109 protein-coding genes, 4 tRNA genes, 1 other RNA gene and 1 other annotated feature (2 of these 115 only partly in view) are annotated in these 115,343 nt (G+C 53.7%); of the genes, 16 read left to right on the top strand and 98 right to left on the bottom strand.

Annotation, left to right across the window (positions count from 1 at the left end; translation table 11 throughout):
* From L1F29_RS10750 to L1F29_RS10725, 6 genes are all read right to left on the bottom strand, one after another.
* Window positions 1-462, bottom strand: the 5' portion of a protein-coding gene (locus L1F29_RS10750; protein ID WP_258388305.1) for an FtsX-like permease family protein. The gene continues 2,319 nt to the left of window position 1, outside the view; 462 of the gene's 2,781 nt are visible here — the first part of the coding sequence; its start codon is at window positions 460-462; its stop codon lies beyond the left edge, outside the window.
* Entirely contained in the window at window positions 459-1,142 is a 684-nt protein-coding gene (locus tag L1F29_RS10745) for an ABC transporter ATP-binding protein (protein ID WP_258388304.1), read from the bottom strand. The genes L1F29_RS10750 and L1F29_RS10745 overlap by 4 nt, the downstream gene beginning before the upstream one ends.
* Before the next feature lie 116 nt (window positions 1,143-1,258).
* Window positions 1,259-2,605: a sensor histidine kinase gene (locus tag L1F29_RS10740; protein WP_258388303.1), complete on the bottom strand. Its 1,347-nt coding sequence runs from the start codon at window positions 2,603-2,605 to the stop codon at window positions 1,259-1,261.
* Window positions 2,606-2,611: 6 nt separating this feature from the next.
* Complete coding sequence (locus L1F29_RS10735; protein ID WP_258388302.1) at window positions 2,612-3,316, bottom strand: winged helix-turn-helix domain-containing protein; 705 nt, start codon at window positions 3,314-3,316, stop codon at window positions 2,612-2,614.
* 102 nt (window positions 3,317-3,418) lie between these two features.
* On the bottom strand, window positions 3,419-4,609 hold the full coding sequence (locus tag L1F29_RS10730) for an MFS transporter (RefSeq protein WP_258389663.1): 1,191 nt from the start codon (window positions 4,607-4,609) through the stop codon (window positions 3,419-3,421).
* 19 nt (window positions 4,610-4,628) lie between these two features.
* Window positions 4,629-5,891, bottom strand: a complete 1,263-nt coding sequence (locus L1F29_RS10725; RefSeq protein WP_258388301.1) for an MFS transporter — start codon at window positions 5,889-5,891, stop codon at window positions 4,629-4,631.
* A 141-nt stretch (window positions 5,892-6,032) separates the two neighbouring features.
* Between L1F29_RS10725 and L1F29_RS10720 the strand changes: the two genes are divergently transcribed.
* Both L1F29_RS10720 and L1F29_RS10715 read left to right on the top strand, forming a co-directional pair.
* Window positions 6,033-7,502, top strand: a complete 1,470-nt coding sequence (locus tag L1F29_RS10720) for an aminotransferase class I/II-fold pyridoxal phosphate-dependent enzyme (RefSeq protein ID WP_258388300.1) — start codon at window positions 6,033-6,035, stop codon at window positions 7,500-7,502.
* A 138-nt stretch (window positions 7,503-7,640) separates the two neighbouring features.
* A complete protein-coding gene (locus L1F29_RS10715) occupies window positions 7,641-8,060 on the top strand; it encodes a DUF1885 family protein (protein WP_258388299.1) in 420 nt (139 codons plus the stop codon).
* Window positions 8,061-8,131: 71 nt separating this feature from the next.
* On the opposite strand, the gene L1F29_RS10710 is transcribed toward L1F29_RS10715, so the two are convergent.
* Entirely contained in the window at window positions 8,132-8,443 is a 312-nt protein-coding gene (locus L1F29_RS10710) for a DUF1292 domain-containing protein (protein ID WP_258388298.1), read from the bottom strand.
* Between the two features lie 116 nt (window positions 8,444-8,559).
* Window positions 8,560-9,126 (bottom strand): stalk domain-containing protein, encoded by a 567-nt coding sequence (locus L1F29_RS10705; RefSeq protein ID WP_258388297.1) that lies wholly within the window; start codon window positions 9,124-9,126, stop codon window positions 8,560-8,562.
* A 517-nt stretch (window positions 9,127-9,643) separates the two neighbouring features.
* On the opposite strand from L1F29_RS10705, the gene L1F29_RS34645 reads away from it, so the two are divergent.
* A complete protein-coding gene (locus L1F29_RS34645; protein WP_507765387.1) occupies window positions 9,644-9,763 on the top strand; it encodes a hypothetical protein in 120 nt (39 codons plus the stop codon).
* 83 nt (window positions 9,764-9,846) lie between these two features.
* On the opposite strand, the gene L1F29_RS10695 is transcribed toward L1F29_RS34645, so the two are convergent.
* The gene (locus L1F29_RS10695) at window positions 9,847-10,101 is read right to left on the bottom strand and encodes a DUF3892 domain-containing protein (RefSeq protein ID WP_258388295.1); all 255 of its coding nucleotides are present in this window, start codon (window positions 10,099-10,101) and stop codon (window positions 9,847-9,849) included.
* Between the two features lie 147 nt (window positions 10,102-10,248).
* On the opposite strand from L1F29_RS10695, the gene L1F29_RS34640 reads away from it, so the two are divergent.
* Window positions 10,249-10,323 (top strand): hypothetical protein, encoded by a 75-nt coding sequence (locus tag L1F29_RS34640; protein ID WP_507765386.1) that lies wholly within the window; start codon window positions 10,249-10,251, stop codon window positions 10,321-10,323.
* 43 nt (window positions 10,324-10,366) lie between these two features.
* Here the strand turns inward: L1F29_RS34640 and L1F29_RS10690 are convergent, their stop codons facing one another.
* Both L1F29_RS10690 and L1F29_RS10685 read right to left on the bottom strand, forming a co-directional pair.
* Window positions 10,367-10,603, bottom strand: a complete 237-nt coding sequence (locus L1F29_RS10690) for a hypothetical protein (protein WP_258388294.1) — start codon at window positions 10,601-10,603, stop codon at window positions 10,367-10,369.
* Window positions 10,604-10,695: 92 nt separating this feature from the next.
* On the bottom strand, window positions 10,696-10,860 hold the full coding sequence (locus tag L1F29_RS10685) for a hypothetical protein (RefSeq protein WP_258388293.1): 165 nt from the start codon (window positions 10,858-10,860) through the stop codon (window positions 10,696-10,698).
* 171 nt (window positions 10,861-11,031) lie between these two features.
* On the opposite strand from L1F29_RS10685, the gene L1F29_RS10680 reads away from it, so the two are divergent.
* From L1F29_RS10680 to L1F29_RS10670, 3 genes are all read left to right on the top strand, one after another.
* A tRNA-Val gene (locus L1F29_RS10680) sits at window positions 11,032-11,107 on the top strand.
* A 425-nt stretch (window positions 11,108-11,532) separates the two neighbouring features.
* A complete protein-coding gene (gene yjcZ, locus L1F29_RS10675; protein ID WP_258388292.1) occupies window positions 11,533-11,631 on the top strand; it encodes a sporulation protein YjcZ in 99 nt (32 codons plus the stop codon).
* A gap of 464 nt (window positions 11,632-12,095) precedes the next feature.
* On the top strand, window positions 12,096-13,100 hold the full coding sequence (locus L1F29_RS10670; protein WP_258388291.1) for an S-layer homology domain-containing protein: 1,005 nt from the start codon (window positions 12,096-12,098) through the stop codon (window positions 13,098-13,100).
* 132 nt (window positions 13,101-13,232) lie between these two features.
* Here the strand turns inward: L1F29_RS10670 and L1F29_RS10665 are convergent, their stop codons facing one another.
* On the bottom strand, window positions 13,233-13,943 hold the full coding sequence (locus L1F29_RS10665) for a uracil-DNA glycosylase (protein ID WP_258388290.1): 711 nt from the start codon (window positions 13,941-13,943) through the stop codon (window positions 13,233-13,235).
* A gap of 241 nt (window positions 13,944-14,184) precedes the next feature.
* Between L1F29_RS10665 and L1F29_RS10660 the strand changes: the two genes are divergently transcribed.
* The gene (locus tag L1F29_RS10660; protein WP_258388289.1) at window positions 14,185-15,054 is read left to right on the top strand and encodes a YitT family protein; all 870 of its coding nucleotides are present in this window, start codon (window positions 14,185-14,187) and stop codon (window positions 15,052-15,054) included.
* A 487-nt stretch (window positions 15,055-15,541) separates the two neighbouring features.
* Here the strand turns inward: L1F29_RS10660 and L1F29_RS10655 are convergent.
* The 23 genes from L1F29_RS10655 to lspA form a co-directional block, all read right to left on the bottom strand.
* A tRNA-Leu gene (locus L1F29_RS10655) sits at window positions 15,542-15,627 on the bottom strand.
* A gap of 22 nt (window positions 15,628-15,649) precedes the next feature.
* Window positions 15,650-15,726 (bottom strand) — tRNA-Ile (locus tag L1F29_RS10650).
* Window positions 15,727-15,752: 26 nt separating this feature from the next.
* Window positions 15,753-15,829 (bottom strand) — tRNA-Met (locus tag L1F29_RS10645).
* 377 nt (window positions 15,830-16,206) lie between these two features.
* Window positions 16,207-17,742 (bottom strand): ABC transporter substrate-binding protein, encoded by a 1,536-nt coding sequence (locus L1F29_RS10640; protein ID WP_258388288.1) that lies wholly within the window; start codon window positions 17,740-17,742, stop codon window positions 16,207-16,209.
* A gap of 7 nt (window positions 17,743-17,749) precedes the next feature.
* Window positions 17,750-18,625 carry an ABC transporter ATP-binding protein gene (locus tag L1F29_RS10635; protein ID WP_258388287.1) on the bottom strand — a complete coding sequence of 292 codons (876 nt, stop codon included), beginning with the start codon at window positions 18,623-18,625 and terminating at the stop codon, window positions 17,750-17,752.
* Window positions 18,626-18,631: 6 nt separating this feature from the next.
* Complete coding sequence (locus tag L1F29_RS10630) at window positions 18,632-21,547, bottom strand: ABC transporter permease (protein WP_258388286.1); 2,916 nt, start codon at window positions 21,545-21,547, stop codon at window positions 18,632-18,634.
* Between the two features lie 3 nt (window positions 21,548-21,550).
* Window positions 21,551-22,630, bottom strand: coding sequence for an efflux RND transporter periplasmic adaptor subunit (locus L1F29_RS10625; RefSeq protein WP_258388285.1), 1,080 nt, complete (start codon window positions 22,628-22,630; stop codon window positions 21,551-21,553).
* Window positions 22,596-23,405, bottom strand: a complete 810-nt coding sequence (locus L1F29_RS10620; protein ID WP_258388284.1) for an ABC transporter ATP-binding protein — start codon at window positions 23,403-23,405, stop codon at window positions 22,596-22,598. The genes L1F29_RS10625 and L1F29_RS10620 overlap by 35 nt, the downstream gene beginning before the upstream one ends.
* Window positions 23,406-23,712: 307 nt before the next feature.
* Window positions 23,713-25,455, bottom strand: coding sequence for a methyl-accepting chemotaxis protein (locus tag L1F29_RS10615; RefSeq protein ID WP_258388283.1), 1,743 nt, complete (start codon window positions 25,453-25,455; stop codon window positions 23,713-23,715).
* A gap of 94 nt (window positions 25,456-25,549) precedes the next feature.
* A complete protein-coding gene (locus tag L1F29_RS10610) occupies window positions 25,550-26,374 on the bottom strand; it encodes an ABC transporter permease (RefSeq protein WP_258388282.1) in 825 nt (274 codons plus the stop codon).
* Complete coding sequence (locus L1F29_RS10605) at window positions 26,358-27,176, bottom strand: ABC transporter permease (protein WP_258388281.1); 819 nt, start codon at window positions 27,174-27,176, stop codon at window positions 26,358-26,360. The genes L1F29_RS10610 and L1F29_RS10605 overlap by 17 nt, the downstream gene beginning before the upstream one ends.
* A complete protein-coding gene (locus L1F29_RS10600) occupies window positions 27,173-28,237 on the bottom strand; it encodes an ABC transporter ATP-binding protein (protein WP_258388280.1) in 1,065 nt (354 codons plus the stop codon). Before L1F29_RS10600 ends, L1F29_RS10605 begins: the two co-directional genes overlap by 4 nt.
* 349 nt (window positions 28,238-28,586) lie before the next feature.
* Window positions 28,587-28,853 (bottom strand): hypothetical protein, encoded by a 267-nt coding sequence (locus tag L1F29_RS10595; protein WP_258388279.1) that lies wholly within the window; start codon window positions 28,851-28,853, stop codon window positions 28,587-28,589.
* Between the two features lie 135 nt (window positions 28,854-28,988).
* Window positions 28,989-29,636: an orotate phosphoribosyltransferase gene (gene pyrE, locus L1F29_RS10590; RefSeq protein WP_309252392.1), complete on the bottom strand. Its 648-nt coding sequence runs from the start codon at window positions 29,634-29,636 to the stop codon at window positions 28,989-28,991.
* A 1-nt stretch (window position 29,637) separates the two neighbouring features.
* The gene (gene pyrF / locus L1F29_RS10585; protein ID WP_258388278.1) at window positions 29,638-30,366 is read right to left on the bottom strand and encodes an orotidine-5'-phosphate decarboxylase; all 729 of its coding nucleotides are present in this window, start codon (window positions 30,364-30,366) and stop codon (window positions 29,638-29,640) included.
* Between the two features lie 106 nt (window positions 30,367-30,472).
* Window positions 30,473-33,685, bottom strand: a complete 3,213-nt coding sequence (gene carB, locus L1F29_RS10580) for a carbamoyl-phosphate synthase large subunit (protein WP_258388277.1) — start codon at window positions 33,683-33,685, stop codon at window positions 30,473-30,475.
* Window positions 33,672-34,817: a carbamoyl phosphate synthase small subunit gene (locus L1F29_RS10575; RefSeq protein WP_258388276.1), complete on the bottom strand. Its 1,146-nt coding sequence runs from the start codon at window positions 34,815-34,817 to the stop codon at window positions 33,672-33,674. The genes carB and L1F29_RS10575 overlap by 14 nt, the downstream gene beginning before the upstream one ends.
* A 268-nt stretch (window positions 34,818-35,085) precedes the next feature.
* Window positions 35,086-36,372, bottom strand: coding sequence for a dihydroorotase (gene pyrC / locus L1F29_RS10570; RefSeq protein WP_258388275.1), 1,287 nt, complete (start codon window positions 36,370-36,372; stop codon window positions 35,086-35,088).
* Between the two features lie 59 nt (window positions 36,373-36,431).
* Window positions 36,432-37,334 carry an aspartate carbamoyltransferase catalytic subunit gene (locus L1F29_RS10565; protein WP_258388274.1) on the bottom strand — a complete coding sequence of 301 codons (903 nt, stop codon included), beginning with the start codon at window positions 37,332-37,334 and terminating at the stop codon, window positions 36,432-36,434.
* Between the two features lie 14 nt (window positions 37,335-37,348).
* Window positions 37,349-37,879: a bifunctional pyr operon transcriptional regulator/uracil phosphoribosyltransferase PyrR gene (gene pyrR, locus L1F29_RS10560; RefSeq protein ID WP_258388273.1), complete on the bottom strand. Its 531-nt coding sequence runs from the start codon at window positions 37,877-37,879 to the stop codon at window positions 37,349-37,351.
* Window positions 37,880-38,168: 289 nt separating this feature from the next.
* Window positions 38,169-39,404: an LL-diaminopimelate aminotransferase gene (locus L1F29_RS10555; protein ID WP_258388272.1), complete on the bottom strand. Its 1,236-nt coding sequence runs from the start codon at window positions 39,402-39,404 to the stop codon at window positions 38,169-38,171.
* A 192-nt stretch (window positions 39,405-39,596) separates the two neighbouring features.
* Window positions 39,597-40,574 carry an RluA family pseudouridine synthase gene (locus L1F29_RS10550; protein WP_258388271.1) on the bottom strand — a complete coding sequence of 326 codons (978 nt, stop codon included), beginning with the start codon at window positions 40,572-40,574 and terminating at the stop codon, window positions 39,597-39,599.
* The gene (gene lspA / locus L1F29_RS10545; RefSeq protein WP_258389661.1) at window positions 40,519-41,064 is read right to left on the bottom strand and encodes a signal peptidase II; all 546 of its coding nucleotides are present in this window, start codon (window positions 41,062-41,064) and stop codon (window positions 40,519-40,521) included. Before lspA ends, L1F29_RS10550 begins: the two co-directional genes overlap by 56 nt.
* Before the next feature lie 196 nt (window positions 41,065-41,260).
* Between lspA and L1F29_RS10540 the strand changes: the two genes are divergently transcribed.
* Window positions 41,261-41,998 carry a TraR/DksA C4-type zinc finger protein gene (locus L1F29_RS10540; protein ID WP_258388270.1) on the top strand — a complete coding sequence of 246 codons (738 nt, stop codon included), beginning with the start codon at window positions 41,261-41,263 and terminating at the stop codon, window positions 41,996-41,998.
* On the opposite strand, the gene L1F29_RS10535 is transcribed toward L1F29_RS10540, so the two are convergent.
* The 28 genes from L1F29_RS10535 to mraZ form a co-directional block, all read right to left on the bottom strand.
* Window positions 41,995-42,273: a DUF5665 domain-containing protein gene (locus L1F29_RS10535; protein ID WP_373876535.1), complete on the bottom strand. Its 279-nt coding sequence runs from the start codon at window positions 42,271-42,273 to the stop codon at window positions 41,995-41,997. The genes L1F29_RS10540 and L1F29_RS10535 overlap by 4 nt on opposite strands.
* Before the next feature lie 226 nt (window positions 42,274-42,499).
* A complete protein-coding gene (ileS, locus tag L1F29_RS10530) occupies window positions 42,500-45,595 on the bottom strand; it encodes an isoleucine--tRNA ligase (RefSeq protein WP_258388269.1) in 3,096 nt (1,031 codons plus the stop codon).
* Between the two features lie 52 nt (window positions 45,596-45,647).
* Window positions 45,648-45,943: a binding site (T-box leader), on the bottom strand.
* 74 nt (window positions 45,944-46,017) lie between these two features.
* Entirely contained in the window at window positions 46,018-46,515 is a 498-nt protein-coding gene (locus tag L1F29_RS10525; protein WP_258388268.1) for a DivIVA domain-containing protein, read from the bottom strand.
* 83 nt (window positions 46,516-46,598) lie between these two features.
* Window positions 46,599-47,384 (bottom strand): YlmH family RNA-binding protein, encoded by a 786-nt coding sequence (locus tag L1F29_RS10520; protein WP_258388267.1) that lies wholly within the window; start codon window positions 47,382-47,384, stop codon window positions 46,599-46,601.
* Window positions 47,381-47,596 carry a YggT family protein gene (locus tag L1F29_RS10515; protein ID WP_258389659.1) on the bottom strand — a complete coding sequence of 72 codons (216 nt, stop codon included), beginning with the start codon at window positions 47,594-47,596 and terminating at the stop codon, window positions 47,381-47,383. Before L1F29_RS10515 ends, L1F29_RS10520 begins: the two co-directional genes overlap by 4 nt.
* Before the next feature lie 57 nt (window positions 47,597-47,653).
* A complete protein-coding gene (locus L1F29_RS10510; RefSeq protein ID WP_258388266.1) occupies window positions 47,654-48,115 on the bottom strand; it encodes a cell division protein SepF in 462 nt (153 codons plus the stop codon).
* 49 nt (window positions 48,116-48,164) lie between these two features.
* Window positions 48,165-48,878 carry a YggS family pyridoxal phosphate-dependent enzyme gene (locus tag L1F29_RS10505; protein ID WP_258388265.1) on the bottom strand — a complete coding sequence of 238 codons (714 nt, stop codon included), beginning with the start codon at window positions 48,876-48,878 and terminating at the stop codon, window positions 48,165-48,167.
* Complete coding sequence (gene pgeF, locus L1F29_RS10500; protein ID WP_258388264.1) at window positions 48,875-49,750, bottom strand: peptidoglycan editing factor PgeF; 876 nt, start codon at window positions 49,748-49,750, stop codon at window positions 48,875-48,877. The genes L1F29_RS10505 and pgeF overlap by 4 nt, the downstream gene beginning before the upstream one ends.
* A gap of 127 nt (window positions 49,751-49,877) precedes the next feature.
* Window positions 49,878-50,153 (bottom strand): YlmC/YmxH family sporulation protein, encoded by a 276-nt coding sequence (locus tag L1F29_RS10495; RefSeq protein WP_258388263.1) that lies wholly within the window; start codon window positions 50,151-50,153, stop codon window positions 49,878-49,880.
* 156 nt (window positions 50,154-50,309) lie between these two features.
* A complete protein-coding gene (gene sigG, locus L1F29_RS10490) occupies window positions 50,310-51,092 on the bottom strand; it encodes an RNA polymerase sporulation sigma factor SigG (protein WP_204816492.1) in 783 nt (260 codons plus the stop codon).
* A gap of 201 nt (window positions 51,093-51,293) precedes the next feature.
* Window positions 51,294-52,016, bottom strand: a complete 723-nt coding sequence (sigE, locus tag L1F29_RS10485) for an RNA polymerase sporulation sigma factor SigE (RefSeq protein WP_162356506.1) — start codon at window positions 52,014-52,016, stop codon at window positions 51,294-51,296.
* 36 nt (window positions 52,017-52,052) lie between these two features.
* Window positions 52,053-52,997 carry a sigma-E processing peptidase SpoIIGA gene (gene spoIIGA, locus L1F29_RS10480; protein ID WP_258388262.1) on the bottom strand — a complete coding sequence of 315 codons (945 nt, stop codon included), beginning with the start codon at window positions 52,995-52,997 and terminating at the stop codon, window positions 52,053-52,055.
* A gap of 514 nt (window positions 52,998-53,511) precedes the next feature.
* Window positions 53,512-54,639: a cell division protein FtsZ gene (ftsZ, locus tag L1F29_RS10475; protein ID WP_258388261.1), complete on the bottom strand. Its 1,128-nt coding sequence runs from the start codon at window positions 54,637-54,639 to the stop codon at window positions 53,512-53,514.
* Between the two features lie 17 nt (window positions 54,640-54,656).
* On the bottom strand, window positions 54,657-55,898 hold the full coding sequence (gene ftsA / locus L1F29_RS10470; protein WP_258388260.1) for a cell division protein FtsA: 1,242 nt from the start codon (window positions 55,896-55,898) through the stop codon (window positions 54,657-54,659).
* A 250-nt stretch (window positions 55,899-56,148) separates the two neighbouring features.
* Window positions 56,149-56,895 (bottom strand): cell division protein FtsQ/DivIB, encoded by a 747-nt coding sequence (locus tag L1F29_RS10465; protein ID WP_258388259.1) that lies wholly within the window; start codon window positions 56,893-56,895, stop codon window positions 56,149-56,151.
* Window positions 56,896-57,031: 136 nt separating this feature from the next.
* Entirely contained in the window at window positions 57,032-58,315 is a 1,284-nt protein-coding gene (murA, locus tag L1F29_RS10460; protein ID WP_258388258.1) for a UDP-N-acetylglucosamine 1-carboxyvinyltransferase, read from the bottom strand.
* Between the two features lie 15 nt (window positions 58,316-58,330).
* Complete coding sequence (gene murB / locus L1F29_RS10455) at window positions 58,331-59,236, bottom strand: UDP-N-acetylmuramate dehydrogenase (protein ID WP_258388257.1); 906 nt, start codon at window positions 59,234-59,236, stop codon at window positions 58,331-58,333.
* Between the two features lie 171 nt (window positions 59,237-59,407).
* Complete coding sequence (gene murG, locus L1F29_RS10450; RefSeq protein ID WP_258388256.1) at window positions 59,408-60,517, bottom strand: undecaprenyldiphospho-muramoylpentapeptide beta-N-acetylglucosaminyltransferase; 1,110 nt, start codon at window positions 60,515-60,517, stop codon at window positions 59,408-59,410.
* A 7-nt stretch (window positions 60,518-60,524) separates the two neighbouring features.
* A complete protein-coding gene (gene spoVE / locus L1F29_RS10445) occupies window positions 60,525-61,622 on the bottom strand; it encodes a stage V sporulation protein E (RefSeq protein WP_258388255.1) in 1,098 nt (365 codons plus the stop codon).
* A 44-nt stretch (window positions 61,623-61,666) separates the two neighbouring features.
* Window positions 61,667-63,103 carry a UDP-N-acetylmuramoyl-L-alanine--D-glutamate ligase gene (gene murD / locus L1F29_RS10440; RefSeq protein WP_258388254.1) on the bottom strand — a complete coding sequence of 479 codons (1,437 nt, stop codon included), beginning with the start codon at window positions 63,101-63,103 and terminating at the stop codon, window positions 61,667-61,669.
* Between the two features lie 118 nt (window positions 63,104-63,221).
* Window positions 63,222-64,178, bottom strand: a complete 957-nt coding sequence (gene mraY / locus L1F29_RS10435; RefSeq protein WP_258388253.1) for a phospho-N-acetylmuramoyl-pentapeptide-transferase — start codon at window positions 64,176-64,178, stop codon at window positions 63,222-63,224.
* Window positions 64,179-64,190: 12 nt separating this feature from the next.
* The gene (locus L1F29_RS10430; protein ID WP_258388252.1) at window positions 64,191-65,606 is read right to left on the bottom strand and encodes a UDP-N-acetylmuramoyl-tripeptide--D-alanyl-D-alanine ligase; all 1,416 of its coding nucleotides are present in this window, start codon (window positions 65,604-65,606) and stop codon (window positions 64,191-64,193) included.
* On the bottom strand, window positions 65,603-67,090 hold the full coding sequence (locus L1F29_RS10425; RefSeq protein WP_258388251.1) for a UDP-N-acetylmuramoyl-L-alanyl-D-glutamate--2,6-diaminopimelate ligase: 1,488 nt from the start codon (window positions 67,088-67,090) through the stop codon (window positions 65,603-65,605). The genes L1F29_RS10430 and L1F29_RS10425 overlap by 4 nt, the downstream gene beginning before the upstream one ends.
* Before the next feature lie 90 nt (window positions 67,091-67,180).
* A complete protein-coding gene (locus L1F29_RS10420) occupies window positions 67,181-69,124 on the bottom strand; it encodes a stage V sporulation protein D (protein ID WP_258388250.1) in 1,944 nt (647 codons plus the stop codon).
* A gap of 438 nt (window positions 69,125-69,562) precedes the next feature.
* Window positions 69,563-71,827, bottom strand: a complete 2,265-nt coding sequence (locus tag L1F29_RS10415) for a penicillin-binding transpeptidase domain-containing protein (protein ID WP_258388249.1) — start codon at window positions 71,825-71,827, stop codon at window positions 69,563-69,565.
* 10 nt (window positions 71,828-71,837) lie between these two features.
* Window positions 71,838-72,233 (bottom strand): cell division protein FtsL, encoded by a 396-nt coding sequence (ftsL, locus tag L1F29_RS10410; RefSeq protein WP_258388248.1) that lies wholly within the window; start codon window positions 72,231-72,233, stop codon window positions 71,838-71,840.
* Window positions 72,234-72,285: 52 nt separating this feature from the next.
* Window positions 72,286-73,218 carry a 16S rRNA (cytosine(1402)-N(4))-methyltransferase RsmH gene (gene rsmH, locus L1F29_RS10405; RefSeq protein ID WP_258388247.1) on the bottom strand — a complete coding sequence of 311 codons (933 nt, stop codon included), beginning with the start codon at window positions 73,216-73,218 and terminating at the stop codon, window positions 72,286-72,288.
* A gap of 62 nt (window positions 73,219-73,280) precedes the next feature.
* A complete protein-coding gene (mraZ, locus tag L1F29_RS10400; protein ID WP_258388246.1) occupies window positions 73,281-73,718 on the bottom strand; it encodes a division/cell wall cluster transcriptional repressor MraZ in 438 nt (145 codons plus the stop codon).
* Between the two features lie 259 nt (window positions 73,719-73,977).
* Between mraZ and L1F29_RS10395 the strand changes: the two genes are divergently transcribed.
* Window positions 73,978-74,250, top strand: coding sequence for a hypothetical protein (locus L1F29_RS10395; protein ID WP_258388245.1), 273 nt, complete (start codon window positions 73,978-73,980; stop codon window positions 74,248-74,250).
* 63 nt (window positions 74,251-74,313) lie between these two features.
* On the opposite strand, the gene L1F29_RS10390 is transcribed toward L1F29_RS10395, so the two are convergent.
* The 6 genes from L1F29_RS10390 to L1F29_RS10365 form a co-directional block, all read right to left on the bottom strand.
* Window positions 74,314-75,414, bottom strand: coding sequence for a DUF4349 domain-containing protein (locus tag L1F29_RS10390; RefSeq protein WP_258388244.1), 1,101 nt, complete (start codon window positions 75,412-75,414; stop codon window positions 74,314-74,316).
* Between the two features lie 149 nt (window positions 75,415-75,563).
* Entirely contained in the window at window positions 75,564-76,826 is a 1,263-nt protein-coding gene (locus tag L1F29_RS10385) for an adenosylhomocysteinase (RefSeq protein WP_258388243.1), read from the bottom strand.
* 130 nt (window positions 76,827-76,956) lie between these two features.
* Window positions 76,957-78,609, bottom strand: coding sequence for a bacillithiol biosynthesis cysteine-adding enzyme BshC (bshC, locus tag L1F29_RS10380; RefSeq protein WP_258388242.1), 1,653 nt, complete (start codon window positions 78,607-78,609; stop codon window positions 76,957-76,959).
* A 140-nt stretch (window positions 78,610-78,749) separates the two neighbouring features.
* Window positions 78,750-79,145, bottom strand: coding sequence for a DUF3397 domain-containing protein (locus L1F29_RS10375; RefSeq protein ID WP_258388241.1), 396 nt, complete (start codon window positions 79,143-79,145; stop codon window positions 78,750-78,752).
* A 19-nt stretch (window positions 79,146-79,164) separates the two neighbouring features.
* Window positions 79,165-80,109, bottom strand: coding sequence for a ketopantoate reductase family protein (locus L1F29_RS10370; RefSeq protein ID WP_258388240.1), 945 nt, complete (start codon window positions 80,107-80,109; stop codon window positions 79,165-79,167).
* Between the two features lie 227 nt (window positions 80,110-80,336).
* The gene (locus tag L1F29_RS10365; protein ID WP_258388239.1) at window positions 80,337-80,984 is read right to left on the bottom strand and encodes an RsfA family transcriptional regulator; all 648 of its coding nucleotides are present in this window, start codon (window positions 80,982-80,984) and stop codon (window positions 80,337-80,339) included.
* Between the two features lie 272 nt (window positions 80,985-81,256).
* Between L1F29_RS10365 and L1F29_RS10360 the strand changes: the two genes are divergently transcribed.
* The gene (locus L1F29_RS10360) at window positions 81,257-81,493 is read left to right on the top strand and encodes a DUF2626 domain-containing protein (protein ID WP_258388238.1); all 237 of its coding nucleotides are present in this window, start codon (window positions 81,257-81,259) and stop codon (window positions 81,491-81,493) included.
* A 79-nt stretch (window positions 81,494-81,572) separates the two neighbouring features.
* Here L1F29_RS10360 and L1F29_RS10355 read toward each other — a convergent pair whose 3' ends face one another.
* Complete coding sequence (locus L1F29_RS10355) at window positions 81,573-82,745, bottom strand: class I SAM-dependent methyltransferase (RefSeq protein ID WP_258388237.1); 1,173 nt, start codon at window positions 82,743-82,745, stop codon at window positions 81,573-81,575.
* 110 nt (window positions 82,746-82,855) lie between these two features.
* On the opposite strand from L1F29_RS10355, the gene L1F29_RS10350 reads away from it, so the two are divergent.
* A complete protein-coding gene (locus L1F29_RS10350; protein ID WP_258388236.1) occupies window positions 82,856-83,941 on the top strand; it encodes a coiled-coil domain-containing protein in 1,086 nt (361 codons plus the stop codon).
* Here the strand turns inward: L1F29_RS10350 and L1F29_RS10345 are convergent.
* Window positions 83,912-85,252 carry an ABC transporter substrate-binding protein gene (locus tag L1F29_RS10345; protein WP_258388235.1) on the bottom strand — a complete coding sequence of 447 codons (1,341 nt, stop codon included), beginning with the start codon at window positions 85,250-85,252 and terminating at the stop codon, window positions 83,912-83,914. The genes L1F29_RS10350 and L1F29_RS10345 overlap by 30 nt on opposite strands.
* A 143-nt stretch (window positions 85,253-85,395) precedes the next feature.
* Here L1F29_RS10345 and L1F29_RS10340 point away from each other — a divergent pair, with 143 nt between their 5' ends.
* On the top strand, window positions 85,396-85,893 hold the full coding sequence (locus L1F29_RS10340; RefSeq protein WP_258388234.1) for a hypothetical protein: 498 nt from the start codon (window positions 85,396-85,398) through the stop codon (window positions 85,891-85,893).
* A 38-nt stretch (window positions 85,894-85,931) separates the two neighbouring features.
* On the opposite strand, the gene L1F29_RS10335 is transcribed toward L1F29_RS10340, so the two are convergent.
* Window positions 85,932-87,263 carry a PhoH family protein gene (locus L1F29_RS10335; protein ID WP_258388233.1) on the bottom strand — a complete coding sequence of 444 codons (1,332 nt, stop codon included), beginning with the start codon at window positions 87,261-87,263 and terminating at the stop codon, window positions 85,932-85,934.
* 116 nt (window positions 87,264-87,379) lie between these two features.
* Between L1F29_RS10335 and L1F29_RS10330 the strand changes: the two genes are divergently transcribed.
* Window positions 87,380-87,919: a YhcN/YlaJ family sporulation lipoprotein gene (locus L1F29_RS10330; protein WP_258388232.1), complete on the top strand. Its 540-nt coding sequence runs from the start codon at window positions 87,380-87,382 to the stop codon at window positions 87,917-87,919.
* Window positions 87,920-87,964: 45 nt separating this feature from the next.
* Here the strand turns inward: L1F29_RS10330 and L1F29_RS10325 are convergent, their stop codons facing one another.
* The 7 genes from L1F29_RS10325 to L1F29_RS10295 all read right to left on the bottom strand — a co-directional run bounded on the left by L1F29_RS10325 (window position 87,965) and on the right by L1F29_RS10295 (window position 93,541).
* Window positions 87,965-88,417: a pyridoxamine 5'-phosphate oxidase family protein gene (locus L1F29_RS10325; protein WP_258388231.1), complete on the bottom strand. Its 453-nt coding sequence runs from the start codon at window positions 88,415-88,417 to the stop codon at window positions 87,965-87,967.
* A gap of 79 nt (window positions 88,418-88,496) precedes the next feature.
* Window positions 88,497-89,543, bottom strand: coding sequence for an LCP family protein (locus L1F29_RS10320; protein ID WP_258388230.1), 1,047 nt, complete (start codon window positions 89,541-89,543; stop codon window positions 88,497-88,499).
* 15 nt (window positions 89,544-89,558) lie between these two features.
* Window positions 89,559-89,831 carry a hypothetical protein gene (locus tag L1F29_RS10315; RefSeq protein ID WP_258388229.1) on the bottom strand — a complete coding sequence of 91 codons (273 nt, stop codon included), beginning with the start codon at window positions 89,829-89,831 and terminating at the stop codon, window positions 89,559-89,561.
* Window positions 89,832-89,941: 110 nt separating this feature from the next.
* Entirely contained in the window at window positions 89,942-90,274 is a 333-nt protein-coding gene (locus L1F29_RS10310; protein ID WP_258388228.1) for a YlaH-like family protein, read from the bottom strand.
* A gap of 110 nt (window positions 90,275-90,384) precedes the next feature.
* The gene (gene typA / locus L1F29_RS10305) at window positions 90,385-92,226 is read right to left on the bottom strand and encodes a translational GTPase TypA (RefSeq protein ID WP_258388227.1); all 1,842 of its coding nucleotides are present in this window, start codon (window positions 92,224-92,226) and stop codon (window positions 90,385-90,387) included.
* A gap of 62 nt (window positions 92,227-92,288) precedes the next feature.
* Window positions 92,289-92,774: a hypothetical protein gene (locus tag L1F29_RS10300; protein ID WP_258388226.1), complete on the bottom strand. Its 486-nt coding sequence runs from the start codon at window positions 92,772-92,774 to the stop codon at window positions 92,289-92,291.
* Window positions 92,775-92,884: 110 nt separating this feature from the next.
* Window positions 92,885-93,541 (bottom strand): TerC family protein, encoded by a 657-nt coding sequence (locus tag L1F29_RS10295; protein ID WP_258388225.1) that lies wholly within the window; start codon window positions 93,539-93,541, stop codon window positions 92,885-92,887.
* Between the two features lie 156 nt (window positions 93,542-93,697).
* Here L1F29_RS10295 and L1F29_RS10290 point away from each other — a divergent pair, with 156 nt between their 5' ends.
* Complete coding sequence (locus tag L1F29_RS10290) at window positions 93,698-94,399, top strand: TerC family protein (protein WP_258388224.1); 702 nt, start codon at window positions 93,698-93,700, stop codon at window positions 94,397-94,399.
* A 59-nt stretch (window positions 94,400-94,458) separates the two neighbouring features.
* On the opposite strand, the gene thiI is transcribed toward L1F29_RS10290, so the two are convergent.
* The 6 genes from thiI to L1F29_RS10260 all read right to left on the bottom strand — a co-directional run bounded on the left by thiI (window position 94,459) and on the right by L1F29_RS10260 (window position 99,066).
* Window positions 94,459-95,682: a tRNA uracil 4-sulfurtransferase ThiI gene (gene thiI, locus L1F29_RS10285; protein ID WP_258388223.1), complete on the bottom strand. Its 1,224-nt coding sequence runs from the start codon at window positions 95,680-95,682 to the stop codon at window positions 94,459-94,461.
* The gene (locus tag L1F29_RS10280) at window positions 95,679-96,860 is read right to left on the bottom strand and encodes a cysteine desulfurase family protein (RefSeq protein WP_258388222.1); all 1,182 of its coding nucleotides are present in this window, start codon (window positions 96,858-96,860) and stop codon (window positions 95,679-95,681) included. Before L1F29_RS10280 ends, thiI begins: the two co-directional genes overlap by 4 nt.
* Window positions 96,861-97,023: 163 nt before the next feature.
* Window positions 97,024-97,719 (bottom strand): lytic transglycosylase domain-containing protein, encoded by a 696-nt coding sequence (locus tag L1F29_RS10275; RefSeq protein WP_258388221.1) that lies wholly within the window; start codon window positions 97,717-97,719, stop codon window positions 97,024-97,026.
* Between the two features lie 188 nt (window positions 97,720-97,907).
* The gene (locus tag L1F29_RS10270) at window positions 97,908-98,294 is read right to left on the bottom strand and encodes a DUF4190 domain-containing protein (protein ID WP_258388220.1); all 387 of its coding nucleotides are present in this window, start codon (window positions 98,292-98,294) and stop codon (window positions 97,908-97,910) included.
* A 2-nt stretch (window positions 98,295-98,296) separates the two neighbouring features.
* Complete coding sequence (locus tag L1F29_RS10265) at window positions 98,297-98,512, bottom strand: DUF1540 domain-containing protein (protein WP_258388219.1); 216 nt, start codon at window positions 98,510-98,512, stop codon at window positions 98,297-98,299.
* Between the two features lie 53 nt (window positions 98,513-98,565).
* Entirely contained in the window at window positions 98,566-99,066 is a 501-nt protein-coding gene (locus L1F29_RS10260; protein WP_258388218.1) for a YpuI family protein, read from the bottom strand.
* Between the two features lie 192 nt (window positions 99,067-99,258).
* On the opposite strand from L1F29_RS10260, the gene L1F29_RS10255 reads away from it, so the two are divergent.
* Window positions 99,259-101,163 carry a S8 family peptidase gene (locus tag L1F29_RS10255; RefSeq protein WP_258388217.1) on the top strand — a complete coding sequence of 635 codons (1,905 nt, stop codon included), beginning with the start codon at window positions 99,259-99,261 and terminating at the stop codon, window positions 101,161-101,163.
* Between the two features lie 125 nt (window positions 101,164-101,288).
* On the opposite strand, the gene rnpB is transcribed toward L1F29_RS10255, so the two are convergent.
* From rnpB to L1F29_RS10190, 13 genes are all read right to left on the bottom strand, one after another.
* An RNA gene (gene rnpB, locus L1F29_RS10250) (RNase P RNA component class A) lies at window positions 101,289-101,696 on the bottom strand.
* A gap of 148 nt (window positions 101,697-101,844) precedes the next feature.
* Complete coding sequence (locus L1F29_RS10245; RefSeq protein WP_258388216.1) at window positions 101,845-102,966, bottom strand: Nif3-like dinuclear metal center hexameric protein; 1,122 nt, start codon at window positions 102,964-102,966, stop codon at window positions 101,845-101,847.
* Window positions 102,933-103,718: a tRNA (adenine(22)-N(1))-methyltransferase gene (locus tag L1F29_RS10240; protein WP_258388215.1), complete on the bottom strand. Its 786-nt coding sequence runs from the start codon at window positions 103,716-103,718 to the stop codon at window positions 102,933-102,935. Before L1F29_RS10240 ends, L1F29_RS10245 begins: the two co-directional genes overlap by 34 nt.
* Before the next feature lies 1 nt (window position 103,719).
* The gene (locus L1F29_RS10235) at window positions 103,720-104,547 is read right to left on the bottom strand and encodes a hypothetical protein (RefSeq protein WP_258388214.1); all 828 of its coding nucleotides are present in this window, start codon (window positions 104,545-104,547) and stop codon (window positions 103,720-103,722) included.
* A 75-nt stretch (window positions 104,548-104,622) separates the two neighbouring features.
* Window positions 104,623-105,747: an RNA polymerase sigma factor RpoD gene (rpoD, locus tag L1F29_RS10230; protein ID WP_258388213.1), complete on the bottom strand. Its 1,125-nt coding sequence runs from the start codon at window positions 105,745-105,747 to the stop codon at window positions 104,623-104,625.
* Between the two features lie 18 nt (window positions 105,748-105,765).
* Complete coding sequence (dnaG, locus tag L1F29_RS10225; RefSeq protein ID WP_258388212.1) at window positions 105,766-107,610, bottom strand: DNA primase; 1,845 nt, start codon at window positions 107,608-107,610, stop codon at window positions 105,766-105,768.
* A gap of 40 nt (window positions 107,611-107,650) precedes the next feature.
* A complete protein-coding gene (locus tag L1F29_RS10220; RefSeq protein ID WP_258389658.1) occupies window positions 107,651-108,121 on the bottom strand; it encodes a YaiI/YqxD family protein in 471 nt (156 codons plus the stop codon).
* A gap of 156 nt (window positions 108,122-108,277) precedes the next feature.
* The gene (locus tag L1F29_RS10215) at window positions 108,278-109,099 is read right to left on the bottom strand and encodes a pyruvate, water dikinase regulatory protein (protein ID WP_258388211.1); all 822 of its coding nucleotides are present in this window, start codon (window positions 109,097-109,099) and stop codon (window positions 108,278-108,280) included.
* A 75-nt stretch (window positions 109,100-109,174) separates the two neighbouring features.
* Window positions 109,175-111,256: a glycine--tRNA ligase subunit beta gene (gene glyS, locus L1F29_RS10210; RefSeq protein WP_258388210.1), complete on the bottom strand. Its 2,082-nt coding sequence runs from the start codon at window positions 111,254-111,256 to the stop codon at window positions 109,175-109,177.
* Entirely contained in the window at window positions 111,249-112,136 is an 888-nt protein-coding gene (gene glyQ, locus L1F29_RS10205; protein ID WP_258388209.1) for a glycine--tRNA ligase subunit alpha, read from the bottom strand. Before glyQ ends, glyS begins: the two co-directional genes overlap by 8 nt.
* Window positions 112,137-112,537: 401 nt before the next feature.
* Window positions 112,538-113,536 (bottom strand): Gfo/Idh/MocA family protein, encoded by a 999-nt coding sequence (locus L1F29_RS10200; protein ID WP_258388208.1) that lies wholly within the window; start codon window positions 113,534-113,536, stop codon window positions 112,538-112,540.
* 12 nt (window positions 113,537-113,548) lie between these two features.
* Window positions 113,549-114,379, bottom strand: a complete 831-nt coding sequence (locus L1F29_RS10195) for a sugar phosphate isomerase/epimerase family protein (protein WP_258388207.1) — start codon at window positions 114,377-114,379, stop codon at window positions 113,549-113,551.
* Between the two features lie 15 nt (window positions 114,380-114,394).
* Window positions 114,395-115,343 carry the 3' portion of a Gfo/Idh/MocA family protein gene (locus L1F29_RS10190; protein WP_258388206.1) on the bottom strand. 134 nt of this gene lie beyond the right edge of the window, so the window shows 949 of its 1,083 coding nt (coding positions 135-1,083); its start codon lies off the right edge, out of view; its stop codon occupies window positions 114,395-114,397.

Raw genomic sequence — 115,343 nt, 5'->3', positions numbered from 1 at the left:
CTCATCCACAACCGCTTCGTCGGGCCGAAGGCTGCTGCTCCAGACATCGGGCTGCGTGGAATCGAATGACTCGGCCCGGTCGGCGGACAATCCGATGGCCAGCATGCCGGTCTTGCTCCGCTGCTGCTCCTTGCTTCCGGCAATCAGCGTCGTATCGCCTTCCACGACCGGCAGGAACCGCACATCAGCCCCGCCCTTCTTATAAGCCGCCATTATCGAGTCGGCCGCTTCGGCCGTGAATGCCCGCTGATCTCCGTCCATCGGTCTCAGCTCCCAGTCGATCGCTCCGAAGCGTGCGGCGATCCATGCGTCGCCGCTATGCTTCACAGACTGGTAATTGACGAACGAGACCGTAATGAGCAGGGCGCCGATCGCTCCGGCGGCAGTCGTGAGCAATGTCTGCTTCCATTGTCTGCGCATGTTTTCCCATGCCATTTTCCATACCAGACGATTGCCGATCATGACCTGTCGCCTCCGTCATGAACGATTCGCCCGTTCTGCATGCGGATCGTACGATGGGTACGTGCGGCAATTTGCGGATCATGCGTGACCATAACGATCGTCGTCCTATAATGGTTGTTCAGCATATCGAGCAGCCCGACGACCTGCTCGGCGGTATCCGTATCGAGCGCCCCCGTCGGCTCGTCCGCCCACAGAATGAGCGGTTCTCCGACGATCGCCCTGGCTATCGCCACCCTCTGATTCTGACCGCCCGACAGCTCGGATGGATAGCGGTTGGCCCGGTCAGCCAAGCCGACGCGCATAAGCGCGTCCATGGCGCGCTCCCTGGCCGCCTTTCTCTTCACGCCTTGCGCAATGAGCGGCAGCGCCGCATTCTCCCAAGCGCTCAGAACCGGTACCAGATGGTACGATTGAAAGACGAAGCCCATTTTCTCCAGCCGGAACCGCGACAGCTCCCGTTCCTTCAACAGGTGAATGGGCGTATCCCCAATCCAGACTTCGCCTGCGTCCATCTGCTCGATGCCTGCCATCAGATGCAATAATGTCGTCTTGCCGCAGCCGGACGGGCCTGTAATCGATACCGTCTCGCCCTGCTGAATGTCGAAGCTAACCTGCTTGAGTGCACGGGTAGCCGCTTCTCCCGTTCCGAACGTCTTCGTTAATCCTTGGATACGTATCATTCCAGCGTCTCACCTCAGTATATAAATGGGTCGCCTATAACGTATCAAACCCGTGTGCAGCCATCATGGAGCAAATATGCAGAACTGATGCAGATTTCTTAGGTCCCGCCGATCCCTTACTCCGCTATTACCGGCAGGATAAGCCCGAAGCGCGCACCTTCGCCCCACTGGCTGCTTACCGTAATCTGTCCGCCATGAGCCTCGGCATACTGCTTCGCAATCGCCAAGCCGAGTCCGAGCCCCGTGCTCTTCCGTCCTTGCTGCGACGAGGACTCGATCGGTTTGCCTCTATAGAACCGATCGAATAAATGCGGCAGTTCCTCTTCCTCGATTCCCCATCCGTCATCCGTTACTTCGAAGACGACCCGGCCGGCATCCAGTTCAAGTTTGACCCGAATCTCTTGGCGGGCATGCCGCAGCGCATTGCCCGTCAAATTGACGACGGCCTGCCTGATCCGCACCTGATCCGCGAACAGCTTGATCTCGCCATCCGATCGGAATCGAATGCTAACGCTTCTCTCCTCCGCCTCCGCCGACAGCATTTCCACGACCGATTCCACAAGCTCCGTGAGCGAGAACCAGTGCTTCTCGAGCGGCAGATGCCCGGTTTCCGCAAGCGCCAGCTCCTGCAGGTCGCGGACCAGCTTGGACATTCGAATCGTTTCATCATATAACGCCGAGGTCTTGGCAAGGGGCAGCGGCTCGCCTGCATAGATCGCATTGTCCAATTGCGTGCGCATAACCGCCAGCGGCGTCCGCAGCTCGTGGGCGATGTCGGCGACCATCGTCCGTCTGACCGTCTCGAGTCTGCGCAAGCGGAGGCGGGCGCGTTCCAAGGCAAGCTCCACTGCAGGCATAGCCGTTTCCGGATCCGAAGCGGGCGCTTGCGGCTTAGATCCGCCCATATCGGCACGCTCCTCCGCCAGCTGCTGCGCCAATACCGAGATATGCTGCATTTTGCGGCGGAACTCCCGTTGGAATCCCGCATGCCATAACAAGAATAACCCGTACACGACGGCTGCCAGCAGAATCGCTGACAGCCAGACCGGCAAGCCAGGGCTATAATCGAACCGGGCTTCCGTTACGCTGTAACCGACAATCCGCCCGTTCACGATTAACGGCTTCGACATCCCGGCATCGCCCGCGTCCGTCCCGAATTCGTCATGCGATACATATGCAGCCAGCAGATTCCCCTGCTCGTCCTTGAATGCCGCACGGAAAGGAACACGCTCCGGATACCGGGCCCCATCCGCTTCCATGACGTGGGCGAACCCCTCCCAGCTCCCGTGATTTTCGTAATAGACAGAGGCATACCGGCTCCAATAGAGCGACAGGCGCTCCTCCGTGTCGCGTCCGCCGCTGACCTGTATGGACCAGCCGATCAAGACGACGATAAACGCTGCCATCATAGCCGCGAACCCGCCCAGAAGTTTAGCCGCTGCAGGCTTGCTCAGATTAAGCATATGACGTTACACCTCTTCGTTGAATGCATAGCCCACTCCATACACGGTAAGAACATAGCGGGGTTCGGCCGGTATCGGCTCAAGCTTGCGCCTTAAGTTGCGAATATGGGAATCCATCGTGCGCTCGAAGCCGACATAAGCATCGCCCAGCGCCTCGTCCATCAGCTGCATGCGTGTATAGACCCTCCCCGGATGTGAAGCAAGCTTCTGGAGCAGCATGAATTCCGTGCGGGTCAAGTCCACTTTCAAGCTATCTCGGGATACCGTATACTTGTTCGAATCGATTACCAGGTCCCCCCGGTAAATGACTCCCTCTGCAGCTTCGCTTGACTCCAGCCCAGGCACCGGCCGGCGCGAACGCCTCATAACGGCTTTAATCCGGGCAGCCAGTTCGCGTAAACCGAATGGTTTGGATACGTAATCGTCGGCTCCAAGCTCGAGCGCGAGCACTTTGTCAAACTCATCGCCTTTTGCCGTTACCATAATGATCGGCAGGTTCCATTGCCGCTCGTTCCGTTTGCACAAATCAATGCCGCTCCCGCCGCCGGGCAGCATCCAGTCGACAATCAATAAATCCGGCAAGGCGCGTTCAATGCAGTCCACCGCCTCCTCGTAGGTCGACACGCCGTACACGCGGTAGCCCACCTGCTCGAAGAAGGCGATACACTCCGCCAGCAGCTTTTCTTCATCCTCTACCCATACGATATTCATCGCCAATGCCTCCTCAAAAAAACAAGCCGATCCCTTCCGTCCGTTAGGGACGGCCGAAATCGGCTTTCGAGCCTATCAATCTCTTTCATGCTTGTACCCTTCTTACACTGAGCTCGAATTCGTCTGTTCGTGGGCGCCGCGGTCCAGCATCCGAAACCGCAGCAGCAGCAGCAGCGCGGCCAGGGACAGGAAGCCTCCGATTAAATACGGCAGCTCGATATCGACGGTGAACAAGAATGCTCCCATCAACGGGCCCAGAATCCGTCCCAGACTGTCCATGGATGAGCTTAGACCCGATGCAACCCCTTGTCCGACGGTCGTCTTCTGGGTAATTAGCGAAGTTACACACGGACGGATCAGCGCATTGCCGATGCCGAAGATAGCAAGATACAGCGTTGCCGTCCATAATGAATGCGACGTAACCAGCAGCAGGAAGCCGACCGCGGAAATGACGAGCCCCGCTGCAATATACTTGGGCTCTTCTCCCTTGCGGATTCTGCGGCGGACGACGCCGCCCTGAATGAGCGCGCCAACCAGACCGCAGACCAGAAACATAATGCCGACCTGGAGCGGCGTAACGTCGAACCGCTTCATCCCGAAGAGCTGAAGCGTCGCTTCCAGTCCTGCAAGCGACAACGATACGAACAGGGCAAGTATGTATAAATATTTCAACGAGCCTGTAAAGGCTGTCCATCGGGACGGTTTCCGTCCATGGGAAGCGGCACGCTGTTCCGGCGTTAACGATTCCGTCAGCTTGGCGAAAGCCAGCGCGAACGTAATTAGCGCAAGAGCTGCGGCTGCATAGAACGGCGTATTATGCGATACGAGACTAAGCAGGCCGCCAAAGCCGGGGCCGATCGTAAAGCCGAGACCGATAGACATGCCCACCAGCCCCATCCCTTTCGTGCGCTGATCCGGCGGCGTAATATCCGCCACATACGCGACGATTACCGAGGTTACCGCTCCCGAGAACAAGCCGCCAAGAATACGGGAGACGTACATAAGCGTTAAATTCCCGTCCGCAATTCCGAATACGAGGAAGCTCGCGGCGAAGCCTAGCACGCCGATCAATATTACCGGCCGGCGTCCGATCCGGTCGGACAGCCCGCCCCATATCGGAGACAGCACGAAGGATATGGCCGAATAAATCGACAGCATCATCCCGGTATGAAACTCGACCGATCCCGGACTCGCTTCTTTAATAAGCTCGGGTAAAACAGGAATAATAATCCCGAAACCGATAAATGTCGTAATAAGCATCATCATAACGATGCCAAGCCGTTTATCTCTCATCATTAGTTCCCTCCACCTATCATCGTACCACAACTGCCGGACGTCTAGTTATGAACAAATGAAGAACAAACAGCAGCAGCAGGACGGAACCGCTCACGAGAAACGGGGCGTGCGGCCCGAACATATCGTACAGCTTGCCGGACATGATGCTTCCGAACACCATGCCCAGCCCTTCAATCGTCAGGAAGAATCCCCAGACCGCACCGCGTTCCGATTTCGGAATGGCTTCGGCGATAAGCGCGTTCCAAGCCGGTATGATGAGCGCATAGCCTAAGCCGATGATTCCGACAATAACGAGGACATACGGCAGCGACCGGGTGTAGCCAAGCACCGGCAGCGCCACGGCGGATAAGAGGAAGCCGACATGCAGGAACCACTTCGTTCCGAAACGGTCGACCCACTTTCCGACGGGGATGAGCCCCAGAACCGTAATCGCCCCGCCGGCAACCAAATACATGCTGTATTGCTGCGGTGTCAGATGAAGCACCGTCCGGGCATACAAGGTCAGTACAGGCGTTAACAGGCCTAAAGCGAAATTTTGTGTAAACATGGCCGGATACAGCAGCCGGCTGGCATGCATGGAACGACGGACTTTCGCGAAATAACCGGAAATTCGAACGCTAAGCGAAGGTTTCGAACGTTTTCTTTTCGCCGCCGCTCCGGTTTCCTGACGCCCTTCGATTTCCATCGAGCGTTGTCTTCCTGGCAGAAAGAACGCTACCATCACGACAACGATCATCATGCCGATCAGGATGCGGAAGGCCGATGCATACGTATTATCTACAATAAAGAAATTAATGATGATCGGTCCGGAACCGACCCCGATCAGCCAAGCCATATAGACGACGCTCATAATGGTGCCGCTCGCTTCATTCCCGGCGACAGCCGTCGCCCCCGTAATGACGCAAGGCCAGAGCGGCGATGTTCCGACTCCTAATAGTACACATGCGAGAATGACCCATCCGAAGGCCGAAGTCAGCGATATGATCGCGACGGAAGCAAACGTAAATAAGACGCCGAACAGCATCACGTACCGGTATCCAATCCGGTCGATGATCCAACCGAGCGGGCTGCGGAAGGCATTATCGCCGATATATTGCAGAGCTAACGCCCATCCAACCGCATAAGCGGACAGGCCTAGTACCGTTCCCATGTATACGGGAAGGATGGATATGAGAAGAGCTCCTTTTACAAATTCAACGAAGAACATGATGGTCAGCAATTGGACGACAAAAGGCGATGTCAGCACTTTTTTGCCGGCCCAGCCGTTAGCGAGTTTCATAGGTGCGCTCCTTTCCCTTTAACAACAAGACTTCCACTCTTCTCTAGTTTCTACAAAAATGCCGCTTGCAATCCCCCCTGTTTTTGCTATACTCATCCTTGTTTGTTAACGAATCTTGACGAAAGGTGGGGAAGAATAACGATGGATCATTCTCGTACCCCATTGTTCAGCGCTCTACGCGAGCATGCATCTCACAATCCGGTTCAATTTCATATTCCCGGACATAAGAAAGGTCTGGGCAGCGATCCTGAATTCAGATCGTTTATCGGCGATAATGCGTTGTCGATCGACTTGATCAATATTGCCCCATTGGATGATCTACACCAGCCTACAGGCGTTATCGAGGAGTCACAAAAATTGGCAGCCGACGCTTTCGGAGCCGATTATACCTTTTTTTCGGTACAAGGAACAAGCGGAGCCATTATGACCATGATTCTATCGGTTTGCGCTCCCGGCGACAAAATCATCGTCCCCCGGAACGTGCACAAATCGATTATGTCGGCGATTATTTTCGCAGGCGCGCGGCCCGTATTCATCTCGCCTGCACGCGACTCGAATCTTGGCATCGATCACGGCATTACAACCCGCTCGGTCAAGCGGGCGCTGGACCGGCATCCCGACGCGAAGGCCGTTCTCGTCATTAACCCGACTTATTTCGGCATCTGTGCGAATCTCAAAGAAATCGTCGATCTGGTTCACAGCTATGACATTCCCGTGCTTGTCGATGAAGCGCATGGCGTTCTCATCCATTTTCACGAGAAGCTTCCGATGTCGGCCATGCAGGCAGGGGCGGATATGGCTGCAACCAGCGTACACAAGCTAGGCGGTTCCATGACGCAGAGCTCCGTGCTCAACGTCCGCAAGGGACGCGTTAACCCGCATCGCATCCAGACCATCATCAGCATGCTCACAACCACTTCGACTTCGTACATTTTGCTCGCTTCCCTGGATACCTCCCGGCGGAATCTGGCACTGAACGGTCACGATATCGCAGAGCAGACGATCGCTCTTGCACAGCTTGCCCGCAATGAGATAAACACGATACCGGGCTTGTCCTGCGTAGGGGAAGAAATACTGGGCGACGAAGCGACTTATGATATCGATCCGACCAAATTGACCATTCACGTGCGCCATCTGGGCATTACCGGATATGAAACCGAGAATTGGCTGCGCGACAACTACAATATCGAAGTCGAATTGAGCGACATGTACAATATTCTTTGTCTGGTTACGCCGGGGGACACTCGCGATTCGATCGATAAGCTGCTGGCCGGACTGCGCGACCTTGCCCAGACGCACCACAAGGTGAACGAAGCGAAGGAGCTGGTTGTCAAGATCCCGGAAATTCCCCAGCTCTCGCTCACACCTCGCGACGCATTCTATGCCGAGACGGAAATTGTCCCGTTCAAAGAATCCGCAGGCCGCATTATCGCCGAGTTTATATATGTTTACCCGCCTGGCATCCCGATTCTACTTCCAGGCGAGGTCATTTCTCAGCAAAATATCGATTACATCATCGATCATGTTGAAATCGGACTGCCGGTCAAAGGGCCTGAGGACCGCAGCATCCAATTCGTCAAAGTGATCGTAGAGGAAACGGCAATTTCATAATCTGCCACACGCGAGAAGGCCGGGGAGCGATCCCCGGCCTTCTTCTACTTGCGCCCCCGCTGACCGTTGTCAACGGTGACAGGCAGTTATTGTCAATCTTAGCCAGGGATGCTATGATGTTGAAGGGGGTGGACTACATTGGGTCAAAGCGCTTACATCACTTTTACGGACGGCTCTCTCGTCGAACGACTTGATCTCGACCAGGTGAAAACACAACTGAATCGTTACTGTGAACAAACATCGCTGACAGGCAGGCAGCTTGGATGGGATTACACAGAGGCCGCCTTTCCGTATACGGTCGAGACGAAACCCGGAGAGGAAGACCGCTGGTTCTATTTGAAGGGAACAAGCCCACTGTACAACTACATCCTGTTCGGAGTCGGAACAAAGCAAGACGGCGACCGCGAACGGGCCTATGTTCAGGTCGTTCTGCCTGATTCGGCCACCCATGGCGACAAGGCGAAAGGCAACGAGCTGTGCAAATATATGGCCAAGCAGCTGCAGGCCGAGTTGAAGATGTTCAACGGCCGGACGATCTATTACAACCCGCGCAAATAACAACGACAAACAAGCTCCGGTACCTGGGACAGGTTCCGGAGCTTGTATTTGCTTCCAAGACGCTTGCTATTCTAAGCTTCGTTCTCGCTTTGGGCGATTTCTTCATAAATACGCGTAACGCGATCCCATTCCGCATCGTCCTCGATGCCGACAAGGAATGCTTCCTCGTTCTCTTCCTCAATCCGGAAAATAACGCCGTCAGCTTCCGGATCGTTACGATCCAGCAGGACTGCATAGGCTTTCTCTTCCGATTCGAAGGTGTAAACCATGACCATCTCACGCTCTACGCCTTCTTCGTCCGTCACTAGAAATACATGCTCTTCATGCTCATGATCATGGTCATGCCCACAACCGCAATTGTCTCCGTGTTGGTGTTCACTCATGGGATACCCTCATTTCAGTTCATCTATGGACTTTCCTTCGTATCGTAACATGAGATCCATGGCCGGTCAAACAAAACACCCCCGCCAATCAGCACGGCGAGGGAATTTAAACCGACCTATTGCGCGGTTATTATTTTTTCGGATACCAGGTTCCACTCGTCGGTTGCGTTCACTTTCATGAAGAAACGAACCGCATACTTGCCAGACGAGTCAAAATTATATTTAATGTCGTCCGTTCGATACCAGAAGTTGTCCTTGTTATTCAACGATACGTTCTGCGATTGTATGACTTTCTCGCTGCCGGAAGGATCAAAGATCGAAACCTTGACCGCCGCAACGTCGGTCTTCAGATTGTCAATCTGCGCAAACACCTTGAAGGTGTAGCGGTTCCCCTTGTTCACATTGCCGAAAATCGTGTTGTCTTGGAACAAAAACATATGAACGTTCGGTTTGTAAACCGTGACCTTCTTCGAAGTTTCGTCCCAAACGACCAGTGACTGCAGCGAGTTGGCCAATTGCCGTACCGCCAAATAGGTTTTCCCGTCGGATAACAGCCCTGCGTCACTAAGATCTTCTCCATTAACGATAACTCGTACTTTCTGTGCCGCCGAATCGGCGAACATCATCGTACCGCCCCATAATGACATGACCAGCAGCAAGATGAGAAGCCTTCTGAATTTCATGCTCGCAAACCCTCCACCCGATTGTCTGGATGTAAGGTTATACTCCCTCAGTTGTTCAAAGTTGCGTAAGCGGCCAAACTTTTTTGTGCAGAAATTTGTCGTATCGTGTTGATCGCATCATTTGCCCGGGATATGACGCGAAGTATCTTCACATCCCGAGCCTGTGGCCATCCGAAGGCGTCCAAGACCGTTTACACGAATGTGCGCGTCAAAATGCAGGGTACCCCTTTGCCTACCGCACCAGGTTTCCGCATTCCCTCCAAATAGCGGATTCCTCTCGCACAGGGCGTTTTGCATACTGCACAGGTATTGGATAGAACGAGTTTCATTACAGCTTGTTTACGGTCCGACGGGGATTTCTTCTTCTTGACTGCCTTGGCCTTGCTCATGGCTGCCCTCACTCCTGCCTCATCGCATCATTCGGTACAGATTATCCTATGATGAAGCAGGCGTTCGTGTATCCGCATTTGCCCATAGTAAATCCGACATATTTTGATGGCCGGTCTCTTTATATTCGCTGCCGGAGCTAGTTCAAGAACGAATTTGGCTTATCCAATATGACGATACGATGCCCAAGTATGGGGGTCGAACCGGATGCATACGATTCGTGGAGCAGCATAAAGTGTATTCGTTCTAAATTCAATAAGCAGCACAAGAAGGCACAGCCGTAACGGCTGTGCCTTCTTGTGCTGCTTCTATAACGGCTCCCTTGAGCCCGGATTAGAACGTTGGCAGCTGATCCAAATTGTTCGAAGGATCGCCATCCGCATCGCCGCGGATGTATGTGCCCCCATCTCTTCCTTTGAAGGCATTCACGCCCGCTATACGGCCCGCTTCCACTTCTTGCAGCGCCTCGGCATACTGCAGGACGCGTCCCGTGGAAGTTTGAAAGGCCGTCAAGTCTCCGTCGCCATTCTTCTGGACGGCCACGATCGATTCCCGGTTATCTGCTCCGCTTTGCTCCAATGTGTTCATAGCTTAAGCCTCCTTGTCCTTTACAAGGGTTAGAATGCCCGCTATGCCCTTCTATTATTCGAACTGTTCAGGTATGATAGACAAGTACAGGGAGTCGAAAGGAGCTGAAGCGAAGACGTGACGTCGGTTTACGTAATTTCAATTATAATGGTCATCGTACTGACTGCTTTATTTCTGTGGGTCACTAAGAAAGCTTACTCGCGCAAGTGGGAAGACGAATAATGGGATACGTCCGGGTTTCGGCTTGAAACGCCGGACGGCTTATTCAGGTATCGGTTAGTGGAGCCGCATATGGATCCGTTGCCGTATCCGGCAATTTAGGCTTTAGCGGCACTGATTCTGAAGGTTCATATACGCTGCCCATTACCGATTCGCTTTCTCCCTCCGAATATACCTCCATCATGACCGTATTCGTTTGAACGGCCTCCATTGATCTTCCCGGCAAGCCCGCGCATCCCGAACAAAGAAGCAAACTGCCAATAAGAACTGCTAATTTTTTCACGATTCAACCATCCCCAGCCTTCATGTTCTGACGATGGGTATAGTATGTGCTTAGGATCATCAGGATAAACACATGGAAGCGTCATCTTCCTATCATTTGGGTCTTGCTTCCTTGGGCAGCTTGCGTCTCCATACGAACCGCTCATCGTACGTGAATGAATCCTTCACGACCATGTTATACGCTAACATCGAGAAGATCCCGACGATACCGAATAAACCAACGAGCCATACAGCCAAATCAGCTGCTTCGTTCACCATGACCCCTCCCCCTCATCCGACTGCGTCTATCAACAAGATATGATTCGCGCGAATCAAATAGTCTCGAACAGCCTCTCCGGAGAAGGATTCATTTTTCGCTATAATTTTTTTTGATAAAAGTGTTGACTTTCCAATTCATACTTGATATATTATTACTTGTCACTGCGACATGATCTGTTAGCTCAGCTGGGAGAGCACCATCTTGACAGGGTGGGGGTCAGTGGTTCGAGCCCACTACAGATCACCATACTTCTAAAGCTGAAACCCTTGATAATCAAGGGTTTTTTTGTTGTTTATTTATAAACGTTCGTCCTAGATGCCGCGGGCGGTGCCCAAAAAGAAAAGAAGCAAGGACGTATACGCTCCTGCTTCTTAGCCCGACGTTTATTGGCGCACGCCGGAAGCGCCCAGGTTCCGTATCTTACCCACTCCGGTCGTGGTTATGGAGGTTACCGAGGTTCCCTTAAGGTCTCTATGCTGACCCCAGAAACGGCTTACTCTATCAATATGAAGAAGAAGCTGCCATTGTATGTATGCTTGTCTAATAGATTTGATTAAAATCCCCTATTTTCAAATGAAACTCAATTAATTTCGAATACGTACACCCAATCGCTCAACAACCGCCGAGCATAACTTATCATGTACCCTGCAGGCAAGGAGGTGCATTGAAAAATGTCCGGATGTGTTGGTGGTGCTTTTACAAACACGGGAACGATCCTGGTCCTTTTTATCTTGTTGGTGATCGTCGCTTGCAGCTGCATGCGTTTCTAGAGGACTAAGCGCCTTCAAGATGTTCCTCCTACGCTGGACTGTACATCTCCATCACGACGAGAAGGCCCGGCTGCACGCGGGTCTTTTTTCATACAATGAAACTGAATTATATACGATACGGGTAAACGCCCACTCCTGGAATTGGGCAGCCGCATAAGACGGGTTCGAACCTAATTCAAGGAGTGGTGAATGTTGAACCCATACAATACCGGTCAGGTCAGCCCTGCTCAAGTAAATCCAGGTCAAGTACAGACGGCAAGCTTGTGTGCGGATTGCCGAGATTGTTTGGACAATGCCGTTATAGTACCATTGCAAGGACTGCCTCCCGGCAGTCCCTTTATTTTGCGTCATAAACGACAGTCCGCGGATGAAGCTTCTCCCTGTCATCCATCCTGCAACAAAATGGACCGCCGGTCCGTCTGAAGGATACATACGCATGACAATCTATTCCAGAGGTGATCGGAATGAGGAAGAGATGGTTTCTCTCCGCAGTAATTATGCTTCTTGTTCTTGCAGTCGGACAGAATGCTTGGGCGTTCCCGGATACGAAGAACGATCCGAATGAAGCGAAAATTAACGAGCTGCAGAAGCAGGGCGTCATAGCCGGCGAGAAGGACGGATCGTTCAAGCCGCAAGACAAGCTGACCTACGCTGCAGGCGTAACGATGCTCGTTAAAGGACTCGGTCTGAATATCGACCATATTAAATTTGTTAAGAAGCCGGAAGCGAGCGATTCTTTCACCAAGGTCAAAGACGGCGCCTGGTATTCCGACGCCTTCATCGTCGCAAGCCTGAACAATCTGGATATCGACAGAGACGTCGATCCTGCTGCGTTCATGACCAGGGAGCAATTTGCCCATCATCTGTTTCAAGGCATGATGGAGAAAGGCGATTATGCGTTTATCGAAATTTTCATGGAGCTTAAGGATGAAGCTGACGTAACGCCGGCTTATATGGACAGCATTCAGAAGCTGCTCATTGCGAAGATTGCCGAACTTGATAAGAACGGCAAGTTTTATCCGAAGACAGCCATCAAGCGCGGAGAAGCAGCCTCATGGCTCCATGACGCTATCGTCTTCGTGAAGGAGAATGCGCTGAAGCCGGACCAGGGAACCAAGCCGGAGCCTTTTCCCTATACGGATTTGAAGCTTGCGACAAAAGCCGTTAACGAGCAAATTCAAGAGGTAACGGTAACGGCCATGGCACCTCACCCTGGCTACGGGCTGCGCATCGCCTCCATCACATTCGTTGGCGATCAGGCATACATCCAGGTTGAAGCCGTTCATCCGGATAAAGACCGCATGTACCCGCAAGTCATCACGGAGGTGAAAGCAACGACTTATGTCGCTTCCGCCTTCAAACCGGTACTCCAAGATGCTGGTACCTCTTCCTCATCGAACGGTTCCGGCACCAACGGCAGCTCAGCAGCTTCGCCCGCTGTAATCGAAACTTCCGCTCAAGCTCGATAAACCAATCAGCAAAGAACCCTTAGAAGCTGTAGAGCCACTTCTAAGGGTTCTTTGCTTTTCAATCCACCAAATGGCCTTCCTATCCTTCTTCTCCTGTCACAGACCGCCTCAACGCCGCGAGGGAGCAATAAATTATTGTGAGCTATCCGCAGCTGCTTCAAGAGAAGCCAGCGCCGGTATGCACCAATCGATCTCCGGACTGCCGATCCGACGCAGGAAGGCGTTCGTCCGCGAGAACGGGCGGCTGCCGAAGAAGCCGCGATGCGCGGCGAAGGGACTCGGGTGCGGGGATGTGATGATGCAGTGACGGTCCAAATCGATCGAAGAAGCTTTCTCCTGCGCATGCTTGCCCCATAAAATGAATACAATGGGCCGCTCGCGCTCGTTTAACGCGGCAATAACGGCATCCGTGAACCTTTCCCAGCCGTTCCCTTGATGCGATGCCGCTAAGCCAGCCTCTACCGTCAGCACATTATTCAACAGCAGAACCCCCTGCTTGGCCCATGGCAGCAGATACCCATGGTCGGGAACCGGACATCCCAGGTCTTCCTTCAGCTCTTTAAAAATATTTTGCAGCGACGGCGGCGACTTCACGCCCGGCTGGACCGAGAAGCTGAACCCGTGAGCCTGACCCGATCCGTGATAAGGATCCTGACCCAGAATGACGACACGCGTATCCTCATAGGACGTATAATGAAGCGCGTTAAAAATATCATGCATGCTCGGATAAATGGTTTTATGCCGGTATTGTTCAGCTAAGAAAGCACGCAATTGTTTATAATAAGGCTGCTCCATCTCCTCATTTAAGATAGTCGCCCAATCGTTCTTAAAAATAGCACGCATATGAACCCTCCTGCTGTACTGACGGGCATTGCCCCAGCACAAAAAACGCCTTTCCTTCATCGAAGGAAAAGAGCTGTAGGCCTGCCCGTCTTATGTATAAAAATATCATATCGCAACGGGGTTTCGATGTCACGTGATTAATCATCCTTCAAAAAAGCAGTCACTTTCGACCGTCGTAAACTTGTCACATCTGCCTGGAAAGGGTAAAGTGTATAGTATTAAACCGATAGGAGTTCTGTACATGGCAAAGAAAAAGCACAAAAAGCTCACACCCTGGGATTATCTTGTACGATTCTTTTTCATTACGCTCGGGGCTGTAATGATGGCCGTCGCTCTGGAAGTCTTCCTTGTACCAAACGAAGTTATCGATGGAGGCATAACGGGGATATCCATCGTAGTCTCGACCCTGACCGGAATGCCGCTAGGTTTATTCATCTTCATCCTCAACTTACCCTTCCTGCTCATTGGGTATAAGCAGATCGGCAAGACATTCGCAATCTCCACTCTGTACGGTATCGGCGTCATGTCATCCATGACTGCATTCCTCCACCATGTTGAACCTTTTACGAATGAAAAAATATTAGCCGTCTTATTCGGCGGTCTTATACTCGGTTTGGGAATAGGCTTGGTATTACGTTATGGCGGTTCGTTAGACGGATCCGAAATCGTAGCGATACTCATCTCCAAGAAAATAAGAGTTCCCGTAGGACAAATCATCCTGATCTTCAATGTGTTCATCTTCGCAGCGGCAGGCTTCGTATTCGGATGGGATTCGGCCATGTATTCCATCTTTACGTTCTATATTGCCTCCAAAGTGATGGACATCGTCGTTGAGGGCTTGAATGAATCGAAATCGGTCACCATTATATCCAGCGAATATGCGGAGATCTCCGAGACCATTTTGGAGCGGTTGGGACGGAATACCACGTTTCTCTATGCGAAAGGCGGATACAGCAAAGAGGACACGCAGGTTATCTATTGTGTCGTAACCCGTCTGGAGCTTGCCAAGCTGAAAGCGATCGTACAGGAAATTGATTCGAATGCGTTCATTGCAATCGAGCATGTGTCCGACGTGCTCGGCGGAAACTTCGAGAAATCTTCCATTCATTAACCATGCATAGCGTATAAAGAGGACGCTCTTCATGCGTCCTCCTTCCTTTATATGCGGACAAAAATAAACGTTCTTCAACTTCCTCATCATATGATTCCTATACACTGGACCTGTCCCGATTATACTAAAGCTAATGCAGCGTCTAAGCCCCTGAAAGCCCTCCTCGCGCTGTTCAGCAAATCCCCCTAGATATTGTCGATAATGATTCCAAACCGCATTTTCTCCTCCTGGAGGGCCTTAGAATTAATCTCCAATTCATTTCAAAGCCGCTACTGTCGGCAGCTCGACAGCTTCATGACCGGGATTATGTTTGTATCATGCATACAAAAAAACACCTTTCCACTAATTCGCTTCTCAACGAATATTGCGTGGCTATAAGGTGTTGTTTCAGTTCCATTTGCGTCACATAACGCGTAGGATCGTTTGATTTGCAAATGCGTTTTATAACGTTGATACAACGGGCTAAAACGCCAGTAATTTCGAGGTATGCCGAGGACGGGGGTCGAACCCGTACGGTGGTCACCCACCGCAGGATTTTAAGTCCTGTGCGTCTGCCTGTTCCGCCACCCCGGCATGATGATGACGTTTGTGATAATGGTGGGCCCTGAGGGACTCGAACCCCCGACCAATCGGTTATGAGCCGACCGCTCTAACCAACTGAGCTAAGGGCCCTAAAGAATGCAATCGATAGGCTGGTTTGGTTGCGGGGGCAGGATTTGAACCTGCGGCCTTCGGGTTATGAGCCCGACGAGCTACCGGGCTGCTCCACCCCGCGAAAGTACCATCTCATCAACACGTCATTGAATGGCGACAAAAGTAAATATACTACAGGTTGGAATCGAAAGTCAACCAAAATTTTAAATGTTATGGTAAAAATCTCACACCGTATCGTCCTTTGCGAGATTGAAAGACTTCGATCTCCCGGGGGCATTCATAACCGTACACCCACCAATCATTTTCCATTCGCTGTATGAGGCAGCCTGCTTGAAATTTCGTTTCATACAGCCTCACCCAATATACCCAACGCATGACGAATCCCTCCATCGCCGTTTTGCTTAGATTACCCCAATATAGACAAATGCAAGCATCCTCTTGGCAGAAAAAAAGCTCTGCGGCTTCATGCATATTCATGCACGGCCGCAGAGCTAATTATTATCCGGCGTATACTTCGGTGGCTACGCCGCCTTCAGCCGGATTCAATCCGCCATTCGGGTTTTCTTTAATTTTCTTAAGGATCGCATTGCCCTTCGTTTCCCATTCCTTAAGCGCATCCTCGGTGCTCTTCTTGCCGTCGATGACCTCTTGGAATATTTGTTGGCCGACATAACGCGCTTCTTCAATGCCCGGCTTCTCACGGTACAGCTTCTCTTGATCCGTGCTGGACGGCGGGATTGGCTTCAGCTTGTAGAACGCCTCCATGTTGTAGTCCTGGCCATCCTTAGGCTGAAGCAGCGATTTGCGCGATACCATCTCATACAAGCTGCGGGATTTCAGCTTCGCCCACTCCTTGCCGTTGTTAAACGCGATGAAATCCCATGCATCCTCGCTGTTCGCCGCTTTCGCATTGATGCCCATCAGCCCGCTCAAATATACATTGCCGCCGATGCCTGGATTATCGGCGTGCTGCGGCATCGTAACAACGTCCCAATCTACGGAAGGAACCTTGTTGTTCTTCGCGTTCTGCTGCTTCGCACGCGTCAGCTCCGTCACATAGTCGTAGCCGCCGACCGTCATGGCCACTCTGCCGTTAATAAACAAATCGCCTTGGTACGGATTATACATACGCTTACCGTTAGTACCCTCATCCATTCCGCTATTGATATCTTGGTTGGTCGGAACGATTTTATCTTTATAAATAGAAGCCATTGTCGTAAACACTTTCGCCCATTGCGGCGAATTGACCGTCATTTTCTCGCCCTTGTCGTCGTAAACCTTCAGCTGAAGCGCCGGCAGATAGCTGTTCTGCATATCCCAGAATGGATCCCCGCCCCAGCGACCGAACGAAAAGCCGAATATGCGCTTATTGCCTTCGCCCTTGGAGACCAGCTTCGCTTTGGCCAATACGTCATCCCACATCATGCCGTCTGTAGGCGGTTCAATGCCAGCATCGGCAAAAATCTTCTTATTATAATACAGAGCGGATGCGTTGAAAGTTGGCGACAGCGCATAAATGGAATTGTCGCCCGCTTCCTTGATGCCGTCGATCACCGAAGGAACCAAGTCTTCAATGTCGAACTCATGCTCTTGAATCAGCGGGTCGAGCTGCTTCAGCATGTTGTCCTGTACGAGACGCTTGAGATAGCTCGAGTTGGAATCCAGAACAACGACGTCAACCGGATTATTGCCGTTTAGCATCTCAGTCAGCTTCTCGTAAGGATCGGGCTGCTTGACCGGCTTGCCGTCCTCAGGCTGCTCCTGGAAACGCATGTCGTCATAGTTCACAGCGCCGACGATTTGAATGTCCAGCTCGGGATGAAGCAGCTCATAGCCGTCGGTATACAGCTGACGGAGATACTGCTCGTTATCCGGGCTGGAATAGATGAACCCGATGCGAAGCACGCGTTTCTCCGTGCCGCTGCCGCCGTCCCCCTTGCTGCAGGCAGCCAGCACAGATCCCATTAAGGTTAGCGACAAGCATAACATCGCGCCTTTTCGCAAGATGGAACCGAAAGATGATTTTTTCTTCATACGGTTGTTACCCCTCCAATGATTTTGGTTGCGTAATGATAATTCGCTCACCGTCGAATTCCATTGACGCTTTATCTGTAATTTGTAAAGCACTCAGATAAACTTTCGGTATTTGCAGACGGCCGACGCGGTCGACGACCACATATTCTTCATGCGCGCTGTTGATGCCGCTCTGCAGCCCGCCGCCCTCCGCATCCAGGTTCGGATTGCGCTTAATGAATTCCGTACTGGTCAGACCGTCCCGGATGGCCACGACGCGGTCCACTTTGCCCGCCAGCGACAAATCATGCGTGACGATGACGATCGTAATGCCGATCTCTCTGTTCAGCCTCCGGAAGATGTCCATGATCATATCCGATGTCCGCGTATCGACGGATCCCGTCGGTTCGTCGGCAAGAAGCAACTTCGGCCGGTTGGAGAGCGAGATTGCAATGGCGACCCGCTGTTGTTCGCCGCCGGACAGCTGATGCAGCTTGTTATGCATCCGCTCCTTCAATCCAACCCATTCGAGCAGCTGCTTGGCATAAGCCCGGTCCAGCTTGGAGGACAGCATCATCGGCATCTCGACATTCTCCAGAGCCGTCAAATAAGGGAGAAGGTTGCGCGCATTGTTCTGCCATATAAAGCCGACTGTATCGCGCTTGTATTCCACGAGCTGCTCATCCGTAATTTTGAGCAGATCCCACGGGCCGACACGAACGGTACCGGCGGAGGGGCGATCGAGCCCCCCTAGAATGTTAAGCAGCGTTGATTTGCCGCTGCCGCTGTTCCCGATGATCGCCATCATCTCGCCGTCCTGCACGGACAGGTTCAGTCCTTGCAGAGCGACGACTTCGAGATCGTCCGATTTGTAAATCTTCACTAAACCTTCGCATTCTATCATAGCCGCTTACCGCTCCTCTCCCATCTTCACTGCTTGATGGACACGAAGCCTGCGGATATGGATCAACAGCAGCGACGCTCCCATCAGCATCATGCATCCTACGACGATATACAGCTGCATCGTATCCTTGGAGTCGAAGACGACTCTGAACGGAGGAACGGAGTTCGCCACATTATCGGTCGTTTGCAGGAATGGCAGGAACAGCAGACTTGTAATCTTGCCAATGACAATACCCAGAACGATAGAGAGACCGGCAGTGAAAATCTGTTCCAGCAGCAGCATGCCTGTCAGCTGCTTACGGGATAGCCCCATCGCCCGCAGAACGCCGAACTGTACGGTCCTGCCCGACAGGTTGAAGAACCAGTAGAGCACGTACCCGACAAGCGAAACAATGATCGAGACGAAGAAGCCTAGACTTAGAATACCGAACACGCCGCCGCGGGTCGGATGCTTCGACTGCGTCAGCAGCTCCTGGCGAACGTCCTCGACGGATGCAAGCTCGATGCCCTGCTTCTGCAGCTCGGTAATGATCGGTCCTGTCTTCGCGTCCGGCTTCATCTTCAGCCATACGTCATACTGCAAGAGCGGAACCTGATCGTAGATGTAATCCAGATTCGCGATGATAAACGGCGATTTGTCCGGATATTGGCTCGGCCAATACGGCACGATGCCGACAACCACAAAGTCGATCATCCCTTCGGTCAACCCGACGGAAACCACATCGCCCAGTTTGAGCTGATAGCGTTCGGCAATCTTTGACGGGATAATCGCCGCCTGCTCGTATAGCCCCAAATTGTTCAAGTAATTAAAAGGATGTACCGGGAACAGATCGGAGCGGAACCAGGCTACCTTCGAGAAGTCGACATTATCGATCCCTACCAGCGTCCCTTGGCCAGCCGACCGTCCGGATACGACGACATTGCCCTTGGCTTGAAGCACTCTCGCCGCAGCTTCTACGCCTTCTAATTGACGGAATATCTCGAACGGCGGCTCCGATAAGATGACCCGGGTCGGCGTCCTGCCTCCGCCTTGGCCGCCACCGCCGCCTTGGCCTCCGCCATTTCCGCCCTGACCGCCTTGACCGCCGCCTTGGCCTCCGCCTTGGCCTCCGCCTTGACCGCCGCCGTTTCCGCCTTGATTGCCCGTTTCGACCGTCTCGGGTTGGCCTTCCCATACGGTCTTGACCACAACGTCGGTTCCGTATTTATACAGCGTCCGCTCCGTTGAGTTCAAGTCGATCGTCCGGGCAGCCGAAGCATTGTACACGCCGAGCCCGAGCGTCAGAATAAGCAAAATCATGAGCGGGTAATACCCTTTGGATGAGCGCGACAGCTGCGTCAAGGTCAAATATACCGGTACCGGCAGCAATCTCTTGCCAAGCCAGTTGCACAGCTTCAATATCCACGGAAACACCCGCAGGAAGAATAGCCCTAATGAAAAGATCGCGATAGCCGGAACGAAGAACAGGAACGGCTGAACGTTCAGCTGGTCGGTCGTCATTCCGCTCTTGAAAGAAATCATCTGGCGTTCATTGAACAAATACCAGCCGTATCCGGCTACGCCGAGCAGCAGCACATCGAAGAACCATCGCTGCCAGACCGGCTTCCGGTCTGATCGGGCAAGCTGCTGCTTATAATTGACGATCGATGCGCGCGCATAGAGGATCGCGGGTATAACCGTCGCCAATACGGCGAGTAATACGGCACCTACGCCCGCAATGATCGCTTCGGTCGAGAAGCCGACCGGGATCGATTTGCGGTTGACGAAGGTGAGGAACCCGTTGGCGGATCCGATGCTCTTGGCCATAAACCAGCCGATTAACGGGCCGATCACAAGCGCCACCGCTCCGAGCAGCAAGCCTTCAAGCAGATAGATCCATATAACTTGCCTTGTGCCTGCGCCACGGCTCCGGAGCACCGCAATATCGCTTCGCTGCTTGTCGAGCGACTGGCGCGCATTCATCGCAATGAAGTAGAACACCATCGCAAGCATAGGAGCAGCCAGTGTGAAGAGCAGCATTTGCAGCTGCAAACTTTGCTTCCGGAATTCATTGAGCAGCTTCTGGAACGAAATCTCGACCTTCGTGTCCTTGAGCTTCTGATACAGCTCGACGTTCAGCCGGTCCAGCGTCCGCCCGAGCGGCGCAAGCTGGCTGGTTTTGATCTCCTTCAAATCAAAGGCATAATACCAATTGGCCGTATGCACAGGGATCTTGCGATCCGTTACAATTTCTTTCTGGAATGCTTTCTCGCTGATGACAAGCGTATTCATGATGCCTTCCATACCTTTGTACCAATAAGGGTCGGTATCGCTGGTCGGCTTATAGGCACCTACGATTTTTACCCGCAGCGTCATGTTCAGGCCGCCATAGATCGGATACAGAAGAACATCCCCGACATGAAGATCGCTTCGGTACATGGCTTCTTCCATCATGACGGCTTCGAACGTTTCGTCCGATCCGACTTCATCCTTGAACCAGCGGCCCTGCGCGATCTCGGATTTCTTGTCTAATCCCGATAACGTAATCAGCGACATCTGCCGAACCCGGCTCGGATCCACCTTCGTCGGATCCTCCGGCGCGATCTCCGTGCTGCGGATCATCATGCTCTGCACGAAGGTCGAGAACGGAAACCCGATCTCGCTTGGCACATCTTCCTTGATATAGCGTGCGACCTCGGTCAATGCTACCGGATCCGTCTTGCCGCCCGTAGCCTGATACCCCATCAGCAGGGAGCCGGCGGGCAATCCGGTGCTTTCTTCCTTCAATGTTTCCGCGACAACCCGCTTCAGCGCGCCGTCAGCATACATTGGGATGCTCGTCGCAAACGCCACTGCAATGATGAGTCCGGCCAGCGAACTAAGCGTCAGCCAGCGGGTGTTCCACATTTTGCGGAACAAAAAACGAAATAACGGCATCCCCATCGATTATCGACCTACGACTTTCTGTCCCGGCGTCAAGCCCTTCAGGATTTCAATCTCCGTCGACGTTTGTTCTCCGACCTCCACATCCACCTCGCGCTTGCCTTCGCTGTCGATAACCTGCACATAAGTCCGGGATCCGATTGTGCGAAGCGTAGATGGCGGAATAACGATTACATTCTCCTTGCGCTTCGTAATAATGTTGATCGAGAGCGGTGTACCGCGAATAAGACCTGCAGGCTTCTTATCCAGCTCGACGATCAGGAAGTCTTCCGGCCGCTCCGGCTTCTGGGCGCCGTTGCCGCCACCCGGCATGCCGCCGTTTCCGTTATTCTCGTCTTCCTGCACGATCGGCAGCTGCTTCACCTTGCCCTTCACTTCGCCCACATTCGTGATGTCGACGACGACCGGCATGCCGACCGCTACCCCCTTCAGTTCGTCAAGCGTCATCTTAGCCGCAGCCGTCATGCTGCCGCTGTCCGCTATAACGCAAATCGGATCGTACGCTTTGATCAAGTCGCCCTTGAGCACGTTCAGCGAGACGACCGTACCCGTGAACGGAGCCTTCAGCGTCGCCTTGGCAATCTCGGCTTCCTTGTCGACCAGATCCTGACGCTTCTGCTCAAAATCAATGACGGCCATCTCGAACTCGACCGGATCCATCTCGTCGCGCTTGCGGAGCTTTTCTTTCATTTGAACTTCCAATGTCTTGAACTGCAGCTTATCCGTTCGGAGCTGTTTCTCCAGATCCTCCACATCCAGCTGTCCAATGACCTGACCGGCCGTTACCTTCTGGCCGACCTTGACGTTCAACGTCTTGAGACGTTTGCCGTCCAGCGTGTAATATAACGTCTCCTCCTGCATTGAGATGACCTTGCCGATCGATTGAACCTTCGTTTCCAGCGTCGTGGTCGTAACTTCATATTCCGGCTTCTTCGATATGGCAGGCGGCGTAATCGCCGGCAGCACTTCCTCCTCCTCCTCCTTCGGCAGCAGCGAGCAGCCGCTGGTAAATACCAGCGATGCGCCCAGCACAACTGCGGCCATCCGTTTATATGAACCTTCCGTCAACCATTTCGTAAACATGATCGGCAACCTCCAAAATCGTAGGATCGTGCGTTGTCATACAAATTGTAACTTGTTCGGTTTGAATGATATTTTGGAATACCGACATAATCTGTGCGGCCATCTGTGAATCCAGCTCGGCAGTCGGTTCGTCCGCGAGCAGCAGACGCGGCTTATGCGCAATGGACTTGGCGATCGCAACGCGCTGCTGTTCGCCGCCGGACAGCTCGAAAGGCCGGTGGCTCATCCGCTTCGAGAGACCGACTAGATCCAGGCAATGCGTAACGCGTTCCTTCCATTGACTGCCCGGCACGCCGGCCATCCGGAGCGAAAGCTCCACGTTCTCATAGGCGGATAACAGCGGCATCAAGGCGAACGCCTGGAAGATAAAGCCCATTTGCTTGCGCCTCACAAGCGTCCGCTCATTGTCGCTCATCGTATGGAACGGCAAATCCTGAAAAAAAATATGCCCCTTCGTCGGCTGATCCAGACCGCCGATCATATTGAGCAGCGTCGTCTTGCCGGAGCCTGAGCGCCCGCGCAGCATGACGAGCTGTCGCTGCCTCAGCTCCATATTGATTCCCTTCAATACATGCAGCGGCTGCCCGCCGACCTGGAATGTTCGTTCAACAGCCTCGACGGTCAGCAGCGGTCCGCTTGCCGGGATCGATAGATCGACAGAAGGCTGATTCGACACTACTGCTGCCGGTTCGACAGCAGCGGCAGTCTCCATATCGGCGTCCGACTGATCATCAACGACGGCCGTTTGTGTTGCATTACGTTTCCACCATGCCATGACCGGTTATCTTGACCCCCTGCTCCATTAAAATTTTTTCATATTTCCATATATCGTATAGACGGTACACGGCATGAAAAAGTTACACATTATTTGGATTGAAATTATAAATATTTCATAAAGACGGCAAATGTAGAAAAAACATATTTCGTCATTCTCCGCGCTGAATTTGTTTCTTCCCTGAACAAGATTCAGAGAAGTGTTGGTTCAAAGCATTTTAATTATCATCCTGCAAAAAAACTCCTGATTCGAGCATACGGCAAAGCCGTAATTTCAGCAGTCAGGAGCTTATCGGCATATATTCGGTCTAGCTTACTTTAAAAGTGGCTACTGATTTGTCAAGCTCAAGGACAATCGAACGCAAATGCTCCGAAGCGCTGGCGATGTCCTCCATCAGGGCAAGCTGCTGCTCCGTCGCCGCAGCAACGCTTTGGGTGCTGGCCATGTTCTCCTGCGCCATATGAGCCGACTGCTCCATCGCCGCGCTAATCTCTTCCGAGCCGGCCGACATTTGCTGGGCAATGGCTGAATTATCGTGAATTTGAGCCGCAATTTGCTGAATCGAGCCTCGGATCAGCGTAAAGCTTGCGCTGGCATCGGTCATTAATTGGCTTCCTTGATTCACTTCATTCAGCGTCGTCTCCATCACCTGAGCGGCATGCTGCATCTCGTCCTGCGTCGCACTGGCCAGCTCATTGATCGCATCGGCAGACTTCAGCGATTGTGACGCCAGATTGCGGATTTCAGTCGCCACGACCGTAAAACCGCGTCCGTGCTCCCCGGCCCGGGCAGCTTCAATGGAAGCATTAAACGATAAGATGTTCGTCTGATTCGAGAAAGTTGTAATGTTCTCCGCAATCATGCCGATCTCCTTCGACCGTGCATGAAGCGTCGCTATGACACCCGATAATTGACCGATGACCGCCTTGATGTTGTTCATCTGACTGGCTAATTCGTCCAGCTGGCTCTGGCCCTGCCCGGCGCTGGCCGAGGTCGAGCTCGAATATTCGAAAATGGAAGCGGTATTAGCTGCCATCCGGCTTATGCCGGCAGCCATTTCTTCCACCGAACGCGACGTTTCTTCAGCAGCGCGGGCCTGGACTTCCATGCCGTTATTCACGATCTGAATATCGTCCGCAACGTAGGCCGCCGCTTCCGCCGATTGCTGCGATGCTTCTTGCATCTGAACAGAGGCGGCGCCGACCTTGTTCGAATTGTGGGAGATCGAGGATACGAGCTGTCTCAGGCCGGCGATCATCGTTTCGATGGATTGGGCAATCCGTCCAAGCTCGTCGCGGCTGTGCCGTACGGCAGGACGCTCCTTCAGGTCGCCTTCCGCTGCCGCAGCCGCTAATGCAACGACATAACGGACCATTCTCGAGATGCCGCGAACAGTGATGGCGGAAATCAGACAAGCCGCGACGGCAAAGGCGACGATGCCGATGACGCTCATCCGTTTCATCTTATCCGCTTCTTGTATGATTTCGGCAGTTCGGGAAGCGGCGTACTCCTCCATGATCTCACCGATAACATTCAAATCCTCGCGGGCCTTATCGAATTGCGCGGTCAATGCAGACTGATTCTTGCCAATCCGGCCGTTATCCATCTCCAGCCGGGCCTGATCGGCCCATTTCGGGAATTCGCCGCGGAATCCTTCAACGATCGTCCGAATCGAATCGCCGCCGTCCTGCTTCGTTAATTCGGCTAATCCCTCCTTCTCAATATGACCGTAAGCTTCCTCGACACGGCTGATCGCCTGCTCGGCATTCGTCTCCATCTCTGCTTTCATGAGCTTGACGGCTTCATCATCCAGCTGTCCGGATTCAACGAATTGAAAGGCCGAGAGCGATTGATACAGATCCCGGTCCCCGTTCAGAACGAGCGTACTTACTTTATTTGTCGTTTCGAATAGCGTCTTCGATAATCGTTCCACATCGGTTTCATACCGGCTTATCCAGAAGAACGAGCTAAATACATAGAGAGCAACTGGAAATGAAATGAGAAGCAGCAGTTTTGTGCGCAAAGACAATGTCATTCTGGATGTAAACATGCGATCACCTTTTCTTGAGTCGTATAGGATAGCCGGATCACTTATCCTACTCGATATATCGACCGTTTCCCCTCAAAAATAAAGTGGATGCCATTCATCCTCTCATTATTATTGCATTGCCGGATGCATACCGCTTAAGACCGATATAAAATAGGATGGTGCTTAAGACGCCCAGTCCAATCGTCACCGCCGCCGCCCCGGCCGCAAAGTAGGGGTTCTGGTCCCGCAGCAGTCCAATCGGCAAATAACTGATATAGCCGGCCGGGACGATCGTGAATAAGAGCATCCTCGCCATACCTTTGAAAATATCGGCCGGATAGGTCGTCAGCGAGACGAAGCTGTTGAACGCTTGTTGGACGATCCCCTCCGCATTGCCGATGAAGAAAGCAAGGCTGCCAACCGCGATCATGAGAAACATGAAGATGCTGCCGCTGACGGTCAGGCCGAGCGCAAACAGAAGAAATCCCCGGATCGTAAGATCGCCTGCCCAAGCATAAACCGCTAGCCCGAACGCGAAATCGCCGATCGCCGTTACCGACATCCGGCTGGCAAGCAGGTGAAGCAGAACCGGCTTGGGCTGCGTCAAATAAACATCCAGCTGTCCCGTCGCGGCAAGAGAAGGAATCCGGTGAAAGTTGCCGAACAGCATATTCGCCCATCCGAAACCGCCTGCACTTACGGCCCACAGCATCATAATGTCGTTATATTCCCAGCCGTTAATGACAGGAAAGCGATGAAAGAACAGCCCCCAGAAGAAGAGCCACATCAAATTGTTAATGAACATCATGCCGGCCATCAGCAGGAAGCTGATCCGATACTCAAGCGAAGAAGCGAGATTCACCTTCCAAATGGTACACAGAAAGCGGAGCACGACCCATGCCCGTATACCTGTACGACGTCCATCAGCCTCCGTTAACATGCAGCTTCGACACCCCTTTCCGGTAAATAACCATAATCCCCGCGCCAAGCACAATGATCCAGGCAGCCTGCAGGGCAAAATATTGGAGAACAGCCGCCTCTTCATAAGCAACCGCCGTACGGGCGGGAATATAAAGCACGGCCTGAAACGGCAGCCAGGCACAGATGCGCTGCAGCCATTCCGGCATCAGATCGATCGGCAGCAGCATGCCGCCGACGGTAAATTTCAGCTTCTGCAGCACAAATTCCAGCCCGCGCGTCTCTTCAATCCAGAATGCGCACAGCGCGACGATGCCGTTCAGCAGAAAAGCAATCGTAAGCGCGCCAGCGCTGAGCGACAATAGTCCCAGCCAGCCAAGGCCGAATGCCGGCGGCCCGACGAATAGCCAGGCGATGAAACTGCCGACGGCCAAATGGATGCCAAAGCGGAACAGCGCTTCCGCCATATACGATGAATAATGATAGCCTAAATAAGAGAGAGGTCGAATGAGCCGCAATGCGATATCTCCGTTCTTCATCTCCTCCTCAATCCGGATGCACAGGTGCGGGCTGGCCATCGTCAGCGCCTCCGTAAAAACCAAATACCAGATGATCTGCTTGAGCGAAAATCCCGCGATCAGCCGCTCCCCGTCTCCCTCATATGCCGCGGTCCACAGCTGGATGAACACGTAGAGGATCAGCAGTAGAAATGAAGCTCTTAATATGAAATCGGCTTTATAGGCCAATTGCTGCCGAAGCGTTATGCGATAAATCGCTTCGATCTTCCGTCCCTTCGCCGACCAGCGCTGCAGCCGTTCACTCATCCGCTTCTCCCTCCTGCACCGGCTCCGGCTTGAAACGATGCATCACGCTCGTCTTCCGATCCAAGCCCGCCCTTTCGCAAGCCGTAAATGTGCTTAATGATTTCTTCCAGCGGCGGATCCTCGACCGTAACATCTTCCAGCTTCACTTTCCCGACGATCGCACCGAGAACCGTATCCATGTCGGTATTGCTGAGATCTACGGACAGCTTCATTCTCCGTCCTTCTTTCGATACGATCTCCGTGCCGGGTATAGCAGCCGTTTGAACGGACATTGGCGAATCGGGTTTCAAGGTGAGGGTAATCGTCTTCCGGTTCAAAATGCCGCGCTTCAACTGTTCCACACTCGCATCCAGGAGAATCCCGCCATGATGAATGACGACCGCTCTCGAGCACAGCTCCTCCACGTCACCGGCATCATGGGAGGTTAAGAAAACGGTGGTGCCTTCCTTGACGTTCAATTCGCGAATGAGCTCGCGGATGCGCTGCTTCACCAGAACGTCGAGGCCGATCGTCGGTTCATCGAGAAACAGCAGCTGCGGCCTGTGGAGGAACGATGCGGCAATTTCACAGCGCATGCGCTCGCCAAGGGAAAGCTTGCGGACCGGTGTGTGCATGTATGTCTCAAGCTCGAACCGTTCAATCAGATCCTTTCTCCGCGCCAAATAATCGCTCCGTTTCAGTTCATAGATCCGGCTGATTAAATCGAACGTGTCTATAGGCGGGAGGTGATACCACAGCTGGGATTTCTGTCCGAATACCGCGCCGATCCGGTAGGCCAGCTTCGTTCGTTCGCGCCATGGCGTATAGCCAAGCACCTCGGCGTTACCGGAGGTCGGATGCAGAATGCCGGTAAGCATCTTGATCGTCGTCGATTTCCCCGCTCCGTTCGGTCCCAGGAAAGCGACCGTTTCGCCGGCCTGAACTGTCAGATTAACGTCGCTTACCGCCGCTCTCTCCACCCATTCCGGCCGAACCAAAGAACGAATGCTGCCGGATAAGCCGGGTCTCTTGCGTTTGACCTGGAACGATTTGCATAGCCCTGCTGTCCGAAGTGCGATCATATTCCTTTCTCCCCTCTGTCGCTTCATTATGGTAAAGCAAAAAAGACCTCGGGCAGCCGCGCCATATTAGGCGGAACTTGCCGGAGGTCTTTTATCCCCACGGTGTAGCATGACTTTTCGTCCTTAGCCGGTTTCGCTTGGTTCGAACCGATCACTCTTCGCAGCCGAGTCATCTTCGGATCCCTAGAAACCCTTCCGTTTGATGTTACACTTTACCATCGGAGCAATTGTTTGGCAAGACATTTCTGTTTAGACGGATCATCGCGAACCGCTATTCATTTTGAACCATATCCATGTAGGAATGACATCTATCGCCGGTCTTGGCTCACGTCATGTTGATAAACAAATGTCAGGTCAATGAGCCCTGTCGTTCTCTGAGATGATATGTAAACCCTTCCAATATTGTGAGCAGCTTGTATTCCATTCTTCTTAAACGGTTGATCGTCCACTGCCGGAACAATTCGCTGTCCTGCAGCCACTGTGCCTTCTGGATCACGCGATAAGTTTCGTCCATTGCCATCAGGGTCTCTTTATATATCGAATATTTATCATACGTATGAACGTGCTGCAGCAGATCTCCCGTCGATTTGAAAAGCTGTTCAAACGATCTTTGCATATTGAGATACCTCGCATTCGTCGAATAGTGACTATTCTTATTTACCCCGCCGATCCCGTTTGAATCAAAAAAAAGAAGAGGCCCGCCGGCAATCATTGCCCGGCTGGCCTCTTCCTTGCATTATATATAGATCACTTACACGCCGAATGCCTGCGGATTCTCGCGCCAGGATTGCAGCAGCGCAACGTCCTCGCTTTTGACAACGCCCTGCTGTACGGCGGTTTCAATAAGCGCCGTATAGTTGGACAGCGTATCCAGCGGAATACCTTCCTCGGCGAATGCCGCGGCTGCATGCGGGAACTGATACGTGAAGATGGCCACGACGCCTTGAACCTCGCATCCGGCTTCACGAACAGCGACGGCCGCTTTCAGCGAGCTGCCGCCGGTCGAAATCAAATCCTCGATGAGGACCACCTTCTGTCCTTTCGTAAAGTGGCCTTCGATTTGATTCGTCTTGCCATGTCCTTTTGCTTTATCCCGCACATACAGCATCGGCAGATTCAGCTTCTGCGCCACCCAAGCTGCATGGGGAATGCCGCCGGTTGCAATGCCTGCAACGGCTTCGCAGTCAGGATGACGCTCCCTGATCACGGCGGCGAAGCCCTCTGCGATCAGCTCGCGAATTTCCGGATAAGACATCGTAAGACGGTTATCGCAATAGATCGGCGATTTCAATCCGGACGTCCACGTGAACGGCTCGTTCGGACGCAGCGCAACGGCTCCGATCTTCAACAATCCTGCAGCGATTTCGTGCGGCAATTGCGCTAGTGTCGGTATACTCATCTTATATCAGCTCCTCAATGATTGATTCCAATGCCGATCTGGGATCCGCGGAAGCGGTAATCGGTCTTCCGATGACCATGTAATCGGTGCCTTGCATAAGAGCTTGACGCGGAGTCATAATTCGCGACTGGTCGCCCGCATCCGCGCCGGCGGGCCGGATGCCGGGCGTTACCGTCTGGAAGGCGCTCCCGCATGCCGCTTTAATGACTTGCACTTCCTGAGGCGAGGCGACGACACCATCCAGGCCGGCTTGCTTGGCGAGCGCCGCATAACGGAGGACGGCTGCTTCGGTCGAACCGCTTATTCCGATTTCCTCATTCAGCACGGCTTGACTGGTGCTCGTCAATTGGGTAACGGCTATGACGGCCGGCCTCTTCGCTCCGGCAGGAAGAACCGCTTCTACCCCTTCCAGTGCCGACTCCATCATGCGAAGGCCCCCGGCTGCATGTACGTTAAACATATCCACGCCCAGTTTCGTTATACTGCTCGCGCCGCCTTTAACGGTGTTTGGAATATCATGCATCTTCAGGTCGAGGAATACGTTATAGCCCTGCTCCTTCAGCCCTGCCACGAATGCCGGACCAGCCGCATAGAACAGCTGCATGCCGACTTTCATGTAGCAGGGAATTCCTTGCAGTGCGCCAAGCAGCGCTTCGGCAGCAGCAGCTTCCGGATAATCCAGCGCGACCATAATACGGCCTGCCGCCGCTTCCCTCGTCAGGTTGTCCATCCTAACGCCTCCTAAATTTCGTTGCTTATTTATACATGGCGAAAGCCTGCTTGTGGGCAGGCTTTCGCAGCCGGTTAAGGCTAGATCAGCGCTTCATAGGTTACTTCTACTGCTGGACCGGCATCGGACGCGAAGAGAAGTTGATCGTTACCAGCATGTTGAGCAGCGCGCGGACCGTGTCCAGCGAAGTCATACATACGACGCCGTTCTCAACCGCTTCGCGGCGAATCCGGAAGCCATCCCGTTCAGGCGTCTTGCCCTTCGTCAGCGTGTTGACCACGAAGTGAGCTTGACCGTCGCGAATGAGATCCAGAATGTTCGGCGAGCCTTCGCTCAGCTTGTTCACGCGCTTCACGCGCAATCCGGCTTCTTCAAGCGAGTCAGCCGTTCCGCCCGTGGCGATAATGTTGTAGCCGAGCTCGTAGAAGCCGCGCAGAATTTCGAGCGCTTCCGGCTTGTCTTTATCGGCTACCGTTGCAATGATTGCGCCGGTTGGCGGAATGCGCATACCCGCGCCGACCAGACCTTTGTAGAGCGCCTTCGCATACTGCATATCGCGGCCCATAACTTCACCGGTCGATTTCATCTCCGGCGTCAGCGTCGGGTCAACGCGGCGCAGCTTCGCGAACGAGAATACCGGTACCTTGACGGAGACATATTCGTCTTCCGGCCATAGGCCTTCCGAGTAGCCGAGCGATGCCAGCTTCGTACCGAGAATGGCCTTCGTCGCCAGGTTTGCCATCGGAATGTTCGTTACTTTGCTAAGGAACGGCACGGTACGCGACGAACGCGGGTTAACCTCGATGACATACACCTGGTCCTGGAAGATGACGAACTGGATATTGACCAGGCCTATTACTCTCAGTTCCTTCGCGATCCTGATGGTGATGTCGACCATCTGCTGCTTCAGCTCATCCGACAGCGATTGCGGCGGATAGACCGCGATGGAGTCGCCCGAGTGAACGCCCGCGCGCTCGACATGCTCCATGATGCCCGGGATGAGCACCGTCTCGCCGTCGCAAATCGCGTCGACTTCCGCTTCTTTGCCGAGCATGTAGCGGTCGATCAGTACCGGATGCTCCGGATTGATCTTCACGGCCTGCTCCATATAGGTCAGAAGCTCATCGTCGGAGTAGACGATTTCCATCGCGCGGCCGCCAAGGACGTACGACGGACGGACAAGAACCGGATAGCCCAGGCTTTGCGCCGTCTCGACCGCTTCGCCTACCGAGGTCACCGTTTTGCCTTTCGGCTGAGCAATTTCGAGCTTACGCAGCAGCGCCTCGAATTTTTTGCGGTCTTCTGCCGCATCGATGCTCTCCAGGTCCGAGCCGAGAATGCGAACGCCGGCTTTCGTAAGCGGCGCAGCCAGGTTGATCGCCGTTTGGCCGCCGAACTGAACGATAACGCCGATTGGCTTCTCCTGCTCGATGACGTTCATCACGTCTTCGAAGAAGAGCGGCTCGAAGTACAGACGATCGGAAGTCGAGAAGTCGGTCGATACGGTTTCCGGGTTATTGTTGATAATAACCGCTTCGTACCCCGCGTTCTGAATCGCCCATACCGCGTGAACCGTCGAGTAGTCGAACTCGATGCCTTGGCCGATGCGGATCGGGCCCGAGCCGAGCACGAGCACTTTCTCCTTCGTTGTCTCGGTTACTTCGTTCTCCGTCTCGTAAGTGGAGTAGTAGTAAGGCGTCGTCGCTTCGAACTCGGCAGCGCAAGTATCAACCATCTTGTATACCGGCTTCAGGCCTTGCTCCAGACGCAGCGCACGAATATCATGCTCATTGATCAGCGTGGAATGACCGCCTTCCTGACGAATTTCGGCGATGGAACGGTCGGAGAAGCCTTTGCGTTTCGCGCTGTAGAGCAATTCGCCCGTCAGAGCTGCAGAGCGGCGAAGCTCATCTTCAAACCGGACGATACCTTCGATTTTTTCGAGGAACCACCAGTCGATGCTCGTCAAATCTTGAATGTCCTGCAGCTGATAGCCGCGGCGGAAGGCTTCTGCGACCAGGAACATCCGCTCGTCGTCCGGCTTCTGCAGACGGTTGCGAAGCGTTTCCTCATCCAATGAAGCTGCTTCCTTCAGATAAAGCCGGTGGGCGCCAATCTCCAGCGAGCGGACCGCTTTATGAATGGATTCCTCGAAGGTGCGGCCGATTGCCATGACTTCCCCTGTTGCTTTCATCTGCGTACCCAGCTTCCGGTTAGCGGAAGTAAATTTATCGAACGGCCAGCGCGGAATCTTCGATACGATGTAGTCCAGCGTTGGCTCGAAGCATGCATAGGTTTGCCCGGTTACCGGGTTGACGATCTCATCCAGCGTATAGCCGGTAGCGATCTTGGCCGCCATCTTCGCAATCGGGTAGCCCGTTGCCTTGGAGGCGAGTGCCGATGAGCGGCTGACCCGCGGATTAACTTCGATGACATAGTATTGATAGCTGTGCGGATCAAGTGCGAACTGTACGTTACAGCCGCCTTCGATATTCAATGCGCGAATGATCTTCAGCGATGCCGAGCGGAGCATTTGGTACTCTCTGTCGGACAGCGTCTGGCTCGGCGCCACGACGATCGAGTCGCCGGTATGAACGCCGACCGGATCGAAGTTCTCCATGTTGCAGACGACGATACAGTTATCGTTCGCATCGCGCATGACTTCATATTCGACTTCCTTCATGCCGGCGATCGATTTCTCGATCAGGCATTGGCTGATCGGGCTGTAACGGATACCCGATGCGACGATCTCAAGCAGTTCTTCTTCGTTCGTACATATGCCGCCGCCTGTTCCTCCAAGCGTATAGGCGGGACGAACGATGATCGGGTAGCCGATCTCATTGGCGAAATCGACCGCTTCTTCCACGTTGGTGACAATAACGCTCTCCGGTACGGGCTGCTCCAGCTCGCGCATCAGGTCGCGGAACAAATCGCGGTCCTCCGCTTTTTCGATGGCGGACAGTTGCGTGCCCAGCAATTTGACATTCTCCCGCTCGAGCACTCCGGCACGCGCCAGCTCAACGGCCATATTCAGGCCGGTTTGCCCGCCAAGCGTCGGCAGCAAGCCGTCCGGACGCTCCTGGCGGATAATTTGAGTGACGAAATCGAGCGTAATCGGCTCGATGTATACTTTGTCGGCCATGTTCGTATCGGTCATAATCGTGGCCGGATTGCTGTTGATGAGGACGACCTCATAGCCTTCTTCCTTCAAGGCTTGGCATGCTTGCGTTCCTGCGTAGTCGAACTCCGCTGCTTGTCCGATAACGATCGGGCCGGAGCCGATCACGAGAATTTTTTTCAGTTCATTATTTCTGGGCATACTGCAGCTCTCCTCTCAATGACTCTGCAAGCTGGGCTTGCCGCGGTTTCTGCGGGTTATTCTTCTTGTGTTCGCGGATCATCTCCAGGAACTCGTCGAACAGGTAGCTCGAATCGAAAGGTCCGGGCGCCGCTTCCGGGTGGTACTGCACCGAGAAGGCCGGATATTCGGTATGCTTCAGCCCTTCAATCGTACGGTCGTTATTGTTGATATGCGTAACTTCCAGCTTCGTGTTCTTGACCGAGTCCTCCAGAACCGTGTAGCCATGGTTCTGCGAGGTGATGTAACAGCGATTCGTCTTCAATTCCTTCACCGGGTGATTGCCTCCGCGGTGGCCGAATTTCAGCTTCGACGTGTCGGCGCCGCAAGCGAGGGCGAACAGCTGATGGCCAAGGCAGATTCCGAAGATCGGATATTCGCCAAGCAGCTCTTGGATCATCTTCACGGCATGCGGAACATCCTTCGGATCCCCGGGGCCGTTGGAGAGCTGAATGCCGTCCGGATTCAAGCGGCGAATTTGTTCAGCCGTCGTATCATGAGGGACGACGACAACATCGCAGCCGCGTTTCGTCAGATCGCGCAGGATGCCGCTCTTCGCGCCGTAGTCGACGAGAACGATGCGTTCGCGTTCGCCCGGGCTGGAGAAGATGCTAGGCGTCGATGTGCGGGCAACTTGATCGCGCATGAGCGGCGATGCCGAGAGCCTTTCTTGCAGCTCTTCCACACGCTCCGCTCCCGTTGTCAGAATGCCTTTCATCGTACCGTGATGGCGAAGAATACGGGTCAGCATGCGGGTATCGATATCGCTGATTCCGATAATGCCGTATTCCTTCAGCAGCCGGTCCAGCGTATATTCCGCGCGCCAGTTGCTTGGCACCGGCTCGTGACGGCGTACGACAAAGCCGTGAATAAACGGGCGTACCGACTCGAAATCATCCCGTGTAATGCCGTAGTTCCCGATCAGCGGGTAGGTCATCGTTACGATCTGTCCGCAATACGACGGGTCGGAGAGCACCTCCTGGTAGCCCGTAATGCCGGTGTTGAACACCACCTCACCGTTCGACTGCCCTTCCGCACCAAAAGCGAGGCCCGTGAACAACGTTCCGTCTTCCAACAACAATCTTGCTTGCATCCGTCTCACTCCTTGTAAAAGTTTTCTGCGATAACATACGTTCGTAAACTTCCAGGCAAGCAGAAAACTCAATTCGGGAGCGTTACTCCGTTTTCTGCGGTAACTGACTAGCATTGACTTCTATGAGAGCAGAAAACTTATTTCGGAAGCGTTCGCCCCGTTTTCTGCCATAACTTACGTTCATTAAACATTCAGGCAAGCAGAACAATCACTTCGGAAGCGTTATTCCGTTTTCTGCGATAGCTTGATGATTGTCATTCGTCTCTTATTACTCTGACCAGACGACGTTGCCGTTAACTACCGTGAATACCGGCCAGCCATACAGCTTCCACCCGCCGAACGGCGTGTTCGTCCCTTTGGATAAGAACGTCTCCGGCTTCACCTCGCGCTCGCCTTCCAGGTCGACGATGGTCAGATCCGCAGGCTTGCCGACGGCGATACTGCCTTGCGCAAGGCCGAATACGCGAGCCGGATCCTCGGTCATCCGCTTCAGCAGAAACCCGAGCGTCCACTTCCCGGTCCGTACGAACTTCGTGTACAGGAGCGGAAACGCCGTTTCGAAGCCGACGATGCCGAACGGCGCCAGATCCACGCCGCGCGCTTTCTCCTCCGCACTATGCGGCGCGTGGTCGGTGACGACCATATCGAGCGTGCCGTCCTCCAGGCCTTCGATAACCGCCTGAACATCGCGCGGCGTCCGCAGCGGAGGGTTCATTTTCCAATTGGCGTCAAATCCCGGAATATCTTCATCCGACAAAATCAAGTGATGCGGGCAAACCTCTGCCGTCACGTTGATTCCGATTTGCTTCGCCATCCGGATGAGCCGGACCGATTGCTCCGTGCTGACGTGGCAGACGTGGTAGTGAACGCCTGTCGCTTCCGAGAGGAGAATGTCGCGGCCGACATGGATGGCCTCGGACTCATTCGGTATTCCCTTTAACCCGTGCTTCTGCGCAAACTTCCCTTCGGACGCCCAAGCTCCTTTGACCAGCGAGTCGTCCTCGCAATGGGCGATGACCGGCATGCCGAGGGACTTGGCCAGTTTCATGGCATCCTTCATCATCTGCGCATTCTGAACGCCTACGCCGTCGTCCGTATATCCGATCGCGCCGGCTTCCTTCAATGCGGCGAAATCCGTCAGCTCGCGTCCGAGCTCGTTCTTCGTAATGGCTGCATAAGGCAGCACCTTCACAACGCCCTCGGCCGCCGCTTTGTCCAGTATGTACCGGATCGTATCGGGCGTATCCGCCACGGGGCGCGTGTTAGGCATGCAGGCGATGGTCGTGAACCCGCCTTTGGCAGCGGAACGCGTGCCGCTCGCAATATCTTCTTTATATTCGAAGCCGGGCTCGCGAAGATGGACGTGCATATCGATAAACCCTGCGGACACCAGCTTTCCGGCTGCATCGACCGTATCATGTCCTGCCGTTTCCGGAAGACCGCCTTCACCGTCCACAATCGCCTGTATGACGCCATCGCCAACTTGTATATGCTTGGTTGCTAGGCTTCCCGCCGATTCGTCCCACAGCTTGCCATTCAAAATCCATAATGCCATAATGTCAATCTCCTTTCGCTATCCCAACCTCCGGCTCTATCCGGTCATATATGATCTCTTTAGCTGAGCGCGCGCTCGATAACGGCCATTCGAATCGGAACGCCGTTCTGCATCTGCGGAAAAATGCGCGATTGCGGATGCTCTACCAGCTCATCGTCGATTTCCACGCCGCGGTTGATCGGGGCCGGGTGCATAATAATGGCATGCGGCGCAAGACGTTTGGCCCGCTCAACCGTAAGACCGTAATGTTCCCGGTAATCCTCGGCTGACTTGATGATTCCATGCTCATGCCGTTCCAGCTGCACGCGCAGCATCATGACCACATCCGATTGAAGCGCTTCGTCTATCGAGACGTAAGGCGCGTCCAAATCCGCAGAAGCCATGTTGCCCGGAGCGCAAAATTTGACGTTGACGCCGAATTTCCGCAGCGCATACAGGTTTGACCGCGCTACTCGGCTGTGCAGAACGTCGCCGATGATGGAAACCGTCAGCCCTTTCAGCTCGCCAAAATGTTTGCGCATCGTATACAAGTCGAGCAGCGCCTGCGTTGGATGCTCATTGTTGCCGTCTCCCGCATTGATGAGCGGCACTTTGATTTTCGTCGCCAGCTCGGCGAGTACGCCGATCGGTTTCAACCGGATTACCCCCACATCGATTCCCATCGATTCCAGCGTCCGAACCGTATCGTATATCGATTCGCCCTTCTGTACGCTCGATACGGCTGCCGAGAAATTGAGCACCTCGGCCCCCAGCCGTTTCTCGGCTACCTCGAACGAGAAGCGCGTTCGCGTGCTGTTCTCAAAAAACATGTTGGCAACGAATTTGCCGGGAATGACCGGCTGCACTTTGTCCGCCTGCCCTTCCCAGTATGCCGCGCGGTCCAGTATCGAAACGATCTCTTCTTTGTCGAGATCTTTCAGTCCGAGCAGGCTCCGTTGTTTCAAAGTCGTGATAGTCGCCATATTCATCTGCCCCCTTAATGGATTATCGTTACTTTATCCTCATCGTCCACTTCGAGCAGCGATAATATGATTTGTTCCTGTTTGGAGGTCGGCACGTTCTTGCCGACGTAATCCGGCCGGATCGGAAGCTCGCGGTGTCCGCGGTCCACCAGGACAGCCAGCTGAATCGATTGCGGCCTGCCGCAGTCCATCAAGGCGTCCATCGCGGCCCGGATCGTCCGCCCGGTGTAGAGCACGTCATCGAACAGGATAACGCGTTTGTCCTGTACGTTCAGCTTCTGCCTGCCGTCGTCCTTAGCGGCACCCGAATCCTTGCCCCGGTCATCGCGGTACAGCGTAATGTCCAGCTCGTTAACTTCCACCGGCAAACCTTCGATTTCGCGAATGCGGTCCGCGATTCTTTCCGCGATGTAGATTCCCCGCGTTCGGATACCGATCAGCACGCACCCTTCTATTCCTTTATTCTTTTCGACAATTTCATGCGCGATTCGCGTGAGTGCCCGACGGATCGCCGTTTCGTCCATGATGATACGGCCTTCCTTCATATGCGTTCTCCGCCTCCTTAAAGTTACCGGTTGCTCCGAAGCCATAAAAAAAACTCCCTGCGGGATGCGCAAGGAGTGCGAGTACATGAACCGAGAGCCGTTATGGTGACAAGTCTAATTTGAGCAGCTGCTGCTCAAACGGTCTTCTCCCCAAACTGCCTGAAGTTCAACTATTCACGCTACCTTGCCAGCCTCTCTGGACTGTGTTAAAGGTACTGAGTTCATTAACAAGAATTATCCCACGTTCGACAATTGATGTCAAGACCACGGAAGGTGAATTTTGTCGGAATTACAGACTAAGCTTGGTGAAGCGCTCTACTGCTTTCTCGGTATTCTCTCGGCTGCCGAAGGCCGTAAGACGGAAATAGCCTTGGCCGCTCTGGCCGAATCCGACTCCCGGGGTTCCTACGATATTAGCTTCGGACAGCAGCTTGTCGAAGAATGCCCAGGAATCCAGGCCTTGCGGCGTTTTCAGCCAAATGTACGGCGCATTCACGCCGCCGTATACCTGCAGGCCAAGGGAAGCCAGGCCGTCACGGATAATACCCGCGTTGGTCATGTAATAATCGATGACCGATGCGATTTGCACTTTGCCTTCCGGCGAGAAGATCGCCTCCGCCCCGCGCTGCGTCACGTAAGAAACGCCGTTAAACTTCGTCGAGTGCCTGCGGTTCCACAGGTCGTTGACCAATACGGCATTGCCGCTCTCATCCTTCGCTTTCAGTTCACGAGGGACGACCGTGTACGCGCAGCGCAACCCGGTAAAACCTGCCGTCTTCGAGAAGCTGCGGAATTCGATCGCCACTTCCTTGGCCCCTTCGATTTCGTAAATGCTGCGCGGTACATCCTTCTCCTGAATGAAGGCTTCGTAGGCGGAGTCGTACAGAATGATGCAATCATTGGCCTTCGCGTAATCAACCCAACGCTTCAATTCTTCCTTGGAGAGCGTCATGCCGGTCGGGTTGTTCGGATAGCACAGGTAGATCAGATCCACCTTCCGGTCCGGGAGGCTCGGCGTGAAGTTATTCTCCGCACGGCAAGGAAGGTACACAATGTTCTCATACTGGTTCCGCTCCGCATTGAATGTGCCGGAACGGCCTGCCATGACGTTGGTGTCCACATAGACCGGATACACCGGATCCTGTACGGCCACCACTGCATCTTGGCTGAATATTTCTTGAATGTTCCCGACATCGCATTTAGAACCGTCGCTGACGAAGACTTCATTCGTCTGGACGTCGATGCCGCGAGCTTTGTAGTCGTTGTCGATAATCGCTTGAATGAGAAAATCATAGCCCTGCTCAGGACCGTAGCCCCGGAACGTGCCGGGATCGGCGAGCTCGTCCACCGCTTTATGCATCGCTTGGATAACCGCATCGGGAAGTCCCCGCGTTACATCGCCGATTCCGAGGCTGATCATCTGGGCAGCGGGATTTTCCTGCATGAATTTCGTCCTGCGCTTGGCAATTTCCGAGAACAGATAGCTTCCTTGCAAATTTGTATAGTTGGGGTTGATTTGTGTCATTCGAACATACACTCACCTTTCGGAACGATGATATTTATGGTTCAACAGTTGCCATAATCATAGCGTAGTTGACCGGCGAGCTTAATAAAGAAAATGGTGAAAAGTTTGCACTTTTCACCATCTTCATTAAGTTGCCTTCCTATTCGGTTACCCCAAAGCCCAAAAATGCCGACTCAACGTTTATTGAGGCAATCAGCGCTGCTGCAGAATCGTCAATTCATGAGCCATATCTGAGGGGATCGGCGCTTCAAACTCCATATATTCGCAGGTTCTCGGATGATCGAAGCCAAGTACAGCCGCATGCAGCGCCTGTCCTTTCATGCCGATCGTCTTGCTGCGGCCATACATCGGATCGCCCGCAAGCGGATGGCCGATATATTTCATATGCACCCGGATTTGGTGGGTACGTCCCGTTTCCAGCTTAAGCTCCAGAAGCGTATAGTCGCCCAGCCGCTCCACAACGGCAAAATGCGTTACCGCATGCTTGCTGCCGCGCTCCGTAACGGTGAACAGCTTCCGGTCATTCGGGTCGCGGCCGATCGGCGCATCGACGGTTCCGTGATCATGCGGCATGTTCCCATGAACAAGCGCCAGATACTTCCGCGTTACCGTATGCGCTTTGAGCTGTTCCGCCAGAGAAGCATGGGCAAGATCGTTCTTCGCCGCCATGAGAAGCCCGGATGTGTCCTTGTCGATCCGGTGAACGATACCGGGCCTCATGACCCCATTGATTCCGGACAAGTCCCGGCAATGATACATCAGCGCATTCACGACCGTGCCCGAAGCATGTCCTGCCGCCGGATGTACGACCATCCCCCTCGGCTTATTGATGACGATGACATCCGCGTCCTCGTAGGCGATGTCGAGCGGAATGTTTTCGGGCTCGATAACAGCTTGCTCCGGATCAGGAACGGCCACGTCGACGATGTCGTTCTCAGCGAGCTTATAATTGGCTTTAGCAGGCTTCCCGTTCACGAGTACCGCAGCCGCTTTAATCCAATCCTGAATTTGCGTCCTGGAGAACGAACCGTCCTCCATGCTATCCGTTACATACTTGTCCAAACGTTCGCCGGCCTGACCCGGGTCGACGATGAACGCGAGCGAATCTTCATTATTATTGCGCAGGCTGCTGAGGCTGCTGCCCTTCTTGTCCTTGTCCAGTTGATCCATTCTTTTCTCCGTTCTCGTTCTTAATCGATCGAAGCGAGTCGATCAAAATCAAAGCAACGCCGCAGACGATACCGGAATCGGCCAGGTTGAAGATCGGGTACACGTAACTGCCGAATGTAAATTGCAGAAAGTCTACGACTTCGCCGTACAGCGCCCGATCCAGGAAATTTCCGAAGGCGCCGCCCAGTACAAGACCGAGTCCGATGAGCAGCATGCGACTGCCCGTTATGCGGTTTTTCTGGATATACCAGACAATCCCGGTTACCACGAGGAGCGTGATGATGATAAAGAACGTCGTCTGCTCCTGAAGAATGCCGAAGGCCGCTCCTTTGTTCCGGTGCGACGTAATGACGAAGAAGCCGCCCAGAATTTCTATTTCCTGGTAAAGTTCCATCTGGGTTTCAACGATTTTCTTGGTGACGTAATCGATAGCGAATACAAATAATGCGATCCAATAGTAATAAAACCGCAACTCATCACTTCCCTTCATCCCAAACATTGTAGCACATCCGCCATTTTCTTGACCAGCGAATCCCATGGCAGAACCGTTAACAGTTACACCGGTTAGCAATATAAGCAACCGCTGCCTTGAACATGCGTGCCGTACGCTTTGTAAAATCGGCCGAAGGAGCCCACACTAACGGCATCGGTATTCATTAATGCATAGAAGGAAGGGACCTGCTCCAATGACAAACTTGACCGAACAAGAGCTTCGCAAGCTGCGCAGCCGGCTTGAAGCGGAGAAGTCCGATATCGAACGGCGGCTGACAGGGAGCGATCATTATGGCCTTGGCAGCTCTCAGCGGGAAGGGTCCGGCGAGCTGTCCGCGATCGATAACCATCCCGGCGATATGGCGACGGAGACATACGAACGCGGCAAAGATATCGCCTTATTGGAGCATGAAGACTTACGGCTGAGCCGAATCGATTCTGCTCTGGATGCAATGGACAACGGCGAATACGGCCATTGTCTCACATGCGGGAAGGCGATTCCTCCCGAACGGCTGGAGGCACTGCCGGACACACTGTACTGCCTGGATCATTCGCCGAGACAGGATATCTCGGAACGGCGTCCCGTGGAAGAAAAATTTCTTGCCCCTCCCTTCGGCCGTTCAAGCTTGGATGAAGAGGAAGGTTATAACGGCTTCGACGGCGAAGACGCCTGGCAGATCGTCGAGAGCTGGGGCAATTCCGATTCGCCGGCCATGTCGGAAAATACGGACGTCGACTCCTATGAAGCCGTCGGCATCGAATACGACGATCCCGACGGTTACACCGAAGCGATCGAAAGCTTCCTGGCAACGGATATTACCGGAACCACAGTCAGCGTCATCCGAAACCGTGCCTATTACGACTATATTCAGCAATCGGAAGGCGACAATGGGCTGGAATCGGATGACGATGCCGCGGACGGGTACAATTAATAACCCTTGAACTCCAGCTGGTGCTGAACGATCCGGACAATATCTGCAATATAATCGCCGATAATGGGCAAATTCAAAGCACCCAGCAGCTGAAGCACGTAGAGGATCGTTGCGGCGAAGAAGGTAAACCCGATGGCAATACCGACGCCTTTTGCAGTACCTGCCAACAGATTGCGCCAAATAAGCGACCAGGGACGGTTAAGCAAATTGACGTAATCCGCCATTAGCGAGCGTTCCATCTCTTCGGCGATCTTGATCAGACGGCGGTCCAACATGTCCATCGAACGCCGCAAAGCACTTAAATCTTTCGTCTCCTCGCTCATCGTCAGGCCATTCCCTCCGGCAAGGCGATCTTCCCGGCCGCATTCCTCAAGGGAATAGCCGCTCGGCAGGTCGCAGAAAATAACGAAGCCCATGCTTCGCTGCAGGAGAGCGGCATCGCCGCTCGCCAGCAGCGTTTGCATGGGCGTTCGTTTTTGGTTGTTGCTATTTACTATTCCCTTAATCGGCGAATAGAATCCCGATTTCTTTATCCCCCAGCGACACCTGCTCCATTCCTTCGCGGATGCCATACTCAATGCCGCTTAGCAGTACATTCTCGAACAATACCGCTTCGAAGGCTTCAAGCGCCAAGCGAAGCTCCTCATCGGCCTGAAGCACCAAATGAACGCGTTTCTCGATCGGCAGGTCCAGCTTCTTCCGGGTATCCTGCACAGCGCGGATTACTTCGCGGACCAGACCTTCCTGCTCGAGCTCCGGCGTAATGTCCGTATTCAGCGCGACCGTCAATTGATAGCCGGATGCCGATGCAAACCCGGATTTGGCCTGCTTCTCGACAAGCAGCTCGTCGATCGCAACGGTCAGCTTCTCGCCTTCCTGCGATTCGAAGACCAGCTCGCCTTGACGAACGGCTTCGCTCGTCTGCGCGGAAGTGAGCGACTTCAGATACGCTTGGATCGGTCCGACATTCTTGCCGAATTTCTTGCCGGCCACCTTCAAATTAAGCTTGAAGGTCAAATCGACGAATCCGCTATCCCCGCTTGCAATCGTAATCGACTTCACATTGATTTCTTCTTTGATGATGTCTTCGTAGGCCGCCAGATCAAATTCACGGTCCAGGGCGACGATAAGCTCCGACAGCGGCTGACGCGTCTTGATCCCGGTTTCGTTGCGGACGTTGCGTGCCAGCTCGACAATTTGCCGCGCCGTTTCCATATCGCGCTCCAGCGTCTCGTCGATGGCTGCTTCGGCACATACCGGATAATCCGCCAGATGAACGCTTCCGCTTCCGCCAAGATTGCCGTATACATCTTCCGCAAGCAGCGGCGCGAAAGGCGCGATGAGACGAGACAGCGTCATCAGCACATGGCGCAGCGTACCGTAGGCATCCAATTTGTCGTCCGTCAGGCCGCTCCCCCAGAACCGGTCGCGCGAACGGCGGATATACCAGTTGCTCATCTCGTCGACGAACGTCTCGATCGCCTTGGCCGAATTCAAGAAATCATTGACTTCCAGCCCTTTGCTCACTTGAACAATCAAGCTGTTCAAGCGGGATACGATCCACCGGTCAAGTTTCACGCTGGATGCGCGTTCCGGCTGTGCCGACGGATCATAGCCGTCGATCGATGCATACAGCGCGAAGAAGGCATGTGTGTTGACGATCGTATCCATAACCTTCGACTTCGCTTCGCCGACGATGCCGCGCGAGAACCGTTTGCTGTTCCACGGCGCGCTGTCGGCCAGGAGCGCCCAACGGAACGCATCCGTACCGTACTCGTTAATGATCTCCCATGGATCGATTACATTGCCCTTCGACTTTGACATCTTCTGGCCATTCTCATCCAGAATATGTCCGGTCGAAATGACGGCTTTATACGGAGCTTTGCCGTTATACAGTGTCGATACGGCCAGAAGGCTGAAGAACCAGCCGCGCGTTTGGTCGATTCCTTCACAAATGATATCCGCAGGATATTGGTCGGCGAATGTCGCTTCGTTCTCGAACGGATAATGATGCTGCGCGAACGGCATGGACCCGCTGTCGAACCAGACGTCGATCACTTCCGGCGTACGATTCATGATGCCGCCGTCGCAATGAGGACAGTTCAGCTTCACTTCATCGACATACGGCTTGTGCAGCTCGATATCCGGCGAGATCGGCTCGACCGATCTAGCAACCAGATCGGCGCGGCTGCCCGGCGCATGCTGGCCGCCGCAGCCGTCGCATACCCAAACATTGAGCGGCGTTCCCCAATAGCGGTTGCGGCTGATGTTCCAATCGACCAGATCCTCCAGAAACTTTCCGAAGCGGCCTTCGCGGATATGGCCCGGATACCAGTCGACCTCGTTGTTATTCGCTATTAATTGATCCTTAACAGCCGTCGTTTCGATAAACCAGCTGTCCGTCGCATAATAGATGAGCGGCGATTTGCAGCGCCAGCAGAATGGATAGCTGTGCTCATAACGCTCCTTGGAAAAGAGCAGCGCGCGCTCGCTAAGCATCTTCACAATATCGACGTCGCAGTCCTTCACGAACCGTCCGGCAAGATCGGTTACGGCGTCGATATACTTGCCCGCATTGTCGACGACATTCAGGAAGCTGACGCCATTCTGGCGCGCCACCTTATAGTCATCGTCGCCGTGAGCCGGCGCAATGTGGACGATACCGGTACCGCTCGTGTCGCTGACGAAGTCGCCGGGGATGATCATGTGCCCCTTCTCGATTTGTACGTAACGGAACGGCGGCACGTATTTCAGGCCTACCAGCTCGGAGCCCTGAAGAGTCGACAGAATTTCGTACTCGCCTTTCATGACGCTCTCTACGAGTCCGGAAGCGATTATATACACCTCGCCGTCCTGCTTAACGCGCGAATACTCCAGCGACGGGTTGACGGCCAGCGCGGCGTTCGCAGGCAGCGTCCATGGCGTGGTCGTCCAAGCCAGTACATAGACGCCGTTCTCGCCCTCCAGCTTGAATTTGACGGTAGCGCTCAAATCCTTGACGTCCTCATAGCCCTGCGCCACCTCATGGGAGCTTAACGTCGTTTGGCAGCACGGGCAGTACGGGCTTACGCGGTGACCGCGATACAGCAGGCCTTTGCCGTGAATCGTCGATAGGATATGCCATACGCTCTCGATATAGTTGTTATCCAGCGTAATGTACGGATCGTCCATATTCGTCCAATAGCCGATCGCTTCGGTTAGCTCCCGCCACTGACGCTCGTATTCGAATACGCTGTCCTTACATTTGTTGATGAACGCTTCAATGCCATAATTCTCAATTTCCTGCTTGCCGGAGATGCCCAGCTGCTTCTCGACGCCAAGCTCGACGGGCAGTCCGTGCGTATCCCATCCGGCCTTGCGGACGACGCGGTAGCCGGCCATCGTTTTGTAGCGGCATATAAAATCCTTGATCACCCGTCCGAGCACGTGGCCGATATGCGGCGCTCCGTTCGCCGTAGGCGGCCCTTCATAGAAAACAAAGTTTGGCCGTCCTTCCCGGTTCTCGATCGACTTCTTGAACGTCTCTTCCTCTCTCCACTTGGCCAGCACTCTCAAATCGCGGCTTCTGGCCTTTTCCTTCACATCTACACGCTGCATGGCTTCAAACAACCCCTTTCGATAAATGAAAACAAAAAAAGCCGCATCCCTGTAAAGGGACGAGGCTTGGCTCGCGTTACCACCCTTGTTCCGCATCGTCATCTGCAGCTTCCGTTCTCACTTATGAAAACAGCACCTGCACCGACTAAGCGGCACCTTGATCACAGATGTATACATCTGCGTCCCCTGTAACGGTGGGCTTCCGGCAGCGCTTATCGCGAACATGGCATTCGGCGCTGCATCTCGGAGAGGATATTCGGCTAAGGTTTGCACACCGGCTTTCAGCAACGCACCGGCTCTCTGGAGTACAAACGGCATCAGCCTACTCGTTCTCGTCAACGATGATCGACTAAATTAAAATGGATTATTTCTAGTTATACGCCAAACTTTATCAAAAGTCAATGCGAGCGAAAGCCCCTTGATTATGAACCGCGTGCGATTTCACTCTTCACTTGCCCGTTGCCGTCCAGCGAGTCCCAACCTTCCAAGCTTAACAAATCAAGCTGCGCTTCAACCAGCGTACGGAACCGCGCGCGGTAGATGGAAGCTTGCTTCTTCAGCTCCTCCACTTCAAGCGAAACCTTGCGCGACTTGGCGAGCGATTCGTTAATGATGCGGTCTGCATTCTTCTCCGCTTCCTTCACGATCAGCTGCGCTTCCTTCTTGGCATTGTTCTTCAGATCGTCCGCGGCTTCCTGCGCCACGATAATCGTCTTGCTGAGCGTCTCTTCAATATTCGCGAAGTGGTTCAGCTTCTCCTGAAGAGCAAGCGAATGGTTCTGCAACTCTTTATTCTCACGGATAAGCAGCTCATAGTCTTTAATGACTTGATCGAGAAACTCATTCACCTCGTCTTCATCATAGCCGCGAAGACGTCTGCCGAATTCCTTGTTGTGTATGTCCAATGGCGTTAACGGCATTGGCGCACCTCCTAAACGTTATAAGGCGAAGTAAAGATTTTATTCAGTATTTTCGACAGATTCGCTTAAATTCCTGCAATCCGTTATATAAATTTACCGATCCTCACGCGCTGCCGGCCTTTCTTCGTCATGCCTTCGACGCCTAGCACCTTGAAGCGGCCCAGGCCCTGCATGGAAACGACATCGCCTTCCTTAAGCGGCGCGGACGGATCCTCTTCAACCTTCCAATTGATCCGGCATCGTCCCGCGCGGATCGGGTCGACGATTTTGGCACGGCTAACGCGATGCACGTCGCTGGCAATCCCGTCAAGACGCAAAGAAGCCACCGATAGGCTCATTTCCTCTAAATCCGCTTCGGCGATGCGCAAATCGGATAAAGGGACGATGTCGGTCAAGACATGAACCCGGTGGACTTGCCGCAAATGAATATTGATGTAATCGGCGATTTCTTCAGCCAGCAGGCAGTGACAGAAATCTTCATGGATATGAAGATCCCCGATCCGGTCGCGTTTGATGCCGAGGCCGAGCAGAGCGCCCAAATAATCGCCATGCTCCAGCTCCAAGTGGCCTTGCGAAGATGCGGTAATGCGCAGGAGCGCAACGCCGTCTGGCTCATCGTCCAGCATCCGGTACTCAGGTGCGATAAGGGCCCGCTTCCGTTCCGCGCCCTCATAGCCGCCTGAAAGCTTCAGCTGCACTTCCGGCATACGGTTCGCTAAGCTGCCGACGATCTCGGCTTGCCTCGGATCGAGAAAATCGGTTCTCTTCATCTCATGTCCATATGCGGCCCGTTCCATCCATTCCGAGACCCGGTCGACAAACGGCCGCTCGTCCGGATGGAAGTGAACATATAGATTCTGCTTCGTCATACGAAGAAGCCGATGACCGCGATAATCCCATATGCGACGAATTGAAGCGCGAAGATCGCAACGATTGGCGAGATGTCGAGCATGCCGCCGATCGGAGGGATGATCCGCCTAAATGGCGTCAGATAAGGCTCAACCAGCTTGCCCAGCCATACGCCGATAAAGCTCTCTCGCGCATTAGGCAGCCATGAGAGCAGGACGTAGCCGATGATCATGAAGGTGTATATTTGTTCAAGATACCATATAAATTGTGTAATTTCCGCCAATCAAGGTCACCTCATTTTTTTGTAATCAGACTCTTCTGTCAGCATTTCCGAAATGGTGCCTTGAATTTCAACCGAATCCGGCGTGCACAAAAAGATATTCGGCCCGAGCTTCGATATGCCGCCGCCCAATGCGTATACGGTACCGCCGAGGAAATCGACGATCCGAACCGCGATATCGTGCCGGACACGCTGTAAGTTCACGACGACCGACCGACGGTTTTTCAGGTGATCGGCTATTTCCTGTGCTTCATCATAGGACCTCGGTTCGTGAAGGATCACACGGATATTCTTCTGGGAATGAATGCTGACAACATTGTTAGCTTTTGTTGTTTGTTTACGTGCCTCGAACGGAGAAGTTTCAACCTCCTGCTCTTCCTGCTGCTGGTTCTGTGCGACCCGCTCTCGCTCGACGATCTCCTCTTCTTCCTGCAGCCCGAAAAAGTTCATAAATTTATTCATTACGCTCACCGTATCCGCCTCCCTCTTATGACTTGTTCATAACCGGTTCTTTCCTTCATTACCCATTGCCCACCAGTATCGTACCGAGGCGCAGCCAATTGGCGCCTTCTTCAACGGCGATCTCGAAATCGCCGGACATTCCCATCGACAGCCCGCTAATAGGCTTGCGCAGGACAGCCCGTTCGTTCAGTTCATCCCGCAGCAGCCGGAGCCCGCGAAAGGTCGGCCTGGATTGCTCGCCATCCGAATCGATCGGCGCCATCGTCATGAGGCCGACCGGCTCGATATGGGGCATATCGGCCAGCTCCTTAGCGAAGGCCTGCAAAGCTTCCGGCGCCAATCCATGCTTGCTGTCCTCGCCGGATACATTAACCTGAATGAAGCAAGGCACAACGATTCCCAGCTGCTCGGCCCGCCGTTCGATCGCCTGGGCAAGCGACAAGCGGTCCAAGGAATGAATGTATGTAAACTTTCCGATGACGTCCTTGACTTTATTCGTTTGGAGAGATCCGATAAAATGCCATACGGCTTGTCCTGCAGGCAATGGCTCCCCGGACTCCGTGCCGGAGATGGCGTGCCACTTCTCGGAGGCATTCTGCCAGCGATTCTCGCCCAGGTGGACAAGTCCGTGGCGCAGCACGTTCTTCGTCTCCTCCGTGCCGACATACTTGGTTACTGCAATCAACTGAATTTCTTCCCGCCGTCTGCCGCTTCTCCGGCACGCTTCAGCGAGACGCTGCTCCACCGCTTCCATTCGTTCCTGCAATGTCACGCGGTTCCTTCACCTCTTCCCATGCCGATCCAGCTGACCATCCGTCCGGTTTGTCCCCCTTCCATGCGATGGGAGAAGAAGAGATCCGTCCGGCAGCCTGTACACCACTCTGATAATTCGATATGCATCGGCAAAATTCCTGCTTTTATCATAATCTGTCGGTTCAATTCTTTCAAGTTTATCCTTGCTTTGCCTTCTGATGTGGGCTGCGCGATCGGCCCTGCTTCAAACCCGCTTGCCTTCAAGAGGGCGTCAAGCTCGCGGATCAGCGGATCCATCCGGCCAAGCACCGCAGCGTCGACCTCATAGCAGCATAAGCCGATCGAAGGACCAATACCGCCTCGAATGTTTGCCGGCTGGCATCCGTAAGCTTCCGACATCGCTTCAACGGTATGGCGCGCAATCTCCAGCGCCGTCCCTTTCCAGCCGGCATGGGCGAGTGCGACCGCCTCTTGAACCGGGTCGAAGAAATACAGCGGCACACAGTCCGCATAGAAAGAGGTCAGCAGTACATCCTTATCCGCCGTCATAATCGCATCCGTATCCTGAACGGCTGTTACCCGGCTGTCCCGCCCTTTGCCGCGGTCCTCCCGGGTAACCCGATAAACCCGATTTCCATGAACCTGCTCGGCGCATGTCCATGCCTCATAAGGCCATTGCAGCGCTTCCGCGAGCCGTCTGCGGTTATCCAGAACTGCCTCGTCGCGGTCACCGACATGAAGACCGCAGTTGAGCGACTCCCATGGCGCAGCGCTTGCCCCGCCGTGCCGCCCTGTGAAACCTGCCGTTAATCCTTCCTTTAGCGCCATCCATTCCGGCAACAAAAAAAGCGAAGGTCCCTTCGCCGTTTCTACATGTTTAAACGGTTCCATCCGAATTTCACCTCGCAAACAGTGTACCACAGCTAAGGATCGGCATGCGAACACTTGAATACGCCGGAGAGCTGGCCAAGATGTTATTTATGAATCTCCCGTCATATCCGGCGACTTCGGGCGAGGATCAACGCGCGGCTTGCTCCTCTTCTTCGCCCCGAAGAACTTTGGCGTCGTCGATGCGCACGAGCACGACATCCGCCCCAATCTTCACAATATTCCGCCAGGGGATAACGACATCCGTTCCGCCGCCGAACAGACCGAAGAACTTCGTGAAATTCGGAACGACGATCGAGTCGATCCGCCCTTGCCTGAGATCAAGCTCCAGATCGCTCACTTGGCCGAGCTTGCGGCCATCGACGATATTGATGACGTCCTTCGTTTGAAAATCGGATATTTTCATATGCCGATCACCACTTTTCCATCGGGATTGTCGTCCATTTTGCCTATACTTCTAGTATATGTGGATTTCGGGCAAAATGTCCTGATGCGCACAAAATAACCTGTTCCCCGCCGTCCATATGCCGCCCCATATAAAAAACGGCGCTAGCTGCGCCGTTTAGACTTTAACATGCTTCTGCATCTGTTGAATGGCCGATTTCTCCAGCCGCGACACCTGCGCCTGCGAAATCCCGATTTCGTCCGCGACCTCCATCTGGGTCTTGCCTTCGAAGAAGCGCATCGACAGGATCATCTTTTCCCTGTCATTCAGCTTATGCATCGCTTCCCGAAGCGCGATTTCCTCAATCCAGGAAACGTCCTTATTCTTATCGTCGCTGATCTGATCCATCACATAGATCGGGTCGCCCCCGTCATGATAAATCGGTTCGAACAACGATACCGGGTCCTGAATGGCATCTAGCGCGAAGACGACATCTTCCTTCGGAACATTGAGCGCTTCAGAAATTTCAAAAATCGTCGGTTCCCGCGAATTCTTGTTCGTTAAGCTGTCCCGTACCTGCAGCGCCTTATAGGCGATATCCCGCAGGCTGCGTGAAACACGGATTGGATTGTTATCCCGCAAGTACCGGCGGATCTCGCCGATAATCATTGGCACGGCATATGTCGAAAATTTAACGTTCTGACCTAGATCGAAATTGTCGATCGCCTTCATCAGTCCGATACAGCCGACCTGGAACAAATCGTCGACGAACTCACCGCGGTTATTAAACCGCTGAATGACACTGAGCACCAGCCTCAAGTTGCCATTGACCAATTTCTCTCTGGCTGCCCATTCATTCTTCGTCTGCAATGCGGTGAACAGCTCTCGCATCTCGGCATTCGTCAGAACAGGCAGTTTCGCGGTATCCACTCCACAAATCTCGACTTTGTTTCGGGTCAACGTGATTACCTCCCAAGGAGAAACATTAATGTTCATTATCTCCTCGAAGCCCCATTTTATTCCCCATGCAAAAACGGCTCCGTCCCCTCGAAAACGAAGGTCGAAGCCGTGTATTGACGGGTAAAAATCAGGTTCATGCCCTTTCCCGGGAAGGGGGTCTTGACAAAATATTTTCACTTGTTCTCAGGCTCTTGATTGTCCTCAAACCATCTTATTGAACTCTTTGCGCAGCCGCTTGATGATCCGTTTCTCCAGTCTGGAAATATACGATTGCGAAATGCCGAGCAGGTCCGCCACATCCTTCTGCGTCTTCTCTTCGCCATCGGCGAGCCCGAACCGAAGCTCCATAATGATCCGCTCCCGTTCCGTCAGCTTGTCGAGCGCCTTGTGCAGCAGCTTGCGGTCCACCTGCTCCTCGATGTTGCGGTAGATGGTATCGTTCTCGGTTCCGAGCACATCGGAGAGAAGCAGCTCGTTGCCGTCCCAGTCGATATTCAGCGGCTCATCGAAGGATACTTCCGTACGGGTCTTGCTGTTGCGCCGGAGGTACATCAGGATTTCATTCTCAATGCAGCGCGATGCATAGGTAGCCAGCTTAATTTTCTTCTCGGGATCGAATGTATTCACCGCTTTGATCAATCCGATCGCGCCGATCGATACGAGATCCTCGATATGGATGCCCGTATTCTCGAATTTGCGCGCAATATATACGACAAGCCTCAGGTTGCGTTCGATGAGCATCGCACGGATCGCGGTATCGCCGGAAGGCAGCTTCTCCAGCAAATACTCCTCTTCCTCGCGAGTCAGAGGAGGGGGCAGCGCCTCGCTTCCGCCGATATAATATATTTCTTCGCTCTTTAACCCGAATAAAAATAAAACGCGATAATAATATAACTGCAGGATCAATTTCCATTTGACGAGCATGATGCTCCATCCCTCCTCGGAGAACTGTGTACGGCTTCATTCGCTTACGATCCGATTTTGCAGCAGCGACGGATGGATTATTGCCCGATAGGCCCCATCTGCGACAAGCTTTCCGGCATCAAGGCCGATGAGCACTTTCGTTGATTCGAATGTTTCATCCTCCCGCTCGATGACCACCCGGTCCGGTTTGATGGCGAGCATAAACTGAGCGCCGCGGTTAATTCCCCGGTAAGGCACCAGCCGCAGCCGATCCTGCCAAGCGGATTCGCTTGCGTCCATATGCGCGATCAGCTTGTCGACCTGCGCCTCTTTGATTCCCAGGAGCCACGAGGCGGGCAAATCAGCCTGCCAGAGCGAGGCTTCCATTACCATAACCGGCGTTCTCGTCAGCGGTTCATAGAGCTGGTTGCCCGTATCAATCAGACCTGTACACCGCTGCTGACGGTCGCCGATCGTCACGCACACCTCCGCAAGATGGGTCTGCACAAGCGCTTTTTCCTTGCGGAAAACCATGACCGACCGGTAAATATACAAGCCGATACAGACGGAGGACAACAGAAATGCGGTGCTTAGCTTTAATTCGGTATGTACATTCCCGTTTACGATCCACATGGAATCCCATAACCGATTGGAGCCGTTCATGAGCAAATACTGCAGTCCGAATACGGTGCCTCCGATCGCAAAATTGACGGCATAGAACGCGCCGATATAACGAAGGAACAACTGCACGCTTCCAAATCCGAATGCAACAAGAAGCATCATGATGGAGAACAACAATTTGAGCGGAATGGAAAATAGCAGGTTTAACGATGGAAACACGAGCATCACGGCATAAACGGCGCCGAGCGATGCGGACAGCAAGACCCGCCACCACCTGGCTCGAACGCCTCGAACCCAAGCGGTCAGCAGTAAGGTGGAGCCGTTAATGAGCACATTCATCAGAAATAAGACATCGACGTAGACCGCATCCAGGGCGTTCACCCTCCTGCTGCTGAGCCCCAATGCCGCCTGATCTGCTCCCGCGAAGGCGGTGGTCCGGCGGCTTGTGTCTAGTATATTTAAATCCTATTACAATGTCTGTCTAAACATGCCGTCAGCAGCGATCTTTTTTTGTCGAGGGTGTCGATTGGGGATTAACGGGAGTGTAGCTGACGCCGCCGCGGGATCATACGATCTGAATGCCGTATCGCTGCACAAAAAGACTGTCCCTTCGGTCTCATTCGACCTTATCGGACAGCCATAAGCATTCTATTCTTTCAATTCCATAAGCAGTACGGTATCGGCCGGATCCGGAAGCGGATAGGTGAAACGGGCACCGCTGCGAAAGACAGCTCTTGCCGGGATTGTGATCGGAATAGTCACGGAAATCAAGAAGCATGCCGGCGTGTCGCCTAAAGCAATACAAGGACTCTCATGGGGATAAAAAAAGACGGGATAACCAAGAACCCCAACACTCCCTGATCGGGAGTGTTGGGGTTCTTGTCCGTGAAGAAGTCTAGCGGTCGTTATTACGACGGTTACGCAGGAAAGCCGGGATATCCAGCTGATCGCTCGCTGAAGAGCCGCTGAACGTCTTCGGAGCGGCGCCGGCTGACGGCTGACGCGTCTCGCCGCTGCTTGCTTCGCTTGCTGTCTGCGTGCCAGGCGTACGGATTATGCTAGGTGCGCCTCGGTGTTCAAAGCCTGTTGCAATAACCGTCACCTTAATGTCTTCTTTCAAGTTTTCGTCGATGCTTGCGCCAAAAATCATGTTCACTTCCGGATCGGAGGCGGCGATGACGATTTCGGCTGCTTCATTGACTTCATAGAGCGACAGGTTCGACCCGCCGGTAATATTCATGATAATGCCGCGGGCGCCGTCGATGGAAGTTTCCAGCAATGGGCTTTGAATCGCTTTGCGTGCAGCTTCTGCTGCGCGGTTCTCGCCTGTCGCTGCGCCGATCCCCATCAAGGCGGAGCCGCGCTCGGTCATGATCGTCTTTACGTCGGCAAAGTCGAGGTTGATCAGTCCCGGTACGGCGATCAGGTCGGAAATGCCCTGCACCGCCTGCTTCAATACGTTATCGGCTTCCCGGAACGCTTCCAGCATCGGCGTTTTCTTATCGACGATTTCTAGAAGACGATCATTCGGGATAACGATCAACGTGTCTACTTTCTCTTTCAGCGCTTCAATGCCCATCTCGGCTTGACCCGAGCGCTTGCGTCCTTCAAATGTAAAGGGACGCGTCACAACGCCGACCGTCAATGCCCCGCACTCGCGTGCAATTTCCGCAATGACCGGAGCGGCGCCTGTTCCCGTACCGCCACCCATACCTGCCGTGACGAATACCATATCGGCGCCCTTGAGCGTGTTCATCACGCTCTCGCGTGATTCCTCCGCCGCTTTCTTGCCGACTTCCGGATTAGCACCGGCTCCAAGCCCTCGGGTAAGCTTGTCCCCGATTTGCAGCTTCTGCTCGGATTTCGCCATATGGAGCGCTTGCGCGTCCGTATTAACCGTTATAAATTCAACGCCTTTGACGCCGTTCTCAATCATTCGATTGACAGCATTGCTACCGCCGCCGCCGACGCCGATGACCTTAATTTGCGCCAGCTGCTCCATTTCAAAATCAAACTCCAACATTCTGTTGTTTCCCCCGATCAAATAAATTCACTAAACATATTTTTCAGACGTTCGAATAGTCCTGGCTTAGTTGACGCAGTTGATCCCGCTTTCCGGTTAGTCGTTTTCTTCGGAGCGCTGGCGGTGCGGTTACGCATATATTTGGAAACGTATTGGATCATGCCTACGCCGCTAGTGAATGCCGGATCTCGAACGCCGATATAATCGGGTACGGCTATGCGTACTGATGATTCCAATTCGGCTTGCGCAAGCGCAAGCGTGCCTGGCATCGTTACGGAGCCGCCAGTGAGCACATATCCGTTCACCTTGTCCCCGTAGCCCAGCCGGCGCACTTCTTGACGGATGAGGCTAAAGATCTCCTGCATCCGGGGCTCGATAATATTCGCCAAGTCGACCTGCGAAAATTCCTTCTCGACGTTGCTGCCCATGCGCATCACTTTGAACTTCTGGTCTTCTGCGGCATCGTCCAGCAATGCGCAGCCAAATTTCTGCTTGATTTTCTCCGCTTGCTCCGTCTGAGTGCGAAGCCCGTAAGAAATATCGCTTGTAACGTACTCGCCGCCGATCGGCAGCGTCGATGTGGCGCTGATGCTGCCTTGATCGAAGATCGCAACCGTGCACGATCCCGCGCCGATATCGGCCAGCACGGTGCCCATCATTTTCTCATCCTTTGTTAAACACATTTGACCGGAAGCAAGCGACATCAAGATGATTCCCGAAATGCGGAGATTCGCTTTCTCCACACAGCGGACCAGGTTATGTATCGCCGTCTTCGCTCCCGTAACGACTGTTGCTTCCACTTCCAAGCGAACGCCGATCATTCCGCTTGGGTCTGATATGCCTTCGAGACCATCTACTAAAAATTGCTTCGGCACCAGGTTGATAATTTCTCTCTCCGGTGGAAGCGCGACTACCTTAGCGGCCTGCAGCACCCTATCAATATCGTCTTCGCCGATCTCTCTGTCTTCATTAGACACGGCTACGACGCCATGATTCGTTTGTAATCCGATATGATTGCCTTGAATGCCGACGTAAACGTCGCTTATTTGAATGCCAACCATGCGTTCCGCATGATCCACCGCATTGCGGATGGATTGCACGGTTTGGTCAATATCCACGATGGCTCCTTTACGAATACCTTCCGAGTCGGCAGATCCAACTCCAATAATATTAATGGCTCCGCCTTGCACTTCGCCAATAATAGCACGAACTTTGGATGTACCGATGTCCAAACTGACGATGATGTCGTTGCTGCTCAACCCGTGGCACCTCCGTTTCAACGTAATGGGAATAGTCACCAATGCCATTCGCCTAGCATGCATCTCTACTTATTCAACGTCTTTTATACTTTCCCTCTTTTTCTACAAAATTTTCGCTATATGAAAATGTTCTCAGCCCTGTATTTATACAGATCTTGGCTGTTCCCAACGAAGCTCCAATGAAAAGAGAGTTACAAAAGCTACATAAATAAAATTCTATCATTCTTTGAGCCTATTGAGTAGTCTATTTTTACTCAGAATCCTCATTTTCTGGCTCTTCTGGAACGAACGGCACATAGGTGTCCGCCAGAAGCATCGTAACGATTCCAGGCTCCTGCGTTTCGATAACGGCATCAAGCGAGGCAATTTTATCTTGAAGCAAGGAAATCGCTGTCACGACCTCGAAGCGGGTTCTCGTATAAATTTTGATCCGGTCGGGATAAGCCTTCGACGGAGACGGCATAATCTCCGAGAAATCGGAGAGCGAGCCGGCTGGCAGTTCCGCAAGCTTCTTGCCCAGTTCCGCCTTAAGCGGATCATCCGCCTTCCAGCCGGACAGAATCGGCTTGTCCACGACGATCTCCGAGCCTGCCGGAACGATTGCGCCATTGGACAGCATCGCGGTCAGATCGCCATTGGAAGACAGCTCGAACGCGACGGTCGGATATTCGCTCACCGTAATCCGGATGCCGCCTGGAAATTTCTTGACGACCTCCACCTTCTCGACCGGCTTGATCGTCTTCACTCTATCTTCCACCGTCTTCGCCGTCGTGCCGAAGTAGGCGTCGCCTATGTTGATGCCAGCGGCCTTCTGAATGTCTTCCTTGCTCGAATACCGCTGTCCTTCGACGACGATGGAGGAAATTTTGCTGATGGAAGAATTAAAAAACAGCACACATAATATAACGATAAAGAGCAGTAAAAGGACTGCGAGCAGTTTCTTGCCGCCCCGTCGCCTTCGGACAGGTTCCCGCAGAACAGGCACTTTGTCTTGCATGGCTTGTCTCCTCTTCGTGCAAACGCAAAACGGCAAGCTGTACGGCCGGGCAACCGCCGCAATGGATGCGGATGAACGTTTGCTGGCTAACATCGCCGTTTGCGGAAATGATCCTTCACTTGTTCGAAATAGCTGCTTAAGGAATAATGATGGTATTGTCCGGCACCTCGGAATAACGCGATATGCGCGCTCCGAGCCGGCCAAGCATCGCTTCAATCCGGTCGTACCCGCGGTCGATATGATGCACCTGCTCAACTACCGTCTTTCCGTGTGCGGCCAAACCCGCTATTACGAGGGCGGCTCCCGCCCGAAGATCGGTTGCCTCCACAGTCGCCCCATACAAACGGGGCACGCCGCGTATGACCGCCGCATTCAGATCGACCCGGATATCCGCTCCCATGCGGGATAATTCGTCGACATGCTTGAAGCGCCCTTCAAAAATCGTTTCCTTCATAATGCTTACCCCATCGGCGAGCGCCTGCAGCACCATCACCTGCGATTGCAAATCGGTCGGAAAGGCCGGATAAGGCGAGGTAACGATGCGGTCGATCGCTTTCGGACGGGTTGAGCTGCCTACTTTAATTATATCACCGTCAACTATAATTTGAACACCGGCGCGCCTAAGCACATGAATCAGCGATGTCAGGTGGGCCGGATTCGTATTCTGCAGCGTTACTTGACCGCGCGTCGCCGCAGCCGCTACCATAACGGTTCCGGTCACGATACGGTCCGGAATGACTTGATACCGGCAGGGCGTCAGCTTCTCGACCCCTTCAATCGTTATGGTATCCGTGCCGGCGCCGATGATCTTCGCGCCCATCGTATTGAGAAAACGCTGTAAATCCTGAATTTCAGGCTCGCGGGCGGCATTGCTGATGGTCGTAAACCCCTCTGCCAGAACGGCGGCCATCATGATGTTCTCCGTCGCGCCAACGCTCGGGAAGTCCAAGTGAACTTCCGCTCCTCTAAGCCGTTTGGAATAACAGATAATGCGGCTTCCCTCTTCTTCGATTTGCGCTCCGAGCGCGATCAGCCCTTGCAGGTGCAGATCGATCTTCCGCTCTCCGATCGCACAGCCTCCCGGCTGGTAAATCGTTACCTCACCGAATCTAGCCAGAAGCGGTCCCATTAAAAAGATAGAAGAGCGCATTTGACGCATGAGCGCTTCCGGGACGTGCGACGAGTTGGCGCCGGATGTATCCAGCATGACGGTTTCGTCCTTGTGCTCCGCTCTGCAGCCGAGATCTCGCAGAATGTTTAACATCACGTCGATGTCGAGCAGCCTTGGCACATGATCGATCGTCACTTTTCCATCCACCAGCAAGCTGGCGGCCAGAATCGGCAAAGCGGCATTTTTCGCTCCTTGGATAACAATGGTTCCTGAGAGAGGTTTCCCGCCTTCAATCACCAATTTGTCCAATGTATCACCTCCAAATTACCGCTCACCCACCACCAATACCTCTGGCACCAGATCAATTCCGAAACGGTCTTTCACGGTGCTTTTAATAGTTGCCATGAGGGTGAGGACGTCATCAGCTGTCGCCTGCCCGGTATTCACAATGAAATTGGCATGCTGTGTCGAAACCACGGCACCGCCGGACCGAAGCCCCTTCAGGCCTGCTTCTTGAATGAGCCGCGCGGCAAAGTCGTGAGGCGGATTGCGGAATACGCTGCCCGCGCAAGCCAGATGCAGCGGCTGCGTACGCAGCCGCCGGGCTTTGTATTCAGCCATCGTTGCCGCGATTCCATCCTTGTCGCCTTCCTGAAGCTCGAACGTCGCGCCGACGACGATTCCAGGCTGCTCGTGAAGCACCGAATGCCGGTAAGAGAATTTCATATCCTCTGGACCATAGTGAACCAATTCCCCTGTTTCCAGTACAATCTCGGCTGATTTGAAAATACGGGACACATCCGACCCGTGGGCGCCCGCGTTCATATAGACGGCTCCTCCGACCGCTCCCGGAATCCCCCCTGCAAACTCCAGGCCGGTCAGTCCTTCCTTGCCCGCCATCACGGACAGCTTGATGAAGGAATACGCGGCGCCCGCATGGACGTGCGTGCCGTCGAACTGCACATAATCGAATTCTTTGCCCGGTTTGATAACGACTCCCCGAATCCCTTTATCGCTTATGAGCATATTGGAACCGCGGCCGATTTTGGTCCACGGCATGCCATGCTTGCGCAGCAATCGGATAAGCGAGACAAGATGTTCCTTGCTGCCCGGAATAACGAGGACATCGGCCGGTCCGCCAATTTTCCATGTCGTATATTCTGCGAGTGATTTCTGCAGGAAAACATCGCCGACTTGCGTCTGCTTCAATTCCGCTATAAACTGTTCCATCTGTCGTACCTCCTTATGCTACAGCGATTGTCAAAAGACCCTAGAAGCGCGTTGCCGGACCGGGCAGCCCGCTAACGCATCCGTGCTTGCGGGCCCGCCGGGTGACGGTCACGATTATAGGGTATACTATGCCCTCGCGCACAGGTGTGTGACAATCGCCCATATGATGAGCTATCTCTTCTTGACGAGCTTGATCAGCTCGCCGTTAATCAGCGACGCCGATTGCGGAATGCCTAGGGAATGCGAAGCTTTCCCCATGCTTGCAAGGCGGCCAGGATCCGTCATGATCGCTTGAATGCGCTCGAACAGCATCTCCCCGTTCAAGTTCCGCTCCACAATCATTTCTGCTGCCCCGGCATCCGCTATGCTTCGCGCATTTGCCTCTTGATGGTTGTTCGTCACGTTCGGTGACGGGATAAGAATGGAAGGTATGCCCAAAGCCGTCACCTCGGCAAGAGATGAAGCGCCGGAACGGCTGACGACGAGCGTCGTTGCCGCCAGCACCTCCGGCATATTATGCAAATACGGCAGCACGTGGATATAATTGGATAGTTTCGGTATAACCTTCTTCATCCGTTCCATCGTCTGCTCATAGTAGCTTTCTCCTGTTACAAACACAAAGTGGACGTTAGGCAGCCGCTGAAGCAGAGGCCCCATGTCCACCATCGCATCATTCATCGCCTTCGCGCCGCGGCTTCCGCCAACCATGAGCACGATTCGGCTTCCCAGCGGAAGACCTAACGAGGCGTAGCCTTTCTCCCGGTTTGCGCGGACGACATTCGACGCGCAAGGATTACCCGTGTGGACAATCCGCTTGGCTTTATTGAAAGAAGGTATCGATTCCTTGAAGCTGACCGCTACGCAGTCTACATAGCGGGCTAGAAATTTATTCGTCAATCCGGGATCCGCATTCTGTTCATGAATGATCGTCGGGATCCCCAGCTTCGCTGCCGCGTACACGACAGGACCGCATACATAACCGCCAGTTCCGACCACGACATCCGGCTTGAAGCTGCGGAGCAGCTCCTTCGAACGCCGGACTCCTCTAAGAAAACGCATGACCGTCTTGAAATTTTCAAGCGACAGCTTTCTTCTGAAACCCGTAATTTCAACCGATTCGAATTTGACCCCGTGCTCGGGCACGATTCGGCTCTCCATTCCCTTCGGTGTCCCGATATAGAGGAGGGACGTGCCGGGATCCTCCTCCTCCGCCTGCTTGCCGATCGCTAATGCCGGATAAATGTGGCCGCCGGTTCCGCCGCCGGTCAATACAATACGCATGAAAAGGTCACCTCGAATAACGGGATATATTAAGCAAAATGCCAAGCGATGTCAAAAGCAGCGTCAGCGATGATCCGCCATAGCTGACGAGCGGCAATGTAATGCCGGTTACCGGCATCATGCCGATGACGACGCCGATGTTAATGAAAACCTGCACGGCCACGATGCCGACGATGCCGACAGCCAGCAGGCTGCCGAACGTATCGGGAGCGGCAATAGCCGTACGCATACCGCGCCAAACGAGTATCCCGAATAGAATAATAATCGTTGCGCCGCCGATGAATCCGAGCTCCTCCGCCACGATCGAGAAGATAAAGTCGGTCTGCGGCTCGGGAAGATAATTGAACTTTTGCCGGCTCATGCCGAGTCCGAGCCCGACCAGCCCTCCCGGCCCGATGGCGTACAGCGATTGAATCGACTGATAGCCCGCTCCGAGCGGGTCCGCCCACGGATCGAGAAAGGCCGTTATCCGCTGCAGCCGGTAAGGCGCGGCAAGAATCAGGCCGACCAGCCCGGCAACGCCGATCATCGCCAGCGACCCCAGATGGGCAAGCCGCGCTCCTGCCGTATAGATGACGAGCATGGACGCGCCTACCATAACGGCGCCGCTGCCCAGATCGGGCTGCAGCATAATCATGCCGAAGGCCACGCCGAGGATGCCGAGCGGCGGCAGCAGACCTTTCAGAAAGAGCGTTACCGTCTGCTGCCTCTCGGAGAGCAGCTTGGCCAGGAAGATGACCATGGCCAGCTTCATGAACTCGGACGGCTGAATGCCGAACGAGCTGATCCCCAGCCAGCTTCTCGCTCCGCCGCGCACGACGCCGATCCCGGGAACGAGCACGAGCACAAGCAGGACGAAGCAGGCAATCAGGCCGGCCTTCGACCATTTCTTCCACACCCAATAGTCGGCATTCATCGTGACAAACATCGCCCCGATGCCAAGCGCGGCAAACAGCAGCTGCCGCTTGACGTAGTAGAACTTATCTCCGAACTCGTGGAACGCGAGCACGGCGCTCGCGCTGTACACCATAACAAGTCCGATGGCGAGAATAAGAAAAATCGAGACGATCATCCAGACATCCGGAGCGGACCTGGCTTTAACCATAGCGCAAACACCTCTGCATCGGTAAGTAGGGACGAGCCCCCTACTTACAACGTATGCGCCGATTGCTTAAAAATGCGCCCCCGCTGCTCGTAAGACTTAAACATATCCCAGCTCGCACAGGCCGGGGATAACAGAACGATATCGCCAGGCTCGGCAATGGAGGCGGCTTCGCGCACCGCTAGATGCAGCGTCGCTTCGGCGTCCTCCACAGGTTCGACGATTTTCACCGCCGATAAACCTGCCAGCCTCGCCACGGCCGCCAGCTTCTCGCGGGTTTCGCCGATGGTTACGATCCCTTTCACCTGATCGCGCATATGCGGCACCAGCTCCATGAAATCCAAACCTCGGTCGCGTCCGCCGGCAATCAGGACGATCCGGCCGGGAAACGAACGAAGCGCTATGATGGTTGCGACCGAATTGGTCGCTTTAGAGTCGTTGTAATATTTGACCCCTTTTCGTTCACAGACGAACTCCAGCCGATCCTCGACGCCGTTGAAATCGCGAAGCGGCTGCAGCAGCGACTTCGGATCGGCGCCCGCAGCGATGCAAGCCGCTATCGCAGCTAGTGCGTTGGCGGCATTGTGACGCCCTGGAAGGCCCAGCTCGTTCACAGGCATTATCGTCTGCGTCACGCCGTCTTGTTTCTTCCACACGATCTGCCGCAGAACCTCGCCGTCAGGCTCCGTCAGATCGGTCGGAAACGGCGGCGATATGAAGATGCCCTGCGAGAGCTCCTGAGTCGTGGAGAACGGCAGGATCTTAGCCCGGATCGTCCCTTTGTCCATCAGCTCGCGGCAGACCGGGTCGTCGGCGTTCAGCACGGCCGTGTCTTCCTCTGTCTGATTCGCAAACAGCTTCTCCTTGGATGCGATGTAATCTTCGATTCCATCATGGTAATCCAAATGCGTCTCCGCGATATTGAGCAGCAGCGCCACGCGCGGACGGAACGACTGCGTTCCTTTCAGCTGGAAGGAGCTCAGCTCGGCAACGATCCAATCGCCCGGTTCCGCTGTTTGGGCCGCTTCGCATAGAGGCGTGCCGATATTGCCTGCTACGATCGGCCTCAGCTGGGCCGAATCGAGCAGTTCGCCGATCCAAGTCGTCGTTGTCGTCTTGCCGTTCGAGCCGGTGATGCCGATAATCGGAGCCGGCGACAGCCAGTAGGCGACCTCCACTTCCGTCACCACGTCGAGCCCCAGCTCCATCGCCCGTTTAACGGGAGCAGCCGTATATGGGATGCCCGGATTCTTGACGACTAGCGCCGTATCCTTCGTAATAAGCGAATCCGGATGCCCTCCGCATATGACAGAAACACCCAAAGCGTCCAGCTCGTCCGCTTCGGGGCATAGATGACGTTCCTGTTGATCGTTAACGGTCACCAGCGCGCCGAGCTTGTGAAAAAGCTTGGCAACGCTGACGCCGCTTCTGGCAAGACCGAGTACAACGACTTGCCGGTCCTTATAAGATTTCGGGTCATTCATGGTGATTAAGTCCCCCTCGGTCCATCCGTTGGTCTACCCTTGCGGGTTACGCTGCTTGATTCTCGTCCTGTCGCTGGCAGCGTCGGCCTAAAATCAAGCAGCGGTTCAGCTTAACGGCCTAGCGGCCCAGCAGAAGTCCTGCCGCGGCGAACAGGATGCCTACCGCCCAGAATGTAATGACGACGCGCCATTCATTCCAACCAGAGAGCTCGAAGTGATGATGGATCGGGCTCATCTTGAAAATACGCTTGCCCCGCAGTTTAAAGGAGCCTACCTGCAGAATGACCGACAGCATCTCGATTACGAACACGCCGCCGATAATCACAAGCAGAAATTCCGTCTTCGTCAATATAGCCACTGCAGCCATTCCCCCGCCAATGCCAAGCGATCCGGTATCGCCCATAAAGACCTTCGCCGGATGGGCATTGAAGACGAGAAAGCCGAGCAGCGCCCCGATCATGGCGGCTGAGAATACGGCGGATTCATGCTCGCTCGCATGCATGGCCAGCAGCGTGAAAGCGCCGAATGCGACAGCGCCCGTTCCGGCCAGCAGCCCATCAACGCCGTCGGTGAAATTCACCGCATTCGTTGTGGCGAACAGCATGATGATGACGAAAGGATAATAGAACCAGCCGAATTCCAGATCAATCGAAGTGCCTGGAATATTGACGATCGTGCTGTGGTTCATCTGATAGAGAAGGAAGCATATAATAACCGCGAACAGAAATTGGCCGATCAGCTTCTGCTTGGCTGTCAGGCCTAACGAGCGTTTAAATACGATCTTGATATAGTCATCCAGAAACCCGATAAGTCCAAATCCGAGCGACGCGATCAGCAGCACCCAGAACTCGGCCGTCTTATCCGAAAATTTAAGAAAAGCGAGCAGCGTCGCCAGCATGATGATGATGCCGCCCATTGTCGGCGTACCCTTCTTCTTCAGATGGCTTTGCGGACCGTCCGACCGGATTTGCTGGCCGAACTTCAGCCGTCTCAGGAGCGGAATGAACAACGGTCCGAGTAAAACCGCAAGCAGGAAGGAGGCGCCTATTGAGAGCAATATGACCTTGATGTCCATTTTCTCACCTCTCTATACGCGCTGCAGCGCTTGAATAATCTCTTCCATGCGCATGCCCCGCGAGCCTTTCACAAGAACGAGATCTTCCGGTGCGAGCCTGGTCAGCAGCCATTCGATCAATTCGTTCTTATCTTCAAACGCCACAACGCTCTGCCCTCCGGCTTCGAAATGATTCGCCGCAGCCGCGGCAGTATGGCGTGACAACGGGCCAAACGTCAGCACGGCATCCGCTTTATCCGGCGTTACGTATTGTCCGATGCCTGCATGCAGCTCCGCCTCCTCGGGGCCTAGCTCCAGCATATCGCCGAGAACGAGCCATTTGCGCCGGTAACCCGATAAGTGCTCGACAAAGTCGATAGCTGCACGGACCGCTGTCGGATTGGCGTTGTATGCATCGCTCAGCAGCAGCGCTCCGTTAGACGCGCGCAGCGGCTCGATGCGCATTCCGGTCAGCGTCAGTCCGTTCAGCCCTTCCTGGATACGCTCCTGCGGAACGCCGAGCAGCAATGCTGCGGCTATTGCCGCCAGCGCATTGGCTACATTATGCTGACCGAGAACCGGGATGCGGAGCCCTCTGAGCGAAACTTGCGGATCCCGCTTCGAAATCATATCGAAACGCGATGCGTCCGCTCCGAGCTCCACATTCACCGCCGACCAGTCATTGTCTGCCCCGATTCCGAACGTCTGCCTGCCGATCGCCGCCGGCAATTCCAAAGCCTGTACGCCGCTATGCAGCAGCGGCTCGTCTCCGTTGAACAGAAGAATGCCGCCAGGCTTCAGGCCGCTGGAAATCTCAAGCTTCGCCTTCGCAATCCCTTCGCGGGATCCCAGTTGGAGCAGATGCGCATCGCCGATGTTCGTAATGATCGCGATATCCGGCTGTGCGATCCGGGTCAGCAGCTCGATTTCGCCAAAGCCGCTCATGCCTAATTCGAGAACGGCAACCTCGACGGTTTCATCCAGCTGCAGTACCGTCAAGGGCAGTCCGATATGATTGTTTAAGTTGCCTTCAGTTTTGTGTACGCGAAAAACGCCGGCCAAAACCGACGCCGCCATATCCTTCGTTGTCGTCTTCCCGTTGCTGCCGGTAACGCCGATGACGCGCACCTGCAGCTCCTGCCTGTATGAGGAAGCGAGCCGCTGAAGCGCTTCGAGCGTATCTTCTACGAAGATGAGCGCAGCTTCTGACAGCCCCTCGGGAACCTCACGGCCGGATTGCCATAGAGCGGCCGCCGCTCCTGACGCGAATGCGCCTTGAACGAAATCATGCCCGTCATAATGCTCGCCGACCAGCGGTATAAACAGCTGACCCTGATGAACGCGGCGCGAATCCGTCGTCACGCCCGCAATCCCCGTATTAGGCAGGCTCGCCTTTGAAATTGTTCCACCGCACATGACGGCCATGTCGGCTAATGTTCGTTTTATCACTTTTCCAGACTCCTTATCGCTTCTTTGGCCACTTCCCGGTCATCGAAATCATGCGTTACGCTGCCAATGATTTGATACGTTTCGTGTCCCTTGCCCGCAATTAATACTACATCTTCATGGCTGGCCATTTCAACCGCTTTTTGAATCGCCAAGCGGCGGTCGGGCTGCAGCTCATACCTTTCTTGCGGTACGCCGTCATTTTGAAGTCCGGCTTCAATGTCGGCGAGAATGCGAATCGGATCCTCGGTCCGGGGATTATCCGACGTTACGATGACATAATCGGAGTAGGCTGCAGCAATGCGGCCCATAATCGGGCGCTTCGTCCGGTCGCGGTCGCCTCCGCAGCCGAACACGCATATAATCCGCCCGGAAGCGATCTCCTTGACGGCTTTCAGCACATTGTCCAGTCCGTCCGGCGTATGCGCGTAATCGACGATAACCGCGAACGGCTGTCCGGCATGAACGGCTTCCACACGGCCCGGAACACCCGGAACGGCTTCCAAACTTTGCTTGATCTGCTCCAGAGGAATATTCTCCACCAGCGCGGCGGTAATAGCTGCAAGCGCATTATAGACGTTGAAGGTGCCCGCCATCCGCAGCGTTATATCCGCCTCGCCCCGGAAGGTCGTTACATGGAACGAGGTCCCGTGTACGGTAATTTTGATATCGGACGCGCGGACGTCGGCTTCCTGCTTCACCCCGTAGGTTAACACCTCGGCAGCGGTCAAGCGGGCGAATGCCTCCGAGGCAGGATCATCCGCATTCAGCACCGCATACGAGCGTTCATCCTGCGATGCTCCGCAATCATTCCCGAGCCGACCGAACAGAAGCCCCTTGGCCGCGGCGTAACGCTCCATCGTGCCATGATAATCGAGATGGTCCTGGGTCAGGTTTGTAAAGACGGCTGTCCGGTAACGGCATCCCTTCACCCTTCCCTGCTCCAGGGCATGCGAAGATACTTCCATCGCGCAATAATCCGTCCCCTCCGCGACCATCGCCGCGAGATAACGCTGCAGCTCAAGCGCTTCCGGCGTCGTGCCGGACATGGGGTAGGTCTTTCCGCCGTATCGCATTTCGACCGTGCCGATCACACCGGGCCGGTGCTTGGCATCGGCCAGTATTCGTTCGATCAAATAAGTCGTGGTCGTCTTGCCGTTCGTCCCCGTAATTCCGATCAGCTTGAGCGACCTGCTCGGGTGGCCGAAATACTCATCGGCCATGACTGCCATCGCGAAACGGCTGTCCTTCACGATGATTTGGGGGGCGTCGACATCGAGCTTCCGCTGGACGACGAGTGCTTTCGCACCGCGCTTCAATGCTTCCTGTGCATAATCATGCCCATCCATATTATGGCCGACCAGGCAAATAAACAAGTCGCCTTCCGACACCTTCCGGGAATCGGTCTGGATCCCTGTTATTTCCTTATGGCCGTCACCTGCGACTACCGCCGTTTCCAGCAGCGCCGCCAATTGATCCAGTCGCATGTGCTCTTCCTCCTACGGGACCGCCAAGACTTGCGCCTTGAAGCGGTAGCCCTTATCTGCTTGATAGCTTGATGATATTCTCCATTATGGTCAATGATGTTGGCTTTCATCATCTTCTTTGGCTAAATATATGCGGATCGTCGATCCGCGTTCCACGCGCGTGCCTGCAGCCGGGGCCTGCCGGATGACCGTATTGCCGCTTCCCGCCGAGGTCAGGTTGAAATTCATGTTCATGTCCTCGTAGATATCGGAAACGGTCTTGCCGACGAGGTTTGGTACGACAACGATCCGCGGCGCGTTATCGCCGTATTTGTACTCCCGTTCGATCTGTTTCGCTCGGGGAGCGATGCCCATGTATGGAAGCGAGTCGGCCAAAATGTTTTGAACGATCGGAGCAGCGACAACACCGCCGAATTGGATGCCCTGCGGGTTATCAACGGCGACATAGACAACGATTTTCGGATCGTCGGCCGGCGCGAAGCCGACAAATGATACGATGTGCTCGTTCGGTGAATATCTGCCGTTAATGACTTTCTGTGCCGTACCCGTCTTGCCTCCGACGCGGTAGCCGTCGATAAACGCATTTTTGCCGGTGCCTCTGGCAACGACGCTTTCCAACGCTTCTCGGACCTGCTGGCTCGTCTTCTCCGAAATGACCTGCCTGACAGCCTCTGGCTGGATCGTTTCCACGGTTTCTCCAGTCTCGGGATTGATCCACGATTTGGCAACATGCGGCTTATAGAGCGTGCCGCCGTTGATCGCAGCCGATACGGCTGTAATTTGCTGAATCGGCGTTACCGATACCCCTTGGCCGAAAGCCGTCGTTGCCAGCTCCACCGGTCCGACCTGCTTCAGCTTGAACAGGATGCCGTTCTCCTCGCCGCCAAGATCGATTCCGGTCTTCGTACCGAAGCCGAAGTCGCGAATATAGCTGAACAGCTTTTCTTTACCCAGACGGTTGCCGAGGGCGACGAAGCCGGGGTTGCATGAATTTTGCACGACCTCCAAGAACGTCTGGCTGCCATGGCCGCCTTTCTTCCAGCAGCGCAGACGTGCGCCGCCGACTTCAACAGCGCCGGGATCGAAGAAATGCTCGTTCTTCAAATTCACCTTATTCTCTTCCAGTGCGGCCGCCAGCGTGATGATCTTGAAGGTCGACCCCGGCTCGTACGTCATCCAAATCGGCAGAATGCGATTATAGACCGCCGGCTCCGCGTCTCTGAATTTGTCCGGCTCGAAAGCCGGGCGGCTGGCCATCCCTAAAATTTCTCCATTCGTTGGATCCATGGCGATGGCAATGATATTATTCGCTTGAAACTTAACCATCGCTTGATCAAGCTCGCGCTCCATGATCGACTGAATTTGCTTGTCGATCGTCAGCTGCATGTTGAGCCCGTCCTTCGGTTTCAAATAGGTGTCGGACGAGCCGGGCATTACTCTGCCCTTCGCATCGGATAGGAAGGAGATATTTCCGTTAATGCCTTCCAGGAATGAATTGTATTTGGCTTCGACACCGGTCAGCCCGCCATCCAGGCCAACGATGCCAAGAACATGAGACGCGAAATCCCCAAAGGGATAATACCGCTTGTTGTCCTCGGCTACGATAACGCCCGGCAGATTCAAATCTCGAACCTGCTGCGCCTTCTCCGTCGTTATTTTCCGCCCGCCGGGCTGGACGTTGACGATCATCTGTTTTTTCTTGACGAAGCTGTACACTTTCTCTTCCGTCATCCCCAGCACGTTGGCCAGCTGAGCGGCCGTTGCCTTGGCGTCCTTGATTTGCGCGGGAATAACCATAACGGTTGGTGAACTTATATTATACGCAAGCCGGACACCGTTTCGGTCCCAAATCTCGCCCCTCTTGGCTGAGAATGGAATTTCGCGGCGCCACGAATCTTCTGCTTTCGCGGTAAGCTCCTCGCCCGTCAGCAGCTGGACGTACCCGAGCCGACCGGCAAGCAGCGAAAAAGCCAAGATGGACACGATCAGCGCGATAAAAAGTCTGCGCCGGACGGTTACATTCGATACCTTCACTTGTCTTTCCCCCTCCAATAGGCGCTTGATCGAGAAGGAACATGTCCTTCGTCATATCTAATCCAAGCCTATTCGGAATCAAAAGGGGTTAGAACAAGCCTTCCGCTGCTGCGTCATCATACATCGGGCAATTATGTGCCGCGTTAAGTGCTTTCGTTAGCTTAAGTTTGCCTCTAAAAATGTCATTCGTGGGTCTATCGGAACTATCGGCTTAACATTGACGATAGATTCCAACTCTGTGAAGCCAGAAAGCGGCGTTACCGCTGCAGATCTACTTACTCCGGCGGACGAGCGGTTTCAAGCCAGCCTGTAAGGCCCTTTTTCGGCGTTACAGACGACCACACCCACACTCCGCTATGCTATGCTGTAACGCCGTTTTTCGGCCTTACAGCTGCGGATCTACTCCGCGGACAAGCGATTCCACTAGAATCGAATCTCTTATTCCTGTCTATCTTCTTGGTCTTCCGCATTATCCGCAGCACTATTAGCCGCTTTATCTGCCCCCTGATCGCTGCCCCCATCTCCGCTTTCGTCCGTCTGTTCCAACGGTCCAGGAGGAGTCAGAATAAGCTTCAGCACGCGTTCGCCATCCTTCATGGCGGCAATCTGGTTCGTCACGTAGCCCTGGCCTTCCGTAACGGTGCGGATGTTAAGCAAGCTGCAGATCTCAAGCGCATCGCGCAAAGGCAATCCTCTCATATTCGGAATCGGGAGCTTATCGCGATCCTCCGTGATCAGGTAGACTTTCTGATTCGGGCTCGTTTCCGTACCGGCCTTCGGAATCTGTTGCTTGACAGCCGTACCCGAGCCGACGACCTCCGCCACTAGCGTACTTGATTTCAGCTTCGACTTCGCTTGACTGAGGCCAAGTCCGGACAGATCGGGAACGGCAACCGTCAACTCCTTCTGCTTCGACGACTTCTTCGTCTCCGGATCGACCGGCAAATCCGGCATAACATTCATCTGGCGAAGGCTTTGCTGCACGATCTTCTTGAATACCGGCGCCGCTACGGAGCCGCCGCCCGCATATTTGTCGTTCGGTTCGTCGACGACGACATAGACAATGATCTTGGGATTGTCGACTGGAGCATACCCGATGAAGGATACGACGTATTTCTCGTCGGAGTACCCTTTCTTGCCCGCGATAACCTTCTGCGCTGTACCGGTTTTACCGGCTACCCGGTATCCCGGGATATACGCATTCTTACCGGTCCCGATCTTCTGATCGGAGACGACCTGCTCCAAATATTCGCCGACCTGCTTGGACGTCTTCTCGGAGATGACCTGCCGGACGACCTTCGGCTTAACGACCTCCGTCTTATTCGTGACGGGATCCTCGATTTCTTTGATGATATGCGGCTGCATCAATTTCCCGCCGTTGGCCACCGCGGCTACTGCCGCGATCTGCTGAATCGGCGTAACGGTCACCGGCCCTTGTCCGAAGGTTGCGGTAGCAACCTCTACCGGCCGATTGGGATTAATGTTCATTTTACCTGGAATTTCACCGGGCAGCTCAATGCCGGTCTTCTGGCCGAACCCGAAATCCTTAATATACTGGATCATCTTATCCGTCTTTAACCGCTCATACCCCAGCTTGACAAAGGCGACGTTACTGGAACGTTTCAGCCCCTCCAGAAAACTGATGGTCCCCCAACCCTCGCGCTTAACGTCCCGCAGAGTCTGATTGCCGACTTTAATTCTACCGGATTCATACTCCTCATTCGGGTTAAATACCCCTTCTTCGACGGCAGCAGCCAAGGTCACGATCTTGAATGTGGACCCCGGCTCGTATTCCGACTTGATGGCATGATTGTAGAAGTTGGCCTGAGGCGATTTCCCGTATTCATTCGGGTTATAGGTAGGCAGGTTCGCCATGCCGAGAATTTCCATCGTATCCGGGTCGGCCGCGATGGCTGTAATGCTCTTCGGCTGATACTTATCGTAAGCTTCTTGAATCGCTTCTTGAACATAATGCTGGATGTCGGCATCGATTGTAAGCTTCACATTCTTGCCATCGCGCGACGGTTTGAACTCGACCTTCTCATTCTCTAGGATGATGCCGTTTCCGTCGCGCTTGTAATTGATCTTGCCTTCCACGCCCTTCAGCTCGTCATCCAAATAAGCTTCGAGTCCCGTGATGGCTTTGCCATCCCGATCTACATAGCCGATCGTATGGGCGGCCAGCTCATGCTTCGGATAATAGCGCTTCTGCTGTTCGATCAAATAAATGCCGACGTCTTTCTTCTTGGTTTGCTTCTCGAGCTCATCCCGAAAATTAACGATCCGGTCTCTCACCGATTTGTCGATTTTCCAGCCTTCTCTCCTCACCTCGCGCTGCGTGTAATACGTCCCGTCATCCTTCTTCGCCGTTACGATCTCGCGCAGCTCCGATTCCGGCTTCCCCAATATAAGATGAAGCTTGCTCACGACAAAATCTTCGATGCCGAGCTCGTGGATGATCTTAGGATTCACCGCCACCGTATAAGCGGCCGTATCCATGGCGAGCACGTTGCCGTCCCGGTCGCTGATCGTCCCCCGCACCGGCACGAGCGTTTCGGATGTCGACCAGGTGTTGCGCGCCTTCTCCGTCCAGAAATCAGCCTTTACCACCTGTACCCAGAAGGTTTTACCCATCAAAATAACAAAAAAGAGGGTGATAAGCCCTCCGACCAGCAACGTCCGTAATTTGATTCTCTTTGTCATGGCGGTCACCCTATTCCTTCGGGGCCTGTTCGGTCGATTGTTCTTTTCTATCGATCATAACGTCCTGTTTGGATGCCGACATGTTCATGCTCTTTGCGATTTTATTAATCCGGTCCGGATCGCCCAATACTTGAACCTGCTTCTCCAGCTCCTTCATCTCGACGGCCATTTCGTTATACTGGTTCGTCAGATTCCGGACTTCGATATTGAGCTTGTAGGTTTCCGCATAGCGGAAAATAATGATCCCCGCGACCAGTACGCCGACGATAATGGTGAACAGCCAGAGCAGCTTCTCCTGCACCGGAAGCGGCTTTCGCTTTACGACTACCGTTCTCTTCTCCCGATAGACCTGCTCCTCCGGTTTGCGTTTCGGCTGCAGCGCCAAGTTACCGTTTTGATATGCCAAATGTTTCCCCTCCCAATATTCGTTATTATAGGATCAATTCTGTCGAATGCGGCTACAGCTTCTCGGCAACTCTTAGTTTGGCCGACCTTGAGCGCGGATTCAGTTCCAATTCCTCCTGGCTCGGCGTGATCGGCTTGCGGTTAATCAGCTTCAATACGCCCTTGGATCCGCACACGCACATCGGGAAATCCGGCGGGCATGTGCATCTTTCAACAAATTTCGCGAAAAATTGCTTGCAAATCCGGTCCTCCAGGGAATGGAACGTAATGACCGACACCCTTCCCCCCGGCTTCAGCACCCTGACCGTCTGCTCCAGCGCCGCTTCCTCCGCGCCCAGCTCATCATTAACGGCGATCCGCAGCGCTTGAAACGACCGCTTAGCCGGATGAGGACCCGTCCGCCTTGCGGCGGCAGGAATGCCGGACTTGATCAACTCGACGAGCTCTCCGGTCGTTTCGATCGGATGCTGCTCTCTGGCCGCGACGATCTTGCGTGCAATGGCCCGGGCGAACCGCTCCTCACCATAGTCGGCTAAGATACGGGAAATTTCCCGTACCTCCCACGTATTGACGATATCATGCGCGGTTAACATCCCGTGCTGATCCATCCGCATATCAAGCGGCGCATCATGATTATAGCTGAACCCTCGTTCCGCTTCGTCCAGCTGCGGACTCGAAACGCCCAGATCGAACAATACCCCGTCGACCTGCGAGACGCCAATCTCGCCGAGCATCTGTTCCAGATGACGGAAGTTGCTCTTCACGAGCGTAACCCGGTCCAAATAAGGGGCAAGTCGGACGCGTGCGTTGTCATGCGCCCATTCATCCTGATCGAATGCGATCAGGCGTCCCCCGGGACCGAGCCTTGAAGCGATTAACTCGCTGTGACCGGCACCGCCTAACGTACAATCCACATATATGCCATCCGGTCGGATGGCCAGCCCATCGACCGCTTCTTCCTTGAGCACCGTAACATGTTGAAACAAGCTGTAACCCTCCCGGCTCTATGGTCGACTGGCACGACCGGTAAAACCGGCGCCCCTGCGATCTAGAAGTTAAAATCGAAATCGACCAGCTTTTCGGCGATCTCGTTGAATGTCTCTTCCGACTGGTTGAAATATCCTTCCCACGTCTGTTTGCTCCAAATCTCCACTCTGTTCGATACACCCAGTACGACGCAATCTTTGTCCAGCTTGGCATAATCGCATAACGTATTAGGCAAGTTTACCCTTCCCTGTTTGTCGAGCTCGCATTCCGTAGCCCCCGAGAAGAAAAAGCGCGAGAACGCACGGGCATCCGATTTCATAAGCGGCAGCGACTTCAGCTTTTGCTCCAGAACGCCCCACTCGCTCATCGGGTAGACGAACAAACAGTTGTCGAGGCCCCGGGTAACGATGAACTTCTCGCCCAGGCTGTCGCGGAATTTTGCAGGAATGATGATTCGGCCCTTATCGTCTATGCTGTGCTGATATTCACCCATGAACATAAGGCCGCTCCACCCCTTCCCCCAAAACCTCCACTTACCCCCACTTTTCACCACTAGTGTTGTTCAATTCGCCACCGAGAATGAAATTCCTGCATCATTGTAATGAATTTATAAATATTTCACGGGATTAATCTTGTAATACTTTTGAAACCTTTTTCCTGTATCATTCGTGTATGCTAGATGCAACGAATCCTGCAGGGAACTCTTTCCCGATCCGGCCAGTGAAGCGCAGCACGATTATCGTATAAAGGAGTAAGCCATGAACGCCGTTGCCTCCAAAAAAATTGAGCTTCTGCGCGCCGTCGAACAGATCTGTTACCAAGTTGCGCATTACTTGCTCGGCAACGACCGCGATGCGGCGGCGGCCAGCGAGGATGCACTGCTGGAGCTGTACCGGACGCCGTTATTCGAGACCGGCTCAGAAACAGACCGCCAAAGACTCGCGAAAGCGGCTGCCATGCGTTGTGCGATGCAGCGGGCAGGCAGTCTTGCCGGCACGACAAAAAGAGCCGCAGCCGGAAGCCGGGTATAATGGCTTCAGTCGCAGCTCCCTATTATCACGGTCATAAGGCTGTCATACCGTCAGCCGGACCAGTTACAGCTCTTCCTCTTGATTCTCCGCAGCATCCGGCGCACTATTCTGCGGCTCGCCCGCAGCGGCTGATTTCTGCGTATGCCTTCTTCTTGCCGCTAAACGGAGCGATTCTCTTCTGCGGTAAGCCACGTATACCGGAATGGCGATAACGGCCAGAACGACCACTACCGGAAGCGCGCCGGCCAGCACAATCAGCAATCCCTGAGCAAATTCATACAGAACCGTCGTGCTTCCGGTTAACGCATTCGTCAGCCGCTTCATAAAGACAGGCTTCTCTTCCTCCATCTTGGCAGCCTGCTCTATCCGCTCATACATACGCAGCTCTACGGTAGAGTAGGACACATTCTGATCCAGATAGCGCATCCTTCCTTTAATCCGCTCGATTTCCAGCTGAACCTCACCCAGCTGTGCCGAGAACTGCAGCAGATCGTCGGCTTTGGTCGCTTTGTCCATGAAGGCCAGCAGCCTCGCTTCCACCACCTGACGCGCTTTCAAGCGCGACTCCAGGTCGACATACTCTTCCGTCACATCCGTTCCCTGCATACTCGTCTCGTAAAAAAGATGCTTGATCTTCTCCAGCTCGGTTAAGAACGACATGAAGCCTTCAGCAGGAATTTTGATCGTGTAGGTGCCGCCTTGCTCTCCGGATGACTTCTGATCCGTGAATTGCAGCATATATCCGCCCGACAGATGGATCGCATTCCTCAGCGAGGTCTGCGATTTGGCGTAATCCTCCACCTCCATCGTGACATTGGCGCGATAAATCAGCTTGCGGTTGAAGCCGTCCGAATCGGCCGCACTCCCCGATTGCATCCCGCTCCCAAACCCCGCGCCCGCTTCCTGTGCCGGCGCTTCAGTCGACGACTTCACGCTCTCCGACGCCTGGTCAGCCTCCGTATTCGCAAGCTCGGCTTTATCCTGGCCGGAAGATGAATCCGATTTCATTGATTTCATGGTACCTTCAATGCTTTGCAAGGCACTGTCGCCCGAGTCCTCATTCGCGCTCGAACAGCCGGCTAATCCAACAAGAATGATTGCCATCAATAAAAGCGCATACATTCTCGTCCAGCCTGAATTCCATTTCCTCGCCCACTTGATCATTTTCGCACAGCCCCCTTATGATCTCTTTGCTCTCTAGACGCCTTCTTACTGGAAGAAGTTGCAAATTAGTCGGAAGCTATTGCATAAAAAAACCGTTTGAGCAGAATTCGCCTCGAATCCTGCTCAAACGGCATATATTTAAATCAGCTTTAGTGTTCAGTCCAGCTGTCCAGGTACGATTTCTGTTCCTCGGTCAGACGGTCGATGCCGATGCCGAGCGAAGACAATTTGTAATGAGCCACCTGCTCATCCAGCTCATAAGGCACGTTGACAACCTTTGCGCCGATTGATTTGTAATTATCGTTCACGTACTTCAGCGACAACGCTTGAAGAGCAAAGGTCATGTCCATAATTTCGGCAGGGTGGCCGTCGCCGGCTGCCAAGTTAACTAGACGGCCCTCGGCGAGCAGGTAAATGCTGCGCCCATCCTTCAGCTGATACTCTTCAATGTTGCGGCGCACGACCCGCTTGCCAGTCGAGAGCGCCAGCAGCTCAGGCTTGTTAACCTCGATGTCAAAATGACCGGCGTTGGACAAGATCGCCCCGTTCTTCATCACTTCATAATGCTCTCCGCGGATCACATCGCGGTTGCCGGTTACGGTAACGAAGATATCGCCGACCTTCGCCGCCTCGATCATCGGCATCACCGTGAAGCCGTCCATGTAGGCTTCTACTGCCCGGATTGCGTCGATTTCCGTCACGACCACATTCGCTCCGAGACCTTTGGCGCGCATCGCCACGCCTTTGCCGCACCATCCATAGCCGACGACGACAACCGTTTTGCCGGCCGCTACAAGGTTTGTCGTCCGGTTAATGCCGTCCCATACCGATTGTCCGGTCCCATACCGGTTGTCGAACAGATACTTGCAGTAAGCATCGTTGACCGCAACCATCGGAAACTTGATCTTGCCTTCCTTCTCCATCGATTTCAAGCGGAGAATGCCGGTCGTCGTCTCTTCGGCGCCGCCGCGGACCTGCTCCATCAGATCGGGACGCTCCGCATGCAGAATCGAAACCAGATCGCCGCCGTCGTCGATAATGAGATCCGGCTTCGTTTCCAGCGTTTTGACCATCAGATCCTTATATTCCTTCGGTTCCGGATTGTATTTGGCGTAGACTGTAATTCCGTCTTCGACCAGCGCTGCGCATACATCGTCCTGCGTCGACAGCGGGTTGCTGCCCGTAATCGTCACATCGGCTCCGCCGGCTTGCACGACTTTGGCCAAATAGGCCGTCTTGGCTTCCAGGTGAAGCGAAATCGCAACCTTAAGTCCTTTGAACGGCTGCTCGTTCTCGAATTGTTCGCGGATCCGGTTCAATACCGGCATGTGAGCCGCAGCCCAACCTATTTTCAAATGGCCTTCCGGCGCCAGGGCGAGATCGGTTACAATGCTATTTTCTTTTGCACTCATCTTTATTTCCTCCAGTTGCTTGACTTCGTATTTGTGTAGACATAGACCATGAACGATTGATTCGCACATAAACCGCTGCGCAGGAAGAACGTTCTTCCTGCGCAGCCAGCTATGATGTTCTAACTATCGTTCAATTTATATAGACCAGACGATGGCCCCCCGATGGGTCGTACGGAATAGCTAACAGATCGCCAATCCACTCCGTACCGTATCGGTTCCAATAGACGGACAGATTGAAGACCCGCTCTTGCGGCTTGCCGGCCGGCCAGAGCGACAGGGAAATCCGTTCGAGCTGCCGCAGCGCAGCATCGAACCGCTGAGCATGCGCGTCCTTCGTGCGCGTCTCCATATAAGCAATTTGTTCCGCTATTCTGCGCTTATTCTTCACGCCGAGTTCGGCCAATCCGGCCTGAACCGATGCAGCCATCTCGATCAGCGGATCGTATAGCTGGGCGAACTTCAGCTTCATCTCTTCGAACCGTTCTTCAATGGACAACTCGTCCCGTTCCTTCAGCCACGCCTGCTTACGGGCTTCGAAGCGGAAGATTACATCTTCGAACGATAAATCATATTTGGCCATATGCTTGGCAACGGCGCCTTCAATCAACGTAAACGACATCCGGGGCACGATAATCGGCATCTGCATACCGAATGTGCGGAATGCTTCCGCGGTAAGCGACCAATAGGCGATCTCACCGTTCCCCAGAACCGTTCCCAGAACAGGCAGAACATAATCCTGCATAAGCGGCCGGGTCAGCACATTGTTGCTGAAGCGCTCCGGCGTTTTCTCAAGAATGCCGAGCAGCTCCTCACGGGACATCGATAAGGTCCCCTTGCGGTTCTTAAACCGGCCGCTGCGTTTGAACAGCAGCGTCCGTTCACCGGCTTGCTCTCCCTCTTCCATATGGTAGAGAAACAGGTTCGCACCGCCCGGGGCAACCTCTGCCTGCTCTGCATACCCGAGCTCGCGAACCGCTGCCGCGCCGCGTGTGTAAGCTTCTTCAAGCTCATCGTTGCGTTCGATCATTCGCTTGAACATCGGAGCTTCCAGACGTCGGATGGAAGGATCGTCGGAATCCAGCAGAACCAGACCGTACTTGCCGAACAACCGTCCCATGAGATAAGCGAACCATTCGGTCAGCGTCTCGGAGCTCTCGGCATATGTTGCCAGGTGACCGATCAGATCCTGCTTGAATTCGGTATCCTCGAGGGAAACGCTTAGCTGCGTAACGGCCTCGTTCATCGCTTCTTTAGACAGCTTCGTCTGGCTGACCGAGGTCCGGATGCCTGGCGGGCGGTCCATCGCAATTTTCTTGATCCCCTGCTCATGGGTGGCGACCAGGGCATGGTTCACTTCATCCCAATCATGGTCCTCGCCTGCGATCCAAAACACGGGGATGACCGGTGTTCCGAGCTTCCGGGCTGCGAACCGGGCCGCTTGAATGACCGTTACCGCCTTATGGATGACCAGAAGCGGACCTGTCCACAAGCCGGCCTGCTGGCCTCCGACAATGACCGGAGCCCCTTCTCCGATCGCATCGATTCCTTTATGAACCTCCGGGCAATCATTGAAACGGGCGTTATAGCTGCGCAGCGTATCCGCCAACGCCTTAGCCGGCACCCGGCTGTCCGCATTCGCGGCAAGCGCGGCCGCTCTTGCGCGCCATGACTCTTCTTCCTCGGGATGGCCCCCGAATAGGTTTATAACATTTCTGTCTGTCCGGTCGCTATAAGCAGCGGCTAATGGTTGACCGGCAGGCAGCTGAAACAATTCGATCTCCATAGGTATCGTTCAACCTCTCCAGAATCAGCAATAGGAGTTTTTCTCATTTTACACAACGGCAAGCGTACCGTCAAAATAAATCGGCCCTCCTTGGAAGACCGATTCGAATGCACGATATGAAAGTTTACTCCCCTATTGCTTTATACCATGAAAAAGCTCTTTCCGATCCCGATGCACATCAATATGAAATAAAACACGCTCATTAAAAAAAAACCGAGCCGCCATATCGCGCGTACAATCCGCTTGACGTCAATCATGCCTCTCATCCTGTACTGCACGTTGCCCAGCAGCCCTCCGCCCAGAAGAAGAATGAGCACGATGCCATATAGACCGAATGAACTGTCGAAGATGTCGTTAAATAAGACGGCTACACAGCCGATCAGCAGGACAGTCGTCACGTCCATTGCGGTCCGGAACGCTTTCTTCCGGTTCCCCGTGTAAGCGCCAAGACCGAAATAAACGAGCAGGAAAGGGACGACAGGGATAACGGCCAGTAGTGCATATAGATGTTTTATGCTTTCCCAGAGCAATTGCATGCGGACCGCTCCTCGAAAATTATTGAGAACGTAGAGCTTTTATTAAAACCGTGACCGCATCGTTCAGCGGGGCGGGCATCTTCATCCGCTCTGCCAAGGCTGCGATTCCTCCGTTAATCCAATCGATTTCCGTAGATCTTCCGCTGCGCACATCGCTTAGCATCGACGATTCGTTGCTTGCGGTTTGCTCACATACATTAAGCAAGCGCTGCCAAGAATCGCCGTCGCCCTGCATACCGGCCGCCGTTAAGATCGACAGGCATTCGGCATGCAGCGCGGCCATCATGGTCCTCCGGAGCGGATCGAGCGGCAGCTCGCCGTTCCTGACGCCGTACAAAGCGGTGAGCGGATTAATGACCGCATTAACCAATAATTTGTTATAGGTCCGATCCTCCATTTCATTCGACAGCGACGCGTTTATTCCTGCCGATTGGAGCGCATCAAGCAACATTTTTTGCGATAATTCCTCTGCTTCGGTCATATTCGGCAAATCCGCGCTCTTCTCCCTGCCGAAGAACACCTGCCCCTTTCCGGTATAACGAACTGTTCTGGCATCCACCTTAAGCGCCCCCTCGGTCGTGATGGCTGCATATAAGGGGCTACTGGGCATCGCTTCCCGCAACCGCGGCATATGACCGATGCCGTTCTGCAGGCATAGAACTGAAGCGCCTTGCTCGGCTAGCCTCGCTATTTCCCCTATGAATGCGTCATCCAGATGGGTTTGCTTGACGGTTAACCAAATCCAATCATGAGACGGCAGCTTTACCCGGCAATCCGATATCCGCTCCGCCTGAAGCCGCACGACAGCGGTCTCCCCGCCTTCTTGCAATGCGGCTCCTTCCGCATTTAATCGTTCTGCCTGCTCCGCAGTCCTGGTCAGCATCGTGACAGCGATACCGGCTCTGACCAAACGGGTACCGTATAGCAGCCCGATAGCCCCGGCACCGGCAATGAAGATTCGCAAATTGAAACTCTCCTTATCTCTTGTCTCTTTCCTATTGGCATAATAAGCAGCATTCATTTTCGTGTTGAAACTTTCAGATGGAATCCATTTCGGTTCAAAATGGAACCCGGGTCCTCTATTGTCTCTTATCGTACCAGATCGCCCATGTCTTCGATAGACAATAAAACAGTCCCGGCCTCCTTTATGAAGGATGGCGGGACTGTTTTATCGCAAACTCGTATGCGGCACTACTCAATTCGTTCAAGATTACCGTTTGCATCCATCTTGAACCGCGGTTTCGACTCGTCTTCTTCCGTTAACACGGTTAGACGCCGAGCGCGGTCCATAATCTGAATGAGCGTCTTGTAATCGTCGTTCACGGTTCGGTAGTCGGTTTGGGCGCTGTTTACTTCATGCGAGAGCTTCTCGTTCAATCCTCGCAGAGTGAACAGCTCTTCATCCCGTTCCCTCAATTCGCGTTCAAGCGATTTGATTTGGCGAGTTAGCTCCTGATACGTCGCTTTCCACTGACGAAGGAAACGAATGACCGTATCGACCGAAAGGGATTCTTCCGTGATCGAATCATTTTTATAAGACCGTTCCTCGACATCGATTGTATTGACCGATGAAACTTGAGAGGTCGCGACAAAGGACTGCTTTTTCATATAGTTGCGTTTTTGCCGCTGTTGTTTAGCAATTTGAATCGCATCTTCATAACGCTTGCGGACACAGCTGTTCCAGCGGAACCCGCATGCGGCGGAAGTCCGTCCGATTCTTTCCCCGACTTCCTCGAAAGCGGCGAGCTGGGTACTGCCTTCCCGGATATGCCTTAGGGTTACCTCGGCGAGGATGAGATCGTCATCCGGGCTCCACGCATCTTGTCTGACTGCTGTCATGCAACCAAAACCTCCTAACGTTAGGCGCTTACTTTATCTCTATGCCCTTGGTAGAGTTCATAGAATCTATCGGATACTAATTTGTATATCCATTTTTTTGAAGGCTCATACATATTTTATTTTTCATTTGCACAAACTTGTATCAACGGCTTCAGGACCGCCAAAAAGTTTGCCAATTCGTCACGCAAGGCGGTTTACAGCAGTTTCCGTAAACGTTATAATGGGCAAGAGTAATTGGGTCAAGATTGACGAGACGAGAGGGGGATGAGATTGTGGCACGTATGTTTCGGGTGCTCGGCTTTTGGACGCTTGTAATCGCTCTTATGGCGTTTGCTGGCGATATGACCGAGATGGCACTCTTGTTCTTTATCCAAACGGCTGTATTTGTCCTGTTAGGCTATTTGAACTTTTCCGAAAGAACATACATACTCATGTTCTGGGGATACATGGTGATCTCGTTCGTTGGCTTCACCTATTGGACCGTTTTTGTTATGGGCAACCCGTTCTAAGCGGGCGCTGTTCCCAGAACAAATCAAAAGAAGGGCTGTTCCGGCACTTGCCGGAACAGCCCTTCTCACGTTTTAACCGTCATATTCCTTTGCTTAAGGTCATCACCTTGAAGGTCTCGCTCATTCCGTCGCTCAATAGCAGCTGGCGTATGCTGCGGTTGCGTTTGGCCGCTTCGCTGAACGGATCCGTGCCGTCATGCGCCGTTAGATCGTTCAGGACGCCATGATCGACCAGAAACTGTTTCTGCGTGCCGTAATAGGCAACATGCCAACCCGATGCTTCTGCGGCACGCCTGCACGCGGTAAAATTAATGTGGGCGGTTATATCCTGCCCGCCAGGCTGCAGAAACGGATTGTCATGCGCCCGGTGTCCGCTGTAGCAGAGGAGTGACCCGCGCATTCTGTGCGAAGCCGTCAGCTCGCGGGCTTCATGCCCGTAATCGATGAGAACCAGCGATCCTCTATTCACCCTTCCGCCTATGTAAGCGATCCAGCGCTCCGCTTCTAAATTAACCTCCGTCACTTGACCCTCCAGCAGCACGATACCGTCAGCCGCAAGAGACCGTTCGATCCCCGGATCCGTCAGCGGCATATACGCATACTGAAAGGCCGGCGCCTCCTGCCCTGAGGAGTGCCGAAGAGCCACGCCCAGCTCGTACAATTGTCCGTCGCGACAGATCACGCGATGAACCGGGAAAGCATCCAGCAGCTCATTAGCGACGATGATGATCGGATTATCCGTCATCAATCGGCTGGAGTCGATCTCCTCGGGCCGCCAGAACAAGAGAGCAGGGCCGTCCTTCTCCGGACCCAGCGTCTCCCGCGCGCTCTGCAAATGCGCCGGGCTGCTGTCGATCACGGCATAGGTCATGTAGGGCAGCCATTCGTAGCCCTGTTTCCGCCAAGCACCGAGAATGTGAGCGGACAATCTCCCCGTTCCCGCTCCCCACTCCGCAGCAGCTGCAAGTCCGCCATAGCTTGCTATCAGCTCTGCCATGTAAGCAGCCAGCTTCTCCCCCATCACGGTCCCGACCGCAGAGCTCGTGTAAAAGTCGCCCGTCCTCCCGATCCGGACCGGTCCCGACCCGTAATAACCGTCTTCGGGGTCGTACAGACACATGGCCATATAATCGCGAAAGGAAATACATTCTGCTTGCTTCATCCCGCCATCTTGCGCTCTCACCTCGCCAGCCGCATGATTTAGCGAGATACGCTCGGCTATTCGCTGCGCTAACCGCTTCGTATCATTCATCCCGTAAGCCTCCTGTCGGAAGGACAAATTCCTCTTTTAAAGATATAATAGATTGATTATGCGCATATAGTAGTGCAGCATGTCCATCAACATCAGAAAGGAGCGCTAATGTGAAAGGAACGATGCGACGCCGGTTCGGTGCCGCTGTACTGGTTGCAGCAGCCGTATGGCTGTCCCTATACCCGGTTTTCGCCCAATCGCCGGAAGACGAAGAAGTCAGGCGGATTCTGGAGAAAAGCCTGTCCGTCGTCGAGCTGGACAAGGAAATCAACCAAATCGCCGAGCAAAGAAAAGCGGCCGGGGATCAGCTGGAGCGCTCCCAGGCTGAGCTTGAGCGTCAAGAACAAGCCATGAACTCGCAGCGCGAGGATGCGGGAAGCGTGCTGCGCGCCTATTACATGGGCGACCGGGACATTCTAATGACCGCCCTGCTGTCCTCCAACTCTCTGGGCGACTTGCTTACGATGCTGGACTATTTCGAGCTTATCTTTGCCAATGATCAGCGGCTGCTGAATACATATGTAACGCAATACCGCAAAGTGAAGAAGACGGTCGCCAGGCTGGATGAAGAAGCGGCCCAGCTGACACAGATCGAAACCCGGTTAAAGGCACAGCGTGAACGGCTGCTGGCCCTTCAACAGGATGTGGATAATCAGGTTAGCGGACGTTCCGACGAAGAACGGCTGCGGCTCATGATTCAAGAAATGACCGACTTCTGGAGCAATGTCGGCTTCTATGAGGTCAAGCGGTATTTCAAAGCGCTCGCCACGGCAATGAAGAACATGCCGGATTGGGTGCAGAATAACAAAGATATGCTCACCATCGACGGACTTAATTACACCTTGACCATTCCCGAGACGAAGTTGAACGAATTTCTGCGGGAGCAGAATGAGATGTTCAACAACTTTGAATTCTCGTTCGAAGACAACGCCGTCTCGGTCTCCGGCAAGCGCGAAGGGCTGGAGGTAACCATTACCGGCCATTATACCATTGAAGATAAACCGAATAACGGCATTCTGTTCCATGTGGACGAGCTTAACTTTAACGGTCTGGCATTGCCGGATACGACAAGGCAAGCGCTGGAAGAAGAATTCGATCTTGGCTTCTATCCGCAGAAAATCGTATCGTTCCTGAAGGCGAAGTCCGTTTCCGTTGAAGAAGGCCGATTAATCGTCAAGCTTTCCGTCAGCTTGTAATCCGTCAGCGGCGCCCCCTGCGCCGCTTTCTTCTTCTCCGTTCCAGCCGCGGATCAGACGATTGATCTCCTCAATCTCCATCGTCTCCGAATCGCTGATTCCCCTCCACAGCTCCGACCAGCGCTCCCACCTGAAAGACCAGCCCGGATCCGGCGTAAACAACGGCTGATCCAGTACTTGAAGCAGCCAATTCGGCGGTTTAGCCGCTGAATATCCCATTTGAAATCCGTTTTGATATACGGATTTGCGCGCAGGGAGCCTGCCCAACTCTTCATACCGGGCTGCCTGCATATCCGGGAGCGTCATGGCTCTTATCCATTCCTTTGCCGCTTCGTGAGCCTCGGATTGCGCCGTAAGGACGAAGCTTCTTCCACCGATCCATGCCATTGCGGACGCGTTATTCCCGATTATCAGCTGCTTACGGTCCGCTTCGGGAAGACCGCGGTAGAACGACCATGCGGTTACGGAAGACAGCAGCTCACGCTTCTTCATCCGTTCCACCCACGAAGGGGTCACCCCCGTCTGCTGCGAAGACGGGCTTCCTGCATCTTGCTCGGCAAGGAAGCGCAGCTGCTTCTGTGACTGCTCGCTGAGAGCGGACAAATTCGCAGCATCCCTGGCATTGCCGGCGACTGCTCCAAGCCAGGCCGTCCAGTGGCTGGCGTCGAATTTGTTCAGCTCGACCAGCTGCAGCTCCGGATTGCTCGCATGCAGCGAAGCGATGGCCTCGGACAAAGCGGACCAGCTGGCAGGCGGCTTGTCCAGCCCCGCCTTCCGCAGCAGCTCATCCTGCCAGACGACGAACAGGGGGTCGCTGTCAACCGAGACGCCCCACAAGGAGCCGTTCCATTTCAACGGATCTGTGAGCGCTTCCAATTGATCTGCGAGCGTTTCTCCCGCATACAGATCGTCGACCGGGAATAAGAAGCCCTTCACAGCGAATTCCCGGATCATCGTATTATCCATGAGAATAATATCTATTGCCGAACCGATCTGCGATTGCCTGATCCACTCTGAATGTGCCTCGGCTTGCGGATAGTTAACCAGCTTAACGTTAATCTCCGGATGGCTGTTATTGAATTGATGGTTCAGCTTGCTCCAATATAGAAATTCCGCATCGCTCATCGAGAGCGCAACATGTATCGTCGTAATGGTACCTTCGCCATTGGTTATTTCAGGCGGTTTCTGCAATCCCGGCTGTCCTCCCAAGGACGGAACGGTCGTTCCTGGCTTGACCAGCTTCGGAAGCGTCAGCGCCATGCAAACCGTAAACACGCCAAGCAGCAGTATGACATATTTCCTGCGTGACATATGCCTTACCCTCCAACTTTTGTCCTAAGCTCCATTGTAGCAAGAATGGTAGCCGTTGTCGCCTGTGAAATCCCGACCCCTTGATCAAACTGTTGGATATCCAGCATAATGGATGGAAGAACTTACCGTAAGGGGGAGCAATTATGGATACCGTGTTTTGCGTGGAGCTTCTGCTGCCGGCTGTTGATCCCGATCCGGAAATAAATATCTCTTCCATGATCAAAGAAATCGCTGCGGCTATTCCTCTTCTCGACTATCATCCGCCTCTTCTCTTCATATCGGCTGAGAATGACCTACAGGAGGCAGATGCCATTCTTCAATCCTCCGGCATCCGATACGAGCTGGGAACATGGCTGGAATTGGACGAACGGTGGATAACCGAGCTTCGGGTATTGACCGATTATGGTGTTGCTACCCCGTCCGGACGCACCTTTATCGATTTAACCCTATGCGCGGTAATGCAGTTAACTTGCACAGAGGCCGGCTCCGAGCTTGCGTCTGCCATTCTGCAGGCCGAAGAACACGCAATCGCCATGAAAAGGGAAGACGGCCGGCAGCTGCTCGCCGTCGACCGTCAGCAGATAGAGCTATTGGAGGGCATAGCACGCGCATATCGCTGCAGTACCAAGCGGCTCATCTAACAGCGATCTCGCTAGAACGCTGCGGCAATCGAGCACGCTTATAATAAATCCGCAGCCAGCTGCGCGAGCTTCGACCGCTCGCCTTTCTCCAGCGTCATATGCCCGCTGATGCTCTCCTGCTTGAACCGTTCCACAATATGGGTCAGACCGTTGCTGACGGCATCCAAATACGGATGATCGATCTGCTCCGGGTCTCCCATGAGCACGATCTTACTTCCCTCGCCAACGCGCGACACAATGGTTTTGACCTCATGCCGGCTTAAGTTCTGGGCCTCGTCAATGATAATGAATTGTCCTGGAATGGATCGGCCGCGAATGTAAGTTAACGCTTCGACCTGGATACTGCCGAGGCCCATCAGTATTTTATCGATGTCGCCCGATTTTTTCGTATCGAACAAATATTCCAAGTTATCATAGATCGGCTGCATCCATGGACGCAGCTTCTCCTCCTTTTCCCCGGGCAAATAGCCGATATCCTTCCCCATCGGCACGACCGGCCGAGCGATAAGCAGCTTTTTGTATTTATGCTCATCCTCGACTTTGGAGAGCCCTGCGGCCAGCGCAAGCAGCGTCTTGCCCGTACCCGCTTTCCCCGTCAATGTCACGAGCGGGATGTCATCGTTCAGAAGAAGCTCCAGCGCCATGCGCTGCTGCGCGTTTCTGGCGGTTATCCCCCACACGGGCTCATTGCTTAGGTACAACGGTTCCAGCTTTACGCCGTCCTGACTGACTTTCAGCAGAGCCGATTTCGACGTTCCCATTTCATCCCGCAGAATAACGAATTCATTCGGATAAAGCTTCGTATTCAGTTGAAGCGTCTTGATCGTCAAGAAACGATACGTATAGAACTCATCGATCACCGAAGGATGGACGAATACCGTCATATAGCCTCCATAGACTTCTGACGGTCTGACGACACGGTCTGACAAATAATCCTCCGCCATAATGCCAAGAACATCCGCCTTAATGCGGACCAGCACATCCTTGCTCACGATGACGACAGGTCTGGGATCTTCCTTGCCCTGCTCCTCCAGAAAATAATTCAACGCTACGGCCAATATGCGATTATCATTGGACATCTCTCCGAACATTTCCTGGACCCGTACGAAGCTCCGGTGGTTCAGCTCCACCTTCAGCAGCCCTCCGCCTTGGAGCGGAATTCCGGCGTGTAGATGCCCCTCTTCCCGCATCCCGTCAAGCAGCCGGGATACCGTACGCGCATTGCGTCCTATTTCATCGGCCAGCCTCTTCTTCGAGTCAATCTCTTCCAACACCACTGCAGGGATGATGACCTCGTTATCATCAAATGCGTAGATCGCTTGCGGATCATGAAGCAGCACATTAGTGTCGAGCACGAATATTTTATTCATCGCGAGACCTCCTGGCGTTGGAATTTCATTCGAATGGCGTACATAGCCAAACCTGCCCTGAGACAAACTAAGATGGAAGTTACGAAACGTGAAACAGGAAAGGTCAGGTGGGAAATATGGGTAAATGGCTGGTGTCAGCTATGATCCTTTGCTTGCTGGCGACTGGATGCGGTACCGTCGCACGCAACGAGACATCACCCTCTCCGCAAAATGATGATCGCGTACGAGCGCAGCAAACTGAACCGCGCAAGAAAGAAATTAAAAATTCGAAGCAAGTCTCTTCTCATTTGGAAACGCTGGCGACTCATATTCCAGGCGTAAAAGGCGCTCACTGTGTCGTGTTTGGTAATACGGCCGTTGTCGGAATCGATGTTGACGGAACGCTGGACCGCTCGCGCGTCGGTACGATCAAGTACGCCGTTGCGGAAGCATTCCGCAAGGATCCCTACGGTGTAAACGCCCTCGTCACTGCCGATATGGACTTGGCCGAACGCTTACGCGAAATACAAAGCGATATCCGCCGCGGGCAGCCCATAGCAGGGTTCGCCAATGAGATGGCCGATATTATCGGACGAATTGTTCCCCAATTACCGGGTGATACGCTGCCCAAGGATCCAAACATGCAGACGGAGCCAAAGCTCGATAAGAGAATGTAAATGAACAGCACGCTCTAAGTACACAAAAAGCCTAGTGTGACTACACTAGGCTTTCTTCATGGCGGCAAACACTTGTCCATCCAACTTGTCTGCAGCTCGTTTGTCATAGGTTTTCTCGAAAGTCGGCAAAGCGGACAGGCGGGCGCCGTAGAACATGGCATCCCGGATCGCTTCAATCTCGATCTCGTAGCAAGCCAGCTTGAACGGCACATTCTCAAGCGCCTCCGTTACCAAGCTTGCTTTGCCATAAACCGCTTGTACGGTTTCGGAAGCGAACAAAGTTACACTTACATCCGGATTTGCAGCCATGTTGGCAACTAACCGGGAACGACCGTCGATCGCGAACCGGATCCGGTTGCGTTCTACCGCATGTACCCAAGATATGGCGCTTGAAGTCGGGTAGCTGCCATCCGCATCGATGGTGTGCAGAAGCACGAACGGTTCATTCTGTAACTGATTGAATAAGTCTTCGGATAGTGCCGTGACGAGTTCGGGCATTCTCATGGCCTCCTCACGCTAGTCTCGCGGATCTGTGGGTGCCTTCATTATAGCACAGGTTGTGCTTAGCGACCACTGGTCATTGCGCCAGATTTGCCTGCAGCGCAGCCCGTGCGGCCTGCAAGCTCTCGTCGCTGACACGCACGTACGGGCTCCGCCAAGTACCCTCCAGCGGAACAAACGCAATGTCGCTGCGGTCGATTTTGAAATAGGTTTTGAGCAAATTCTCCACTTCGCTGCTCGGCATATCCATCCTCATATTGCTGCCTACAGCACCGATTACGCCGGCCAGCTTGGTGACGCCCGTGAACGACTTCATCTTATCGGTAATCGCGCCGATCACTTCATGCTGCCGCTTATTGCGGTCGAAGTCGCTGGACATGTTCGTGTTGTCATTCGACTTGCGGTAGCGGACGAAATCGAGCGCCTGATCCCCATCCAGCTTTTGACGGCCCTTGGTCAAATTAATATCCGTGCCGTCCGCTTTGTCGACATAACGCATGTCCATATCGACATCCACCTCTACGCCGCCGAGCGCATCGACAACGTCGACGAACCCATTGAAATTAATCGTAGCCGTATAGGAGATGTCGATTCCAAAATATTTGCTCATCATTTTGCGCAGATCCTGCTTCGCTTGCTTCTCTGCTGCTTTTACATCCATCTTCTCATCATGAATGGCATTATAACGAAACTTCGCATAATACGAATTTGCCTTTCTGCTCTTATATCCGTCCAGTTCGATCTTGGTATCCCGCGGAATCGAAACGACTGTAACCTTCTTCGTCTTCGGATTCAGCGTCGCTACCATCATAACATCCGTATTCAAGGTGCTGGTCTCTTCCCGCGAATCGACGCCAAGCAGAAGAATGCCGACCGGCTTGACGGATACCGATTGATCCGCCGGTACAACCATGCCCGGCTCGGCATCGGCCGTCGCCGCCAGCAGCGCATCCTTGGATTGCTTATACAAGTAACCGAGGTAGCCGGCAATTACGATCAGGACGACCAATAGCAGCGCCATAAATCGGCGCATCCACCTGATTTTCTTCTGTTTCTTCGGTTTCTTCGGCGAACCCGATCCACGCGAGCCCGATCTGGACGGCAAAGAAGTTTCCCTGCTCATTTATTTCCACCTTCATCAGTTGTATTTCGGATTCGAGTTAATATCGGCCAGCAGTTGTTCCCCCGCTTCGCGAGGATACATCTTCAGCTTGGATCGACCTTCCTGCTCGTATCTGACATGTATCATCGTCTCGTCGGTTTTCTCGATCCTCAGGCCTGCGATCTTGTGGTCCTCCGTCAGAATCAATTCGAAGAAGTCACGCGTATCGACGGCGGCCTTGTCATCAGGCCTTGCTTGGGCCACTACTTGAATCTGCAGCCAATTAAACAATGCATCATCAAACCGCATGACCCATCCTCCCCGCCATTCAATCTGCCTCCGGTTCCATCCCCACTCTCTTGACGATCCAGCGCGATAGAAAGTTTTGGGACTATCATATCCGCTTACTCGCGCTGCGTCTACTTGCGCTCATTCTGGATAGCTGCAGAAGACGGCGCACCCGGCTCGGAATCCTTGCTCTTCGTTCCATTGCCCTTCCACTTGTCATACAATTGACGTCCGCGCAGCAGAAGCATCATCGCTACGGCAACCGACAAGCATTGAACAATCGGAAGCTTGTCGATCTGCAAAATGAAGAGGACGAACGAACCGACCGCCATCACGATATGGACAAGAATTTCCTTCAGGATAGGCAGCCGCTGCACGCGGAATACCGCGTTAAAAATATAGAGAACAAAGCAGAAAATCAAGATATACGTAATTAGAGGATGGTTCTGAAGCCATTCCTGCACGTCAACAACCTCGCTTTCTCGAAACTATTTAAGCCTAAAATGCAGCAAACGGGCTGATAACGTTATTATACAACTAACGTCAGCCCGATGCCTACTATATGCAGTTCCTGTTACACGCCGGATTGAGCCATTTTGCGGTGCTTCTCCGCACGTTCGCGCTCACTCTTGTTCAAGATTTTCTTGCGGAGGCGAATCGACTTCGGCGTAATTTCGCAATATTCATCGTCGTTCAAATACTCTAATGCTTGCTCAAGAGAGAAAAGCACCGGTGTTTTGAGACGAGTCGTATCATCCTTACCCGCAGAGCGAATGTTCGTCAACTGTTTCTCTTTACATATGTTGACGATAATGTCCGTATCCCGGTTATGCTCGCCCACGATCATTCCCTCGTAGACTTCCGTACCCGGCTCCATGAATAGCAGACCTCGGTCTTCGACCGACATCATTCCGTAGAATGTGGAGGTGCCGTTCTCACTAGACACAAGCACGCCTTGATGACGTCCGCCGACTGAGGAGCCTACAAGCGGTCCATAGCTGTCAAACGCATGGTTCATGATGCCATAACCGCGTGTTAACGTCAGAAATTGCGTCCGGTATCCGATCAAGCCGCGAGCCGGGATAATGAACTCGAGACGGACTTGGCCATTCCCGTTGTTGATCATGTTGACCATCTCCGCTTTACGCGTTCCGAGGCTTTCCATGACCGAACCCGTGCTCTCTTCCGGCACGTCGATGATCAGCCGCTCATAAGGCTCGCTCTTCGCACCGTCGATTTCCTTCACGATGACTTCCGGTTTCGAAACCTGCAGCTCAAAGCCTTCGCGGCGCATGTTCTCGATCAGAATACTAAGGTGAAGCTCTCCGCGTCCGGAAACGATAAAAGCATCCGGGCTATCGGTTTCGTCTACGCGAAGGGCAACGTCAGTCTCCAATTCCTTAAATAGACGCTCACGCAGCTTGCGGGATGTCACCCACTTGCCTTCGCGGCCGGCAAACGGGCTGTTGTTCACCAGGAACGTCATTTGCAATGTAGGCTCATCGATCTTCAGTACAGGCAGAGCTTCCGGATTCGCCGGATCAGCGATTGTTTCTCCGATGTTGATCTCTCTAATGCCTGCAATTGCGACAATATCGCCTGCGCCCGCTTCTTCTACCTCAATCCGCTTAAGGCCCTGGAAGCCGAACAGCTTCTCGATCCGCGCTTGCTTCGTCGCCCCTTCGCGCGTCATGACGGCTACCGTCTGCCCTTGACGAATCTTACCGCGGTTCACGCGGCCGACTGCAATACGTCCGAGATATTCGTTATAGTCAAGCAGGGTTACTAGATACTGCAGAGGTTCATCGACGTTCTCCGTAGGGGAGGGGATATGGCTTACAATGGTTTCGTAGAGGTCAAGCATGTTCTCGGCTTGGACGTCTGGATCGAGACTGGAGGTACCCATGAGGGCCGATGCATATACGACCGGGAAGTCTAGCTGTTGATCGTTAGCGCCAAGTTCGATGAACAGGTCGAGCACTTCATCGATCACTTCGGCAGGACGGGCATTCGGACGATCGATTTTGTTCACGACGACAATCGGGGTTAGCTGATGCTCAAGCGCTTTGCGAAGAACGAACTTTGTCTGCGGCATGCATCCTTCGAATGCATCGACGACGAGGAGAACACCATCGACCATCTTCATAATCCGTTCAACTTCACCGCCGAAATCGGCATGGCCCGGTGTATCGACAATATTGATCAGGTAATCTTTGTAGGTGATCGCCGTATTCTTGGCCAGAATCGTAATACCGCGTTCGCGCTCCAGATCGTTCGAGTCCATTACCCGTTCTTGAACGGCTTCGTTATCCCGATATGTGCCGGATTGCTGCAGCAGCTTATCGACGAGCGTCGTTTTCCCGTGGTCTACGTGGGCAATGATAGCGATGTTGCGTATGTTTTCTCTTGCAAGCATAATTCGAATCCACTCCAACTTTAATTTATAGTCTGTTTCCGTCTAACCTAAGGTGACTCGTCTTACCAACGTGCTCTTCGGCCGCCTGTAACCAGCCACGCCCCGATAGCGATCAATACCGCCGCAATCAGGTATACCCCCCAACCCCACAACAGCATAATGATAAATAGCGAAATCGCGACCAGAGCCAATATGATCGCCGCCGTAAGAGGCTGCTTCGGATGAGAAGTATCGAACAAATGATATTCATACAGACCGACGGCGACTCCCAAAATAAAAAAGGGCCATACGTACTGCATTTTGTCCCATCCGACCGCGATACAGAAGAAAAAGATCAAGGCGTATATCGTCAAAATCGCACCGGGAACCAAAGCCGCCGATGGCAGCAGCCGGCCGAAAAACAGCACGTGCAGCAAAATGCCCGGTATAAGGACAAACAGCGGCCAGAAGTTCGTCCCAAGGAATGAGAACAGGCCCAGCCTCCCCAGCATTATAACCAAACCGGCAAGCAAAAAAACGATTCCGATAGCGAATTGATTTTTCGACATGCAAAATTCCCTTCTCTCGACACTTTTTTATCATTACTAGTGTATAGGAATGAAAGACAAAAAACCAGCAGGTTTTATGTCGAGAAATAAAAAAAAATGCCGCCGGGCGCTCACCTTCGCAGGCGGAGCAATGCGACAGCGATTACAAACGGAACGGATAGGAGCGGAACCGCTTCTTGAAATACGTTAGAATGATGCGTCAGCAGCTTCATAATGCCAGGGTCGTGAGCCAGCATTTCACCTGCCGCATAGCCGAGAAGCCCCCCTCCGATATACACGAGCGGAGGGAATTTTTGAAGGATTCTGCTGAGCAGTTGGCTCCCCCAGATAATCATCGGTATGCTAATCGCAATGCCGAGCAGAATAAGTACAGGCTCCCCGTCTGCAATGGCAGCAATCGCCAGCACGTTGTCCAAACTCATAATGAAATCCGCCGCGATAATCGTTCGAATCGCTTGGCCCAGCGACTTCGCCTTACGTACATCGTGGGACTGCTGACCGTCAGCCGCATCGGCTATGAGCTTGATGGCGATAATAAAGAGGAGGACCGCTCCTCCCGCTTGCAGGTACGGCACCTTCAGCAGCGTGATCGCGACCAGCGTAAGCACACAGCGCAGAGCTACCGCAAGCGCCGCTCCCCACCAGATGGCCTTCCGCCGCTGTTCCTGCGGAAGCTGCTGGCTGGCCAAGGCGATAACGACCGCATTATCTCCGCTGAGCAGCATATTGATAAACATAATTTCAACAAAGGTAACCAAGCTTTCCAACCCTTTCGCCTCCTAAGCAAAACAGCGCTTAAGACAACGGTATGATGGCATCGGACGAGTTATGTGTAAAAAAAAAACGACTCCTTATTTCATCATGGCCCGTATTATATGATAGACTTTGTAGAGTTGGTTTAAAAAAGAAAGGAGAGGACAAGCTTGGATTTCTTTTCGCTCGAATTTTTGTCCGCTCTTCTCACGATTGTTTTTATCGACTTGATTCTTGCAGGTGATAATGCGATTGTTATCGGTATGGCCTCAAGAAATTTGCCGAAGCATCTACAGAAGAGAGCGGTCATTCTGGGAACGGTTGGTGCGGTCGCCATTCGCGCTGTAGCAACCATCCTCGTCGTTTACCTGCTTGATATACCATGGCTGCTTCTTGCCGGCGGCATCCTGCTGCTCTGGATTGCTTACAATTTGCTGGTGTCGAGTGACGATCATGGCGACATCAAGGCGGGCAGCTCATTGGGAGCTGCAGTCAGGACGATTATCATCGCGGACGCCGCGATGGGGCTGGATAATGTGATCGCCGTAGCCGGTGCGGCACACGGCAACTACGTACTTGTCATACTCGGGCTCTTAATCAGTATTCCAATTGTCGTATGGGGCAGCACACTATTCATAAAGCTGATCGGACGGTTCCCTTGGATTATATATCTGGGATCGGGAGTGCTCGCTTATACCGCAGCTAAGATGATTACCCATGAACCAAAAATTGCTGGTGTCTTCACGGATAACGAATGGCTGAGCTGGTCGTTCAAGGCACTTATCATCATTCTTATTATCACTGCAGGACTGTTGACAAATTTGAGCAGAGCGAGAAGAAACGCCATCGGAAAAAGCAGGGAAACCCATTAGGGTCCCTGCTTTTTTGTTTGTATTCAATTGACTCTGCGGCAGCTGCTGCTTATGGAGGTCTAGAACCAGTCGTCGCTGCCCGCGCTTGTCTTTCCCGCCGAAGATTCACCCGGCTTGATCACGAGGGTCTCCACTCCGGCTACCGCTTCATCAATCATCTCATCCAGTTTTGGAACGAATGATTCAACCTTGAGCACGACGTTCAAATTCGGGTTCGTGCTGGGCGATTTCGGCACGAACAGCGTACAGCAGTCCTCATAAGGCAGAATGGAGGTTGCATAAGTTTTGATCTGCTCCGCGATCCGGATAATCTCATTCTTGTCCGTCGTAATCAACGGACGCAGCAGCGGCAGCTCTACCGTTCTTCCGATGACATTCATGCTGCCCAGTGTTTGGCTGGCCACTTGGCCCAAGCTGTCGCCGGTAACTATCCCGAGCGCTCCGGCTTGCTCGGCCAGCCGCTCGGCGATCCGCAGCATCGCCCTTCTCATAAGTGTAATGATCAAGTGATCCTGATTGCACTGGGTAAACGCGGTTTGAATTTCGGTAAATGAAACCATATGGAGCTTGAATGGAACGCCGCTCATATCAGCCAGCTTCTGCGCAAGCGTAATGACCTTCTGCTTCGCCTTCTCGCTCGTGAACGGGAAGCTGTGATAATGGATCGCCTCCAGCTCCAGACCTTTGCGCATCGCCAAATATCCGGCAACCGGACTATCGATTCCGCCTGACAGCAGCAGAACGGCTTTCCCGTTCGTGCCGTAAGGATATCCGCCGGCAGCCGGTACCACTTCGCAGAATACATAGGTTCCCTCTGGCTGTATCTCGACTCGGAGCTCCACTTCGGGATTCTTGACATCCACCTTTAAATCCGGCATCGCACGCAGCACATGACTGCCTACCAAATGATTCATCTCCTGCGAATCATGCGGGAATGACTTGTCGACACGGCGCATCGTCACTTTGAAGGTCGACGGCTTCTTGGGCAGCGAATGCATTACTTCGAGCGCCGTCTCGCGGATCACCTCCAGCTCCGATTCGCACTTGCTGGCCGGACTGAATGACGCAATCCCGAAAATATGCTTGAGCTTAGCCGATATAAGCTCGTAGGACTCTCCGTTAAGCTTAATATAAATACGTCCGTATGTGCGTGTCATTTGAACGGCTGCGAAGGGACGGAGCACTCTTCGCACCTGATCGTAAATCCGCTTCTCAAAGAAACCGCGATTTCGCCCTTTAGTCGTGTATTCTCCAAAACGCACCATAATCGTATCGACTTTCATGATTTGCAGTCCTTCCTTTCAAACGGCTTCAGCTTCAAGACGGCTTCGCCTAGTTTTCCGCACAAATAATCGATATCGTCTTCCCTATGCTCATCCCCGAGACTGATCCGAATTCCGCTTGCCGCGCGCGCTTGCCCCAGACCCATAGCAAGCAGAACCCGGCTCGGCTTATTCTCTCTGGAGGAGCAGGCGGATTTCGTTGACGCGAGAATCCCCATCTCCTCCAGCGTATGGACGAATACTTCCGGTTTCATGCCGGGATAAGAGAAATGAACGATGTGCGGTGCCATTACCGATTGATTATCATCGTTATATGCTGACTTCGCGCCGCTGAGTACGAGCTCCGGAATAGTGCCGATGCATTCGACCAACCGGCTGCGCAGCCGGTTCATTGCGGCGTTTCGGGCTTCTCCTCCCTCTACAGCAAGCCGGAATGCTTTGGCCGCTGCGACGATCGCGGCCACATTCTCCGTTCCCGGCCGCAAACCCTGTTCTTGTCCGCCTCCGGCAAGCAGCGCTTCGAGCTGAACGCCCTGACGGGCGTACATAAGGCCTACGCCGCGCGGTCCTCCCACCTTATGGGCGGACGCGCTAAATAAATCAACACCCCATTCCCGCAGCGAAATCGGCAGTTTGCCGACGCTTTGCGTCCCGTCTACATGAAACAGCACTCTTCGACGCTGTTTCAGCAGCTCGCCGATTTGCGGGATTGGCTGAACGGACCCGACCTCATTATTGACATGCATGATACTGACCATAACCGTATCCTCAGATAGTGCGTCAGCCAGATCCCGCACCTCGATCGTTCCTTGCTCATTCACAGGTAAATAGGTGACACGAAATCCTTCATTACCCAGTTTTCGAAACGTATCGTAGACGGACGGATGCTCAATTTGAGTCGTAATGAGATGTTTTCCCTTGTTCCGGTAACGGGCAACGGCACCTATAATAGCTGCGTTATTGCTCTCCGTACCACCGGATGTGAACGTCCATTCCGCCGGAGCCGTTCCGAATATCCCTGCGACAGCTGCACGTGACCGTTCAAGCAGTCCCGATGCTTCTACGCCGCCTTGATGAAGCGACGACGGATTGGCGTAATGCTTGGCCATCACCTCCATCATCGTCCGAATGACCTCTTCCCGGGGCGGCGTTGAAGCACAATGGTCGAAATATAACAACAGTCAGTCACCCCTTGTAAGTTAATTTGAAAATATAAGAAAGTATAAGTTCATTTCAAATCATACTTCGCAAACAGAAAAAGATCATCGGTTACAGCCCGTCCGCATTCTCTGCAGAGCTTCCCCGTTGATCTATTCGTCAGCTGCTATCGGTTGTATACGACTATGCAGTCACACCATAGCTTCCGAGATTACCCAATACTTTCCCTACATACCGCTGCGTTTCCTCCGGCAGCCGTTCCATTAGCTGCGAGAAATCGGCATCCGTACGAATACCGGCACGGTCTACGCGACCAGGGCCTGCATTGTAAGCCGCTAAAGCGGCTTGTACATTGCCGTCATACTTCTCCATCAGATGCGAGAGGTATCGGGTGCCTCCCTCAATATTCTGCCGGGGATCGAAAGAATTGCTTACCCCCAGCCCGCGAGCGGTCCCATCCATCAGCTGCATGAGCCCCTTAGCCCCGGCAGATGATACCGCATCGGGATTGAATGATGATTCCGTATCGATAACCGCTTTGATAAGCGCGGGCTCTACCCCATATCGGTCGGCTGCTTCTTTTATGTAAACATCGTAAGCTGTCGAGTTTCCATAAGCTTGTTCGGTCTCGTTCATGGCAACAGGCCAAGCGGATTGCTGCCTGTATAATGGATTCGCTCCGGTTAAAGGCATCATCTCTGCGGTAGGAGCGAGCGTACCGTCACCGCCCGCCAGCAGCTGCTGAAGGAGCGTGCCGAACATCGATGTTCCATCCTGATTGTCGGGTGATAGAATATTGGAACCACTTCCGCTGCTATCCAGGCTAGGCATGAATTGCAGCTGCAGCAGTGTGCTCATAATACGCGGATCAATGCTCATTAGTAACCCCCATTGATTAGGAATCCGTTTTTGAATCGACATACTTTGATTCCATTCTACATGGTTTGAGATTGTTTATCCAGTGAGCCGAAAGTCCTATTCGCGTAAAAAAATCCCAAATAAGCAGAAACCGGCGGCTCTTTGCAGTAGTCCGCCGGTTTCTCCAATCGGTTCTAAAGAGCCAGATGCTAGGTCACAGCATAGTAAAGCGGGATAAGCACCAGATAGGCGGCAGCGGCGATAAGGCCCAGCGCGATCGACCAGACGGCTAACCCCCTGCTTCCTTGACGGTAAGCCATAAAGCCGACCACAGCGCCTGTGATTCCAAGCAAGACCGGCCAGACAAACCACGACATGATCGAAAGAATGAGAGCAGCCCATCCCGTCGCACGTCCGGCAGAACGTGTTTCTTCTTCTGCCTCGTCTAGCCGTGCGGAACTGTTGACCGGTTGGGCAGGCACCGCTATTTCGGCCGCAGCCTCTTCCTTGTAGCGCTCCCGGTCAAGACGAGAAAGCTTGGCATTCTCTTCTTCCCGCCGGTTGAATTCGGAATCACGATCCTGTTTCATGCTCATGCTCATTTCTCCTTCGGTTTAAAGGTATCGCAGCATGTGAAGGCAGAATCCTTAGCGGTATCCTTGTGCATCTCTCCAAGGCTTCCCGCCGCGAACTCGTTATTCCAGTTCTTGTTGGCATGGCTGTCAATATCGATATGAATCGCATTTGCATGGCACTCATTACCTTGTCCCCAGAAGGAACAGTTGGCTACACTGCAGCTTACGCCCTTTGGCATAAAAATCACCCCCGGTATCAAGTTGCCCGACCCGGGGGTGTGCTATGCCTGCCTTATTTTTGTCCTTGCATGCGGCGCTGTGTCATATAGTCATTCTCATAATAAGCAAGGTCATCGCGCAGCTCTTCGTAAACCTTGGAGACGGTCAGCACGATGTCGCGAGCCGAATTGATCGGTTTGGTGCGGAAACGGATTGCATCCTGACCTGTGTATGCATAGCGGCCATCTTCCGAGTAGCACTCGTTCTTCGGGTAGAAAAACGCGTTGACGCACTGGTGATATACATCGTACAGGATCCGTTCAGCAAAGTCATTATCGAAATTGGGCCGTCTGATCGCTACGCCCAGTTTCTCGTACGCCACTTCCGAGAACGCCAGCAAATGACGAAGATCGGACAGTAAACCTTTATAGAAAAGCTCCGCCTCTTGACTTTGATCATTTACCGCAAGCATTGGGAGCGTGTAATGATTCAGAAAGGCTTCCAAGTGGTCAATTCCCTGTTTTAATTTGTCCTTGGTCGATTCACTGAGCGCTTTCACGTTCGTCGATGGCATATAAATCCCCTTTCATCGTTACAAAACAAAAAAATTTCAAACCATGAACATCGTACCACAAAATGCTTGTCAGTGATACTCCAGATTCGATCAATATGACGTATATTTTCGAGATGCCGACCTCATTCTAAGCGTGAAACGTACACGAGGTACTTTAAGCACCACTACCTTAACTAGGAGGGACTCATCACGATGCGACGTAAATGGATCGGCTGGTTCACGGCACTTGCAGTCGCCGCATTCCTCATTCCTTTTATGCCATGGTTTGGATCAGGGACACGCGCGCCGAGCAAACCGAATGAAGGACAACCGCCGCAGTACAATCAGGCCGCTCTTAAGAAGACGGCCGCCAATCAAGAGCATGCGATGAAGCATAGGTCGGTCGAACAGGATATGAATGCGACGGCCAAGCTGTGCACGACAGAATGCTCGCGGAATTTCCGGAAGCTGATGACGAAGTCCGGAACCGGCGGCGCGAAGGATTCGGACCTGCGAAGCATGATGGATAAGCATAAACAAATGGTATATGTCTATTGGAAGCATAACGGGCAAGCCATACAGCGCGGAAAAATACCTGCAGAAGACAATAAAGAAATTCAAGCACAGATCGCCCAGGCCAAGAAAAATCTGGCCGAAAAGAAATCGTTCGTCTCCGAACCTGTCAAGCTGAATGGACAACCCTATATCGTACTGACCGTAGCCGGCAGCAAGAAGAACGGGGATGGCATCGTCGGCGTCATCCGTCAGGACATCGTCAATCATGTTCAAGCCCATCAGCGCCGGAACCTTCGTATCGTTCCTTATCCGATGGAAGGAAAGTATAAGATCGAGTCCGTTCTCCCGAATACGATGAAGGATACGACGGTTACGGACGGGAACGATAACGGCAATGCCAGCCATTACCACATCAATGAGGTCGTTGTGAAATTCCGACATCAGCTGTCCGATCGGGATTTAAGCCAGATTAAGCATGCCATCGACGCCTTGTCAATCAGGAAGCTGGGGAAGACGCAAACCTATGTGTTCCGTTCCACGCGGAAAGATGCCCAGAGCATGATGAACTATTTCAAGAAAAATTGGAATCCCTATTATGTCGAGCCGCATTACCTGTATCTTACCAATGAAACGGCAGGCGCTGCACCGATAGTACCCAACGACGTACTATATCACGATTATCAGTGGAATCTTCCCGTCATTGAGACGGAGAAGGGCTGGGGCGTCTCCAAGGGAAGCGATAAAGTCCTGGTGGCCGTCTTGGATACGGGCGTGCAGACCGATCATCCCGATCTAGCCGGCAAGCTCCATGCCGGGACCAATATCGTTACCCCAGGCGAAGCGCCTGAAGACGATGTCGGACACGGTACTCACGTAGCCGGGATCATCGCGGCTGTCGTGAACAACAGCGAAGGCGTGGCCGGTTTGTCCTGGTACAATAAAGTGCTGCCGGTCAAAGTGCTTGACAGCAGCGGCGCTGGGTCGACCTATTCTGTGGCTGAGGGAATCATATGGGCCACGGACAACGGCGCGAAGGTAATCAATATGAGCCTGGGCAACTATGCGGAAGCGGAATTTCTGCATGACGCGATCAAGTATGCGTTCGACCGCGACGTCGTTCTCATCGCTGCCAGCGGCAACGACAATACCGAACGGCCCGGCTACCCTGCCGCTTATCCGGAGGTGTTCGCCGTTGCGTCCACCGACCCCGACGGCTCCAAATCGTCGTTCTCGAACTACGGAGACTATATCGACGTAGCTGCACCCGGGGCGAGCATCGCCAGTACCTATCCTGGCAGCCAATATGCGGCATTATCGGGCACTTCGATGGCCAGTCCGCATGTTGCGGCACTCGCAGGGCTCATCCGTTCCATCAACCCTAAGCTGACCAACACCCAGGTGATGGACATTATGCGGAATTCGGCTCACGACCTTGGCACCAAGGGCAAGGATAAATATTTTGGACACGGTCAAATCGATGTCGTGAAGGCACTGAACGCTGCCCGCCAGTCCGCCAACGTATCGCTTCAGCGGTTTCCCCAGCAGGTGGAGAACCGGCTTGCTGCCATCGCCAAGAAGTATAACAAAATCTCCGGCAAATAAGCTCTAACCATCCTGCCGAGCCTTAAGTCATGTTATACGAATAAAGGCTGCTCCTGCATCGATCCGGCATAGTCGGATACGAAGCGGGAACAGCCTTTTTTGGGTTCATTTCAATAAAGTACGTGACGGAAAGTTTGCCGTAAGCCGGGTTCTGTACTTCTAGTGGTATTAACGGGAACGACCCTCCCACGCATGAAGCGACAATCATCTATCTAGGCCGGCCATTGCTGGCAAGCTCAAGCGACCAACCCGAACGCTCCCCGGGCAAGGGTGCGGCTCGAAGCCGCAGCGTTCTCTTAGGTCTTGCTCCAGATGGGGTTTACCAGGACCGAAGTCACCAACGGTCCTCGTGGTCTCTTACACCACGGTTCCACCCTTGCCTGTGCCGGCGCGAAGCCGGCCATCGGCGGTCCATTTCTGTGGCACTATCCTTCGGCTCGCGCCGACTGGACGTTATCCAGCATCCCTGCCCTATGGAGCCCGGACTTTCCTCTCGCGGCTGTTAAGCCGCCAGCGATTGTCTGTCAAACTTTCCGGTGCATTAGCTAGTATACTAGGAATGCGGCGAAAGCTCAAGCAGGCAGCTTCCTCTATAAGCAATAAACGCCAATCCCTTCTGTCCGTCTTCAAGGAAATCCGGGATCGGCACCGATTACAAGAACATTTTGCCTGCAGCTTCAGTTAAATAAACCGAAACGGTTCCGTAGAAATAGCCGACGCTGCGGCAATCGTATCATACTTGCGTTCCGCAAGCTCGCGGTTCAGCCATTCCGCTACGCGCGGTTTCATAATTTTCTCGATATTGTGGCCCGGGTCTATAATCGTCATCCCCGCCGCGATGGCATCATGTGCGGTATGATAGTCGATATCGCCCGTAATAAGAACGTCTGCTCCTGCGAAGGAAGCATGACGGACATATTTGGCTCCGGCACCGCCGAGTACAGCCGCTTTGCGGATCATTCGATCCGTATCGCCCACGACACGGACGACCGGAACGTCGAAGGCAGCCTTTACGTTCTCGGCGAGCTCGCTCAGCTTAACCGGCTCGCCAAGCTTGCCGACGCGCCCAAGTCCAAAGGTACGCCCCTTCAGATCAATCGGATAGAGATCGTACGCCACTTCCTCATACGGATGCGCCTTGAGCATCGCTTGAACGGCGCGCCGGTGTACGCTGTAGGGAACGATCATCTCGATCCGGATTTCCGCAACGCGCTCCATCCGCCCCTCCTCGCCAATGAAGGGCTGTGCGCCTTCTTTGGGCAAGAACGTCCCTGTTCCTTCAATATTGAAGCTGCAGCAGCTGTATCCCCCGATACCGCCCGCGCCTGCCTTCCATAGCGCCTGCAGCACTTGCTCGTGATGGCTCTGCGGCACAAACACGACCAGCTTATAAAGCTTGTCTGTGTGCACGTCCTCCAGACATGCGCGACCGTCCTTGGCCATGCCGATCAAATCGCCCATCCAATCATTGATGCCGCCTTCGGCAACATCCAGGTTCGTATGCGCAATATAGACGGCAATATCGTGCTTGATCAGCTTTTCATACAGCTTTCCTGCCGGTGTGGACGTATCGAGCTTGGCGATCGGACGGTAGATAATCGCGTGATGGGCAATAATGAGCTCCGCGCCTATTTCAATGGCTTCATCGACGACTTCATCCGTAACGTCCAAGGCGATCAGAACCTTCTTGATTTCTTTCTGCAGCGTGCCCAGCTGCAGGCCGATCTTGTCATTTTCCACCGCATAATGCTTCGGCGCCAGCTGCTCCATTAGTTGAACGACGGTTTGTCCGTGGGCAAACATGCAAGCACCTCCTTGATTTGATTCATTTCATTGCGGAGGGCCGCCTCTTTCTCCCGGGATTCCGGCGAGTCCGATAACGAAACCTGACGGCGTATGCGCTCCAGCTTCTGATGCTCCAGCTCCCATTTCTTCATCAATAACCCGCTCGGCTTCCGCAGCAAGTGCGGACCCATCCGGTATAGCCAGCCTGCCTTCACATAGGAATCCATGGTTTGCAGCGGCACGGCCGACAGATCGTAAACCACAATATTGCGGATTTCGGCATCCGCCACGCTCACTGCTCTCAGCACTTCGTAAATTCGGCCATCTTCTTCAATAATGGCTTCATCCGTCAATACCCAGCCGCGGCGGACAAGCCATCTCCGAACGATATCTTCCCCAACGTTCGGCTGCAGCACCAGCTCCTGCACGCCGGCCAGCTTGCCGCTGTGGTATCCGCCTTCCAGAATCTCGGCCATCAGGCTGCCGCCCATGCCCGCAATCGTGACGGTGTCCGCCTCACCGGGCTGCAGGACGGATAATCCGTCGCCCTGCCGGACGGATATTTGGCCCGTCAATCCGGCATCTGCTGTTTGCTTGCGCGCCGCATCGCATGGCCCCGCATTCAGCTCACCGGCAATAGCGGATGGAATTTGACCGGATTGGATGAGATAAACCGGCAGTAAGGCATGATCCGAGCCGATATCCGCAACGCGCGATCCAGCGGATACCCGGTCCGCAATCGTTTGCAACCGTTTCGATAACTTAATCATTTCAGGCAACCCACGCAATCCATTTTTTTCGAAGCGCGAAGAGGATGACCCCTCCCGCCATGATTTTGACAATTAGCTGCAGCTGAAGCCACAGCCACTCTTCCACAAACAACTTGGCATACAGCTCCGGCATGAACCAGATCAATGCGCCGGCGACAAACAATACAGCCGATACCGGTCTCGACCATCGGTGGAAATACCAGCTGCACCAACAGAATACAAAAGAGGCCGGCAGCCAATAGAGCTGCACCTCATACCATTCCGGCTCGTTCGTATTATTCGACAGCAGCCAGGCATACACGAGAAAGGAAGCGATCCATCCGCTAAGATGGAGAATGGGAATACGCGCCGCAATTCCGAATACGACCCAGAACAATGCACAGAAGGCAAGAAGACCGGCCTTCCAGCCCCAGTTTTCCAGCTCATGCAGCTTCAGCATGTAGAGGCCTGAACCAAGCATCAGCAGCATGCCTGTCCCGATTAATACGAGCCCGGCTGACTCGTTCTTGGCGCGGTATCGCTGTCCGAGCAGAAGCAGCAGAAGCACACCGGAGATCGATACCGCGATTTGCAATACCGGGTGAAAAACGCTAAAATAAAGTACAACAAAACAAATCAAGGAAAAAATTCCAAAAGCAAGGAGCCAGTGCTTCCACGTCGCAAGTTTGATCGCTTTAACGGCTTTGCCGCTCAAATTTGCTGGCTCGCGCTCTTCTCCCGACTCCAGATACAAATTCAACAAAAAATCGCAGTATTGATCGGGGAGCAGCTTACTGCGCTGCCAATGCTCGATCTCTCTGATAATAACTTTGCGTCGATCCTGATCCATGTCGGGACGTTCCTTTCGGTCGCGCGATGATGATGGAAAAAAGACCTCGCCGCTCCCGCAGAAAGGTCCTTCCATTTATTCGAGAAAATCTTTAAGCCGTTTGCTGCGGCTTGGATGACGAAGCTTGCGCAAAGCTTTGGCTTCAATCTGGCGAATCCGCTCGCGGGTTACGCCGAACACCTTCCCTACTTCTTCCAGCGTCCGCGTACGGCCGTCGTCCAGTCCGAAACGCAGTCGAAGCACGTTCTCCTCGCGCTCGGTCAACGTATCCAGCACATCCTCCAGCTGTTCCTTCAGCAGTTCGTATGCTGCCGCGTCTGCCGGCGCAAGCGCCTCCTGATCCTCGATGAAATCACCCAAATGCGAGTCGTCCTCTTCACCGATCGGTGTCTCAAGCGATACCGGCTCTTGTGCGATTTTCATAATTTCCCTTACTTTTTCGGTACTTAAGTCCATCTCGGCCGCTATCTCTTCCGGGCTTGGCTCCCGTCCCAGCTCTTGCAGAAGCTGACGTGATACGCGTACCAGCTTATTGATCGTTTCTACCATATGAACCGGAATACGAATCGTACGCGCTTGGTCCGCAATCGCGCGTGTTATCGCTTGACGAATCCACCATGTCGCATAGGTACTGAATTTATAGCCCTTGGTATGGTCGAATTTCTCAACCGCTTTAATAAGACCCATATTTCCTTCCTGGATAAGATCCAAGAACAGCATGCCGCGGCCGACATAACGCTTGGCGATACTGACGACCAGACGCAGGTTCGCTTCGGCCAGGCGCCGTTTGGCTTCCTCGTCGCCTTGCTCGATCCGCTTCGCGAGCTCCACCTCGTCATCCGCCGACAAGAGCGGAACGCGGCCGATTTCTTTCAAATACATCCGTACCGGGTCATTAATCTTTATGCCTGGCGGGAGTGCCAAATCATCATCGAAATTGAAGTCGTCATGCTCGCGTTCCTGATCGTCCCTCCCCACAGGGTGATCCTCATCGCTTTCATTCACCACTTCAATGCCGTGATCGTCGAGCTGCTCGAAAAACTCGTCGATTTGTTCCGGATCCTGATCGAACGGCGAAAGCTTCTCCATAATCTCTTTGTACGTTAAGGAGGATCTTTTCTTCCCTTGTTCAATCAGCTGTTCTTTCACAAGATCCAGCTTTTGCTCGGCATCCAATTCAGTATGTTGATCATTCGCCATATTCCGACTCCCTCCTCCCTAGAAACGATCATCATGCCGATCTTTAAGCTGTCTCTCTAGGGCGATAATCTCACTTGCAATTTGTGCAGCCAACATCATGTCGCCGGATCGCTCTGCGCGCACCATTTTTTCTCTCTTTTGTTCGATTTCCCGAAATCTCGGCACTTTGCGTATTTCCCTGATGTACTCACCCAGCAGGTGCTCATCGAAAGGGAGCTCGTCGTCCGTCATCAAAATCGAAGCGGTTGTCCGCTCAAGACGATCGTCTTGGAGCGATGCGATAAACCGGCTGACATCCGGATCATGGCCTTGCGCATAATAAGCGTATAAATAAGCAGCAAGCGCTGCGTGATCCTCTACGTTAAAAGCATCCCCGAGCTGATCATGTACCATCTGCGCCGTCTCGCCGTCCTGCAGCATACGGGCGAGCAGTCTCCGCTCCGCCACTTGGTATGCCGGCAATATGGGAGGCGCCGAAGGCATACGACGGTTTTCATTCCTACCATTATTCCACGAATTATCGTTATTATCCCTTTGCGGTTTCGATTTATGTTTCTTCTCCCGGGCCAAATAACAGTCCTGCTTCAATGACTCCAGGGAGAGATCGACTTCGCGGGATAGCTCCTTCAGATAAAACTCGCGTTCCGTCGGGGAATCAAGCTCTGCAATGATACCCACGGCCTCGAGCGAGTAATTCTTCCGGCCCTCTTCTTCTAGGAGTATATGGTTTTTCTTGGCATATATTAGTTTAAATTTCACAGACGATACCGGATGCTCGATAATTTCTCGAATGAACGTTTGCGCTCCGTTGCGTTCGATAAATTCGTCGGGATCTATCCCCCTGGGCAGCACGGCAACCTGAGTCCGGAGCCCTGCCTTCTCAAGCAAGGGAATCGTCTTTAATGCCGCTTCCTGACCTGCGTTGTCCCCGTCATAACAGATGACGGCTTCCTCCACGTTGCGCTGCAGCATCGTGGCATGCTCTTCCGTCAAGGCCGTTCCCATAGAAGCAACGCCATTATGCACGCCTGCGCTCCATGCTTTGATAACATCCATGTATCCCTCGAACAGAACGACCCTTCTGCTCTTTCGCATGACGACCCGGGCTTGATGGAAGTTATAGAGGTTTCGGCTCTTGTTGAACAGCATCGTCTCCGGCGAATTGAGATATTTCGGCTGCCCTTCTCCGAGAATACGGCCGGCGAAAGCGATCACTTTGCCGTCCCGATTCCAGATCGGAAACATAATGCGGTCCCGAAAACGGTCGATATGACCGCTCCCGTCCTGCTTCGCAATAAGCAAGCCGCCTTTCTCCATCCGCTGCGCGTTAAATTCACGCTTCTCCAGAAAGCGCACGAGCATATCCCACTCCGGAGGCGCATAGCCGATCATGAATTGATCGATTTGCTTGTCTGTAATGCCTCTGGAACGCAAATAATTCATCGCTTCCTGTCCGTGCGTCGTATTCTTCAGCAAATAATGATAAAACTTAGCGGTCAGTTCATGTGCGGCAATCAGCTTCTCGCGTTCTCCGTCTTCGGCGGAAGATCGGCCGGAGGACGGCCCGCTGAAAGGGATTCCCGCGTCTTCGGCCATAAGACGGACGGCCTCCGGAAACGAATATTCTTCGATTTCCTCCACGAATTTAATGGCATTGCCGCCTTTCCCGCAGCCATAACAATAAAAAATTTGCTTTTCCGGCGTTACGGTGAATGATGGCGTCTTCTCCGAATGAAACGGACATAAGCCCTTCATATATTTGCCTTGCTTGGAAAGATGAACGTACTTACCGACTGTTTCTACAATGTCATGATGCCGAAGTACCGCTTCAATAACGGAATCCGGAATTTTATCGTAAGCCATCGACCTTCACCTTCATCCTAATGACACGTAATACTATTCGCTAATGTTCACGATTCTCCTGCCGACTGTTCAAAACTTTTGTCAGCTTTTGCTGAAAACAGACGCGATCCTCGCCGGTCATCGCTTTCGGACCTTTCGTCCTGCCCCCGCTGCGACGACGCTTGGCAAGCTCATGCCTGCGTTCCATCAAGAAATCAATATTGTCGTTGTCATACTGCTGGCCTCGCGGCGACAGCGCGATCGCCCCTTTGGCCAGCACGATCGTAGCCAGTCCAAAATCCTGGGTAATGACAATATCCCCTTTGGAAACATGGTTGGAGATATACAGATCTACAGACTGGTCGCTCCGATCTACTTGTATGACCTGCACGCCGTCCTCGGGCTGAAGATGATGATCGTACGAGGCAACCATCAGAACCGGGACGGACCATATGCGGGCTGCTTCGACAATTTCGCGTTTGACCGGACAAGCATCCGCATCGACAACGATGGAGATTTGAGTCGATTCGATTATAGATCACCGCATTTTCTGGTAAAGTACCGTACTATTATATACGGCATAAAACGAAAAAATCCTGCTTGTCAAGGGTCTATAAATAAAGTTTCTTTAAAAATTTACGGTCTTGCGATCCATGCTGTTCTTCCTGCTTGTTCGAGGTATTCGTTTCTAGCTTCTCCGGGTCACATGTTCCATAATCAGGCTGGCTGTCTCTTCAACCGCCTTGTGCGAGACATCGATCACGACACAGCCCAGCTTCTCCATGACATCCGATGCATACGTAAGCTCCTGCTCGATGCGGGATGTCGTCGCATAAGAGGCGCTGTCGGGCAGTCCAAGCGCCTTCAGCCTTTCCTTGCGGATCACGTTCAAGTAATGCACGCCGATCGTGAGGCCGATAATTTTATCCTTCCGCAGCTTGAACAGCTCGTCCGGCGGCTTCAGCTCCGGCATGAGCGGGACATTCGCCACCTTGAACTTCTTGTGGGCCAAATACATCGACAGCGGCGTCTTGGAGGTGCGGGACACGCCGACCAATACGATATCCGCCTTCAAAATTCCGGTCGTATCCCGCATGTCGTCGTATTTGACCGCGAACTCGACCGCTTCGACCTTGCGGAAGTAATCTTCATCCAGCGCGTGATTGAGACCGGGCTCTTGACGAGACTTGCGCCCGGTCTTCTCTTCCAGACTTGCTACAAGCGATCCGAGCAAATCGATGGTGACGACACCTTTTTCCTCCGCCAAACGGGATAATTCACTGCGAAGATTCGGCAGAACGAGCGTATACAGGAGGATCGCTCCCTGCGCCTTCGCCTGCTCGACCACGCGCAGGAGCGCATGTTCATCTTGGATGAACGGCGCTCTGCGAATATCGGCATGTATCGGATGGAATTGGGCGATCGCAGCCCTTACGACCAGTTCGCCGGTATCCCCCGCGGAATCCGAAACGACATAAATAATGACGTCTGTCTTTGCAGCGGCTGTCATAGGCTCATCCTCCTGAAATTTTCTGTAATGCCAGTCTACTTGAATCATTGTCGCGCAAATTGTCGAAAATCTGCGTTACCAAACCAATTTGGACAGATCGGCCAAACGTCCCGTAGACTCAGCTATTGCGGCCAAAGCGGCCAACCGGTTCGTACGTACGGCTTCGTCTTCAGCCATGACCATCACATGGTCGAAGTAGCCATTGATGATGTCCTTCAATCCGGATAGCTTCGCGATCGCGTCGGCCGCATCCCCATTCGCGATAGCGGCATCGATATCTGCGCTGACGGCCTGCCATGCCGCATGAAGATCTTTTTCCGCCTGCTCCGCGAACAGAGCCGGATCGACATGCTTCGAGGTTGCTTTTGCAGCCAGATTGCCGACCCGCGTAAGAGCGTCCACGACCAGCTTGAATTCGTCGCGGCGCTCGCCTGCGGCGGAAGCCGTAAGAGCGGCGGCCCGGTTAACGGTTTGACCCAGGTCGTTGTAGCCAGCCGCCATCACCGCATCGACAACATCATAACGGATGCCCTGCTCGGAGAGGACGTTCTTGACGCGAAGCGAGAAAAATTCATATAAATCTTTACGTATTTGCGATGCGTCGCGTTTCAAGGATCTTCCGCTATGCACATCGATCGCCAAATCGAACAATACGTCCAGCGGCAATTTCATGCCATGCGCCAGGATGATCTGCACGATACCCGCTGCTTGGCGGCGAAGGGCGTATGGATCCTGGGATCCGGTCGGTATAATGCCGATCGAGAAGCAGCCTACGATCGTATCGATCTTATCGGCCAAGCTGACGACGGCTCCGACGAGCGAGGCCGGCGCGCGATCGCCTGCGAATCGAGGCTGATAATGTTCATTGATGGCCTTCGCTACGACGTCGCGTTCGCCGGCTTTGCGGGCGTAATCTTCGCCCATAATGCCCTGAAGCTCCGGAAATTCGTAGACCATCTGGGTAACAAGGTCGAACTTGCAAATGGCTGCAGCGCGCGCAATCGCGTCTTCCGATCCCGAATCGGTGCCGAGCGCTTTGGCGAGCCTGCTTGCCGTGATCTGAATGCGGCGCACCTTATCGGCAACTGAGCCGAGCTCTTCATGGTATACGATCGTTTCCAGCTTCGCGAGCGCATCCGTTATCGCCAGCTTCTGATCTTCCTGATAGAAAAACTTCGCATCCGACAGACGCGCGCGAAGTACCTTCTCGTTCCCCTTGGCCACCTGCTCGATCGAGGTCCGGTCGCCGTTCCGGACGGTTACAAAGAACGGAAGCAGCTTGCCGCCGTCGTCCAGCACCGGGAAGTAACGCTGATGCTCACGCATGGAGGTAATCAGCACTTCTTGTGGAATGTTCAGGAAGGACGGATCGAATGTGCCGAACAGCACGCTCGGATATTCGACGAGGAAGAGAACCTCCTCAAGCAGATCCTCCTTCACGGCAATATGCCAGCCCTTCTCGGCTGCAAGTCCATTGATTTGCTCTACAATCTGGCGCTCGCGCTCCGTGACATCGACGATCACGTTTTGCTCGCGCAAGCGCTCCTCGTATAGCGATGGGCTGGCGATCTCGGTATCGGAGCCGAGAAACCGGTGTCCGCGCGACTGCTTGCCGCTAACGACATCTGTAATTTCCAGCGGAATGACATCGTCTCCGAACAGTGCGACAAGCCAGCGAATCGGCCGTACGAAGCGCAGCTCATGACTGCCCCACCGCATGTTTTTCGGGAATGACATGGATGTGATCAGCGATGTCAATCCTTCCGGCAGCACATCCATCGTTACGGTGCCGACGCTGCTTTTGTTGGCATAGATATACTCCACGCCGCCGAGTTCCTTGAAGAAGAACGCCTCCGGCTCGACTCCTTGGCTGCGCGCGAAGCCGAGCGCCGCTTTGCTCCAGTTCCCCTGCTCATCGAGGGCGATCTTGCGCGACGGCCCTTTAACCTCTTCGTTCAGATCGGTCTGCTTCTCTTCCACATCGCGAACCAGGACCGCGATCCGCCTGGGGGTTGCATAAGCTTTCACTTCGCCATGGGAAATACGGGCCGCTTCCAGCCATTTTTCCGTCTTATCCTTCAACTGATTCATCGCGCCGCGCACAAAACGGGCGGGAACCTCTTCCAAACCAATTTCGAGCAGCAGATCCTTAGCCATTCGCGCTCACTCCTTTTTTCAGCAGTGGGAATCCAAGCCGTTCGCGTTCCTCCAAATACGTCGCCGCACATGCGCGGGCCAAGTTGCGGACCCGCGTAATATACCCGGTTCGTTCCGTCACGCTGATCGCCCCGCGGGCATCCAGCAGATTGAACGCATGGGAACACTTGAGCACGTAGTCGTACGCAGGGAAGACGAGCTTGTTCTCCATCGTCTTCTTCGCTTCTTCCTCGTACATATTGAACAGCGAGAAGAGCATCGCTGCATCCGAAGTCTCGAACGTATACTTCGAATGCTCGAATTCCGGCTGGAGAAAGACATCGCCGTACGTAACGCCATCGACCCATTCCAGGTCAAACACATTTTCTTTCTCTTGAATGTAGGAAGCCAGCCGCTCCATACCATAGGTAATTTCAACCGCTACCGGATTGACGTCGATACCGCCAACCTGCTGGAAGTAAGTAAACTGCGTAATTTCCATGCCATCGAGCCATACTTCCCAGCCAAGCCCCCACGCGCCGAGCGTCGGCGCTTCCCAGTTGTCTTCGACAAACCGGATATCGTGATGCTGGGGATCCAGACCAAGGCGCTTCAAGCTTTCCAGATACAGCTCTTGAATGTTATCCGGCGATGGCTTGAGGATAACCTGGAACTGATGATGCTGGTACAGACGGTTCGGGTTCTCCCCATAGCGGCCGTCAGCCGGGCGGCGAGACGGTTCTACATAAGCCACATTCCACGGCTCGGGACCGATGGTCCGGAGGAATGTCATGGGATTCATCGTGCCTGCACCCTTCTCGACGTCGTAAGGCTGTACGAGAATGCAATTTTGTTCCGCCCAAAACTGCTGCAGCGTCAAAATCATGCCTTGAAAATTCATGGTTCACGTCTCCTTTAACTGAATAGGTCGATTCTTCGTCTCACCAGAGGTCGGGCTGACAGCATAAAAAAGCTCTCATCCCTACGTCTGCTGATACAGACATAGGGACGAGAGCGTATCTCCCGCGGTTCCACCCTACTTGGCTTCCCGATGCGCCGCTTAATGTGGCGAAGCGAAAAACCCGCTTTCTCACTGCCGAACTCCGGAGCGCCTTTCGATGATCTGTCCGCCCGGGCTTCCACTGTCCCCGGATCGCTAATGACGAGACATCCGATCATTTACTCTCTCCATCATTGTTCCATATCCATAATGGTTTATCATAGCCTGTTTCTAACGTTATGTCAATCATGTCCACTATCGATTGTCCGCATACGCAAACCATCTTTGAGGCTATAAATCGCTTACCTCTGGCTCGAAAGATGCTCCCTCAGCGACAGACTGGATTTCACAAGCTGAACAATCGCCGGTAGATCGATGCATCTCTGCGATTCTCCGCGGCAAGCCGCTGCCCATGCCGCCAGTTCGCCCGTTAAGGTATCGGGATTCGTTCTGCCGAAGGACTGCCTTCCATCCTTCGTGAAGACCTGTCCGTCGGCTTGGTCCTGCTGCACCCTGATTGCGCCATGCGTGCCGATAATTTCAATTTCATTAGAAGGATAGGGGTAGGATACATTGAACAAAACATCGAACGAGCCCAGCGTTCCTGAGGACATCCGGCAGACCGCCTTCAATACGTCCGCATGCGGACTCTCATGATCGACTGTTTTTCCGGCAAACCCATAGATTTGAACGATCTCCTGATCCGAAAACCAACGCAGCAGATCCAGGCAGTACCAGGCCAGAAAATGCTCAATTCCGCCTTCGGCCTCTTCGTAATACCAGCTTTTGGCCGGCCAGAACTTCAGCATGCCATGCTGATGCAGCACACGGATGGCGGTAGGCGCCCCAATGTCGCCATTCCGGACGCGTTCACGCGCTTGAATGAAGGCTGGTTCGAATCGCGCTGTCAATCCCGCCGATACGACCGTTGAAGAGCTCTTCGCGATGGATTCCAGCACCTGCAGCCCTTCGGCATGAACCGCAACGGGCTTCGAGGCAAACACATGGATGCCGCTCTCGGCCAGCTTCTTCATGATGCCCGGTATGGCGGTAGGACGTGTTGTGATGCAGACAGCATCGATTTTCTCTTTCTCCAGAAGTTCCTCCAGCTGCGAATAGACCGGAATATTGAATTTAGCGCCGAATTCCGCCGAAGTAAGCCCGGCATTGTTCACAATTTCATCTTCGCTTACACCCAAGGTCGTACAGCCTGCGACTTCGATCCCCGGGATGGACTGCAAGGCTCCCGTATACATCTGACTGAAGAAGAAGCTGTCTAACCCGGCAATGCCTACTCTCATCGTTATCGCCCCTTAATATCGTTTGTTCGATCGAATGGCGTGCGACAGATGCTTCATGGTGTAAGCCACTCCGCTCTCCGTCAAAGCGGGAAGATCCGCGCCCGGCGGAGGCTCTATTTCCAGATTATAAGGCAAATCGTCGGCTTCCGGGCAATGCTCGGTTAGAATATCGACGATTCCCCGAAAATCAACATCCCCTTCGCCAATGCCGCAGCCCTTCACTTTAATCCATTCCCCCTCGGTCAAGGGGCGGACCGTCATATCCTTTATATGGGTCGATATCGTGTAAGGAGCCAGCGCCATGGCGGCCGTGAGAGGATCTTCGGCAACCGAATAAGCATTGCCCGTATCCAGCTGCGCGCCAAGCGACGGATGATTGACCTGCTTGAACATCTGCACCAGATCGCTGCCCCGGTAATCGGCATGGTTCTCTACCGCAATCCGGACACCATACGGCTTCGCCGCCTCGCATAGATTGTGCAGTGCCGCCCCCATCCGATCCAGCTGCTGTGCAAGCGGCGGATCCTGCCTCCAGCGGTGATGCGTCGAGCAGGTCGGAATCCGCGTCACCTTCAAGGGCATGCAGATCGTCTCGACGAGCCGGACGAACCCGTCTGTCGGCTGTTTATCGGCATGTTCGATATAACGGTCGCCGAAGCCGATGATTAATTCTATGCCCGTGTCCTCGATGATCGCCTTCACTTCATTGAAGTAAACCGGATCATGGAGCGGCTCCGAACCGCATTGAAGCGCCATGATGCCTAGCTCCTGACAGCGGCGCAGCGCGCCGACGATGTCGTGATGGGGCAGTCCCATCGAATGAATAACGATACCCAGACGCATGTTGATCGCTCCTTTTTAAGCTTTGATTTGATCCTTCAGAAGCTCGAACAAGGGGTTGCGCTCCTCCGTCAGAGGAAGATAGACAATCTTCCTCTCTTCTGCGGACTGGAAGATGGCGACGATGACTTCTAACGCGGCCCGGCCCGACTGGGCATTCAGCAGATGGGGTTTCCCGTCCTCCAGCGTATGAATTAAATCCGTAACGACGCGCTCAATGGAATTGACCGACTTGAACGGCACCTTGAATCCTTCCTCTTGTCCCCCGCGATGAATACGGACAATCGGCCTGCCGTTTACAACGTCATCGCCATCGATTTCGATCCGTCCCGTCGTGCCGTGCAGCACGATCCGGTGATAGCCGGATGGCGCTACATAACTGCCCAGCGATTCGGCGTCACGGGCCGGGTATGCGGAGCGTGACCGTGAGAACCCGCCTGTCGTCAACGTTGCCCGCACGCCATTGTCGAAGCCGAACATAGCCAGAGATGCGGATTCATTGGGATGGCCGAAACGGAAGCTGCCGCCGGATGCATCAACCTGGCCGAAAACCCAGGAAATCGGATTATCGTTGTTGTAATACCGCAGCAGGTCGATGGAATGCGTTCCATCCACAAGCAAACTTGTCCAAGGATGGGCGTAGCATTCCATATGGTGCAGCTCTCCGATCTGCCCCTGGTCCAGAAGCTCTTTCGCCGCTGCGTATTGTGCGCCGTACCTGCGCTGATGTCCGATGATCAGCATCACATCATTCTCTTCGCAGATCGCCGCCATCTCATTGGCTTCCGCCATGGTGAGCGCCATCGGCTTCTCGCAATAGATCGCTTTGGGCTTATAAGCAGCCAGCTCCATCGTGATCGAATGGTGCAGATGATGATGCGTGCACACGCTTACTAAATCAGGACGGATCTGCTCCATCATTTCTTTATAGTCCGTAAAGACATGAGGAACGTTGAATTGCTCCGAG

The sequence above is a fragment of the Paenibacillus spongiae genome (genome assembly GCF_024734895.1).
Classification (GTDB): Bacteria; Bacillota; Bacilli; order Paenibacillales; family Paenibacillaceae; genus Paenibacillus_Z; species Paenibacillus_Z spongiae.
Note: the sequence above shows the minus strand (reverse complement) of the source record. Positions and strands in the feature narration are given on the sequence as shown.

Coding starts and splice junctions, on each gene's coding strand:
- L1F29_RS10255 (WP_258388217.1), top strand. CDS start 99,259: ATGCGACGTAAATGGATCGGCTGGTTCACGGCACTTGCAGTCGCCGCA.
- L1F29_RS10235 (WP_258388214.1), bottom strand. CDS start 104,547: ATGGATCAGGATCGACGCAAAGTTATTATCAGAGAGATCGAGCATTGG.
- L1F29_RS10730 (WP_258389663.1), bottom strand. CDS start 4,609: ATGAGAGATAAACGGCTTGGCATCGTTATGATGATGCTTATTACGACA.
- L1F29_RS10610 (WP_258388282.1), bottom strand. CDS start 26,374: ATGTTAACGGAGGCTGATGGACGTCGTACAGGTATACGGGCATGGGTC.
- spoVE (WP_258388255.1), bottom strand. CDS start 61,622: ATGGTTAAAGCCAGGTCCGCTCCGGATGTCTGGATGATCGTCTCGATT.
- L1F29_RS10355 (WP_258388237.1), bottom strand. CDS start 82,745: ATGAATGATACGAAGCGGTTAGCGCAGCGAATAGCCGAGCGTATCTCG.
- L1F29_RS10615 (WP_258388283.1), bottom strand. CDS start 25,455: ATGTTTACATCCAGAATGACATTGTCTTTGCGCACAAAACTGCTGCTT.
- L1F29_RS10415 (WP_258388249.1), bottom strand. CDS start 71,827: ATGACAAAGAGAATCAAATTACGGACGTTGCTGGTCGGAGGGCTTATC.
- bshC (WP_258388242.1), bottom strand. CDS start 78,609: ATGGAGATCGAATTGTTTCAGCTGCCTGCCGGTCAACCATTAGCCGCT.
- L1F29_RS10300 (WP_258388226.1), bottom strand. CDS start 92,774: ATGTCGAAAAATCAATTCGCTATCGGAATCGTTTTTTTGCTTGCCGGT.
- L1F29_RS10245 (WP_258388216.1), bottom strand. CDS start 102,966: ATGTTTGCCCACGGACAAACCGTCGTTCAACTAATGGAGCAGCTGGCG.
- L1F29_RS10710 (WP_258388298.1), bottom strand. CDS start 8,443: ATGAGTGAACACCAACACGGAGACAATTGCGGTTGTGGGCATGACCAT.
- pyrF (WP_258388278.1), bottom strand. CDS start 30,366: ATGGACAACCTGACGAGGGAAGCGGCGGCAGGCCGTATTATGGTCGCG.
- L1F29_RS10540 (WP_258388270.1), top strand. CDS start 41,261: ATGACAAACTTGACCGAACAAGAGCTTCGCAAGCTGCGCAGCCGGCTT.
- L1F29_RS10320 (WP_258388230.1), bottom strand. CDS start 89,543: ATGAGCAGGGAAACTTCTTTGCCGTCCAGATCGGGCTCGCGTGGATCG.
- typA (WP_258388227.1), bottom strand. CDS start 92,226: ATGCTTGCAAGAGAAAACATACGCAACATCGCTATCATTGCCCACGTA.
- pyrE (WP_309252392.1), bottom strand. CDS start 29,636: ATGAGTATACCGACACTAGCGCAATTGCCGCACGAAATCGCTGCAGGA.
- yjcZ (WP_258388292.1), top strand. CDS start 11,533: ATGTCCGGATGTGTTGGTGGTGCTTTTACAAACACGGGAACGATCCTG.
- L1F29_RS10725 (WP_258388301.1), bottom strand. CDS start 5,891: ATGAAACTCGCTAACGGCTGGGCCGGCAAAAAAGTGCTGACATCGCCT.
- L1F29_RS10200 (WP_258388208.1), bottom strand. CDS start 113,536: ATGAGAGTAGGCATTGCCGGGTTAGACAGCTTCTTCTTCAGTCAGATG.
- ftsZ (WP_258388261.1), bottom strand. CDS start 54,639: ATGTTGGAGTTTGATTTTGAAATGGAGCAGCTGGCGCAAATTAAGGTC.
- mraY (WP_258388253.1), bottom strand. CDS start 64,178: ATGGACATCAAGGTCATATTGCTCTCAATAGGCGCCTCCTTCCTGCTT.
- L1F29_RS10565 (WP_258388274.1), bottom strand. CDS start 37,334: ATGGCGACTATCACGACTTTGAAACAACGGAGCCTGCTCGGACTGAAA.
- L1F29_RS10625 (WP_258388285.1), bottom strand. CDS start 22,630: ATGTTTACGAAATGGTTGACGGAAGGTTCATATAAACGGATGGCCGCA.
- L1F29_RS10495 (WP_258388263.1), bottom strand. CDS start 50,153: ATGAAAATATCCGATTTTCAAACGAAGGACGTCATCAATATCGTCGAT.
- L1F29_RS10745 (WP_258388304.1), bottom strand. CDS start 1,142: ATGATACGTATCCAAGGATTAACGAAGACGTTCGGAACGGGAGAAGCG.
- L1F29_RS10425 (WP_258388251.1), bottom strand. CDS start 67,090: ATGCGACTGGATCAATTGGCGGCGCTGCTGGAAACGGCGGTAGTCGCA.
- L1F29_RS10555 (WP_258388272.1), bottom strand. CDS start 39,404: ATGACACAAATCAACCCCAACTATACAAATTTGCAAGGAAGCTATCTG.
- L1F29_RS10670 (WP_258388291.1), top strand. CDS start 12,096: ATGAGGAAGAGATGGTTTCTCTCCGCAGTAATTATGCTTCTTGTTCTT.
- L1F29_RS10345 (WP_258388235.1), bottom strand. CDS start 85,252: ATGTCACGCAGGAAATATGTCATACTGCTGCTTGGCGTGTTTACGGTT.
- L1F29_RS10340 (WP_258388234.1), top strand. CDS start 85,396: ATGGATACCGTGTTTTGCGTGGAGCTTCTGCTGCCGGCTGTTGATCCC.
- L1F29_RS10620 (WP_258388284.1), bottom strand. CDS start 23,405: ATGGCATGGTGGAAACGTAATGCAACACAAACGGCCGTCGTTGATGAT.
- L1F29_RS10600 (WP_258388280.1), bottom strand. CDS start 28,237: ATGATCGCACTTCGGACAGCAGGGCTATGCAAATCGTTCCAGGTCAAA.
- L1F29_RS10525 (WP_258388268.1), bottom strand. CDS start 46,515: ATGCCGTTAACGCCATTGGACATACACAACAAGGAATTCGGCAGACGT.
- L1F29_RS10535 (WP_373876535.1), bottom strand. CDS start 42,273: ATGTTGGACCGCCGTCTGATCAAGATCGCCGAAGAGATGGAACGCTCG.
- L1F29_RS10375 (WP_258388241.1), bottom strand. CDS start 79,145: ATGCAATTGCTCTGGGAAAGCATAAAACATCTATATGCACTACTGGCC.
- murB (WP_258388257.1), bottom strand. CDS start 59,236: ATGGAACAGTTTATAGCGGAATTGAAGCAGACGCAAGTCGGCGATGTT.
- mraZ (WP_258388246.1), bottom strand. CDS start 73,718: ATGTTCATGGGTGAATATCAGCACAGCATAGACGATAAGGGCCGAATC.
- L1F29_RS10735 (WP_258388302.1), bottom strand. CDS start 3,316: ATGAATATCGTATGGGTAGAGGATGAAGAAAAGCTGCTGGCGGAGTGT.
- L1F29_RS10550 (WP_258388271.1), bottom strand. CDS start 40,574: ATGGATCAACTGGACAAGGACAAGAAGGGCAGCAGCCTCAGCAGCCTG.
- murD (WP_258388254.1), bottom strand. CDS start 63,103: ATGAATGACCCGAAATCTTATAAGGACCGGCAAGTCGTTGTACTCGGT.
- L1F29_RS10520 (WP_258388267.1), bottom strand. CDS start 47,384: ATGACGAAGCAGAATCTATATGTTCACTTCCATCCGGACGAGCGGCCG.
- L1F29_RS10465 (WP_258388259.1), bottom strand. CDS start 56,895: ATGCAAGACAAAGTGCCTGTTCTGCGGGAACCTGTCCGAAGGCGACGG.
- L1F29_RS10595 (WP_258388279.1), bottom strand. CDS start 28,853: ATGCAAAGATCGTTTGAACAGCTTTTCAAATCGACGGGAGATCTGCTG.
- rpoD (WP_258388213.1), bottom strand. CDS start 105,747: ATGGCGAATGATCAACATACTGAATTGGATGCCGAGCAAAAGCTGGAT.
- L1F29_RS10630 (WP_258388286.1), bottom strand. CDS start 21,547: ATGGGGATGCCGTTATTTCGTTTTTTGTTCCGCAAAATGTGGAACACC.
- L1F29_RS10195 (WP_258388207.1), bottom strand. CDS start 114,379: ATGCGTCTGGGTATCGTTATTCATTCGATGGGACTGCCCCATCACGAC.
- L1F29_RS10740 (WP_258388303.1), bottom strand. CDS start 2,605: ATGCTTAATCTGAGCAAGCCTGCAGCGGCTAAACTTCTGGGCGGGTTC.
- L1F29_RS10275 (WP_258388221.1), bottom strand. CDS start 97,719: ATGAGCATTGATCCGCGTATTATGAGCACACTGCTGCAGCTGCAATTC.
- L1F29_RS10575 (WP_258388276.1), bottom strand. CDS start 34,817: ATGCAAGCAAGATTGTTGTTGGAAGACGGAACGTTGTTCACGGGCCTC.
- sigE (WP_162356506.1), bottom strand. CDS start 52,016: ATGCTCGTCAAATGGAAATTGATCCTGCAGTTATATTATTATCGCGTT.
- L1F29_RS10395 (WP_258388245.1), top strand. CDS start 73,978: ATGAACGCCGTTGCCTCCAAAAAAATTGAGCTTCTGCGCGCCGTCGAA.
- thiI (WP_258388223.1), bottom strand. CDS start 95,682: ATGAAAGTCGATACGATTATGGTGCGTTTTGGAGAATACACGACTAAA.
- lspA (WP_258389661.1), bottom strand. CDS start 41,064: ATGAAGGGAAGTGATGAGTTGCGGTTTTATTACTATTGGATCGCATTA.
- pyrC (WP_258388275.1), bottom strand. CDS start 36,372: ATGGCATTATGGATTTTGAATGGCAAGCTGTGGGACGAATCGGCGGGA.
- L1F29_RS10640 (WP_258388288.1), bottom strand. CDS start 17,742: ATGAAGAAAAAATCATCTTTCGGTTCCATCTTGCGAAAAGGCGCGATG.
- L1F29_RS10215 (WP_258388211.1), bottom strand. CDS start 109,099: ATGACAGCCGCTGCAAAGACAGACGTCATTATTTATGTCGTTTCGGAT.
- dnaG (WP_258388212.1), bottom strand. CDS start 107,610: ATGGCTTACGATAAAATTCCGGATTCCGTTATTGAAGCGGTACTTCGG.
- L1F29_RS10330 (WP_258388232.1), top strand. CDS start 87,380: ATGGGTAAATGGCTGGTGTCAGCTATGATCCTTTGCTTGCTGGCGACT.
- L1F29_RS10720 (WP_258388300.1), top strand. CDS start 6,033: ATGGATCATTCTCGTACCCCATTGTTCAGCGCTCTACGCGAGCATGCA.
- L1F29_RS10665 (WP_258388290.1), bottom strand. CDS start 13,943: ATGCGTGCTATTTTTAAGAACGATTGGGCGACTATCTTAAATGAGGAG.
- L1F29_RS10515 (WP_258389659.1), bottom strand. CDS start 47,596: ATGATCATCGGCTACGTCCTGCTCTCATGGCTGCCTAATGCGCGAGAG.
- L1F29_RS10265 (WP_258388219.1), bottom strand. CDS start 98,512: ATGCCAAAGGGCGTAAGCTGCAGTGTAGCCAACTGTTCCTTCTGGGGA.
- L1F29_RS10385 (WP_258388243.1), bottom strand. CDS start 76,826: ATGAGTGCAAAAGAAAATAGCATTGTAACCGATCTCGCCCTGGCGCCG.
- L1F29_RS10335 (WP_258388233.1), bottom strand. CDS start 87,263: ATGAATAAAATATTCGTGCTCGACACTAATGTGCTGCTTCATGATCCG.
- pgeF (WP_258388264.1), bottom strand. CDS start 49,750: ATGGAACCGTTTAAACATGTAGAAACGGCGAAGGGACCTTCGCTTTTT.
- L1F29_RS10325 (WP_258388231.1), bottom strand. CDS start 88,417: ATGCCCGAACTCGTCACGGCACTATCCGAAGACTTATTCAATCAGTTA.
- L1F29_RS10635 (WP_258388287.1), bottom strand. CDS start 18,625: ATGATAGAATGCGAAGGTTTAGTGAAGATTTACAAATCGGACGATCTC.
- L1F29_RS10365 (WP_258388239.1), bottom strand. CDS start 80,984: ATGACAGCAGTCAGACAAGATGCGTGGAGCCCGGATGACGATCTCATC.
- L1F29_RS10315 (WP_258388229.1), bottom strand. CDS start 89,831: ATGCGGTTTGATGATGCATTGTTTAATTGGCTGCAGATTCAAGTAGTG.
- L1F29_RS10270 (WP_258388220.1), bottom strand. CDS start 98,294: ATGAGCATGAAACAGGATCGTGATTCCGAATTCAACCGGCGGGAAGAA.
- L1F29_RS10390 (WP_258388244.1), bottom strand. CDS start 75,414: ATGATCAAGTGGGCGAGGAAATGGAATTCAGGCTGGACGAGAATGTAT.
- L1F29_RS10240 (WP_258388215.1), bottom strand. CDS start 103,718: ATGATTAAGTTATCGAAACGGTTGCAAACGATTGCGGACCGGGTATCC.
- pyrR (WP_258388273.1), bottom strand. CDS start 37,879: ATGAAGGAAGGCCGTATCATCATGGACGAAACGGCGATCCGTCGGGCA.
- L1F29_RS10685 (WP_258388293.1), bottom strand. CDS start 10,860: ATGGTGAACGAAGCAGCTGATTTGGCTGTATGGCTCGTTGGTTTATTC.
- L1F29_RS10605 (WP_258388281.1), bottom strand. CDS start 27,176: ATGAGTGAACGGCTGCAGCGCTGGTCGGCGAAGGGACGGAAGATCGAA.
- ileS (WP_258388269.1), bottom strand. CDS start 45,595: ATGCAGCGTGTAGATGTGAAGGAAAAGGCCAGAAGCCGCGATTTGAGA.
- carB (WP_258388277.1), bottom strand. CDS start 33,685: ATGCCCAGAAATAATGAACTGAAAAAAATTCTCGTGATCGGCTCCGGC.
- murG (WP_258388256.1), bottom strand. CDS start 60,517: ATGCGTATTGTATTGACCGGCGGCGGAACCGGCGGCCACATTTATCCG.
- L1F29_RS10695 (WP_258388295.1), bottom strand. CDS start 10,101: ATGAACACATTGGAGCAAAGCGGAGCAGATAACCGGGAATCGATCGTG.
- L1F29_RS10260 (WP_258388218.1), bottom strand. CDS start 99,066: ATGCCATCGACGAACGTGAAAGCGCTCAGTGAATCGACCAAGGACAAA.
- glyS (WP_258388210.1), bottom strand. CDS start 111,256: ATGGCTAAGGATCTGCTGCTCGAAATTGGTTTGGAAGAGGTTCCCGCC.
- glyQ (WP_258388209.1), bottom strand. CDS start 112,136: ATGAATTTTCAAGGCATGATTTTGACGCTGCAGCAGTTTTGGGCGGAA.
- L1F29_RS10660 (WP_258388289.1), top strand. CDS start 14,185: ATGGCAAAGAAAAAGCACAAAAAGCTCACACCCTGGGATTATCTTGTA.
- L1F29_RS10705 (WP_258388297.1), bottom strand. CDS start 9,126: ATGAAATTCAGAAGGCTTCTCATCTTGCTGCTGGTCATGTCATTATGG.